The organism is Micromonospora sp. NBC_00389 (assembly GCF_036059255.1).
GTDB lineage: Bacteria > Actinomycetota > Actinomycetes > Mycobacteriales > Micromonosporaceae > Micromonospora.
In genome coordinates, this window is record NZ_CP107947.1 from 1,874,015 (window position 1) to 1,988,636 (window position 114,622).

A 114,622-nucleotide genomic window follows, 5' to 3' on the forward strand; every position below is an offset into this window, starting at 1 on the left:
AGAGCGGCCCGATCGCTTCGCGGAGCAGGCTGGCGGTCTCGGTGTCGAGGCTCCCGCTGAGGCGTACCTGCCCATCCTGCTGGTCGGAGAGGGTGACGTGCCGGCGGGCCTCGGCGCGGTCGGCGGCCCGTTCGAGGGCCGCCAGCTCGGCCTGGTCGGCCAGATCCGGTGCGACGTGCGTGAGCACGCGTTCCCCGAGACGGCGCAGGATCGCCGGGTCGAACCGGTCAGCCCAGGCGACCAGCAGTTGGGTGGCCTTGTCGGCGACCTCCGGCCCCGCTTCGGCCGGAAGGGCCGAGATCGTCTCCGCGAGCACCCGGCCCTGCTCCACGGTGATGGCGCCCGTCCGCATCGCATCGCGCACTGCCGACGGCGCGGCGTCGACGGCGGCCGCGAGCTCGACCAGCTGGCGGGCGGATCGACCCGAGAGCCGGAGTCGCTCCCGGAGCCAGACGGCGGTGGATGAGGCGCCGCGGGCGACCGCCAGGCCGCGGGCGTCCAGCTCGCGCACCAGCCCCAGCTGGACGGTGGCCAGCCGCTGCGCCACCGCGTGCGTCGCGTCCAGTGATGCCAGCAACTCGTCGTCGGAGAGCGCCCACGGGGCGACGTCGGCGCAGTCGTCGACGGCCCCGCCGGCCTGCTCCAACGCCCTCAACATGAAGCCACATTAGAACAGGCGTACGACAATTTCCCGAGCCTCCGGTGGCGGGGCGTGCCCCGGCCGGTCGCCGCACTGCAGGTCGGCTGACTGCTGGGTCTGCCGCGGATCCCGCCCACGCTGAGCCAGCGCAGATGCAGCGCGGCCATGCGATTAGGGGGTCGGCGCGCGCGGTCGCCATCAACGCCGCAGCGGTCGTCTACCTGTCCGCTGCCGACGGGTCCGGCACACCTGACGCCCGGCCCTGTCCGCTGCTGGACAGGTCCGGCACCGCCCGATGCCTGGCGCGTGGTGCCATCCCGCCGGTGGCAACGCGGTTGGTGGAGCGGAACTGCGTAGCCCGGGGGGTGATGGCGGGTCGCGCGGATGGCCGGGATCATGGGGTCATGACCGAGGCCCGTCCCGAGTCGCGTCGGATGACGATCAGTGACCCGCAGGTGATGCGGGCGCTGGCCCATCCGGCCCGAATCGCGATCATGGAATACCTGAGCAGTCGGGAGGGTGGTGGGACCGCCACCGAGCTCGCGGAGATCGCCGGGCTGTCGCCGAGTGCGACCAGCTACCACGTGCGAGCGTTGGCGAAGTTCGGCCTGGTCGAGCAGGCGCCGAGCCGGGGTGACGCGCGGGAGCGGGTGTGGCGCGCGGTCAGCCCCAGCGTCATGTTCGACGCGGGCCGTGCGGCCGGGCCGGAGGCGCGCGCGGCCGAGCAGGCGCTGGTCGAGGCGCATGTGGCCCGCGACATGGAGCGGACCCGGGACTGGTTGCGGCGCGCCGGGAGCGAGCCGCCCGAGTGGTACGAGGTGGCGCTGTTCAGCGACGCGCTGCTGCTGCTCACCGCAGAGGAGATGGCCGGGGTGAACGAGGCGGTCTCGGCGCTGCTGGAGCCGTACCGCCAGCGCCGGCGCCGGGCCGATCCGCCGGCGGGTGCGCGGACCGTCTCGGTGCAGTACCACGTGGTGCCGCTGCCATAGGGGTTGTGCCAACCAGTTGTGAAGGATTATTTTCGAAGTATGTCCTTCACAACCGTCGAGTCGCGCTGGCCGGACGTCTGGCTCGCCGCCACAGCGCGGGGCACCACGATCTGCGGCGACTTCCTCGCCGCCACCGCCCTCGCGCTGGCCCTGCAGGGCGCCGGAGCCGGCGGGCTCGCCGTGTCAGGGCTGCTGCTCGCGGCCACCCTGCCCCTGGTGGTGCTCGCCCCGCTCGCCGGCCGGCTCGCTGACCGGGTGGACAGCCGCACTCTGCTGGTGACCGTCGGGCTGGCCCAGGCCGCGATCTGCGTGCTGCTCGCCCTCGCCGACCACCCGGTCCTGGTGGTCGGGCTCGTCACGCTGCTCGCGTGCGGGCTCGCGGTGACTCAGCCCTGCCTGGCGGCGCTGCTGCCGGCGATGGTCCGCCCCGACGACCTGCCGCGGGCGAGCGCGATCAGCCAGACCGCTGTCTCCCTCGGGGCGCTCGGCGGGCCGGTGCTGGCCGGGCTGCTGGTGGGGCAGTTCGGCACCCGCGTACCGCTGCTGCTCGACGCCGCGACCTACCTGGCACTGGTGGTCGCCGGCCTGCTGCTGCGGACCCGGCGCGGTGGTCGGCGGATCGCCGCCACCCCGGCCAACCCACGCGTGGCAGCCCTCGGCTGGCGGCTGCGCCGGGACCCGCTGATGCTCGTCATGGTGGTCAGTACCGCCGTGGTGATCGCGGCGATCGGCGGTATCAACGTGGTCGAGGTCTTCTTCATCCGGGAGACCCTGAACGGCTCGCCCACCACCTACGGGCTGGTCAGTGCCGCCTGGATGGCCGGCATGCTGCCCGGTGGCTGGCTGGCCGCCCGGCTCGCCAACCGGCTCACCGACGACGCTGCGCTGGTCCGTGGGGTGCTGGCCACGCTGGCCGGTTGCAGCCTCATGGTGCTGTTCGGCGCGATGGTGCCGGCGGCCAGCCTGCTGGTGCCGCTCTGGCTGGTGGCGGGCGCGGCCAACGGCGGCGAGAACGTCTTCGCCAACCTGCTCACCGCTCGCCGGGTGCCGGAGGCGATGCGCGCTCGGGCGTACGCGAGCTACGGCGCGGCGGTGCAGGGAGGCTCGATGGTCGGTTTCCTGATCGGCGGTGCGCTGCTGACGGCCGTCCCGCCCCGACCGCTGATCGCCGCCGCCGGCCTGGCCGGGCTCCTGGTGGTGCTGGTCTTCGTGCCGGTGGTCGCCCGGGCGGTACGCCGCCCGTCGCCGGATGACCCGGGCGGACGGCAACACCAGCGGTCGGCGGGGGCGGATGCGGGGTTGGCCACTTCGGGCCGGCCCGCCGAGCCGGCGCCAGAGGCCGGGGATACGGTCGGGTCATGGCTGAGCGCATCGCACGTCCACGGGTCGGGCACATCCAGTTCCTGAACTGCCTGCCGATCTACTGGGGCCTGATGCGCTCCGGTGCCCTGCTCGACGTCGACCTGCAGAAGGATTCGCCGGACCGGTTGAGCGCCGCGCTGGTGGCCGGCGACCTGGACATCGGTCCGATCACGCTCGTGGAGTACCTGAAGCACACCGACGAGTTGCTGCTCCTGCCGGACCTGGCGGTGGGCAGCGACGGGCCGGTGCTGTCGGTCAACGTTGTTTCCACGAAGCCCCTCGCCGAGCTGGACGGCGCCCGGGTGGCGCTCGGCTCCACCTCGCGGACCGGGGTGCTGCTGGCCCAGTTGCTGCTCGCCGAGAAGTACAACGTTCGTCCCGACTACTTCCGCTGCCCGCCGGACCTGACCCAGATGCTGCTGGAGGCCGACGCCGGGGTGCTGATCGGGGACGTGGCGCTGCGGGCGTTGTACGAGGCGCCGCAGCGGGGTCTCACGGTCACCGACCTCGGGCAGGCGTGGCGTGAGTGGACCGGGCTGCCGATGGTCTTCGCGGTCTGGGCGGTTCGCCGCGACTTCGCCGCCGCCCATCCGGGGCTGGTCAAGGAGGTGCACGAGGCGTTCCTGCGCTCGCGTGACCTCTGCCTGGCCGAGCTGGACCAGGTCGCTGAGGCGGCGGCCCGGTGGGAGACGTTCGACGCCGCGACGCTGGCCACGTACTTCCGGACCCTGGACTTCTCGCTGGGCGACCGGCAGGTCGCCGGGCTGCGGGAGTTCGCCCGCCGCGCCGCCGCGCACGGCGTGGTCCCGGAACTGCCGGCCGGTGGCCCGGAGTTCTTCGCCGGCTGAGCCTCAGGGCGCAGGCCGCCAGCCGGGACGGTCGACCGAGCCGGCTGGCGGTCCGGACGCCGGGCGGCGTCAGATGCTGGGAGGGCGGGTCAGACGTTGGGGCGGAGCAGTGCCTCGGTGATCTTCTCGCAGTTCTTCATGCCGTAGTCGTAGCCCATGTTGATCGGGTACTGGACCATCACGCCCATCGTCCAGGTGTCGCCGATGGCCAGGCAGTTGATGTGCATCTCCTGCTCCTTGGTCCGGTCGATCCACCCGTTCTTGATGGCGATCTGCTTCTGCTCGGCGGCCGGGAACGCCTTGCGGATGCCGAAGTCACCGGCGCCGCGGACCAGCTTCATCTCGTTGAGCAGCCACTTGGTCCATTCCGGCCCGGCGGCGGTGCCGGTGGCGATGCAGTTGCCCAGTCGGGCGGTGTCCCGGGGGGAGAGCGCCGTCCGGCTCCAGCCGCCGTCGGGGGCGACACTGCTGTCGGTCAGCTTGCACATGGAGAGCAGTCGCCGGATCGAGGCGTCGCGGCCGACCGAGTTGTAGAACTGCTCGGCCCTGGTGTTGTCGCTGTCCCGGATGATCCGCGTGGCGTCGGCGAGCTTCGCGTCGCTCGGCGTCTGCCCGGCGTCGTCGGCGCGACGCAGGTAGTCGGCGACGATCCAGGCCTTGATCATCGAGGCGGTGGTGCTGGTCTCGTTCATGTTCTTCGAGCCGATGATCTTTCCGGTGCGGCGGTCGAGCACGCTCCAGGAATACCAGCCCTCGATGTCCAGCTTGAGGTCCTTGGCCTGGAACGGCAGCGGCTCCAGCGACGGGCTGGGGCTCGGTTCCGGGGCCGGCTGGCGGGCGCTGCGGTCGGAGGGAGTGCCGGTGGACCGGTCACTGGTCGTCGTGCCGGAGTCGCCCCAGCGGGCGGCGGAGGTCGACTCGAACGGCGACCCCGGTAGCAGCCGAAGCGAAACCAGCACCAGCCCGATCAGGACGACCGCGATCGCGACCAGCCGCAGCGGGGAGGCATCACCGCCGCGTCGCCGGTCCGCCCGACGGTTGCCGGCCATCAGAGCTTTCCGACCGGCTGCTGCGGCACCTTGAGCGCGGCGCCGGGCTGCGGGGTGACGAGTTGAGTGGCCACGCTGGCGCAGACCTGAGCGCCGTAGTCCAGCCCGTTCTTGATGGGGTAACGCAGCATCACCGCGAGGCTCCACTTGTCGTTGACGGCGAGGCAGTTCACGTGCCAGTTGCCGTCGTAGTAGAGCTGCGTCCAGCCGTTCTTGATGCTGACCGGGCCCTGGGCGGTGATCGACTTCGGCAGGCCGTTGATGATCCCCCAGCGACCGCCGCCGGACTTGAGCTTCTGGTCCTTGGCCGCGGTGGTGCCCTGAACCTTGCTCATCTCGCTGAGCACCCACTTGGTCCACTTCGGGCCGGCCGCCTTGCCGTCGGCGATGCAGTCGCCGAGCCGGACGGCGTCCCGGGGGGACATCCGGGTGAAGCTCCAGTAGCCCTCGTACTTGGCCACGTTGCCGCGCTTGGTGTCGGTCAGACCGCAGATGCTGATCGCCCGCTTGATCACTGGCCCCGGCTGGCCGCCCGCCGGCACGGAGTACGAGCCGCCGGCGGCCTTGTAGACCATGTTGGCCGCGTCGTCGTTGCTGTCCCGGATGGCGGAGCTGGCGGCTTTCTTGAGCGCCGCGGTCGGCTCCTTGTCGCCGAGTTGGCGCAGGTAGTCGGAGACGATCCACGCCTTGATCATCGACTCGGTCGAGCTGGTCGCGGTCATGTTCGGCGACCCGGAGATCTTGCCCGTCTCCCGGTCCAGCAGGGCCCACGAGTAGAAGTCGCCCTTGAAGTTCACCGATACCGGGCCAGCCGCCAGCGTGGGCAGTGGTGGTGGGGTGGGTGAGGGCGCGGCGACACTCCCGCCGCCACCGCCGCCTGCGCTGCCGTCGTTGCCAGCGAGCCGCGCGTACGCAGCGGGAACCAGCAGAACGCCACCGAGCAGGACCGCCACGACGGCGAGCACCATGGTCACGCGAGATCGCATGAGTTGGGTGAGCTCCAGATGTCAGGGCCGGGGGGACCGGCTTGTTTCCCGGGATGACCGGTGCGATCGCCGAGGCCGGGGGAGGTGGCCTCTGTGGAGACAACGATTCTGGGCAGCCGATCGTGTGACCGGCAGAAGTCTACTTCCGGACCGGCCGACCACCAGAGTTCGACGCCTGCCAACATGCAATAAAGGCGGGATATCGAGACGGTATGCGTCTTCTAGGAGGATTCATCTTCGTCCAGTGAGCCAAGTCATAGCCGGGCCGATTGCGCTGCGTGCGGGAATACCGCCCATCCGTGACCGAACGTGACTCGGGTTTCCTGTTACACCCCCTAGTGCATCGAGGCGCAAGCTGTAACACTTGTCCTCATGTATGGCAACGACTTCTCCGCCCCGGACGACGCAACCGGCGGCGGCCTGCTCGGCGAGGTCGAGGCGGCCGAGGCGGAGCTGCGCGCCGCCGCCGCCCGTCAGCGGCGCGGCGGCCCCGCTCCGGACGAGGACCTGGCGGCGTACTTCGCCGAGGTGGTCGGCGCGGAGCAGAAGATCGAGCCACGGGACTGGATGCCGGAGGCGTACCGCAAGACGCTGATCCGGCAGATCGCCCAGCACGCCCACTCCGAGATCATCGGCATGCAGCCGGAGGGAAACTGGATCAGCCGGGCGCCGTCGCTCAAGCGCAAGGCGATCCTGCTGGCCAAGGTGCAGGACGAGGCGGGCCACGGTCTCTACCTCTACGCCGCCGCCGAGACCCTCGGCATCAGCCGTGACGAGCTGGTCCGGCTGCTGCTCGACGGGCGGCAGAAGTACAGCTCGATCTTCAACTACCCCACCCTCTCCTGGGCTGACATGGGCGCGATCGGCTGGCTGGTGGACGGCGCGGCGATCGTCAACCAGGTGCCCCTGTGCCGCTGCTCCTACGGCCCGTACGCCCGAGCGATGATCCGGGTCTGCAAGGAGGAGTCGTTCCACCAGCGCCAGGGCTACGAGATCCTGCACACCCTGGCGCACGGCACCCCCGCGCAGCAGGCGATGGCCCAGGACGCGGTGGACCGCTGGTGGTACCCGTCGCTGGCCATGTTCGGCCCGCCGGACGGCGACTCCACGCACTCCGCGAAGTCGATGGCCTGGAAGATCAAGCGCTTCTCGAACGACGATCTGCGCCAACGCTTCGTGGACATGTGCGTCCAGCAGGCGGAGATCCTCGGGTTGCGCATCCCCGATGACGACCTGCGCTGGAACGAGGAGCGGCAGGCGTACGACTACACCCAGCCGGACTACGACGAGCTGATGCGGGTGATCTCCGGCGACGGGCCGTGCAACCGGGAGCGGATGGCACACCGGAGGGCCGCGCACACCGACGGTGCGTGGGTGCGCGAGGCCGCCGCGGCGTACGCCGCCAAGCGGGCCGAGCAGAAGGAGAAGGTGGCGGCGTGAGCGAGCGAACCAGCATGGAGCAGACCCCGCTGTGGGAGGTCTTCGTGCGGGCCCGGCGCGGGCTGTCGCACACCCACGTCGGCAGCCTGCACGCCCCCGACGCCGAGCTGGCCCTGCGCAACGCCCGGGACCTCTACACCCGGCGGCAGGAGGGCGTGTCGATCTGGGTGGTGCCGGCCGGAGCGATCACGGCGTCCAGCCCGGACGAAAAGGACGCCTTCTTCGACCCGGCCGCCGACAAGGTCTACCGCCACCCCACCTTCTATGAGGTACCGGACGGGGTGGCTCACCTGTGAACGGTCCCGTCGAATTCACCCTCGCCCTCGCCCTCGGCGACGACGCGTTGGTCGCCGCGCAACGGCTGGCCGAGTGGACCACTCGCGCGCCGGAGATGGAAGAGGACGTCGCGCTGACCAACATCGCCCTCGACCAGCTCGGCGCGGCCCGCCTACTGCTGTCGTACGCGGGCGAGCTGGAGGGCGCCGGCCGGGACGAGGACGCGCTGGCGTACCTGCGCGACGACCGCGAGTTCCGCAACGCCCTGCTGGTCGAGCTGCCCAACGGCGACTTCGCGGTGACCATGGCGAAGCTGTTCTTCCTCGCGGCGTACCAACTGCCGCTGTACACCGCCCTGGCCGGGTGCCCGGACGAACGGCTGGCCGCGATCGGTGCGAAGGCCCGCAAGGAGTCGGCGTACCACCTGGACCACGGCGCACTGTGGGTGAAGCGTCTCGGCGACGGCACCGAGGAGTCGCACCGCCGGATGCAGGCGGCCGTCGACCAGGTCTGGCCGTACACGCACGAGCTGTTCGCCGCCGATCCCGCGGCACCGGTCGACCCGGCCACCCTGCGGGAGGCGTTCGACGACACCGTCGGCCCGGTGCTGGCCGAGGCGACGCTCACCCGGCCCGAGAGCCGCTGGGCGCCGGCCGGCGGGCGGACGGGCGTGCACACCGAGCATCTGGCGTACCTGCTCGCCGAGATGCAGGTGCTGCACCGCGCGCACCCCGGAGCGACGTGGTGAGTACGCGGCAGAGCCCCGCAGTGGTGGACGGCGCCCGTGGGTCGACCGACCCGAGGACGGCTGCGGCGAGCGTGGTGGATCCGGAGATCCGGGTGATCACCATCGACGAGCTGGGCATCCTGCGCGCGGTCGAGGAAGATCCGGTCAGCGGCCGGGTCACCGTCACCATCACCCCGACGTACACCGGCTGCCCGGCGATGGACGTGATCCGGGCCGACATCCGCCGCGCGCTGGCCGTCGCCGGCCATCCGGACGTCGAGGTCCGCACGGTCTACAGCCCACCGTGGAGCACCGACTGGATCTCCGACGATGGGCGGGCCAAGCTCGCCGCCGCCGGGATCGCCCCGCCGGCCCCGGTGCCCGCCGCCGGTGTGGTGCCGCTGACCCTCGCGGTCCGCTGTCCGCACTGCGGCTCGCCGGAGACCGAGCAGGTCAGCCGGTTCGGCTCCACGGCGTGCAAGGCGCTGTGGCGCTGCCGCTCCTGCGCCGAACCCTTCGACCACCTGAAGGCGCTGTGACAGTCACCATCACCCGACCGGTCCGCCGCCGGCCGGTCTTCCACCCGCTGCAGGTCGGCGCCGTCGACCGGCTCACCGACGACTCCGTGGCGGTCACCTTCGCCGTACCCGAGGAATTGCGAGAGGCCTTCGCGTTCCGCGCGGGCCAGCACCTCACCGTGCGACGGGTGACCGAGGACGGCACGGACGTACGCCGGTCGTACTCCATCTGCTCGACCCCCGACGACCTGGCCCGGCGCGGCCGACTGCGGATCGGGGTACGGGAGATTCCCGGCGGCGCCTTCTCGGCCTTCGCCTGCGGCGCGCTGCGCGGCGGCGACACGGTCGAGGTGCTGCCGCCGCTGGGCACCTTCACGACGGCCTTCGCGCCGGACCGGGTGCGGCACTACGGCGCGGTCGTCGCCGGCTCCGGCATCACCCCGGTGCTCGGGCTGGTCGCGACCGCCCTGGCCGTCGAGCCGGCCAGCACCTTCACCCTGGTGTACGGCAACCGCACGGCGAACACGGTGATGTTCGCCGAGGAGTTGGCCGACCTGAAGGACCGCTATCCCACCCGGTTGCACCTGGTGCACGTGCTCTCCCGCGAGCAGGGCGAGTCACCGCTGCTCTCCGGGCGGATCGACACCGAGCGGCTGAGCCGGTTGCTGAGCACGATCGTCCCGGGGGACGCCATCGAGGAGTGGTTCCTCTGCGGCCCGTACGACATGGTGGTCGACGTCCGGGACGTGCTGACCGCGCGCGGGCTGCCCGAGTCGGCGGTACACACCGAACTGTTCCACGTCGACGCGCCGCCGGAGCCGCTGCGCCGTCCGGTGGACCCGACGGTTGCCGGGGCCGAGGTCACCATCGTGCTGGACGGCCGGTCGTCGAGCTTCACAATGGGCCGCGAGGAGCGGGTGCTGGACGCCGCACTGAAGGTGCGCGGTGAGCTGCCGTACGCCTGCAAGGGTGGCGTCTGCTCGACCTGCAAGGCGAAGGTCGTCGACGGTGCGGTCACGATGGCCCGCAACTACGCCCTGGAGCCCGACGAGCTGGCGGCGGGCTACGTCCTGACCTGCCAGTCCAGCCCGACCACCGACAAGCTCACGGTGGACTACGACGCGTGAAGGCGTCGGATGGCCGGCAGTTCGTCGGGTTCTGCGCGGAGGGCTAGCGAGAATTGACCGGCGGCGGCTGTGGGACGTACCGCACGCCGCCGGGGCCAGACGGTCGAGCCGGGTGGGGCGACGTAGGCTCGGGGTGTGACGGTGAGCCGGGAGATCGACGACATCCTGCAGCGCGGCGCGGACGGTGGGCGGATCACGCCCGAGGAGGCCCTGCTGCTCTACACCGAGGCGCCCTTCCACGCGCTGGGCGAGGCGGCGGACGCGGTGCGCCGGCGGCGTCACCCGGACAACGTCGTCACGTACCTGATCGATCGCAACATCAACTACACCAACGTCTGCGTGACGGCGTGCAAGTTCTGCGCGTTCTACCGGGCGCCCAAGCACAAGGAAGGGTGGACCCACCCGACCGAGGAGATCCTGCGTCGCTGCGGCGAGGCGGTCGAGCTGGGCGCGACCCAGGTGATGCTCCAGGGCGGGCACCACCCGGACTACGGCGTCGAGTACTACGAGGAGCTGTTCTCCTCGGTGAAGCAGGCGTACCCCCAGCTGGCCATCCACTCGATCGGGCCGAGCGAGATCCTGCACATGGCCAAGGTCTCCGGGGTGAGCCTGGACGAGGCCATCGCTCGCATCAAGGTCGCCGGCCTGGACTCGATCGCCGGTGCCGGGGCGGAGATGCTGCCCGAGCGGCCGCGTAAGGCCATCGCGCCGCTCAAGGAGTCGGGTGAGCGCTGGCTGGAGGTCATGGAGCTGGCCCACCGGCAGGGCATCGAGTCGACCGCCACCATGATGATGGGCACCGGCGAGACGCACGCCGAGCGGATCGAGCACCTGCGCATGATCCGCGACGTGCAGGACCGCACCCGTGGTTTCCGGTCCTTCATCCCGTGGACGTACCAGCCGGAGAACAACCACCTCAAGGGCCGCACGCAGGCGACGACGCTGGAGTACCTGCGGCTGGTCGCGGTGGCCCGGCTCTTCTTCGAGACCGTGCCGCACCTGCAGGCGTCCTGGCTGACGACCGGCAAGGACGTTGGGCAGCTCGCCCTGCACATGGGCGTGGACGACCTCGGCTCGATCATGCTGGAGGAGAACGTCATCTCCTCGGCCGGCGCGCGGCACCGCTCCAACCTGCACGAGCTGATCGGCATGATCCGCTCGGCGGACCGGATCCCGGCGCAGCGGGACACCCTCTACAACCGGCTGGCCGTGCACCACACGCCGGCCGACGACCCGACCGACGATCGGGTGGTCTCGCACTTCTCCTCGATCGCGCTGCCCGGCGGCGGTGCCGGCCGTTCCCTGCCGCTGGTCGACGTCAACTGAGGTTGGTCGCAGCCCGGCCGTTCGGCTGACTGGGGCTCATGCTCCCGCCCGACCGCCTCGGCGGTCCGGGTGGTCCCGGCCGCTGCGGCGTCCAAGCTGCCCGGTCAGGGGTGGTGGAGATGATCGTCGGCCGCTAGCGTCCCGCCTCATATCCCTCGCCACCGCGGATTGGCGGAATCAGCGCGACAGTGCTGGTGGCGAGTGGTCTGATGGTCCTGGGTCGCGCGGCACGAGGGCAGTCCTCCATCGGCCCGTGAGGGTCGTTCACATAACGCACGGCGGTACGGGCGGGATGGGTGACCATCCCGCCCGTACCGTCTGCACACTCCAGGCCGGACGGATGAAAGCGGCCCCGCACGCTGGCGTGGGATATCGACCTCGGATAACGTCCGCTCGTTCCCGCAACCATTCTTTCTTCCCTACCCCCGGGGGACTGATGACAGCGTTCCACCGCTCGACCCTGGCCCGCGCCGGTGTCGTGGCACTGCTCGCGGCCGGTGGCCTGGCCACCGTGGCCGCCCCGGCCCAGGCCGCCGACCAGGCCGACCTGGCCCTGATTCCGCAGAGCTACGAGTTGGCCAAGGGCGTCACGGCGGCCAAGAACAAGCCTTTCAAATTCACGGTCGACAACACCCGCAGCGCGGTGGACGCCAAGGGCGTCAGCTACACCGTGGACACCAGCAAGCTGAAGAAGAACAAGGTCGGCGTCATGGTGCCCGACGGCTGCCAGGTGAAGGGCAAGAAGTTCACCTGTCTGCTCGGCGATCTGCCGGCCGGCACCAGCGAGGACTTCGGTATCCCGCTCTTCTCCACCGGTGGTCGCGGCGAGGCCGGCACTCTGGTGGTCACCATCAAGTCGGCCACCGGCGACCCCAATCCCCTCGACAACAAAGTCGAGCACGACATCACCGTCACCAAGCCCGGCTACGACCTGACCAGCTGGGTGCAGGACGTCTACGCGAACGTCGTGGTGAACGGCGCCAGGGGCGATGATCCGGACCTCCGGCCGGTCCGGCTGGGCGAGACGGTGCCGCTCGACTGGGCGGTCTACAACGACGGCAGCCGCACGGCCACCGGCCTCTCCTACGTGCTCACGCTCCCGGCCGGCGTCACCTTCGCCACGCTCCCGGACAGCTGCGAGCAGCAGACCTTCGGCGGTGTCGTCCAAGCGCTCTGCCAGGACGACGGCGCGGTGATTGAGCCCGGTGAGTACTACACCGCGGACATCAAGGTGACGGTCGGCGCGGACGTCACCGAGCCGGTGTTGCGGGTCGGCGAGCTGTTCGCGCAGGGTCTGGACAGTGCGGCGGGTCAGCCTGAGGAGCAGCCCGAGCGGGCGACCAGCGCCCAGCGGAAGGCCTTCACCGAGACCGACGAGGGCGACAACCAGGCGATCTTCGACGTCTTCGTCGACCTGACCGTGCAGCCCACGCCGACGCCCACCCCGACCCCGACGGCGACCCCGACCCCGGGCGGTACGCCGACGCCGGGCGCGACCACGTCGCCGGCTGCCGGTGGAGGTGGCGGCGGCGGTCTGCCGGTGACCGGTGTGCAGGCTGGCCTGATCGGCGGCATCGGCGGCATCATCCTGCTCGTCGGCGGGGCGCTGCTTGTGCTCTCCCGCCGGCGCAAGGTCGTCCTGGTCGCCCCGGGCGACGAGAAGTCGACCGACTGACGCAGGCACGACGCGAGGGCGGGGTGGGCGACCACCCCGCCCTTTCGCGTACCGGGGTCCGCGCCGCGCCACCCAGCGGCCGTCGACGGGAGGGCGGCTGGCAGAGTGGAGGGGTGAGCCGTACCCCGCAGGGCCAGCGCGCCAGCCTGGACAAGCAGCCGCACGAGGTCGCCGCGATGTTCGACGGCGTGGCGGAGCGCTACGACCTGACCAACACCGTGCTCTCCTTCGGCCAGGACCGCTCCTGGCGTCGGTCCACCCGCGCGGCGCTCGGCCTGCGGCCGGGCGAGCGGGTGCTGGACGTCGGTGCGGGCACCGGTGTCTCGACGCAGGAGCTGGCCCAGTCCGGGGCGTACGCGGTCGGCGCCGACCTGTCGCTGGGCATGCTGTACGCCGGCAAACGGGTCCGGCCCGAGGTGCCGCTGCTGGCCGGAGACGCGCTGCGACTGCCGTTCGCCGACGCCAGCTTCGACGCGGTGACCATCTCCTTCGCGCTGCGCAACGTCAACGACACGGACGCGGCCCTGCGCGAGCTGGCCCGGGTGACCCGGCCCGGTGGCCGGCTGGTGGTCTGCGAGTTCAGCACCCCGGTCAACCCGGCCTTCCGGACGGTCTACCTGTCGTACCTGATGCGGTCGCTGCCGGCGGTGGCCCGTGCGGTGTCCAGCAACCCCGAGGCGTACGTCTACCTGGCCGAGTCGATCCGGGCGTGGCCGGACCAGGCCGCGCTGGCCGGGCGTCTCGCTGCGGCAGGTTGGGGTCGGGTGGCGTGGCGCAACCTGACCGGCGGCGTGGTCGCCCTGCACCGGGGGATCCGCGACTAACGGCGGACCAGGGGACGGGCATGGACAATATTCAGGTTTCGTGAATATCAGGCTTTAGTCCACTTTGCCCCGTACGCTCGTCCGCATGACCGGAGCAGACCCGGCGGACCCGGTGGCCGCCACCGACGACGACGCGGCCGAACTCATCGCGCAGTTGCGCGCGTTGGCCGGCGCCGATCCGGCGGAGGTCCGGCAGGTGGTCGCCGAGGTTCTGGCAGCGCTGGATCGGGCGGCGGGTGGCGCTCTGCGCGAGCACCTGCCGGAGACCATCCGCGTGGACGCCGGCCTGGATGCGCCCAGTCCGGCCTGACACCGAGTGTCTGTGGACGGTCATCTGCTGTCACACCGGCGAGTTAGGTACCCCTGATCCTGCGCAGGTATGACACCGGTCATACACTCGTCCCGTCTGGCTTGTGAAGCATTTCACGAGCGTGCGGGAGGAGGCGCGAATGACCGCGGTGGAGCACGATGCCGACGTCATCGTCGTAGGCGCCGGTCCCGGTGGATCGGCAACGGCGTACCACCTGGCCCGGCACGGCGTACGGGTGCTGCTGCTGGAGAAGACCGAGTTCCCCCGGGAGAAGGTCTGCGGCGACGGGCTGACCCCGCGCGCCGTGCGCCAGCTCATCCGGATGGGCGTGGACACCTCGCCCGAGGCCGGCTGGCTGCACAACCGGGGCCTGCGGGTGATCGGCGGCGGGGTACGCCTCGAGCTGGACTGGCCGGACCTGGCCAGCTTCCCCAACTACGGTCTGGTGCGCACCAGGCTGGACTTCGACGACCTGCTCGCCCAACGGGCGGTGGCCGCCGGCGCCAAGCTGCAGACCAGCGTCAACGTGCTGGGCCCGGTGCTCGACGGCGACGGCCGGGTGACCGGCGTCGAGGCGGAGGTGGGCCCGGACAAGGAGCCAGCCACCTTCCACGCCCCGCTGGTCGTGGCGGCTGACGGGGTCTCCGGCCGGTTCCCGCTCGCTCTCGGCCTGGCCAAGCGGGAGGACCGGCCGATCGGCGTGGCCGTCCGCCGCTACTACCGCTCGCCGGCCAAGCACGACGACAACTACCTGGAGTCCTGGCTGGAGTTGCGCAGCAAGGACAGCGGCGACAACCTGCTGCCCGGGTACGGCTGGATCTTCGGGCTCGGTGACGGGCGGGTCAACGTCGGCCTCGGCGTGCTCAACTCGTCCTCCGCGTTCGGCAAGACCAACTACCGGCGGCTGCTCACCGACTGGCTGGCGAACACGCCCGCCGACTGGGGGATGACCGACGAGACCAACGCCGACGGCCCGATCCTCGGCGCGGCTCTGCCGATGGGCTTCAACCGGGTGCCGCACTACACCCGTGGCGTGATGCTGGTCGGCGACTCCGGCGGCATGGTCAACCCGTTCAACGGGGAGGGCATCGCCTACGCCATGGAGTCCGGCGAGCTGGCCGCGGAGGTGGCGGTGCAGGCCCTCGCGCGGCCGGCCGGCGCGGAGCGGGAGCGGGCGCTGATGGCGTACCCGAACGAGCTGAAGGCCCGGCTCGGCGGCTACTACCGGCTGGGCGGCATCTTCGTGAAGCTGATCGGCCGTCCGGAGATCATGCGGATCGCCACCAAGCACGGAATGCCGCACCCGACGTTGATGCGCTTCGTGCTCAAGCTGTTGGCCAATTTGACCGACCCCCGTGGCGGGGACGCGATGGACCGGGTCATCAACGCGATGACGAAGGCAGCGCCAGCCGTCTAGACAACCGGTGTCGGGGCTGGTCACAGCCCCGACCCGGACAAAGATCGACCCCCGCCGGCAGCCACCGCGTGGGACGTGAATAGTGTGATTTTCCTCAAGCACCGAGGGCAGGGAAGGACGAGCAGGAGAATACGATGTCGCTCTCGCCTTACGCACCGATCATCGGGCTGTTCGCCCTCGCCGCGGCGTTCTCGCTGTTCTCCGTTGGCGCCGCCCGCTTCGCAGGTCCCCATCGATACAACAGAGCCAAACTCGAGGCTTACGAGTGCGGCATCGAGCCCAGCCCCCAGCCGGTCGGCGGTGGGCGGTTCCCGATCAAGTTCTACCTGACGGCGATGCTCTTCATCGTCTTCGACATCGAGATCATCTTCCTCTACCCCTGGGCGGTCTCGTTCGACGCTCTGCCGATCTTCGGCTTCGTGGAGATGGTCCTGTTCATCGTCGCGGTCTTCGTCGCGTACGCCTACGTGTGGCGGCGCGGCGGCCTGGACTGGGACTGAGGAAGGAACGTCAGATGGGCATCGAGGAGAAGCTCCCCGCAGGCGTCCTGCTCACCTCGGTGGAGAAGCTGGTCAACTGGTCGCGGAAGACGTCCTTCTGGGGCGCCACCTTCGGCCTGGCCTGCTGCGCCATCGAGATGATGGCCGCCGGTGGTCCGCACTACGACATGGGCCGTTGGGGCATGGAGGTCTTCCGGGCCTCGCCCCGGCAGGCCGACCTGATGATCGTGGCTGGCCGCGTGAGTCAGAAGATGGCCCCGGTGTTGCGCCAGATCTACGACCAGATGGCCGAGCCCCGCTGGGTGCTCTCGATGGGCGTCTGCGCCAGCAGCGGCGGCATGTTCAACAACTACGCGATCGTGCAGGGCGTCGACCACGTGGTGCCGGTCGACATGTACCTGCCCGGCTGCCCGCCCCGGCCGGAGATGCTCATCGACGCGATCCTCAAGCTCCGCGAGAAGATCATGTATGAGCCGCTGGGCCCGAACGGCCGCAAGATGCTCGAGGCCCGTCAGGAGCGTGGTGACGTCCCCGTCGTGCCCTACGGCTCGATGCCGTCCTCGTACCGCAGCGACAAGGCCCGGCGTGCCGAGTGGACCCAGGCGGTCCGCGAGGGGCGCGAGGAGCAGCTGCGGATCGAGAACTGGATGAACGCCCAGAACCATCTCCACGCGCACAGGGGCCCGAAGTGACCGCACCGAACGAGAAGAACAACGACGGCGGGGTGCCGGTGCCGGTCACGCCGGCCGGCGCCAGCAGCACCGCCCCGGCCGAGTACCCGCCGGCCAGCCCGGCCGGCCGGGGGATGTTCGGCAACCAGGGCACCGGGGACGTGTCCGGCTACGGCGGCCTGGTGCGCCAGCGCCAGCCGATCGAGGAGGCCACCCGCCCGTACGGCGGCTACTTCGACGAGGTCCGCGACGCGCTGGAGGAGGCGTACCCGGCCTTCGGCGACGCGATCGAGAAGGTCGTGGTCGACCGGGGCGAGCTGACCCTGCACGTCCGCCCGGAGCGCATCGCCGAGGTCTGCCAGGTGATGCGGGACGACCTGGCGCTGCGCTTCGAGCTGTGCTCGTCGGTGTCCGGCGTGGACTATCTCGGTGCGGACGAGCGCCGGCTGCACGTGGTCTACCTGCTCACCTCGATGACCTACCGGCGTCGGGTCCGGCTGGAGGCCGCGGTCTCCGTCGAGAGCCCGCACCTGCCCAGCGTGACCGCCGTCTACCCGACTGCTGACTGGCAGGAGCGGGAGGCGTACGACATGTTCGGCATCGTCTTCGACGGCCACCCCAACCTGACCCGGATCCTCATGCCGGACGACTGGGAGGGCCACCCGCAGCGCAAGGACTACCCGCTCGGTGGCGTGGCGGTCGAGTACAAGGGCGCCGAGATCCCGCCACCGGACCGGAGGAGGTCCTACCAGTGACCACGTCGAACTACGCGACCGAACGCGAGACCACCGAGGGTCGGGTCTTCACCGTCACCGGTGGGGACTGGGACACGATCGTCTCGGGCACCGACCCGATCAACGACGAGCGCATCGTGGTCAACATGGGTCCGCAGCACCCGTCCACGCACGGTGTGCTGCGGCTGGTCCTGGAGCTGGAGGGCGAGACGGTCCGCGAGGCGCGGTCGGTCATCGGGTACCTGCACACCGGCATCGAGAAGAACCTCGAGTACCGCAACTGGGTGCAGGGCACGACGTTCGTGACCCGGATGGACTACCTGGCCCCGCTGTTCAACGAGACGGCCTACAGCCTCGCGGTGGAGAAGCTGCTCGGCATCACCGACGACATCACCGAGCGGGCCACCACGATCCGGGTCCTGATGATGGAGCTGAACCGGATCTCGTCGCACCTGGTCTGGGTGGCCACCACGGCCATGGAACTCGGCGCGATCAACATGATGTTGTACGGCTTCCGCGAGCGGGAGTACATCCTCGACATCTTCGAGACCATCACCGGCCTGCGGATGAACCACGCGTACGTCCGGCCGGGCGGCGTGGCGCAGGACGTGCCGGACGAGGCGATCCACAAGATCCAGCAGTTCCTCAAGCTGTTGCCGAAGCGGCTCAAGGAGTACGAGGACCTGCTCTCCGGCCAGCCGATCTGGACCCAGCGCACGAAGAACGTGGCAGTGCTGGACGTGACCGGCTGCCTCGCGCTCGGCGTCACCGGCCCGGTGCTGCGCTCCGCCGGCCTCGCCTGGGACCTGCGCAAGACCATGCCGTACTGCGGCTACGAGACGTACGAGTTCGACGTGCCGACCCACTCCGACGGTGACGTGTGGGGCCGCTACCTGGTCCGGCTCGCCGAGATCCGGGAGTCGATGAAGCTGGTCGAGCAGGCCCTCGACCGGCTCAAGCCGGGCCCGGTGATGGTGGCCGACCGCAAGATCGCCTGGCCGGCGCAGCTGGCCATCGGCGTCGACGGCCTGGGCAACTCGCTGGAGCACGTCGCGAAGATCATGGGTCAGTCGATGGAGTCGCTGATCCACCACTTCAAGCTGGTCACCGAGGGCTTCCGGGTCCCGCCCGGCCAGGTGTACGTCGGCATCGAGTCGCCCCGCGGCGAGTTGGGCGTACACGCGGTCTCCGACGGTGGCACCCGGCCGTACCGGGTGCACTACCGGGAGCCGAGCTTCGTCAACCTCCAGGCCCTCCCGGCGATGGCCGAGGGCGGCCTGATCGCCGACGTGATCGCCGGCGGCGCCTCGTTGGACCCCGTGATGGGTGGGTGTGACCGATGACTTTCACTGAGACGACCCGGGAGCGGGCGCGCGAGATCATCGCGCGCTACCCGGCGGACCGGTCCCGTTCGGCGCTGCTGCCGCTGCTGCACCTGGTCCAGGCGGAGGAGGGGTACGTCTCCCCGTCCGGCGTCGCGTTCTGCGCCGAGGTGCTCGGCCTGAACAAGGCGCAGGTCGGCGCGGTTGCCACCTTCTACACCATGTACAAGCGCAAGCCGACCGGCGACTTCCTGGTCAGCGTCTGCACCAACACCATGTGCAACGTGCTCGGCGGTCAGGAGGTCTACGACACCCTCGCCGAGCACCTCGGCGTCGGGCACGACGAGACCACCGCCGACGGGAAGATCACCCTGGAGCACGCCGAGTGCCTGGCGGCCTGCGACTACGGCCCGGTGATGACCGTCAACTACGACTTCTTCGACGGCGTGGACTCGTCCACCGCGGTCGGCGTGGTCGACGAGCTGCGCGCCGGCGGGCGGCCGATGCCGACCCGGGGCGCTCGGCTCTGCACGCTCAAGGAGATGGCGGTGCAGCTCGCCGGTTTCGCCGACGAGCGGGACGGCGCGGTCGCCGACGGCGGGCCGGGCGAGCCCACCCTGCGCGGGCTGCGGCTGGCGCAGCAGCACGGCGTCTCGGTGCCGGGCTTCGACCCGAACACCCCGATCCGCAGCAAGGCGGAGGCGGACAAGGCGGCGGCGAAGGCGAAGGCCGCCGAGGCCAGCGCGAAGCCGGCCGAGGCGCCCGCCAAGCCGGTCACCCCGGTGAAGGGTGGCGACGGCGCGTCCGCTCCGACGGGTACGCCCGGCACCGGCCAGCCGGTTCCCGCCGCTGCGGCGACCGGCAGCACCGCGCCGGACGTGAAGGCGCCGGACGACAAGTCGCCGCAGGTGCGTACCGCCGAGACCCGGCAGCCGGACGCGGCGACCGCCGTGCCGGACGCGCCCGGCACCAAGGTTCCGGCGGAGACCTCGCCGCCGGGCCCGCGTGACGCGCAGGAGGCGCAGGCCGCCGGCGTGGCGGCCAACGAGCCGGCCGGCGACGGCAAGCCCGCCGGTGACTCCACCGGCGCGCAGGAGCGAAACCTCAACGAAGCGTCGGCGAGCGCCGGTGGCGCGAACTCCGCCGCGAGCGAAACGGGGGCACAGAAGTGACCACTCCCCGCCCGGAGACGCTGGCCAAGCTGACGCCGGTGCTGACCAAGCGCTGGCTGTCCCCGGACGCCTGGCGGATCGGCACCTACGAGCAGTTGGACGGCTACGCCGCCCTGCGCAAGGCGCTCAAGGCCCACCCGGACGACCTGATCCAGCTGATCAAGGACTCCGGGCTGCGCGGCCGAGGCGGCGCCGGCTTCCCCACCGGTCTCAAGTGGGGCTTCATCCCGCAGGGCGACGGCAAGCCGCACTACCTCGTGGTCAACGCCGACGAGGGCGAGCCGGGCACCTGCAAGGACCTGCCGCTGATGACGCACGACCCGCACGCGCTGGTCGAGGGCGTCATCATCGCGTCGTACGCGATCCGGGCCAGCCGCGCCTACATCTACATCCGGGGCGAGGCGGTGCACGCCGCGCGCCGGCTGCGCAACGCGGTCCAGGAGGCGTACGACAAGGGCTACCTCGGTCGGAACATCCTGCGCAGCGGCTACGACCTCGAGCTGGTGGTGCACTCCGGCGCCGGGGCGTACATCTGCGGCGAGGAGACGGCGCTGCTGGACTCGCTGGAGGGGTTCCGGGGCCAGCCCCGGCTGCGGCCGCCGTTCCCGGCCACCCACGGCCTGTACGCCAGCCCGACGGTGGTGAACAACGTCGGCACCATCGCCAGCGTGCCGCCGATCGTGCTCGGCGGAGCCGACTGGTGGAAGACCATGGGCACCGAGAAGTCCTCCGGGCCGATGATCTACTCGCTCTCCGGGCGGATCGCCAACCCCGGCCAGTACGAGTGCTCGATGGGCGTCACGCTGCGTGAGCTGCTGGAACTGGCCGGTGGGATGCAGCCTGGCCACAACCTGAGGTTCTGGACCCCGGGCGGCTCGTCCACCCCGCTGCTCGCCGCCGAGCACCTGGACGTGCCACTGGACTTCGAGGGGGTGGCGGCGGCCGGCTCGATCCTCGGCACCACGGCCACCCAGATCTTCTCCGACCAGGACTGCCCGGTCTACGCGACGTACCGATGGCTGGAGTTCTACCACCACGAGTCGTGCGGCAAGTGCACCCCGTGCCGTGAGGGCAACTACTGGATGGTCCGGGTCTACCGGCGGATCCTCGCCGGTCAGGGCACCCACGAGGACCTGGACACCCTCCTGGACACCTGCGACAACATCCTCGGCCGCTCGTTCTGCGGTCTCGGCGACGGCGCGACCAGCTCGGTGACCTCGTCGCTGAAGTACTTCAAGCAGGACTACCTCGACTACATCGAGGGACGGACCGCGCCGAAGCTCTCCGACAAGCAGCTGGTTGGAGCTCACTGATGACGGACGTAGCCAAGCAGACCGACACGGTCACCCTCACCATCGACGGCGTCGAGGTCACCGCCCCCAAGGGGACGCTGCTGATCCGGGTCGCCGAGCAGATGGGCACCGAGATCCCCCGGTTCTGCGACCACCCGCTGCTGGCACCGGCCGGCGCGTGCCGGCAGTGCCTGGTCGAGGTGGAGGGGCAGCGCAAGCCGGTCGCCTCCTGCACCCAGACCGTCGCCGACGGCATGGTGGTCCGTACCCAGATCACCTCCCCGGTGGCCAAGAAGGCGCAGGAGGGGGTGATGGAGCTGCTGCTGCTCAACCACCCGCTGGACTGCCCGATGTGTGACAAGGGCGGCGAGTGCCCCCTGCAGAACCAGGCGATGTCCACCGGCCGCACCGACTCCCGCTTCCACGAGCACAAGCGGGAGTACGAGAAGCCGATGGCGATCAGCAGCCAGGTGCTGCTGGACCGCGAGCGGTGCGTGCTCTGTCAGCGCTGCACCCGGTTCTCCGAGGAGATCGCCGGCGACAAGTTCATCGACCTGATGGGCCGGTCGTCCGCCGAGGAAATCAACATCTACCGGGACGACGCGTACGGCGAGCAGGGCGACGCGGGTGACGTGCCGTTCAACTCCTACTTCTCCGGTAACACCGTGCAGATCTGCCCGGTCGGCGCGCTCACCGGTTCCCAGTACCGGTTCCGGGCCCGCCCGTTCGACCTGGTCTCCAGCCCGAGCGTCTGCGAGCACTGCTCGGCCGGCTGCGAGCAGCGCACCGACTGGCGGCGCGGCAAGGTGCTGCGCCGGCTGGCCGGCGACGAGCCGGCGGTGAACGAGGAGTGGAACTGCGACAAGGGCCGGTGGGGCTTCCAGTACGCCCGCGCCACCGACCGGCTGACCACCCCGCTGGTCCGCGACAAGCGCACCGGTGAGCTGCGGGAGGCGTCCTGGAGTGAGGCGCTCACCGTGGCCGCCGAGGGGCTGCACGCAGCCCGGGAAGGCGGACAGGGCACCGCGGTGCTCACCGGCGGTCGACTGACCGTCGAGGACGCCTACGCGTACGCGAAGTTCGCCCGCGTCGCGCTGAACACCAACGACATCGACTTCCGGGCCCGGCCGGTCTCCCGCGAGGAGGCCGACTTCCTGGCCAGCTCGGTCGCCGGGGTCACCGACGTCACCTACACCGACGTGGAGAACGCGCCGGCCGTGGTGCTGGTCGGCCTGGAGCCGGAGGAGGAGTGCCCGATCCTCTTCCTGCGGCTGCGCAAGGCGTACCTGAAGAAGACGCTGACGGTGTACGCGCTCGCACCGTTCGCCACCCGTGGCCTGGAGAAGCTCGGTGCCAAGCTGGCCCGGGTGGTGCCGGGCGAGGAGGCCAGCGTGCTCGCCGAGCACGCCACGGTCGCCGAGGCGCTGAGCGCGCCGGGCGCGATCCTGATCGTCGGCGAGCGGCTGGCCAGTGTGCCGGGCGGGCTCTCCGCAGCGGCCAACGTGGCCCGGCGTACCGGCGCGAAGCTGGCCTGGGTGCCGCGGCGCGCGGGTGACCGCGGCGCGGTCGACGCCGGCTGCCTGCCCAACCTGCTCCCCGGTGGCCGGCTGGTCACCGAGCCGGCGGCCCGGGCCGAGTTGGGCGAGGCGTGGGACATCCCGGCCGGGGTGATCCCGAGCCAGGCCGGTCGGGACACCGATCAGATCCTGTCGGCCGCCGCCAACGGGCAGCTCGGCGCGCTGGTGGTGGGCGGTGTGGACCCGGCCGACCTGGCCGACCCGCGGCTGGCCGAGGCCGCCCTGGACGCGGTGCCGTTCCTGGTCAGCCTGGAGCTGCGCGGCAGCGCGGTGACCCGGCGGGCGGACGTGGTGCTGCCGGTCGCCCCGGTGGTCGAGAAGGCCGGCAGCTTCCTGGACTGGGAGGGCCGGCTGCGTCCGTTCGAGGCGGTGCTGCAGACCGCCGCGATGACCGACGGCCGGGTGCTCGACGCGCTGGCCGCGCTGCTCGACGTGCGACTGGGCACCGCCGACGTGCCGAGCGTGCGACGCGAGCTCGGCTCGCTGCCGGCGACGCGCACCCAGCGGCCGGCCGCGCCGTCGGTGGCGCCGGGCACCGTGCCGCACCCGGGCACCGGGGAGGCCGTGTTGGCCACCTGGCACCAACTGGTCGACCTGGGCACCCTGATCGACGGCGACGAGGACCTCGCCGGCACCGCACGCCCGCCGGTGGTCCGGCTGGGCAAGGGCACCGCCGAGGCGCTCGGCGTCACCGACGGCGACCCGGTCACGGTGGGCACCGACCGGGGGGCGCTGACCCTGCCGGCGGAGCTCACCGAGATGCCGGACGGCGTGGTCTGGCTGCCGACCAACTCACCGGGCTCGACCGTGCGACGCAGCCTCGGGGCGACGTCCGGCGCGGTCGTCCGGATCTCCGTTCCCGCACCGAGCGTGGCCGTCCCGGCCGGGCGCGTGGCGGCGGACGAAGCCGGTCTCCCCGGTCCGCTCCTCAACGCTGGGGGTAACCAGTGAGCCCGTCTTACCTGGCCCAGGATCCGACGCTGGCCGACTTCGGCCAGGATCCGTGGTGGCTGGTCCTGATCAAGGTCGTCATGGCCTTCGTCGTCGCCGTGCTGGCCACGCTGCTCGGCGTCTGGTTCGAGCGACGGGTCGTCGGCCGCATGGCCGTTCGGCCCGGCCCCAACCAGGCCGGCCCGTTCGGTCTGCTCCAGACGCTCGCCGACGGCCTGAAGATGGCCTTCAAGGAGGACATCCTGCCGAAGGCGGCCGACAAGGTCGTCTTCTTCTTCGCCCCGACCATCTCGGTGATCTGCGCGGTCACCGCGCTGTCGGTGGTGCCGTTCGGCCCGATGGTGAGCATCTTCGGCCACCAGACGCCGCTGCAGGTCACCGATGTGCCGGTGGCGGTACTGCTGCTGCTGGCCTGCTCCTCGATGGGCGTCTACGGCATCGTGCTGGGCGGGTGGGCCTCCGGCTCGACGTACCCGCTCCTCGGCGGCCTGCGGTCGAGCGCCCAGATGATCTCCTACGAGGTCGCCATGGGGCTCTCCATCGTGGCGGTGTTCATGACCGCCGGCACGATGAGCACCAGCGGGATCGTCGCCGCCCAGGGGCACGGCACCGAGCTGACCATCTTCGGCAACTCGATCCCGGCGCCGGGCTGGTACGCGATCCTGCTGCTGCCCAGCTTCATCATCTTCTTCATCTCCACGGTGGGCGAGACCAACCGGGCGCCGTTCGACCTGCCCGAGGCCGAGTCCGAGCTGGTCGCCGGCTACATGACCGAGTACAGCTCGCTGAAGTTCGCGCTCTTCATGCTCAGCGAGTACGTCGCGATGGTGACCATGTCCGCCGTCACCACGACGCTGTTCCTGGGTGGTTGGCGGGCGCCGTGGCCGATCACGCTCTGGGAGGGCGCCAACTCCGGTTGGTGGCCGCTGCTCTGGTTCTTCGGCAAGGTGATCGCGCTGGTCTTCGTCTTCGTGTGGCTGCGCGGCACGCTGCCCCGGCTGCGCTACGACCAGTTCATGCGCCTCGGCTGGAAGGTGCTGCTGCCGATCAACCTGGTCTGGATCCTGGTCCTGTCGGGCCTGCGCTCCATCGAGGACTGGGACTCGCAGGGCAAGCTGATCGCGGTCGGCATCCCGGCCGGCCTCCTGCTGATCGCCACGCTGTTCTGGCCCAACCGCCGGCCGCAGCCGAAGCCGACCATGCAGGAACAGGTGGACAGCCGCCCGTACGGCAGCTTCCCGCTGCCACCGATGGATCTACAGGTACCACCGAGCCCGCGTATCACGCGCGTGGTGGCCGAGCGGGAGCCGGCAAACATCGTCGCCGGCTCGGACTCCAGGGAGGTGTGACGTGGGCGCGATCACCGGAACGTTCAAGGGATTCGGGGTCACCTTCTCGCACATGTTCAGGAAGGTCGTCACCACCGACTACCCGTTCAAGCCGCCGGTGTCGGCGCCGCGCTACCACGGGCGGCACATCCTCAACCGGCACCCGGACGGGCTGGAGAAGTGCATCGGCTGTGAGCTGTGCGCCTGGGCCTGCCCGGCGGACGCGATCTTCGTAGAGGGCGGCGACAACACCGACGAGCAGCGCTTCTCGCCGGGTGAGCGGTACGCCAGCGTCTACCAGATCAACTACGCCCGGTGCATTTTCTGCGGACTGTGCATCGAGGCCTGCCCGACCCGATCGCTCACCATGAGCAACGAGTACGAGCTGGCCCGGGACAACCGGCAGGACCTGATCTTCACCAAGGAGCAGCTGCTCGCGCCGCTGCTTGAGGGCATGGAGCAGCCGCCGCACCCGATGCGACTGGGCGACAGCGAGAAGGACTACTACATCGGCGCGCTGGACAACCCGGGCACCTCCGCCGGTGCCGAGACGTCCCCGATGAGCCCCGGCCGCTACCAGGTCGAGGAGCACCCCGGCGTGACGTTCCCGGGCGCCGAGCAGGCCGCCCAACGCGCGGCGGTCGGTAAGGGAGAGGGAGCATGACCACGTCTACGGTGCTGGCCGCGGCGGGCGGGGTGTCCGGCGGCGAGGAGGTCACCTTCTGGATCCTCGCGCCGCTCGCGCTGATCGGCGCGATCGGGATGGTGGCCGCCCGCAACGCCGTGCACTCGGCGCTCTGGCTGGTGCTCACCATGCTCTGCCTGGGCGTGTTCTACGTGCTCCAGGCCGGGCCGTTCATCGGCATGGTGCAGATCATCGTCTACACCGGCGCGATCATGATGCTCTTCCTGTTCGTGCTGATGCTGGTCGGCCGGGACGCCTCCGACTCGCTGATCGAGACGCTGCGCGGTCAGCGGGTCGCCGCCATCGTGCTCGGGCTGGGCTTCGCTGGCCTGGTGGGCAGCGCGCTCTACCGGGCGATGGACGGGACCACCGCGGTCGGCCTGGAGCAGGCCAACGCGGAGGGCAACGTGCAGGGCATCGCCCGGCTGCTCTTCACCAAGTACGTCTTCGCGTTCGAGCTGACCTCGGCTCTGCTCATCACCGCGGCGGTCGGAGCCATGGTGCTCGCGCACGTCGAGCGGCGTAAGCAGGACAAGGTCGACCAGCCGTCGACCATGCGGGCCCGCTTCGCGCCGGGCAACTACCCCGGCCCCAAGCCGGGCCCCGGTGTCTTCGCGACGTCCTCCTCGGTGGCCACCCCGGCGCGGCTGCCGGACGGGCGGCTCACCGAGCGGAGCACGCCGGACATCCTGCCGGTGCGGGAGCTGACCGCCCAGGAAACCTCGCTGAAGGGGACCGACCAGTGACGCCCAACCACTATCTCGTGCTGGCTGCGGTGCTGTTCACCATCGGTGCCGCCGGGGTGCTCATCCGGCGCAACGCGATCGTGCTGTTCATGTGCGTGGAGCTGATGCTCAACGCGGCCAACCTGACCCTGGTCACCTTCAGCCGGATCAACGGCGACCTCAACGGTCAGATCATGGCGTTCTTCGTGATGGTGGTGGCGGCGGCCGAAGTCGTGGTCGGGCTCGCGATCATCATGTCGATCTTCCGGACTCGACGCTCCGCGAGCGTCGACGACGCCAACCTGCTCAAGTACTAAGGGGCAAGCAAGTGGAAGAGACTGTGCAGTACGCCGGTGCCACGGGCTTGCTCAGCAGCGTCTGGCTGCTGGTGGCGATCCCGCTGGTCAGCGCGGCCATCCTGCTGCTGCTAGGCCGGCGGGCCGACCGCTGGGGGCACTGGTTGGGCGTCGCCGCCATCGGTGCCGCGTTCGTTCTCGGCCTGTCCTTCTTCTTCCAGCTTCGCGGCCTGGAGAACAAGTCGGTCGAGCTGAGCCTCTGGGACTTCATCGCCGTCGGTGACCTGCGGGTCGACTTCGGCCTGCTGTTCGACCCGCTGGCCGCGGTCTTCGTGCTCCTGATCACCGGGGTGGGTTTCCTGATCCACCTGTACGCGGTGGAGTACATGGCGCACGACGCGGGCCGCCGTCGGTTCTTCGCGTACTTCAACCTGTTCGTCGCGGCCATGCTGCTGCTGGTGCTCGGCAACAACTACGTGATGCTCTACGTCGGCTGGGAGGGCGTCGGTCTGGCGTCGTACCTGCTGATCTCCTTCTGGTACGAGCGGCCGAGCGCCGCCACGGCCGGCAAGAAGGCGTTCCTGATGAACCGGGTCGGCGACGCCGGCCTGGCCATCGCGATCTTCATCATGTTCGCCACCCTGGGCACCACCCAGTACGACGAGGTGTTCAACGGTGTCGGCGCGCTGACCGGCGCCACCGTGCTGGTTCTCGGCCTGCTGCTGCTGCTCGGTGCGGCCGGTAAGTCCGGCCAGTTCCCGCTCCAGGCGTGGCTGCCGGACGCGATGGAGGGCCCCACCCCGGTGTCGGCGCTCATCCACGCCGCCACCATGGTCACCGCGGGCGTCTACCTGATCGCCCGGTCCAACCCGATCTTCTCGGCCAACTCGACGCTTCAGCTCGTCGTCGTCAGCGTCGGCGCGCTCACCCTGCTGATGGGCTGCATCATCGGTGCGGCCAAGGACGACATCAAGCGGGTGCTCGCCTGGTCGACGGTGAGCCAGATCGGCTACATGTTCCTCGGCGTCGGCCTGGGCGGCGGGGCGTACGCGCTCGCCATCGTGCACCTGCTGGCGCACGGCTTCTTCAAGGCCAACATGTTCCTGGGCGCCGGCTCGGTCATGCACGGGATGAAGGACCAGGTGGACATCCGCCGCTTCGGTGGGCTGTCGAAGTACATGAAGGTCACCTGGCTGACCTTCATGATGGGCTGGCTGGCCATCATCGGCATGTTCCCGTTCTCCGGCTTCTTCTCCAAGGAGCCGATCATCGTGGCCGCCTTCGAGCGGACGGACTGGACGGCGTGGCTCTTCGGTGGGGCAGCGCTGCTCGGCGCCGGGCTGACCGCGTTCTACATGACCCGGCTCTTCGTGCTCACCTTCCACGGCCCGAAGCGGTGGACCGAGGACATCGAGCACCCGCACGAGTCGCCGGCGTTGATGACCATCCCGCTGATCCTGCTGGCGGTCGGCTCGGTGGGTGCCGGTTTCCTGCTCGCCACCTCGGTACCGGACTGGCTGACGGAGACCGCCGGGCTGGGCGGCCACGAGGAGGGGCACGAGGCGGTCCTCTCGCACACCGTGATCACCGCGCTCTCGCTGCTGGTCACCGTGCTCGGCGCCGGGCTGGCCTGGTTCCTGTTCCGGGCCGGTACGGCCACCGCGCCGCAGCCGGCCGGGGTGCTGGTCACCGCCGCGCGGCGCAACCTCTACACCGACGCGGTGAACGAGGCGGTCTTCGAGAAGCCGGGCATCTTCCTCACCCGGGCGCTGGTCTTCCTCGACAACCGGGGCATCGACGGGCTGGTCAACGGGCTCGCCGCCGGGGTCGGCGGTGGCTCGGGTCGGCTCCGGCGGCTGCAGACCGGCTTCGTCCGCTCGTACGCCACCTCGATCCTGGCCGGTGCGCTGCTGGTGATGGCGGCGTTCCTGGCCGTGCAGGCGGGGTGGTTGGCGTGATCGACCTCTTTCCGGCCGCCCCCGCCGGCGGACCACGCAGTGACGACGGAGGTAAGGCCGCATAATGTCCAACTTCCCGTTCCTCTCGGTGCTCACCGTGGCGCCACTGGTGGGCGCCCTGGTGGTGGCCTTCCTGCCGCGCCACCGACCGGAGCTGGCCAAGCAGGTGGCGTTCGTCTGGTCGCTGCTGGTGCTGGTGCTCTCCGTGGTGATGTGGGTCAGCTTCAAGGCAGGCGGTGACCGGTTCCAGTTCCGCGAGTCCTACTCGTGGATCCCGAACTGGGGTGTCAACTTCACCTTCGCCGCCGACGGCATCGCGCTGGTGATGCTGATGCTGATCGCGGTGCTGGTGCCGCTGGTGATCCTGGCGTCGTGGCACGACGCGGAGTCGTCGAAGCGGTCGGTGCCCGTCTACTTCGCGCTGCTGCTGGTCCTCGAGTGCACGATGATCGGCGTCTTCGCCGCCGCCGACGTCTTCCTGTTCTACGTGTTCTTCGAGGTCATGCTGGTGCCGATGTACTTCCTGATCGGCAGCTACGGCGGCCACCAGCGGCAGTACGCGGCGGTGAAGTTCTTCCTCTACTCGCTTGTCGGCGGCCTGTTCATGCTGGCCGCGGTGATCGGGCTGTGGGTCGTCGGCGGGAAGACCTTCGACTGGCAGGCGCTGTCGCAGATCGACATCAGCACCGGCACCGAGCGCTGGCTGTTCCTCGGCTTCTTCCTCGCGTTCGCCATCAAGGCGCCGTTCTTCCCGTTCCACACCTGGCTGCCGGACGCCGGTGGCGCCGCCCCCGCGGGCGCCGCGGCGCTGCTGGTCGGCGTGCTGGACAAGGTCGGTACGTTCGGCATCCTGCGCTACTGCCTGCCGCTGTTCCCCGAGGCGTCGCAGTGGTTCGCGCCGTGGGCGCTGGCGCTCGGCGTGATCGGCATCGTCTACGCCGCGCTGCTGGCGGTCGGCCAGAACGACCTCAAGCGGCTGGTGTCGTACACCTCGATCGCGCACTTCGGCTTCATCGGGGTGGGCATCTTCGCGTTCACCACCCAGGCCGGCACCGGCGCGGTGCTCTACATGCTCAACCACGGGTTGGCCACCGGCCTGCTCTTCCTGGTGGTGGGCATGCTGATCTCGCGGCGCGGCTCGGCGCTGATCAGTGACTTCGGTGGCGCGGGCAAGCTGGTCCCGGTGCTCGCCGGGGTGCTCTTCTTCGCCGGTCTCGCCTCGCTCGCGCTGCCCGGGACCGCGCCGTTCATCTCCGAGTTCCTGGTGCTGATCGGTACGTTCACGGTGAACAAGCCGGTCGCGGTCATCGCGACGGTCGGCATCATCCTGGCCGCCGCGTACGTGCTGTGGATGGTGCAGCGCACCACCCAGGGCACGCTCAACCCGGCGCTGACCGAGGTCGAGGGGATGCGCCGGGACCTCAACCTGCGCGAGAAGGTCGTGGTCGCCCCCCTGATCGCGCTGATCGTGCTGCTCGGCTTCTACCCCAAGCCGGTCACTGACGTGATCAACCCCGCCGTCCAGGCGACCATGGACGACATCGGCAGGACCGACCCCGCCCCGTCGGTGGGCGGCACCGTCCAGGAGGCGGCAAAGTGACCGAGTTGAAACTGCCGTCGCTCGACTATGCGGCGCTCGCCCCAATCATGATCATGTTGGGTGTCGCGTTGTTCGGCGTGCTGGTCGAGGCCTTCGTGCCCCGGCGTTTGCGGCACGTGGTGCAGCTGACGCTGGCCCTGCTGGCCGTCCTCGCCGCGCTGACCATGGTGGTCCTCAACGCCGACGACCGGCTCATCACCGCCGGCCAGGCCATCTCGGTGGACGGGCCGACGCTCTTCCTCCAGGGCGCGATCCTGGTGCTGGCCGCGATGGCGCTGCTGCTGATCGGTGACCGGACGGTGGAGCGGGGCGGGGCGTTCGTCGCCCAGGCCGCGGTGACCGCCGAGTCGGCCGACGACCGGCAGCAGGCCGAGGGGCGCAATGGCCTCACCGAGGTCTACCCGCTCACCACGTTCGCGATCGGCGGCATGCTGATCTTCGTGGCGGCGAACGACCTGCTGACCATGTTCATCGCACTGGAAGTCTTCTCGCTGCCGCTGTACCTGCTCTGCGCGTTGGCCCGTCGCCGGCGACTGCTGAGCCAGGAGGCGGCGATGAAGTACTTCCTGCTCGGCGCGTACGCCTCGGCGTTCTTCCTGTTCGGGGTGGCCCTGATCTACGGCTTCACCTCCGGGATCCCGGGTCGTGGTGCCGGGGTGGACTTCGCCACGATCAACGCGGCGGTGACCGAGTCGCCGGCCAGCCCGGTGCTGCTCTTCGCTGGCATGGCGCTGCTCGCCATCGGCCTGCTCTTCAAGGCCGCGGCGGCCCCGTTCCACGTGTGGACGCCGGACGTCTACCAGGGCGCGCCGACCCCGATCACCGGCTTCATGGCCGCCTGCACCAAGGTTGCCGCGTTCGGCGCGCTGCTGCGCGTCTTCCACGTCGCGTTCGCCGGTGCCGCCTGGGACTTCACCCCGGTGCTCGGTGCGGTGGCGGTGCTGACCATGCTGGTCGGCGCGGTGCTCGCGGTCACCCAGACCGACATCAAGCGGCTGCTCGCGTACTCCTCGATCGCCAACGCCGGCTACCTGCTGGTCGGTGTGCTGTCGCCGAGCCGCGACGGGCTCTCCGGCACGATGTTCTACCTGGTCGCGTACGGCTTCTCGGTGCTGGCCGCGTTCGCGGTCGTGACCCTGGTCCGGGACGCCGACGGGGAGGCCACCCACCTGTCCCGCTGGGCGGGGCTGGGCCGGCGCTCGCCGTTCTACGCCAGCCTGTTCACGTTCATCCTGCTGGCCTTCGCCGGCATCCCGCTCACCAGCGGCTTCACCAGCAAGTTCGCGGTCTTCGGGCCGGCGCTGGAAGGTGGCCACGCCTGGCTGGTGATCGCCGGTGTGCTGACCAGCATGGTGCTGGCCTTCCCGTACCTGCGGGTCGTGGTCATGATGTGGCTCTCCGAGCCGGGCGAGTCCACCCCGACCGTCACCGTGCCCGGCGGACTCACCTCCGCCGCGTTGATGATCGGCGTCCTGGCCACCCTGGTGCTGGGTGTAGCCCCGGCGCCGCTGCTCGACCTGGCTGCCGGAGCCGCCGACTTCGTGCGATGACCAGAGCCTCGGCAAACCGGGGACCGGCACACGTTCGTGTGCCGGTCCCCGGTGCATATCCCCGACCCGGAGCAGGTAGAACGGGTGTGGCATGGTTGATAGCGTGGTGATTCCGGCTGGCGAGCGTTCAGGTGCCACCGGCTCCGGCGGTCGCCGGGGTCGGGCGAGCACGAGTCAGTTCGGCGCGCTCGGCCTCCATCTCGCCGATCCCCGCGTCGAGGCATGTGTGCTGGGTCTGCTGGACGCGGTCGAGGTCGATCTGCGGGCCAGTGTGGCCAGCGCCGACCCGTTCGTCACCGAGGCCGCCCGGCACCTCGTCGAGGCCGGCGGGAAGCGGTTCCGGCCGCTGCTGGTGGCGCTGGGCGCCCAGTTCGGTGACCCGACCAGCCCGCAGGTGGTCCCGGCGGCCGTGGTGATGGAGCTCACCCACCTGGCCACCCTCTACCACGACGACGTGATGGACGAGGCCGCCGTGCGCCGGGGGGCGCCGAGCGCGAACTCCCGTTGGACCAACTCGGTCGCCATCCTGGTCGGCGACTACCTCTTCGCCCGCGCTGCGGACATCTCGGCAGATCTGGGCCCCGAGGCGGTCCGGTTGCAGGCGCGCACCTTCGCCCGGCTGGTGCACGGCCAGATCGCGGAGACCGTGGGGCCGCGCGTCGGCGATGACCCAGTCACGCACTACCTGCACGTGATCGCCGAGAAGACCGGCTCCCTGATCGCCACGTCGGCCCAGTTCGGCGGCATGTTCAGTGGAGCCTCCACCGAGCACATCGAGGCGCTGGCCGGGTACGGCGAGACCATCGGCGTCGCGTTCCAGCTCTCCGACGACCTTCTGGACATCGCCTCCGACTCGATGCAGTCGGGCAAGACACCCGGCACGGACCTGCGTGAGGGCGTCCCGACGCTGCCGGTGCTCTACGCGCGCGCCGCGGACGACTCCGACGCGTCCTCGGTGCGGCTGCGGGAGATCCTGGCCACCGGCCCGCTGACCGACGACGCGCTGCACGCCGAGGCGCTGGGGCTGCTCCGGGAGAGCCCGGCGCTCAAGCGGGCCCGGGAGACCGTGCGCAGCTACGCCGAGGACGCCCGGGGGCGCCTGGCCCCGCTTCCGAAGGGCCCGTCCCGCCAGGCCCTCGAATCGCTCTGCGACTACATCGCCGACCGCACCAGCTAGTCCCCGCTCCGACCCGCCTCGGCGGCGGTGCGCGTCAACAGGCGGCTGCCGACGAGCATGAGGGCGGCGGCGAGCAGCATGGCCACCGCAGCCGTGGTCCACATCGTCGGGTAGCCGAGGTGGGCGGCGAGCGGGCCGAGGGTCAGTGGGCCGAGGCAGCCGCCCGCGTACACCCCGGTCTGGGTGATCGAGGTGGCGGCGGCCGGGGCCTGCGGGTGGAGCCGGACCACCGCGAAGTTCATCAGGCCGGGCCAGGCCCATCCGAGGCCGAAGCCGAGCACCACGCCAGCCACCAGCGGCACCGCGCCGGTCAGAGCGAGCAGGCCCAGCCCGGCTGCGCCGACCACCAGCATGGCGGCGATCAGCGCCACGTGGCCGCTGGCGCGCCGGTCGGCCAGCCAGCCGGCGCCGACCCGGGCCAGCACACAGACGGCGCTGCCCAGGGTCAGGGTGAGGCCGGCGAGGCCCGGTGACAGGCCCCGGGCGGCCGCGGAGTCCACCAGGAAGGTGCCGAGTGCGTTCGCCGCGGCGGCTGCCAGCGCCGCCGCCGCACCGATCACCACCAGCGCCATCGTGGCCCGGCCCGCGCGCCCGGCGCCGGCCCGCCGGGCGCGGCCGCGCTCCTGCCGGGGTACGGCGGGCAGCGTCGTCAGCGCCGCGCCGGCGGCGGCCACGAACGCCCAACGCCAGCCGGCGGTGAGCGCGACGGTGGGCACCGCTGCCCCGGCCAGCAGGGTGGAGACCGGGATGGCGGCCTGCTTGACGCCGAACGACAGCCCCTGCCGGCGAGCCGGCACGTGCTGCGCCAGTGCGGCGTTGCTGGCCAACTGGCCGAGGGCGTTCGCGGCGGCGCTGAGCGCCAGCAGCCCGACCAGCACCGGGTACGACCGGGCGAGCGCCGCCACGGCAAGCATGGACCCGGCGGCCAGGAGGATGCCGCAGCGGGCCACCACGGCCGGCCCGTAGCGCTCGACCAGGCGGCCGGAGGGCACCGAGGCCAGCGCGCTGATCCCGAAGTAGACGGCCACGGCCAGGCCCAGGCCGGCCGGGGAGAAGCCGAGGTCCGCGCCCATCTGCACGGCGAGGCCGCCGAGCAGGAAGACGGGCAGCACGCAGGCGATGGTGGTGGCGACGGCGCCGGCGCTGACCCGGATCGGGCGGGCCGGGGCGGTGCCCGGGGCGGAGGTGAGGGCGGTGTCGGTCATCGTCGGCAAACCTACGTGAACCGTTCTCGGATCACTCCTGGTGACCGGCGGGGTACGACGTGTTGATGACGATCTGGCATCCTCGACCCGAACAGGCATTTCGCACCGGGCCTGTTTTTCATATGGTGTAAGTCCCTGGCGGCGGAGGTGGTTGTGCGCGACCCCTTGGCAGAACCTTCGGACCTGATCCGCAGCGTGTCCCGAGCGCTGCGGGTGCTGGAGTCGGTCGGTCGCGCCCCGAAGGGCCTGACCGTCAAGCAGATCGCCCGGCGGTGCGAGTTGACCGTGGCCACCACGTACCACCTGGTCCGCACCCTCGCCTACGAGGGCTACGTGATCCGTCGGGAGGACGGCACGTACATCGTGGGGCTGGAGGTGGCGGACCGCTACCGCGAACTGGTCACCGCGTTCCGTGGCCCGCCAGCCGTCGGTGAGACGCTGCGGCGGGCCGCCGCCGACACCGGCTACAGCCACTACCTGGGCCGCTTCGTCGGCGGCCAGGTGGCCCTCACGGCGGTCGCCGAGGGGCACCGCTCGCCCTACCTGGAAGACCTGGTCCCCGGCTTCGACGAGGGGGCACACGCCACCGCCCTCGGCAAGTCCCTGCTCGCCACCCTCACCACCGAACAACGCTTCCGCTACCTGCGGGAGTACGGCATGCGCCCGTTCACCACCGCCACCCTGACCAGCACGGAGACGTTCGAGGCCGACCTGGCCGCCGGCGACCGGCGCGGCATGCAGTTGGAGCTGGGGCAGTTCCGCCAGGGGGTGGCCTGCGCGGCGGTGCTGGTCTCGCCGGACAAGGACATGGAACGGCGGGTCGTGCTGGCCTGCGCGCTGCCGGCCGGCGAGATGATGACCTCCGCCCGGGTGGTCCGGGCCAAGCTGCTCACGGTCGCCCGGGCCGTCGCCGACGGCATCGCCGCCGACCACTGACCCCACGACGCCGAGAGGCCCTCTCCCGGGCTGGGAGAGGGCCTCTGGTGGCGGTCCAGCGCCGGACCGCCGGAGTAACGTCAGCTGCCCACCGGGCCGCCGTCGAGGCGCCAGGTGACCACCACGCCCGGCTTGGCGTAGTCGCCGTCCGGCCAGTTCGAGGCCGGGTTCTCCACCGATGCGCCGGTGATCTCACCCGGGTGCTGTACGGCGACGAAGACCGAGCGGTTGTCACCGGTGATGAACGGGCCGCAGGTCTCGGCGCCGAGCGGCACGGTCAGGAACTGCTTGAGGTGACCCCGCTCCGGGCCCTCCACGGCGGTGGCGAAGAGGCCGTCGTTGCTGCCCAGCGCGTTGCCGTCCGTGGAGATCCACAGGTTGCCGGTGGCGTCGAAGGCGACGTTGTCCGGGCAGGAGATCGGGGAGACCTTGGTCTTGTCGTACCCGGCGAAGAAGGTCGACGGGTCGGTCGGGTCGCCGCAGACGATCGGCAGCGACCAGGCGAAGGTCTCGGCGGTGTTGTCGCCGCGGTCCTCGACCAGCTCCAGGATCTGCCCGTGCTTGTTGGCGGTCCGCGGGTTGGCCTCGTCCGCCTTCGGGCTGCTGCCGACGCCCCGGTTGGTGTTGTTCGTCAGCGCCACGTACACCTTGCCGGTCAGCAGGCTCGGCTCGACGTCCTCCGGGCGGTCCATCTTGGTCGCGCCGACCTTGTCGCCAGCGAGCCGGGTGAAGGTGAGCACGTCCGCGGCGGTCATCCCGTCGACGTACGAACGGTTGCCGCTGACCAGCTTGATCCAGCGGCCCCGGCCGTTGAACGCGCCGTCACTGGGGAGCTTGCCCGAGCCGTCGATCTCGCCGGCGCTGGTCTGGTCCAGCTGCGCGACGTAGAGCGTGCCGGACTCCAGCAGGGTCAGGTTGTGCTTGCGGGCGGCCCAGGAGTTGCCCTTCAGGAACTTCTTGTCCGAGACGAACTTGTAGAGGTAGTCGAACCGCTCGTCGTCGCCCATGTACGCGACCACGTGCCCGTCCTTCGTGACGATCACGTTGGCGCCCTCGTGCTTGAACCGGCCCATCGCGGTGTGCTTACGCGGGCGGCTCTCCGGGTCGAACGGGTCGATCTCGACGATCCAGCCGAACCGGTGCGCCTCGTTCGGGTGCTTCGCCAGGTCGAAACGCTCGTCGGCGCGCTCCCACTTGCGGCTGCCGCTGGGGTAACGGGTTGCGGTGCTGATGCCGTACCGGTCCATCTTCGGCTTCAGTTCCGCCGGGACGCCGTCGGCACCGACGAAGTACTGGTTGAAGTTCTCCTCGCCGGAGAGCACCGTGCCCCACGGGGTCACGCCTCCGGCGCAGTTGTTCAGCGTGCCGACGACCGTACGGCCCTTCGGGTCGGCGGCGGTCTTCAGCCAGGCCGAGCCGGCGGCCGGGCCGGTCAGGTCGAACTTCGTGCCGAGCGCGGTGACCCGCCGGTTGTACGGCCGCCGGCCGTTCTCGACCGGCTTCCACTGCCCGGTGCCGGCGACCCGCTCCAGCTCCACCACGGACATGCCGTGCGCGGCCATCGCGGTGCGCAGCTGCTCCACCGAGAGTCCGTCCAGGCCAGGGAAGCCCGGGAACATCAGGTCCTCGTTGGTGTACTCGTGGTTGACCACGAGCAGCGCCCGGTTGCCCCGCTTGTCCAGCGGCAGCACGCCCACGAAGTCGTTGTTGTAGCCGAACTGCTTGGACTGCGCTGCGGCGGTCTGCTTGTGCACGTTGAACTCGGGCGCGCCCGGCACCACCGGGTCACCCCACTTGATCACCACGGCGTGGTCGTACCCGTTCGGTACGACCAGGGTGTCCAGCTTGTTCGGCGGGATCGGCTTGAAGCTCAGCGCCCCGCTGCCGACGCCGGTGGTGGGACGTCCGAAGCCGAAGGACTCCGGGACGTCCGGGAGATCCGGGGTGGCGGGGGCTGCCATGGCCGGGGCGGCGCCGGCCAGCGCACCGGCCGCGGCACCACCGAAACCGAGCACCAGCGCACCGACCGCGCCGGCCCGGACCACGCCGCGCCGCGAGACCTCCGCGTTCACCACGTCTCCGAAGTACGCGTTGTCGGAGGTGTTCGGGACCGGGTGGTCGCAGGCGTTTCCGCAGCGGTAGAGACAGGTCATGGCGTCGCGGGTGCCGTGGCGGTTGGCACCCAACAGCGGGAGCAGCCGGGGACGGTCGCTCATGGGAGAAGCCTCCTGGGAAGGTCAGTGGCACTGCTGGATCAGGCATCGGCAGGCGTACCTGCCGGACGCTAGGAGGACGCGGTGAGCGCTCGTCGGCCGCAATGTGAACCAGACGTGAACAAGTCGCCGGTGCCGGTCGACGCACAGCCGGTCTGACCTCGGGCTGAACCGATCGGCATGACCGCACGTATTCACGAGCGGACGCACCGCCGGACGCGCGCCGGAAGCGAGGAGACCGCCATCAGCGACCATGACGCCCAACTGCTGCGCGCGCTGCATGACGAGCACGCGGAGGCGCTGTACGCACACGCCCTGCGGCTGGTCAACGGGGACCGGCAGCGGGCCGAGGACCTGGTGCAGGAGACGCTGCTGCGGGCCTGGCGACACCCGGAGTCGCTCGACCCGCGCCGCGGCTCGGTGCGGGCCTGGCTCTTCACCACGGCCCGCAACCTCGCCATCGACGCCTGGCGGCGACGATCGACCCGGGTCGGCGAGGTGTTCACCAACGAGCTGCCCGAACCGCCGGAGGTGGTCGACGAGGCCGAACGCGCGGTGGAGGCGTGGACGGTCGCCGAGGCGCTGAACCGGCTCAGCCCGACCCATCGGGAGGTGCTGGTCGAGTGCTTCTACCAGGGACGGTCGGTGGCCGAGGCGGCGTCCCGGCTGGGCGTGCCACCGGGCACCGTGAAGTCGCGCACCCACTACGCGCTGCGCTCACTACGGTTGGTCCTGGCTGAGATGGGAGTGACGGGATGACCCGGTGCGAGTTCGCGCACGACGATGGCGCGTACGTGCTGGGTGCCCTCGCCCCCGCCGAGCGGGCGGCCTACGAGCGGCACCTCGCCGGCTGCGCCTCCTGCCGGGATGCCGTCGCCGAGATTGCCGTACTGCCCGGGCTGCTCGGCCGCCTCGACCCGGCGGGGTTGGAGCAGTTCCTGCCGCCACCGACCGCCGCCCGGGCGCCCGCGTTGCTGGAGGAGGCCCGCAACCGCCGTCGCCGTGAACGCTCCGCGACCCGTCGGCGGTATGCGCTGACCACCCTGGCCGCCGCCGCGCTGGCTCTGGTGGTCGGTGTCGGCACGGGCGCGGTGCTACCCCGCCCGTCCGGCCCGCCCGACACCCCCGGTGCCCAGGGCAGCACGCCAGCGCCGAAGGTGTCGATGGTCGCCATGCGACCGGTGGCCGCCGCCGGGCCGGTGCACGCCGAGATCGGGCTGACCGGCACCGACTGGGGCACCGAGGTGACCATGCACTGCGGGTACGACGCGCGGACCAGCTACGGCAAGGCGTACCCGTTCCGGCTGGTGGCGCACGGCCCGAACGGTGCCACCGAGCAGATCGGCTCCTGGCTCGCCGCGCCCGGGGACGACCTCCGGTTCACCGGGGCGACCCGCTTCACCGACGCGGAACTCGTCAGCGTGGAACTGCAACGCGCCGACGGCACCCCCCTGCTCACCTTCGCCGTCCCGTAACCGGCTCAGGGCTTGGGGAGGGGGAGGGGGTGCGGGTGGCGAGACGGGTGCGGTGGGACTGGCGGACGGCGTCGGCGGTGAAGACGATCAGGGCGAGCCAGACCAGCGCGAAGCCGGCGAGGCGGGCCGGCGGCATCGGCTCGTGGAAGATCAGCACGCCGCAGCCGAGCTGAAGGATCGGCGCCAGATACTGGATCATGCCGAGGTTGGTCAGCGGCAGGCGGTTGGCGGCCCCGGCGAAGAGCAGCAGCGGGATCGCGGTGGCCGCACCGGCCACCACCAGCAGCGCGGTGTGCCCGGCCGAGACGTGCCCGAAGGTCGACTCGGCGCGCCGGGTCAGCCAGGCCAGGTAGCCCAGCGCGGGCAGCGCCAGCACCGCCGACTCGACGAAGAGCCCCTCTGCGGCGGGCAGCCCGAGCCGCTTCTTGACCAGGCCGTACCCGGCGAAGCTGAAGGCCAGGGTCAGTGCCAGCCAGGGCAGCCGGCCGTAGTCCACGGTGAGCACCGCGACCGCCGACGCGCCGATGCCCAGTGCCACCCACTGCGCCGGGCGTAGCCGCTCGCCCAGCACCGTCACCCCGAGCAGCACCACCACCAGCGGGTTGATGAAGTAGCCGAGCGCCGTCTCCACCACCCGGTCGGAGTTGACCCCGTAGATGTAGGTGCCCCAGTTGACCGCGATCAGCGCGGCGGCGGCGACGATCCCGGCCAGTGCCCAGGGCCGGCGCAGCAGCGCCCGCAGGAAGCCGATGTTGCGCAGCGCGGCCAGCAGCAGGGCCACGAAGACGACCGACCAGACGATGCGGTGCGCCAGGATCTCCAGCGGGCCGGCCGGTCGCAGCAGCTTCAGGTAGAGCGGGAAGAAACCCCAGAGCAGGTACGCGCCGAGGCCGTAGAGGTATCCCAGGCGGAGTGGCGTCACGGCTCCACCGTAAGGGGTCAACTGCCGTCTTGTTCCTTTCCGGTGACCGGCGTCACCGCTGGCCGCCGATCGAGATGCATCCACCGCTCCGGGGTGTCCAACGGCGTGAAGCCCACTCGCGCGTACACCTCGTGCGCGTCGTTGGTGGCCAGCAGAATCCGGCGTACGCCCAACTCGGCCAGGTGGTCGCGGACCGTGCCAGCCAGCCAGCCGCCCAACCCGTTGCCCCGGGCGGAGCGGTCCACGTACACGTCGCAGAGCCAGGCGAAGGTGGCGCCGTCGGTGACCGCCCGGGCCACCGCCACCTGGCGGCCGTCCCCAGGTCGGTAGACGCCGAACGGCAGCGAGCCGGCGAACGCCCGGGCGACTGTCTCCCGGTCCCGCCCCAGCGCCCAGTACGCGTCGGTGGACAGCCAGCGGTGCACCCGCTCCAGCTCGAGTCGGGCGGGGTCGGTGCTGAGCAGGTGGCCGTCGGCGCGGGTCAGCGAGAACACGCCGGCGAGGCTAGCCGACCCGAGCGGTCCCCGCGCACGCCAATTCCCGATCCGTGGTCACCAGACCGCCCGGGGCTCCGGTCGTGGCCGGGGCCCCGGACGGCCCGGGTCGGTGCGGGGCGGTCGCCGGTCAGTCGCGGTCGAGGACCGCGCCGAGGATCCAGGTCACGATGCTCACGAAGAGGGCACCCAGCACGGCGGCCGGCCAGAAGCCGTCCACCGAGAACCCCAGCCCGGCCTGGTCGGCGATCCAGCTGGTGAGCAGGAACAGCAGGCCGTTGACCACCAGCGCGATGAGACCCAGGGTCAGCAGGTAGAAGCCACAGCCGACGGTCTTGATGATCGGCTGGAGCACCGCGTTGACCACGCCGAAGATCGCCGCCACCAGGACCAGCGTGGTGACCGTCTCGACCGCGGAGGTCGACTCCAGAATGATGCCTGGAATGAGCAGTGTGGCCAGCCAGAAGGCCAGCGCCGTGGTGGCCAGCCGAATCAGCAGCCCTTTCAGAAAACCCATGGCGGGGATCGTGCCACGGACCGGCCACCGGCGTAACCCGCCAGTTGACGATCCGTTCGGCTCAGCCGCGCGCCGGCCGCCCAATCAGCTGCGACTCGATCGGGGTGGGGGAGAGCAGCGCCCACCGCAGTGCTCGCCGGTTCACCACGGCCACCATGTCGTCCCGGATCCGGGTCAGCCACTCGGCTGAGCCGCCCAGCCCCAGCGCGGCACCGGCCAGGGCTGCCTCGGCGGCGTCCAGCGGTTGCAGCACCGCCAGGTCGGCCCGGCTGAGCGTGTCGACGTCCGCCGGGGTCAATTCGTCCCGGACCACCAGGGTGGCCCGCCACGGCGGGCCCGGCTCGGCCTCGGCCGGCACCGGTCCCGCGTCGACCACCAACAGCAACGGCCGCAGCGCGGTGCCCACTCCGTCGGCGACCGGGCGACCCGGCGGAATCAGCGGGATCGTCCCGCCGGGCGCGCCCACGCCCCGGACGAACGGCTCCCAGGCGCGCGGGCGCGCGGTCTGCACCACCACCAGGGCCCCCAGTGCCATCGCGCGCAGCGCCACCAGCTGAGCGGCGCGTACCCCGCCCACCAGCAGCACGCGGGTGCTCTCCGGTCGGAACAGCCGCACGGTGACCGCACCGCCGTGCCGGTTGGTGCCGACCATCATCCCGGCCTCACCCAGGGTCAGCTCCCAGCCATCCACCGCCGGTCGTGGCTGCGCCCCGGTGGCGGCGAGCGCGAGCGGCAGCGTGCCGGCCAGCCCGTCGAGGTGCGCGCCGTCGAGCCGGCGGACCTGCCCGCCCAGGCCGGTCACCAGCCGGTTCAGCGCCTCGGCGGCCGCGGTCAGCTCCGTCGCCGTCCCGGCGGCCAGGCGTACGGTCAGCTCGGTCGGCACCCCGGTGGCCGAAGGCGGGCCCGCGCAGAGCGACACGGTCGTCGCGGTCGCCGGCAGCGCGAGCAGCCGTGCCACCAGCCGCCGCGCACCCGCACTGTGGACGTCCGGCCAGTGGATCAGCCGGAAGGTGGCCTGGAGCAGTGCGCCGGACCGGAGCACCGGCCAGGACTCCCGCACCGGATGGCCGTCGTGGTGGGCCAGCTCGCCCAGGACGCGGAGCGCCGCGGGTACGCCGAGCGGCCGCGCGGTCAGCGGCCCGAGCCGGCGGACGAGCCGGCGCAGCGTGCCGGCGAGCACCCGGCGCAGATCCTCCTCCGACCAGCCGTCGACCCGTAGCACCCGGACCGCCAGTACGGCCCGCTCCCGCCCGACGAGCCGACCGTCGGTGAGCTGTCGGTACGACGTGCCGACCGTGCCGCCCGCCGCCGGAACGGGTGCCGGTGTCCCGGCGAGCAGCAGTTGGATCCGCAGCGGCGGTACCTCCGGCCCGGGCGGGGGCAGCAGCGCGGACGGCGCCGGGATCGCCCGGGACGCATCGCCGAGCAGGTCACCGGGGTCGCCGAGCTCGAGGAGCGCCACCAGGCCGGTGGTGTCCTCCAGCACCGCGGCCGGCCCGCCGGGCAGCTCCGTCGAGCGGACCACGGCACCCGGGGCGACCAGGTCGAGCAACTCGGTCGGGCCGGCCGGCGCGGCCAGCGCCCGGCGACGGGTCAGGTGCCCGACGGCGGTGCCCAGCCACTCGAAGAGCCAACGGCCCCGGACCCGGACCCAGGCGGTCGCCACCAGTAGCGCCGCTGCCAGCAGGGCCGCGACGGTGGCCAGGGCGCCCCGGCCCAGGGCGGCGAGGACGAGCGCCACCGCGACCTGCCCGGTGACCAGTTGGCCGGCGCGCACCCCGGCCCCCGCGCGTCGGCCGAGCGAGGCCCAGCGGGTGCGGGGCGGCGGTCGGTGAGGTGCGTCCTGGACGGGAAGACCCGGGCCGGTTTCGGTGAGCCCGCTCGGCCCGGGCGCCGGCGGGACAATGCCTGGCCTGGGCCCGGCGGGGATCGCCGGCTGCGGTCCTCCGGTGGTGATCGCCGGCACCGCACCTCCTCGACAGTGGACCGTGCAGGGCGGCCGGCCGCTCCGACGGTCCGTCACGCGCCGCGACGTGGCTGCGGCACATCGTAAGCGACCGATGGCTCTCGTGGTTGTCCACAGGGGAGATGCGGGGGGTAGCAGAACCGCTACCGGGCCGCTACCGTCAGCCACGAAGTTCATCGCTGACCCGCGTCCACCATGCTCGACGACCGGGCCACGCGAGCGGCGCGTCCCCAGGGTGGGCGCGTCGACGGCCAGTCACGATCGAGGAGATGAGGTGACGTCCGGGTGTCCCAAACCCAGGCAGAAGCCGCGGTCATGCAGCAGACCGCCGCGAAGTTCGAGCAGGTGGACCAGTCGTTGCAGTCCATGCTGACCGGCCTGCTGGCCGAGCTAGAGGTGTTGCAGCAGGCCTGGCGCGGCGCTGGCGGGCGGTCGTTCGAGCAGGTCAAGCAGCAGTGGTCGCAGGACCAGGCGGCGCTGCACCGGGCGCTGCGGGAGACCGCCGGTGCGATCCGCACCGCCGGCCGGCAGTACGACGTCTCGGACGACGAGGCGGCCAGCCGGGTGGCCGGCACCAACCGCGGCGGCATCCAGCTGCCGCTCTGATCCCGCTCGAGAGGGAGATCCGATGGACCACGGTGTGCTGGTCGTCAACTTCGCCGCGCTTCAGCAGGCCGGCGCGGACATCCAGAAGGCGCTGAACACGCTCGACTCGCAGCTCGGCCAACTCGAACGGGACGCCGCCCCGCTGGTGGCGAGCTGGACGGGCGAGGCCCGGCAGGCGTATGAGCAGCGCCAGGCGCGGTGGCGCTCCGCCTCACAGGACCTCCAGGCGATGCTGCGCGACATCAGGCTGGCGGTGGGCGACTCCGCCACCGACTATCTGGACACCGAGAAGAAGAACACCGGGCTGTTCCAGTGATTCCGGTGGCCCGGGAGCGCTGACCGTGTCCGGGTCGGCGCCCCGGCCGCGCCTGGTCGCGGAGCGGGGCGGCGGGCTGGTGGGTTCAGATCGGGCCGCGGAGCGGGGCGGCGGGCTGGTGGGTTCAGATCGGGCCGCGGAGCGGGGCGGCGGGCTGGCGGGTTCAGGCCGGGTCGGCCGGGCGCCACCGCCGGCGCGCACCTCGGGGCAGCACCAGGGCGAGCAGCACCACGGCAACCGCCGTCGTGCCGATCACGGCACCGACCAGCAGCGCCCGGTCCCGGGCAGTCGCCCGACGAGCCTGGCGAGCGACCAGCGCCGGGTCGACCCGGTCGTCGGCGAGCGCCGCGACTGCCCGAGGGCCGGCCGGCCGGGCACCGCCGGTCTCGGTGACCGCCCGGTAGGGGTTCAGCACACCAGCGCCGTACCCGCCGCCATGACCCGCGCCGGGTGCCGGATCGGCGGTGGCGACGATCCGCTCCGCCACCTGGGCGGCGGTCAACTCGGGCCGGTACTGGCGCAGCAGCGCCGCGGTGGCAGCCACGAACGGCGCCGCGTAGCTGGTCCCCTCGACCTGGTGGTGGCCCTGACCGGGCGCGGCGGCCAGCACCTCGCTGCCGGGTGCGACCAGGTCGACGTACGGACCGGCCTGCGAGAAGGTCGCCCGCCCACCGCCCGCCCCGATCGCTCCCACCCCGAGCACCCCGTCGTACGCGGCGGGGAACGGGCGCGGGTCCCCGTTGTCGTGCAGGTTGCCGGCGGCGGCCACCAGCACCACGTTCCGGTCGACCGCGTACCGCACGGCGGAGTGGACCTCCGGGTCGTCGGCGTACAGCACCACGGAGAGGTTCAGCACGTCGGCGTCGTGGTCGACGGCCCAGCGAATGGCTCGGGCAAACTCGCTGGCGCTGACCGTGCGCCCCGACTCCCGCCCCTGCACCACCTGCTGCTCACTCACCCGCACCGGCAGGATCCGGGCACCCGGTGCCAGGCCGTGGAAGGCGACGCCCGGTTGGGGTGCCGCCGCGATGATGCTCGCCACACCGGTGCCGTGCCCGGCGCAGTCCCGGCCGCCGTCCCCGCCGGGGTCGAGCAGGTCGGTACCGGCCAGCACCTGCCCGGCCAGTTGGGGATGCACCCGGTCGACCCCGGAGTCGACCACCGCCACCGTCACCCCGGCTCCGGTGGCCAGCGGCGCGAGCCGCGCTGGGTCGTACCGCTGCTGCGGCCAGGGCAGCGCCGTGACCGGCCGGACGGGGGCGAGTGGGGTCGCGCAGGCCGGTGCCACCCGGAGCGCGACGTCGGCGGCGACGGCCGGGGCGGCCGTGCCGGTCAGCAGTGTGGCCGTCAGACCTGCAAGGACCGGGCGCGCAATCGACCGGGACATCGACGGCCTCCGTATCGTGTCGGCTCCGGAACGGGATGTTATCGCCTCATCGACGCGCAGGCGGACCGCCGCCGGCCAGCAATTGTGATCTTGGTACCACCTTGTAGGTTGTACGCGATACCTGTGGCCCGTTCTCGGAAGGAGAGGTGGCCGTGACCGAATGGGAGCCGGCCACGGAGGCCGAGGTGGCGATGCGGGACGCGCTGCGCGCCAACGACCAGGAGCTCTACTTCCGGCTTCTGTCCCGCACCGATCTGTTGTTGCCGGTCGCCGCCCCTGCGCTGCCCGGTCAGGCACCATCCGGCTGGGGCACCTGGACCACCGGCGGCCGGACCCACGTGCTGGCCTTCACCTCCGCCGCCGCGCTGCGGGCCTGCCTCGGCGATCACCCCGGCAGCAACCGACGCGTCCCGTTCACGGATCTCGCGGTCGGCTGGCCCAACCAGGAGTGGTGGCTCGCGGTCAACCCGGGGTTGCCCGTCGAGGGGTACCTACCGCCCTGGTTCGTCGCCCAGCTCTCCCGGGGCGACGTCCGGCTGCCCGGCCGCGCCATGGGCGCCCGCGCCCGCCTGGAGCGGGCCGAGACCCTGTCCCGGTCCCGGACCGGTGGGTCCGGTCGGGACGGCACGAACGCCACGGGTGCGTCGCCCGACACCGGGTCGACGTCGTCCGGGTTTGACCCGGCGGCGACCCCGTCCGGGCTGCCCTCGCCAGCGCGGGGCGCGGTGCCCCGGGTGGGCGGCCCGGTCGCACCGGGCACGTCGTCCCGGACGCCCGGCCCAGGTGAGCTGACGCGCCGATCTGGCGGGGAAGACATGCCCGCCGCTGGTCAGCGGTACCCGACCGGCCCGCCCCGACCCGGCAGGCCGGGCGACGCAATACCCGGCGTGTCCCGGTCGGCCGCGTCCCGGTTCACGCCGCTGGCGCCTGCCGACCGCCCCAATGTCGCCCCCACCGAGCAAACCGGTGCCGGTGCGGGCTGGCCGCCGCCGAAGCGGCCGGGTGCCGACGTCAACGGCCCGGCCGCCGGCAACGGTCCAGCCCCCAGCAACGGCCCAGCCGCTGGCAACAGCAGCGCCGAGAGCGGCCGACGCTCCTTCTTCGAACCGGCGTCCGGCCGGGGCCGGACCACCGGCCCGGCCTCGGGCGAGGGCCGGTCCGGCGACCGCGCGGTTCCGCCGTCCCGGTTCGGGCCGGGCAGCCAGCCCTTCCCGCGCCGCCGCCCCGCGGACGGGCCGGGCGGCGAGAACGCGACCCGGGCCTTCCCGATGCCGGATCCGGACGCCACCCGGCCGCTGCGGCCCCCGGCCGTCGACCCTGGCGCGTCCCGGGGGGTACGAGCGCCGGCACCCGACGACGAACCCACCCAGCCACTGCCACCCCGCCGGTCCGGTCCGCTGGCCGAGGAGCCCACCCGTGCCTTCCGGGTGCCCGGTCGACCCACCGGCGAGGTGCCGCTGACCCGACTCGGGCGAACCGATCCCTCGGCGGACGAGACCCAGGCGATTCCGCGCCGCCGAACGGGCGATTCGGGCCGGTTCGAGCCGGGGGAGGAGCTGCCAGCGTCCATCGCGGAACCAGTCTCCGGCCCGCCCGCGCCGCGCCGCGGCTTCACGCCCATCGTCATCGAGGGCACCATCATCGAGTCCCGTGACCTCCCCGACCCGGCCGAGGCCGAGGGCCCGGCCGACGCCGCCTGGCGGTCCGGTCCGCAGTCCGCCGCCGCGCCCTCGTCCAGTCCGGGCCAGTTCGGTCCGGCAGCGTTCGCCCCGGAGCCCACAGCCCCGCCGTCCACCGGTCCGGGCCCGTTCGGCTCGGCGGCGTCCGTCCCGGAGCCCACAGCCCCGCCGTCCACCGGACTGGGCCAGTTCGGTCCGGAGCCCACAGCCCCGCCCACTTCCGGCCCGGACCAGTTCGGTCCGGCGTCGTCCGGTCCGGGATCCTCGGGGCTGGGCCTGTTCGGCCCGTCGGAGGCCGGTGTGGGCGGCGGCCCGGCGGACGGTGGCTGGGGTGGCGTGCGCGTTGACGACCGCGTCGGCGGGCAGGACGGCGAAGATCGCGCCGACCTCGCCGGACCACCGGTCGGCGTGGACGGCGCGGATCGGGTCGCCGACGATGTCGGCGGGCAGGCGCCGCGACCTCGGACGGGCAGCGGGGCGGAGCCGGCGCGGCCCGACGCCGACGACAGTGCGGAGCGCACGGTCCCGGACGGCGGCGAGCAGCACGGGCGGGCACCGGTCGAGTTCCTGCCCGCCAACACGGTCGAGGAGGACCTGCTCGGCGCGGCCGGTGCCGGCAGCACGGACACGTTCCTGTCCACGCTGCTGCTGGCCCGGGTCCTGCTGCCGGCCGCCCCGGATTCGGTGCGGGGCAGCCGCCCCGGCGACCCGGGTTTCGTCTGGCGCACCGAGCAGTTGGACGGCGAGACGTACGTGGTGGTCTACACCTCCCCGGAGCGCCTCGCCGACCACGCCGAGGGCGACGTCGACACGGTCCGGGTGAAGTTCGCCCAACTGATCCGGCGCTGGCCGGACGAGGACTGGTCGTTCGCCGTCAACCCGGGCACTCCGGTCGGGGCCAAGCTGCCCGGCGAGCAGATCGTCGCGTTGGCCAACTGGGCCGCGGAGGTGGGGCTCGGCGACGACCTGGAGGTGGACGCGGCGGAGACGCCGGTCGTGGCGGAGCCCGCCGCCCGCCCCCGGTACGCCCCGGCGGCCGTCGACCCGGCCCGACCAACCGTGATGCAGAAGGCGATCGCGCCCAGCCAGCTCGCGTACTACCTGGAGCGGGGGTACGACCGGGTCTCCGGTTTCGTGCACCGGGCCGGCGAGTTGGCCCACCTGACCACGCCGGCTCAGTTGCACGACGCGCTCGGCCTCAGCTACCCGGATTCGCCGTTCGCTCGGGACGCCGAGGAGATCTACGTGCTGCGCTGGCCGGCGCACCGGCCGAGCCTCTACCGGATCCCGTACGGCGGTCAGAACGAGCCGGCGATGCGGGCCATGGAGGGCTGGGTCATCGAACGCGCGCCGTTCCGGGGCAACGGCTTCGCCCCGGGCGAGAGCAGCGACGTGGTGGCGGAGTTCAAGGTGGACAGCGCGCGGCTGCCACATGGTGCGCAGCTCTGGCGGATCGGCGTGGACGGCACCGAGCGGGTGGTCGCGGTGCTCGACACGGACGCGGTCGTGTGGCGACAGGTCGGTGAGGCGTGATGCGGGACGGCTACGTGGCCCGTTGGCAGGGCCGGGAGTACCAGGCCAGCCCGGACGGCGATGACATCCGGCTGTACCAACCAGAGCCTGCTGAGGGCTTCGAGGAGGTCCGCGCCGGCCGGTACGTGCGGGTGCTGCCGGCGAGCGAGGTCGAGGACCTGGCGTACGTGCGGACCACCTGCACCTGGCAGGGGCAGCCGTTCATCGTGCTCGGCGAGCACGACGCCTGGCTGCGGGTGGAGTACACCGGCGGCCGCTGGCCGGTGGCCCAGGCCATGCGGCTGGAGGTGTTCGACTTCGGCGTCTACCAGGGCTGGGCGCCGGCCGCCGAGGTCACCGACCTGCGGGAGCAGCGGGTCTGACCGTTCAGGACTTGGCCCACCGCAGGATCTCGCCGAGCACCAGCTCCGGTGCCTCCAGGTGCGGGAAGTGCCCCACCCCGTCGAGCAGCCGCCACTCGTACGGGGCGACGACGTACCGGCCGGAGCCCAGTGCGGTACGCGGCAGGGAGGCGACGTCCAGCGCCCCGTGCAGCTGGAGGGTTGGGGTGACCAGCGGCTTCTGCATCAGCCGGACGAACCGGTAGCCGTGCAGCCGTAGCACCGAACGGAACGCCCAGCGGTACCCCTCCAGCGCACAGAACGCGGCCTGCGGGATGCGCATCGCCTCCCGGCTCCGCTCGGCGTACGCCTCGAAGTCCGGCCCGGCCACCCAGCGTGGCCCGCCCCAGCGGCGCAGGATCTCCGCCACGGGCGCGGCGCCGTCCCGGGTCAGCACGTGCTCGTAGCGGGGAAGCTGGAACTTCAGCGCCGGGGTGGAGGCGGCGAACTGCCCGCGCGGGTCGGCGAAGATGGCGGCGCGCAGCCGCAGCGGGTGCGGGGCACCCAGCACCACCAGCCGGCGGACCAGGGACGGGTGGAACGAGGCCACCGTCCACGCGACCATGCCGCCGACACCGCTGCCGACCAGCGTCGCCGACCGCTCGCCGAGCGCGCGGATCAACCCGGCGATGTCGGCGGCGAGCGTGTAGCCGTCGTACCCCCGGGGTGGTTTGTCGCTGGCGCCGTAGCCGCGCAGGTCGACAGCGACCGCGCGGAAACCGGCGTCGGCGACCGCCGGCAGCATGTCGTGCCACGCCCACCAGTGCTCGGGGAAGCCGTGCAGGAAGAGCACCATGGGTCCGGTGCCGGCCTCGACCACGTGGAACTGGGTGCCGTTGGCTCCGACGAAGCGGTGGGTCCACGGCCCCTCGGTGAGGACGCAGGACTCGTCGACGGCTTCGCCGCGCTGGTCGGTCATGCGCCCAGCCTAGGACCCTGGCGCAGGGCGCGGTCCTTGCCGTCCGCCGTGTCCGCTGCTCAGCCGGGCGCAGTACGACGGCTCACCGCGACACGATGCTCATCGGGAGGCCCGGCCCGCAGCTGATGCGGGCTCGCGCGGCGGCGATCCGTAGCGTCACGAAGCTCCCCGTCCGCAGCTCGCCGGCGTCCGGACCGTGCAGCGCGTACTCGGTTCCGTCCTCGGCGACGAGCCCGTAGCAGGGGCCGGTGCCGCCCCGGGTGACGGTGCCGCTGACCAGGTCGTTCTGCCGCAGGTCGCTGGGCGGGCTCGGTTTGGCGACGGGCGGGCGCATCGTCGGCGGCTCGGTGGCGGACAGCGGAGGCCGGGCTCGCGATGCGGTGGCGGCCGGTGCGGGCGGGCTGCTCGGGTCGAGCGATGGCGTCGGGGGTGCGCTCGGCAGGGTGGTGGTCGGGGCGGGTCGGTCCTCGGGTGGCGTACCGCCGTCCCCGGTGCTGGCGCACGCGACCATCGTCAGCAGCGGGATGAGCAGGAGCAGGGCACGGGAGGCTGTGGGCACGCTTCTTCGACGCTGGTCGAGGCGCCCCGGTTCCGGAGGGCCGTGGAGCTCACGCGACGACGGCAGCGGAAACGGCAACGGCGCCCGGGGAGTCCCGGGCGCCGCTGCCGTTTACTGCTGAAGGAACTAGGAGATACGGATCTTCATCGAGGTGCCGTCCTGCTCCTGAACCTTGATCTTGACACCGGCTGCGGGGAGCTTGACGCCGTGGTTCGGCAGCTCCTCGTAGAAGTACTTCTTGGTGTCGTCGAACAGCGGCTCCGCAGCCTGGCCGCGGATGTACTGCGGCTGGCTGTTGAGGTGCAGGGTGAACGAGTCGGCCTTCTTGAGGCTGAACGGTGCGTCGTAGACCTGGACGCGGGCACGCCACGGCGCGCCGGTGAGGTTGTAGATCGGGCGCGGGTGCGCGTCGATGTACAGGTTCCGACCCTCACCCGGGTGGGCGACCGTGTTGTTGTCGGGCCAGCGGGTGTTCCAGTACGAGATGAGCAGGCCCTCCTGGTACGCGTAGTGGTCCACCCAGTCCGGGCGGGTGTTCGCGTAGCCGAAGAAGTACGGGCCGGTCTTCAGGTACTTGTCGTACGAGACGTACGACCGGTTGCCGGCGATGTAGTAGTTGTCGAACAGGCGGGTGTACGTCGCGCCGACGACCTCCCAGCCGTCGAGCGCCCAGCCGGCGTCGGTCTCGGCACCGTCACTGAGCACCGTCTGGCCGTCGGCCGTCACGGTGATCGCGTCGCCGAAGAAGCCGCCCTCGGCAACGCCACCGTCGGTGACGTAGTGCAGGCGGACCTGAGCGACCTTGCCGGCGAGCGAGGTGAGCGGGATGTTGATGTCCGCCCACGCGCCGTTGCTGCTGCCGTCGAGGGCCGGGCGGTTGGCGCCGTCGACGCCGATCGGCTGGCCGTTGACGGTGCCGTCCAGGTCACTCCAGGTCTGCCCGCCATCGGTGGACGCCTCGAAGTAGAGGTAGTCGTACCCCTCCTCGATGGCGTACTTGCCCTTGAGGGACATCGAGGCGGACGATTTGCCGGTGAGGTCGAACGTCCTCGTCATGGCCTGGTTGAGGTTGTCGTCGTTACCGGAGAAGTACTGCTTCGCGCCTTCGAACGGTGCGCCGTAGTTGAAGGTGTACTCCCGCTGGGGCAGCACCACCACGGCGGCCTGTGCCTTGGCCGAGTTGTACTCCTGTGGCCCGAGGTCCAGCGTGCGTTTCTGCCCCGCCACGATCACCTCGTAGTCGAGCCAGCCGAGCTGGAGCTTGTTCCACGCGCCCAGGTCGCCACCACGGTCGCCGATGCCGGCGTCGTTCTTGGCACCGAGCCGGCTCTGGGCCATCAGGGTCCAGTGCTCGTTGTTGTTGTCCGCCGGTCCGTAGTCGTCCGGCAGGCCCAGGTCGTGGCCGTACTCGTGGTAGAAGACGCTCCGGCCGCCGTTTTCCGGCTGGATCGTGTAGTCGCGGATCCAGACGCCGGTGTTGCCGATCTGGGTGCCACCGATCGGGAAGTTCGGCGGGCCGACGGGCGAGCTGTTGAAGGCCGACCAGCGGTGGCTCCAGATGGCGTCCTCACCCTGGTGCGGGTCACCGTCGGCCTGGTCGCCGCCGGAGTGGACGATCTGGAAGTGGTCGATGTAGCCGTCCGACTCGTTGAAGTCGCCGTCACCGTCGAAGTCGAACCGGTCCCACTGGTCGTAGGAGCGCATCTCCTCGGCGATCTGGGCGTCCGTCCGGCCCTTGGCCTTCTGGTCGGCGACCCACTGGTTGGCGGCGTCGCGGATCAGTGCCCAGGTGTTCGAGCAGACGTTGTCGCCGCAGACGGCGGGGTCGCCGGTCGGGTCGTCGTCGGCCTTCGGGTCGTCGGAACGACCGTAGCGGGCCTCGTTGTACTGCACCTTGACCCAGTCGGTGACCAGGCCGTTGACGGTGTACCGGCCAGAGGACTGCGCCTCGTAGTACTGCTTCAGCGACTCGTCGCCCGGGTTGGTGCCGAAGTACAGCTGGCGGAAGTGCTCCGGACTGAAGTCCGGCTGCCAGACGGTGGAGTTGTCCACGGCCCGGTTGGGCTGCGGAATCTGGTTGTGCAGTGGTCCGTTGAAGGTCGTCGGCCCGGCGATGTCCGGGTTCATGTCCTTGTCCGGGTAGGACGGGTGCCGCTGGTCTCCGAACTCGGCCAGGATCACGAAGATCTTGTCGGTCCGCTCACGCTTGAGCTCGACGTACTGGTCCCTGGTCTCCTGGCCGCCGGAGAAGGTGCGGGCGTTGGATCCCGTCCCGCTCGTCTTGCCGACCTTGACGACCGTGCTGCCGTTGCGCTCGATCGGCTTGCTGCGCCCGCTCAGCACATCGCTGAGACCCTGCTGACGCAGCTCGCGACGCTTGTCCTCAAGCTTGTCGGGGAGTTCGTCCTTCAGTGACTGCGGTTCGGCGGCGGACGGAGCTGCTGCCGGCAGTTTGGGCGCAGGCGCCGCCGAGGCGGACGGGCCGAACGCCAGGCCTGTCGCCGTCAGTGAGAGCCCGAGCAGACCCACTGCGACTTTGCGCACGTGGTACCTCCGGTGTGAGGGAGCCGGCCCAACGGGGGTACAGGCCGGTGACAGATCGATCCCACTAGTGGGACCAATGGTGAACATAGACACTGCTGGGACGGGTGGGAAGATGCCCACGTCGATTTGTTGCAAGAATTTGTTGGGAATGCTTTTCACCGTCACACCCCCGCGCTTCATCAGGGACGCTGACCAGCGTGGACCGGCCACGCACGTTTTATAAAGACATATTTCGATCGATGTGATCGGACATGCGACACCGCCGTCCGGCACTCCGGCACCCACACGCGGAACGGCCCGCCCGGAGCGTGGTGCTCCGGACGGGCCGCCCGTTGTTCCGTCGGACGACGGAACTGTCGGCGTCAGTTCCTCGCCGAGGTGACGTACACGGTGGCGGACGAGTTGTCCCGTGCGGTCCGCTTGATGGTGAGCGAGACGCCGAAGTTGACGCCCTGATCACCGGGGTTGCCGGTGCCCAGCACGATCGCCCCGCCGCCCAGGGTCACGCCGTAGAACTCCGGCGCCGGGCTGCCGTCCGGGTGGGTGACCCGGGTGGTGTACGGCGCGTTGTTCCGCGACGGGAGCACCACCGAGGCGTCGTTGTCCCGCGCGTACGCTGCGCCGTCCCGCATCTCGATGCCCGGGTACCAGGTCTTGGCATCGGTGAAGGTCTTCACGCCCGGCTGGGACTTGAACTTGGTGCAGTACGCGCTGTACGGCTCGCCCGCCGCCTCCAGGCACTCCGTGAAGGAGTACGTCGGCTTCAGCGAGAACGCCGCGTTCGCCGACTGCGGACGGCTGGGCAGGTTGTCCGTCACCGACGGGTCCTTCACGGCCGCCTCACCGGTGCGCCGGTACGGGTCGAAGTGCGAGTCGACGATGAGCAACCCGCCCTTCGCTCCATAGCTGGGCAGCGCGGTCATCTGCCCGGTGACATGGTTGACGTCGCCGAGCGCGGTGTCCCGGTACCAGACCAGCATGCCCGGCGCGTTGTACGAGATCCGGTCGACCTTCCACGCGTCATGCGAGTAGATCGTGTCGTAGGCGTACTTCAGGCCCTTGTCGAAGCCGTCGAAGTTGCGCCACTCGGCCAGGTAGTAGTGCGCGTGATTCTCGGTGCCGCTGCTGACCTTCCAGCCCGCGCCCGTGGTGTCGACCCAGGTGCCGCCGGTGGCCGTCCAGCCGTTGTCGCCGCCCTCGACGTCGTCGCTCCACGTGGTGGCGCCGCCGCCGGTGACCGAGAAGTCGTCGACGAACCAGTTGCGCTCCTCGAACGCCTCGTCGGTGGCCAGACGCAGCCGCAGCTGGATCGTCGTGCCGGCGTACGCCGACAGGTCGACGTAGTCGTGGCGCCAGCCGTCGGTGCTGCCGGTCAGCCCGTACTTCTTGCCGCCGAAGTCGTTCATCCGGCCGTTCGGGTCCGGGTAACCGTCGGGCGTGGTGACCGCTGTTCCGGCCTCGTCGTACACCTTCGCCTCGGTCCAGGACGTGCCGCCGTTCGTCGAGATCTCGACGAAGCCGTAGTCCCAGTCCTGCTCGATGATGTAGTTGTTCCACATCCAGAACTTCGCGTCCGCCGCCGCCGGCACGTCGACCGAGCGGCCCAGCTTGACGTCGGCCCACTCCTGGTCGTTGTTGCTGTGCCACATCTTGGTGCCACTGTGCGGCGTGGCCAGCGTGGTCACCTTGTCCGGCAGGTCGATCTTGATGCCGTCCTCGGTGCGGACCGGGGTACGCGAGGTCTGCCCGAGTTCCACGTTGCGCCCAGGGGAGCCGGGGGTCACGGTGAGCGGGTCGGCCCAGCCGAGCACCCACTTGTCCCAGATACCCATGTGCGTCGGCAGCGCCTGGAAGATCTCACCCGAGTGCGATCCGGAGGCCATCAGGTCCCAGAAGTCCACGTCGGAGTCGGCGTTGCCGGAGGTGTCGTAGAGGTCCGGCAGACCGAGGTCGTGACCGAACTCGTGCGCGAAGACGCCGACGCCGGCGTCCTCCGGCTGCACGATGTAGTTCGACACCTGGAGGTTGGTGCCCGGGATGCGGTAGCCACCGGCAACCGACGAGGAGTGCGCCCAGACGGCGTACACACCCTCGGCGCCGCCGCCGCGGGACTTGCCCTGACCGGCGTGCACGAGCACCAGGTGGTCGATCACGCCGTCCGGCTCGAAGACGTTGCCGTCACCGTCCCGGTCGGCCTGGTCCTCGATGTCGTAGTCGGCCCAGGGGAAGTTGGGGTCCTTCGCGGCGAGCGAGTCGATCGCGTCGGTGGCCAGCCGGCCCGCGCCGGCCGGGTTGTCCGGGTGGCCGTTCATCGACTGCTCACGGCCGGGAACCCAGTTGCCGTTCGCGTCCTGGAAGCAGCGGTTGGCGGCGTACCAGCCCTCCGAGTGCGGCACGGTGATCCACGGGCTGGCCTGCCCCGCGACCGTGTACGCGTTCTTGGACATCTCCAGGTACATGTTGTGCATGGTGCGGCCGGAGATGTCGATGCCCCGCTTGCCGTCCGGGCCCGTCAGGTCCTTGCGGACCCGCTCGGTGATGCCCTTCTTGCTGTAGAGCATCTTGTCGTAGTGGGCCGGCGAGAAGTCCGGCACCCACATCGAGTTGTTGTCCTCGTGCGGCAGGGTCGCCGGGTTCACGATGTTGTTGTGCTTCGGGCCGTTCTGGACCGTGCCGGGGACACAGGTCCGGTCCTCGAACACCGTCTTCGGGACCATCACACCGGTGAAATCGTCGTTCGCCTGGTCGTTGAACTCCACCAGCAGCGTCAGCAGCTTCGCCGTCTGGGTGGTCGGCGCCTGCTTGATCTTCCGGGGGTTCTTGCCGGTCTTGATCGACTTGGCCTCGATCTTCGCCAACTGCTGGGCCGTCACCGGGTTGCCCCGAGCGTGCTTCTGGTCGAACGCCCGCGCGGCGTCGACGGCGGGGATGTAGACGCCACCCTTGCCCTTGACCTCGCGGCCGGCAGTGTCCGGCTGAACTTCGGGCTCGGCGTAGTTGATGTAGTACTCATCGGCGCCGATCACCGCCCTGGGGGTGGCGGACGACGACTGGGCCGCCGCGCTGCCGGTCACGGTCAGTGACGTGGCCGCGAGGGCGATGGCGGGCAGCGCGACGAGTAGTCGTCGTCGCGCCCCGGACTGCGGTTTGTGGTTCATGCCGCTCCGTTTCTCGGGCATGGGGAGGAGGACGTTGGGGCGCCGACCATCGATGTGATGAACGTCGAACTGTCCCAACCTGCGTGAACCTAAATCACAACTGGCCGAAAGGACAGAGGCGACCCGCTGCCTGTGTCCGTTCAGCTTCTCCGGGCTCATCCGACTGACCGATGTGACACTGGCGGGGCTGCGTGGGTCGTACCCGTAAGAAATAACGGAGGGTGGCGGTCCGCACGGACCGCCACCCTCCGGTGTGTACGCCTGCTGTCAGTCCTCGTCGGACTTCGTGCCGCTCATCCCGGAGGAGATCAGCTCCATCACGGACGAGTCCTGCAACGTGGTCACGTCGCCCAGTGACCGGTGCTCCGCGACGTCCCGCAGCAACCGGCGCATGATCTTGCCCGAGCGGGTCTTCGGCAGCTCCGGCACCAGCATGATCTGCCGGGGCTTGGCGATCGGGCCGAGCGTCTTCGACACGTGGTTGCGCAGATCGGCGATCAGCTTCTCGCCCGCCTCGCCGGCGATGTCAGTGCTGCCGCGCGGAATGGCGAACGCGACGATCGCCTGACCGGTGGTCGGGTCGGTGGCGCCCACCACCGCCGCCTCGGCCACCGACGGGTGCGACACCAGCGCCGACTCCACCTCGGTGGTGGAGATGTTGTGCCCGGACACCAGCATCACGTCGTCGACCCGGCCGAGCAGCCAGATGTGCCCGTCGTCGTCCTTCTTCGCCCCGTCACCGGCGAAGTACATGCCCTCGAACCGGCTCCAGTACGTCTCGATGAACCGGTTGTCGTCACCCCAGATGGTGCGCAGCATCGACGGCCACGGCTCGCGCAGCACCAGGTAGCCACCACCGCCGTTGGGCACCGACTGGCCCTGGTCGTCCACCACGTCGGCCACGATGCCCGGCAGCGGAGTCATCGCCGAGCCCGGCTTGGCCGCGGTCACCCCGGGCAGCGGGGAGATCATGATGGCGCCCGTCTCGGTCTGCCACCAGGTGTCCACGACGGGCAGCTCACCCCGGCCGATGTGCTGCCGGTACCAGATCCACGCCTCCGGGTTGATCGGCTCGCCGACGCTGCCCAGCAGCCGGAGCGAGGACAGGTCGAAGCCGGCCGGGATGTCGTCGCCCCACTTCATCATCGTCCGGATCAGGGTGGGAGCGGTGTAGAGGATGGTGACGCCGTACTTGTCGACGATCTCCCAGAACCGGCCCTTGTTCGGGGTGTCCGGGGTGCCCTCGTACATCACCTGGGTGACGCCGTTGGAGAGCGGGCCGTACACGATGTAGGAGTGGCCGGTGACCCAGCCGATGTCGGCGGTGCACCAGTAGACGTCCGTCTCCGGCTTCAGGTCGAAGACCGCGTTCGCCGTGTACGACGCCTGGGTGAGGTACCCACCGGTGGTGTGCAGGATGCCCTTCGGCCGGGCCGTGGTGCCGCTGGTGTAGAGGATGAACAGCGGGTGCTCGGCGTCGAACGGCTGCGCGGTGTGCTCGGCTGAGGCGGTCTCCACCGTCTCGTGCCACCAGTGGTCCTTCGACGACCAGGCCACCTCCTCGCCGGTGCGGCGGACCACCAGGACGTGTTCGATCGACGGGCAGTTCGCCACCGCCTCGTCCACGGTCGGCTTCAGCGCCGACGGCTTGCCCCGCCGGTAGCCGCCGTCCGCGGTGATCACCACCTTGGCGCTGGCGTCCTGGATCCGGTTGCTGAGCGAGTCGGCCGAGAAGCCACCGAAGACCACGCTGTGCGCCGCGCCGATCCGGGCGCAGGCCAGCATCGCGACCGCCGCCTCTGGGATCATCGGCATGTAGATCGCCACCCGGTCGCCGGCGGTGACACCCAGGTCGGTGAGGGCGTTCGCCGCCCGGCAGGTCAGCTCGTGCAGGTCGGCGTAGGTGAGAGTGCGGGTGTCGCCGGGCTCGCCCTCCCAGTGGATGGCGACCTTGTCGCCCCGACCCGCCTCGACGTGCCGGTCCAGGCAGTTGTACGCCACGTTGAGCTGCCCACCGACGAACCACTTCGCGAACGGCGGGTTCGACCAGTCGAGCACCTCGTCCCACTTCTTGGACCAGGCCAGCCGGTCGGCCTGCTTCGCCCAGAACGCGAGCCGGTCGGCGTCCGCCTCGGCGTAGGCGTCGGCGGTGACGTTGGCGTTCGCGGCGAGCTCGGCCGGCGGGGGGAACTGGCGCGTCTCGTTCAGCAGATTGGCCAATGCCTCGCTCATGCCGTGACTCCTCGTCCTCGGGTGACCTGCGTCTCGCTGGGCACGAGGGTAGTCGCGGTGCTCCCGGCTCGCGACGGCTGCCCGCTCCGTCGCGCCGAGCGGCCCCCGCCGCGCGCCCGACGGCCCTAGCGACCGCGCCCGCGCCACGCCGCGCTGCGCCGCGCGGCCGTGCCCGTCGGGACGGTCCGCGTGGCCAGCCTGCGTCGGGCGGTCGTGCCCGCCTGGCCGGTCCGCGTAGCCGGCTTGCGTCGTGCGGCCGTGCTCGCGTGGCCGGCCTGCGTCGTGCGGCCTTGATCGACACGAGGTCGGGGATGTCGCGGTATCCGGCGGTTGGAACCCCCCGTTATCGGCGACATGGTGTTGACCTTGCCCTGCCCGCGCGGGCGCGGTCGGCGTTGGGCGGTGGCCCGGGTCGCGTTGCGGCCGGGTGCGGCTCGAGAGGTCGGGCCGGGTCGCTAGCGTGGCGGGGTGACCACGGACCCGCTCGCCCCGCTGCTCGCGCTCGCCGACATCGCCGCCGCCGTCGAGCGGGCCCGCGAGCGGTTCGACCAGGCGCTCGGGCACCGCGCGTTGCGCCGGCACGGCGGCCAGGTCGCGGCCGAGGTCAGCCTCCGGTCCGCGGTGGCCAGCGCCGCCCTCGAGGGGTACGCCCACGAGCGCGAAGCCGTCAGGAGCGGCACGGTCACCGACCCGGTGCTCCAGGGGGCGCTACGGGTCGCCGGGGCGCTGCCCGGGCTGAGCGAGCTCTGGCCGAAGGCCCCCCGACAGGCCCTCGCGAAGCTGCACGTACTCGCTGCCCGGGACATGGTGCCGGAGGACGAACTGGGCCGACCGGTCGCCGACCCGGTGGTCGCCGCCCGGCTGGACGGGCTGGCCGGGCTGGTCGCCGGCGGCACCAGGGTCTCGCCGCTGGTGCTCGCCGCCGTGGTCCACGGGGAACTGCTGAACCTGCGCCCGTTCGCCGGCCCGTCCGGCGTGGTGGCCCGCGGTGCCGCGCGCCTGGTGCTGCTCGCCAGCGGCCTCGACCCGCGCGGCCTGCTCGCCGTCGACGTCGGTCACCGTGAGCGGGAGCCCGAGTACGTCGGCTCGGCCAGCGCCTTCGCCACCGGCACCCCGGATGGTCTGCGATCCTGGCTGCGCCACTACATGGCGGCCGTGGAGGTCGGCGCCGACCAGCTCACCGCCATCGGCGACGAGATCCTCGCCGCCGCCTGAGCTGCGCACCTGCGGCCGTCGATCATTTCGCTGTGCTGCCTCACAACGGGCGCAACACTGCCTGAGGCGACCACCGATTTGATGATCGCCCTCGTGGCGAGGAGGTCAGGCGGAGGCGGCGGCGCGGGTGCGACGGTGCCGGCCGTACCAGGCGATGCCGATGGCGACGCCCACGCCGACCCCCAGGGCCGCCGCGGCGACCGGGACGGCGGGCCGCTCCCGCAGCCGACGGCCCAGCGGGATCGGGTGTCGGAACTCCAGGACCGGCCACGCGTTCTCCGAGGCCAGCTTGCGCAGCTGCCGGTCCGGGTTCACCACGCTCGGGTGCCCGACGCACTCCAGCAGGGGGCGGTCGCTGTACGAGTCGGAGTAGGCGTACGAGTCGGCCAGGTCGTAGCCCCGGGCGGCGGCCAGCTCGCCGACCGCCTCGACCTTGCTCGGGCCGGCCGCGTAGAACTCGACCTCACCGCTGTACCGGCCGTCCCGCACCGTCATCCGCGTGGCGATCACGTCGGTCACCCCGAGCAGCTCGCCGATCGGCCGGACCATCTCCTCGCCGGAGGCGGAGACCAGCACCACGTCCCGGCCGGCCGCCTGATGCTCCTCGATCAGCGCGGCGGCCTCGGCGTACACGTAGGGGTTGATGAGCTCATGCAGTGTCTCCGCGACGATCTGGCGGACCTGTTCCACCTGCCAGCCCTTGCAGAGCGCAGCCAGGTAGTCCCGTGTTCGGGCCATGGTCTGCTCGTCGGTGCCGCCCAGCCGGAACATCAGCTGCGCGTACGCCGACTTGACCACGTCACGCCGGGTGATCAGCCCGTCCCGGTAGAACGGCCGACCGAACGCCAGGGCGCTCGACTTGGCGATGACGGTCTTGTCCAGATCGAAGAAAGCGGCACTTCGGCCCACGGCGCGAAAGTCTAGCCGGATGGTCTATCGTCGGCGGGTGCCCGGGGTCACGCCACCCCTCGGACCTGCGGGCCGGCACCACCACCTCCACTCGGCGTGACCGCGCTCACACTTTGCGAGGAGATTTTCGCACTGAGTGGGGTCGACACCACTCGACGTGACGGGTCCGCTCAGGCAGACTTGTCCGCACGACGAGTTTTCATATCTCCGAAAACAGACAGACCCTCGGCGGTTGCACCCCCCGTAACCGCTGAGTGGTTCGGCTCGACCCCCCCGGAGCCGAACCTCCGACGACCCCCGTCTCCCCCCGACGGGGGTCGTCCCTTTCCAGGGAGTGTGCCGGGCAGGTCACAGGTCGCCCCGTCCTCCTTCGGGCCGCTCCTCCCGACCGTCACTCCGACCGGCGCGCCCACGCTTCGACCTGGACATTTCGCCCGCGATTGGTAGCCAGTAGAAGGGGATCAACGCGGTGATCACGGCCACGCCGAGGGCGGGGAGTAGGGCACCCAGCACGACTCCGGCGGCGATCCAGAAGGGTGCGACCCGGAAACGCCTGCTGATCGCCCTCTCACCTGCGGGATCGACGGTGCTGGCCAGCAGCCGATGATCACGGCGCGCGTACTCCCAGATCGCGTTAAAAAGAGAGGCTGCCACTCCGAGCGCGATGCCGTAGAAGACGACCGCAGTGCGCTGCCCGTGTCCGTCGCGGAACGCGGCGGCCAGCACGGAAGCGGCGAATGGCAGGAACGCGATGGTCATCAGCAGCAGGGTGTTGAGCAACAGCACCACCCGGTCGACGCCACGGAGGTGGTCGAACATGACGTGGTGGTTGGCCCACACCTGCCCAATGAGAAGGAAGGTGAGGGCGTAAGCCAGGTAGGACGGCCACAGCTCAGCAAGGCCGTGGGCCAGGTGTCGGGTGTCCTGCGGCGGGTGGATCTCCAGGACGAGCAGGGTGATGGAGATCGCGAAGACCGCATCGCTGAAGGCGACGAGCCGCGCCGGTTTGCGTTCCACGCCGAACGCCATTGACCTTCCTGGTCCGCGAACAGGTTCTGCCACCGCCCAAGCCTGAGACACGGGACCCAGCTGGGCGTGCAGCCGGGCGGGCGTGTCACCCCGATACTCCGAGCCTTGTGATCAGGGCACTGAGAGGTTGAGAGAGCGAAAGCTCACCGGCCGTCGTGCGGTAATCGTCGGGCCGGTCGCGACACAAGCCAGGGTGAGAGTCGCCGAGGCAATGGGGGTTCGGGTGGGTCCACCGGAGAAACGCGACGAGGTCTGGTTCACCAGGCTCTACGCCGCCGAGTACGCACACATCGTCAGGTACGGACTGCGTCGACTCGCCGACGCGGACGCGTCGGCGGAACTCGCCCAGGAGGTCTTCGTCGTCGCGTGGCGGCGCCGCGGTGAGGTGCCGGACCGCAGCCTGCCCTGGCTGTACGGGGTGGCCCGGCGCCTGCTGGCGAACCAGTGGCGGTCCCGGCGCGCCGCCCCGGACGTCCTGCCGATCACCGACGCCGACCTCGCGCGGGTGGCGCATCCGTCCGGCGCCGACGCCACCGTGGGAGTCGCCGACGTCCGGGCGGCCCTGGCCACCCTCAGCGACCTCGACCAGGAGATCCTCCGGCTGATCGGCTGGGAGGAGCTGACGGTCTCCGAGGCGGCCCAGGTACTCGGCTGCGCTCGCGCCACCGTGGCGGTGCGTCTGCACCGTGCCCGCCGCCGTCTCACCGAAGCGATGTCAGAGCAGCCCGTCCGGCCCCGGCGTCCGGTGTTGGCGACCATTCGAGAGGACCTGTGATGTTCGGAGCAGAGCGAACCCGTACCCTCCTCGGCCCGGTCGACCCGGCCCGGGACACCGCCGTGGCGCCATCCTCGGTCTCGGCGCGCGACCTGATCGACCGTGCCGGCGCCGTCGAGCCGGTCGTCGGTCATCGCCGCGTACGCCCGACCCGTCGGCTGGTTCTGACGGCCGGGACGTTGGCCGTCGCGGCCGGCGCCGTGGCGGTCCTCCAGCCGTTCGACAAGGTCGCCCCGGACACCGGGGACGTGCCGAAGGCCGCGCCCGGATCGGTGCTCGTGCCGGTCGCGTACCAGTTCGACTCGGACGCCCCAGCGGCCGGCCCGCAGCTGCGCGCCCTGGCCAGCAAGCTCGTCGACGCGGAGTACGACAACAGCAGCGGGCGCTACATGTATCACCACACGAAGCTGTGGGGCGACCCGGTGATGACCTCCGCTGACGGCCGCCACCACGTCGCATTCGCCGACGAGACCAAGGTCTGGCAGGCCGTCGACGGGACCGGGAACCAGACCACCATCCAACTGGAACCGCAGTATCCCGACCAGGAGTCCCGGGACTACTGGCAACGCAATCTCGGGAAGGTCCCTGCGGTCGCCGGCACCCCCGCACCCGCCACCGTTCCGCTGCCGCCCAGGGAACTCACGCCACCGCAGGCTGATCGGTCGCAGCTACGCGAGCTGCTGAAGGCCGCCCACGGCGCGGGCGCGGTGAGCAAGGAGGTCAGCACGGTGTACGGGCGGTACGTGGTGCCGCGGCAGACCCGCGCGGAGATCCTGCGGGTCCTCGCCGAGGTTCCCGGCTTCCGGTGGCGAGGGCAGGTGACCGACCGCGCTGGACGGAAGGGTGCCGCGATCACCTTCGACGACCGCGAGCACGACGCGCAGTCTCTGCTGATCTTCGACCCACAGACGGGCGAGCTGCTCGCCCACGAGCGGCTGACGCTCGCACCCGTGCGGATCAGCTCGTACAAGGTGATCCTCGATACCGCCTGGACCGACCGGCTCGGTTGACCGCCGGCAGCGGGGCCGCTCCCTCGGAGCGGCCCCGCCGCGTTTCCATTCCAGCCGGAGCATCGGTCGGACATGCCCCGCGCGTAGCAGATCAACTGTCTCGCCGGGCGTTGTCCACAGCCCGCCGCGTTGTCCACAGGCGGCGCGGTCGGGACGGTTTGCGGGGCGGAACCCGAGCAGGGTCGGCGGCACACCCGAGCCCGACCCGCTGGAGGCCGCGATGGCACCCCGTACCTCCGTTCCGCCGATCCGACGACTTCCCCTGGTCGTCACAGGGGACGGCGATCTGCTCGACGACCTGCTCCGGCTCGCCGCCGCAGGCGGGACCGAGGTGGAGCTCGCCGCCGACCCGGCGGCCGCCCGTACCCGCTGGCTTCCCGCACCGCTGGTGCTGCTCGGCGCCGACCAGGCGCAGCCGTGCCTGCGTGCCCGGCTGCCGCACCGGCCCCGGCTGGTGCTGGTCGGCCGGGCCGGCCAGATCGACCCCGGCTGGCAGATCGCCGAGCTGATCGGCGCCGAGCACGTCGCCGCGCTGCCCGCCGCGGAACCGTGGCTGGTGGATCGGTTCGCCGAGCACGGCCCTGACCATCCGGACGGCTCCGGCGCCCGGATCGTCGCGCTGCTCGGTGGGCGGGGCGGCGCCGGGGCGAGCGTGCTCGCCGGCGGGCTTGCCGTGACCGCCGCCCGGGCCCGGCTGCGCACCCTGCTGGTCGACGCCGACCCGCTCGGCGGTGGCCTCGACCTCGTGCTGGGCTGGGAGCAACTGGAAGGGCTGCGCTGGCCCTCACTCACCGGTGCGGACGGGCGGGTCGACGCCCCAGCGTTGGTCCAGGCCCTACCCAGCCGCGGCGACCTGGTGGTGCTCTCCTGGGACCGCGGCGACCTGTTGGCGCTGCCCGCGGCGGCGATGGCGGCGACCCTCGACGCGGCCCGGCGCGGCCGGGACTTCGTGGTGATCGACCTGCCTCGGCAGCTGGACGCCGCCGCCGTGATGGCGTTGCAGGCGGCCGATCAGGCGTTCGTCGTCGTCCCGGCCGAGCTGCGAGCCACCGCGGCGGCCGCGCGGGTGGTGGCCGCCGCCGTCCCGCACTGCGCCGCGCTCTCGGTGGTGGTGCGCGGGCCCGCCCCGGGCCGGTTGCGCGCGACCGAGGTGGCGCGGGCACTCGGGCTTCCGCTCGCCGGCACGCTGCGGCCCGAGCCGGGGCTCTGCCGCGGGCTGGAACGGGGCGAGGCCCCGGCCGCCGCCGGCAGGGGTCCGCTGGCCGCCCTCTGCCAGCGGATTGTCACCGAGCTCACCGGCGTTCCGGTCGCGAGTGCGGCATGACGGGCCGGCTGGAGGACGGCACCCTCGCCGCCCGGGTTCGGCAGCGCATCGCCGCGGCCACCACCCCAGTCACCCCGGCGGCGATCGTCTCGGCGGTACGGGCCGAGCCCACCGCCGCGGTGCTCGGTGACACCGCCGTGCTTCGGATCGCCGACCGGGTCCACGACGACCTCGTCGGCGCCGGGCCGCTGGCCCCGCTGCTGGCCGACCGGGAGGTGACAGACGTACTGGTCAACGGGACCCGGGTCTGGGTCGACCGGGGGGCCGGGCTGCACCAGGTGGCGATCCTGGTGGGCTCGGTGGAGGACGTCCGCCGGTTGGCGCAGCGACTGATCGCCAGCGCCGGGCGGCGGCTCGACGACGGCTCCCCGTACGCGGACGCCCGGCTCCCCGACGGCACCCGGCTGCACGCCGTCCTGCCGCCGGTGGCGACCGAGGGCCCGTACCTGTCCCTGCGGACATTCCGGCACCGGCCGTTCACGCTCGACGAGCTGGTGCACCAGGGGACCGTGCCGCGACCGGTGGCACCGGTGCTCGCCGCCGTCGTCGCGGCCCGGCTGGCGTACCTGGTCACCGGCGGCACGGGGTCGGGCAAGACCACGCTGCTCAACACGCTGCTCGGGTTGGTGAAGGCCACCGAGCGGATCGTGCTGGTGGAGGACGCCGCCGAGCTGCAGCCGGGGCACCCGCATGTGGTGGGGCTCCAGGCGCGTACCGCCAATGTGGAGGGATCGGGCGTGGTGAGCCTCGGCGATCTGGTCCGGCAGGCGTTGCGGATGCGCCCGGACTGGCTGGTGGTCGGGGAGTGCCGGGGCGGCGAAGTGGTCGACCTGCTCGCCGCGCTGAACACGGGCCACGACGGGGGTGTCGGTTCTCACCGGAGGCTTCAGTGCGTCAAGATTCTTTTCGGTGCAAATTTCAGCGGTGCCTTCGAGATTTCAGCGATCCTCCTCCTGCCCTTCCTCGTCTTCACCGGCGGCGGCTCATGTGGGAACGGGCAGACTCCTCCCGGTTCCCGGCCGTACGCGTCCAGCGTCGCCGCCAGGTCGGGATGCCTCTGCGCTTCGAGAAGGGCGAGGTAGGCCTCCGCGGCGTCGGGATGCCCGCCTCAACCTCGATGCTGAGCAGATCGCCGGCGTCCGCGTTGCAAGGGAAGCTCACCAGGCGCTGGGCGGCCAGCGCATTCCCTTGATCCCTGAGGGTCTCCCCATCGTGCTCGGTGACGGTTCCGACCGGCGTCAGGGCGGTCGTGTGCGCCTGGGCATGGTCACACCACCCCGTCACGGTCGAGGACCCGCGGCGTGGACCGCACGGCGGGACGTCCGACGCTTCAACCGCCCCCGAGCCGACCAGCGGACTCAGCGAGACCCACAGGAACGGGGCGGCAGTCGTGACGTTCCGTTACCAACGACCCGGCACCGATCGTGTGGCGCATCCGCTTCTGCCGATGACAGTGCGCGTGATCATGCCGATGAAGGGCAGACGCACAATTTCTTAGCCTTGACGATTTGGTAGTGAGCTCGACCGGCATCTGAATCTGCAGAGGCTAAAGCCGCTGACGCAGGATCGGCGCAGGCGCTCCAGAACGGGATGAAAAATGGCGGCTGAACGAAATTCGCCGACGCCGAGACCCTGACCCCGGTGATGCGGGACGTCTTCGGCGCAGCTCAGGATGATTAGCCGCCCTCGGGGCCCTGCCCCCGACTCGCCGGGCGGCCGGTGCGTCGGCAGCCCGGCGGGTCCGGCTGGCCAACAGGCAGAGGCTGCGGCCACGTCGCGTCGGTTAGCCTGCCGTCATGGCGAGCGCCGAGCTGGATGAGTTGATCGTCGCGGACGCCGAGGCGCTGCGCGCGTGGTTGTCGGCCAACCACGCCACGTCGCCCGGCGTCTGGCTGGCCCTGACCAAGAAGGGCGGCATAGTCACCACGCTGACCTGGCAGCAGGCGGTCGACGAGGCCCTGTGTTTCGGCTGGATCGACGGGCAGACCCGGAAGCGGGATCAGGAGACCTCTTGGATCCGGTTCACCCCTCGTAGACCCCGCAGTTCCTGGTCACAACGCAATGTCGCCCACGTGGCCCGGCTGGAAGCACAGGGGCGAATGCTGCCCCCAGGCCGCGTCGCGGTAGAAGCCGCGAAGGCGGACGGGCGGTGGGCGACGGCCTACGCCCCGCCGTCGGAAGCCGAGGTGCCGGCCGACCTACTCGCCGCCATCGCCGCCGTCCCGGCCGCCCAGGCCATGTTCGACGTACTCACCAAAACCAACCGGTTCGCTCTCATCTACCGCGTCAATGCCGTCAAACGGGCGCAGACCCGCGAGCGAAAGATCGGCGAGTTCGTCGCCATGCTGGCCCGCCACGAGACGATCTACCCGCAGAAGGCCCAGCCTCCGAACTCGCCGTAATCGGCACCTTCACAATCAAGTGCACTGATCTGCCGCTGACCGCGTGTCACGCAGCGTCACAGTCGGTCGGGCAAGACGGTGCTCGGTCTTGCCGAGATCCGCGCGTTCAGACACTCGCGATTCTCGATGAGGACTATGACTCACGGTGCCAATGCTGGGTGATCACGGCGGCAGGTTCTCTGCGGTTCGACCGAAATCGCCGCCAGACGTGACCTACCCGTCACGAGTTCAGTGGTGTCAAGATCGATGAGCAGAACCCGAGGGTATCCACATGACCGCGACTGTCACGAAGTACGGCAGCACAGGCTCAGAGTTCGCTCATGAACCCTGTGAAGAACCCTGATGCGACAGTTTGTCCAGGTCACGCTTGCAAAACCGGTGGTGAGCCCATTCCTCGTTGAACACAGTGCCGAGGCATTGCCGCACTGTCCGCCCCTTGGCGTACGGGGGCCATCTGTCGTCGTCCGGGACCGGCGCGGTCTTCGCGAGCTGATCAGGCGTGACCTCGGCCAGCCATGTCTCGATCTCTGAAGCCTGCCGGACTCGTACGGCGAGCACCTCGTCGAGGCTCGGTTGGGCGGACGGGTCGAGCCCGTCCTCCTGGTCCATGACGAACGGTGGACCCAGTCCCATGGCCGTGAACGGCTCGGTGAGCCCGAGCATGCAGCGTCGGAACCAAGAGTCGTGCACGAAGACAAGGTGGCGCAGAGTTTCGACCATCGACCACTCGCCGTCGACGCCGTGATGTTCGCTGTTCTCGGGCATGGACCGAACTCGCTCGGTAGTCGTCGCCCAATCGTCCCGCAGTTGCCGCCAGGCCTCTCGCAGGTCGTCCGGCTGATCTGAGCGGATCAGCAGCCGTACCGGGTGACGACGGTCGAGCTCCGCCTCGACGTACGACATCACCTCGACCCCGTTGACCACAAGATTGGTGACCAGGCCGTCGATCTCGGCATCCTGCATGACCACGCCGACCATCCGCGCTCTACTCAGGTCGCATTCGCGGAATTCTGCGCCGGTGAGGTCCTCATCGTGGAAGCGTCGCATGCAGACAGGCTAGGTCGCACCGCACACGCCACGCCTGGATCTGCCGCTGGTAAGGCGCGCAAGGGGCATCGATCCTCGACCGGTCTGACGGAAGCTAGGTGTGGGCGCAGTGCGGCTTGTCTGCGAGCTGGTTGCCAGACGTACGGTAAGCGCACAGGGATCTTGGCCGATGCGCGCCGCAACGCCATAAGCCGCACTCCGAGGTAGTCGGGTCAAATGCGGCGTCTCGGCCGGTTGGCAGGGGATTCCGCTGTCGATGCCCGAACGTCATCGAGTGGCAATCGCCGGAGTGGTCAAAGGTTTACGGATCTTGTCCGGTGGCCTGGGCGGCGATGCGTCTGGGACGATGCGGCTCGGCGTGCCATGGCGCTGAATCTGCGTGGCGCGGTGGGTGGACAGTGCTGCTGGGGACGGGGTCGGCGGATGCCTAGGGAAAAGATGTGGGTCGAGTACGAGGACGGCGCGCGTCTGTCGCGATCGGCGAAGAAACCCGGTTCGTTCAGCCCGCTGACCCGTGACGGCGGTACGAACAACCTGGGCCACGTCACCCTCGACCCGATCGACGGAGACGAGATGCCGCATCTAGGACCCAGGGAACGCTCCGAGCTCGAGGACTTCCTGCGCGAGCTGGCTGTCGAGGTGACGCTGATAGCCCTGGAAAGGGCCAGGCCGCACGTCGAGAGGTGGGTGGCCGAAACCGCCGTCCCGGCCGCCACGTCGGCGGTGGCGTCGGCCGTCCCGGCTGTCGGGGCGGCGGTAGCATCGGCCGGCTCCGCTGTCGGGTCGGCTGCGGTAACGGCCGGCTCCGCCGTGGGGTCGGCGGTGGCATCGGCCGGCTCCGCCGTGGGGTCGGCTGCGGTAACGGCCAGCTCCGCTGTCGGGTCGACCGTGTCATCAGCGTGGAACAAGGCGACCCGCAAGAAGAAAAAGCGGGTCGTCGCCGTCGAGTCGCACATCGGGGCGGAACCTGCACCAGTGAACCCCGCACCGGTGGAAGCCGGTGTGGTGCTGGAAGCTGCGCCTGTGGAAGCGTCGCATGACGTGGCTGCCGCTATCGAGGCGTACAGGGCTGGTATGAGCCGGGCGGAAGCGCGGAAGCGTATCGTCGTGGCGCTAGCTGCCCGGCTGTTCAGCGAGCAGCAGATCGAGATCGTGCGCAATGCGCGGATCGACGATGACCGCGATACAGCGGAGCTGAACAGCGCCACCCTGGCATTGACGCAGAAGCAGATCGGCGAGAGCGTCCAGCTGATGTTGGAGAGCACCCCTGCTCTGCTCGCCGAAGACGCCATGGCTGACCTGCGGAAAATCCTCGGCCCCGCGCCCGCCGAGGAGGACGGGCAGCCCGAACGACGCATGTGAAGCGTCACGGCCGCCATCTTCGAGTCACTCCACGGCGCTCGCCCAGTCGGCGAGTGCGGATTGCGCCGTACCGGTCGACCAAAGGCCCCGAGCGACCCCGCACACAGTTGCACCGGGATGGCCACCGGTGACGACTCCCGGTCGGTCTCGGCTCCGACCGGGCCGCTTCGCCGGCCATAGCCGGACGGTCTGCGTACCGTCGTCCACGTGACCTCGCGGCACGCCACGTCGGAGGACTCGGCCACACCGAGCTGCGGCCACGCCATCATGGCCGGCCGGTGGCCCATCAAAGGCTCGCTGCCGCGCACCTGAGCAGACCCTCGTTAAGCATGGTTGAGGTCCGCTATAAACGTTGAGATTAGCGAGGTCCAGTCAGGCTGCTGCATCCTCACTTGCTGCTCCGCGCTTGCTGGTGTTCATGGCTGCTGGTGACACACCGTGATGTATGGCCGCCTCCTCTTCGTCCGCGTCCGGTGTCATACCTCCCGACCAGCTCGTCATGCGTGCAGCAGTGTCTGCCTTCCTGGGCCGCTATCGCGGCCAGACACGCGTGCATACCGAGTCCGACCTGCGTGTCTTCCTCCGCTGGTGCACCGAGCAAGACCTCGACCCGCTAATCATTCGCCGAGTCGACGTCGAACGATATGTGCGCTGGCTGCAGGACGTCCGCCGGTATCAGCCCTCGACGGTCTCGCGACGCCTGTCCGTGGTGGTCGGCTTCTACCGGGTCTGCGTCATCGACGCCATCCTCGAACATCCCCCAGCCGACTACGTCCGCCGTCCCACCGTGCCGTCCGAATCACCGACCCTCGGGCTGGGGCACCTGCAGTTCGAGGCCCTGATCACCACCGCCCGGCAGTCCACCAACCCGAACGACTTCGCCCTGATCGCGCTCCTGGGACTGCTCGGTTTGCGAATCTTCGAGGCGTGCGGCGCCAGCATCGGCGACCTGGGCGAGGAACACGGCCACCGCGTCCTGCGCATACACGGTAAGGGCGGCAAGGGTGCTCGTCCCGCTGCCACCAGCTGTGGCCCGAGCTATCGACCGGGCCGTCGATGAACGCACCGGCGGACCGATCCTGCGTAACACCGTCGGCGCGCGGATGGACCGGCACGCGGCGACCCGCCGGCTCAAGCATCTCGCCGAAACCGCAGGCATCCGGATGCCGAGGATGCACCCGCACATGCTGCGCCACACGTTCGTGACCACCATGCTCGACGCCGGGGTCAGCCTCCGCGACGTACAGATCGCCGCCCGCCACGCCGACCCCGCACCACGATGCGCTACGACCGGGCCCTCAAGAACCTCGATCGGCACCCGAACTACATCCTCGCCGCCTACATGGCCTCAGGCACGTGACAGCGACCGACCGGGTTGAGCGACTCTGCCGAGTTCAGGGCGCCGGCTCACCGGTTGCTGAACGACCGGATCTGCCGATGAGCGAACGGTGCCGGTGTCCGCTCAGCAAGGCTGCTGTGGTTAGCATCGTTTGTGACGGATCTCCATGTACTTCGTGTGTTCTGCGGTCCCGGCGGTAAGTACGGAAGCCAGCTCGGCGTTGTTCTTGACGGCCATACCGTGGCCGCTGGGCAGGACCGCCAAGCCGTGGCCGCGCGGCTGGGCTTCAGCGAAACCGTCTTCGTCGAAGATGCCGGCACAGGGGTCGTCGATATCCACACGCCAAGCGTGCGGCTGCCGTTTGCCGGTCATCCCCTGGTCGGCACGTCCTGGCTGCTGAGTCGGCTCCGAGCCCGGCCGGAACTCCTGCGCCCGCCGGCGGGCTCGGTGCCAACCTGGCAGGACGGCGAGTTCACCTGGATCAGGGGTCGCGCGCAGTGGGTGCCCGGCAGGCGCATGCAGCAGTACGCCTCAGCTGAGGAGGTTGACGCGCTGCCGTGTCCGCCGCCAGGTGATGGGTGGTTGTACGCGTGGGCGTGGCAGGACCGTGCCGCCGGTCGGGTGCGTACCAGGGGATTTCCTCGCCGGGGCGACGCCATCGTCGAGGATGAAGCCACCGGAGCGTCCGCGATCGTGCTCACCGCCGAGCTACGCCGTGCGCTGGACATCATGCAGGGCAAGGGATCGCAGATCCTGACTCGACCAGGTCCGAACGACGCCGTCGAAGTCGGCGGCCGGGTCATCCTTGAGGAAACCCGCTCCCTCTAATTGAGCCACTCCCACAGCGCCCAAGCCAGGCGGAAGCTCAGCTGCCGAGATCAATCCTCGCCGGGGTCGAGGAACAACTCGGCCAGCCGGGGCAGCCGACGCCGCATCTCGTCATCGTCATCAAAGTCGAAGTCCTCACCCATGTCGGGCTCGCGGGCCTCGTCGATGCCGACCGCAACCTGCTGGCGGGCCTTCATCGCCTCGTAGAACGCGTGGTCGTCACCCGTGACCTGCTCGTAGGCCTCGCTGGCTACGTAGTTCACCGACTCGGCGAACAGCGCGCCGTCGTCTTCCTCGGCCGCCGCTTGTCGTACCACGGGATGGTCAGCCAGTCCTTCGGGGGAGGCCAGGACACGGTCGTACCACTCGCGCCCTAGCGCGATGACTCCCGCCCGGAAATCCATAAAGCTGTCGTCCGAGCATCCCCCGCCGATCAGGTACGCAGCCGCCCACACGTCCCAGCGATAGAGGGCGCCATGGAGCTGATCGAAGAGCTCCTGGAACTCGAGGATGCCCTCCGGTGATGTTGCGGCCAAGCGCGTCACCAGTGCCGCGGCAACGGCCTCACCGTCGTCGCCGGTCCGCCCATCGAGTCCCGCCCCGGCCGACTCCACGACCGCCCAAAACTCGTCAACGTTCATGGCGCGAGAGTCTCCCACGGCCAACCGACACAACTCATGCCTGTCGACCCAGGCACCGGTCGCGAGCAGCCGCTCAGGCATTCCTGACCCTGAGCATCCGCTATGCCGCGATCCGCGCGTTACGCAGCGTGACGACTATGCGCTACGCAGCGTCATGGCAAGCGGATCGGATCCGGCGTCCGGTCGTGCCGAATAGCGGATGTTCGCCGAGCCTGTTCTGGAGGAGAGACGGCCGGGGTGTGCGATCTTCGCCGTGCGATGGTGGTGCGCTCCCCTTCGGCGCTCGTCATGCCTGCAACGCGGGCGACGCTCTCTCAGGTCGCCCGCGAGCTGGGGCCCGATGTTGACCAGGTCCTCCAACCGATCCAGCAGCTGACCCAACGTAGCTCGATGCATCATCAACCGCTGACGCAAATCGGCAAGCCCGACGCCGCTGAGCCGCGGCCGCGCGTGCGCCGGAACGGCAGACTACCGTTCCCCGATCGGGTCGGTGGTGGGCCGATACCCGGCGCAGATCGCGTGCATGCGGGTGATGTGACCGGCGCCGTCAGTGTCGAAGTAGGCCCGCTGCTCGACGATGAATGGGCCGTCCGCGTTCCGGACCCGGAAACGGTAGTCGATGCGTTCGCGATCAACTACGTGCCCCGCCTCGACATGCTCAATCTTTTCGATAACGTCATCGGGCTCGAACCACTGGTACAGCACCTCGTGCACGATCCGCTGTGGGGAATCCGCCTCCCAGAAACGCCCGGGCGTCATGCCACGGAAGATCACGTCGGGGACAAAGAGTGCGAGAAGGCCGTTTGTGTCTTTGGCCGCCAGAGCAGCCACATACCTTGATCCAAGATCGGTCATCCGTCACCCCTTCGGGAAGCGAGACCATCGACCGGGTGACCCGGCACCGCTGGCTGTCGGCCCTAGCCTTTGCTGCTTTCAGTGCCGCTGAGAATAACGCCGGTGGTTGGTGCTTTGCATCGGCCAGGACTGGACCGTCCGGGCTGGCCCCCTCGACGATCGTCCTGTGCCCTGCGATGCTTGGTGGCGGATAGGAGCTGACATGCGGGTGACGGCCTGGAGCAACGGTTCGGCGAGTTCATCAGTTGCGGGGTACGGCCTTCGCGTAACCCCCGCGGACCGGGATATGCACTTCGATCGTGGTTGGGAGCATGTGGAGGTTGACCTGGGCATCCACGGTCCCGCCGCCATTCCGCTCTCTGAATCCTTTTGGGCTAGATGTACCGAACTTCGGAGCGCGAGTGTCGGCCGTTGGCTCCTCGCCCACCGCCTGGCACCTTGGCCCAACGGCTCCCCACCGAAACTCGAGTTGCTACATCTCGGTGGAAACGCGTTCCAACTGTCACCGCTTAGGTAGGTGTGGCGAACGGCATCCTCATCTGCCGCGATCCGCGCGTTACGCAAGGTGACCTCGGACGCTGCCGATCGGTGTCCGGAACTGCCGAGAAGCGGATGTCGACTCAATCCCTCCTGGCGCGCTGGTTCCGGATGAGAGTCAGCAGGGCGGCATGCGTCTGCTCGTCGGCGGCCACGACAAGACCGCCGCCCGCACCCGTGTCAGCGTACGAACGAGAACTTCGCCTTACCGTCGACGGCCCGTACGGTTCCGGTGATCTCGAAGGCGACGGACTCCTGCCAGGAGTTGGTGTCACTCGGCGAGCGGACCAGGGTCACGGTGGCTACGCCCTGGGCGGAGGACTGCACCGAGACGATGCCGCCCGAAACCACCTTGAGGACCAGTTCCGGATACCGGATGATGGTCCATGCCTTGACCGTCGCCACGTAGCTGCTCGCCCGGAAGGGGCAGTCCGCCGGATCACGCTCGGTGCGGCGCGCGCAGTCGTCCACGTGGGCCCGCACCTGCTGCTCGATGTCCCGGCGCACATCGTCGCGGACCTCGGCCGAGGAATGCTCGAGAATCGCGCCACCGGCAAACGCGATCATCGGTTGTGCCTGGTACAGCGGGTGCTCGGGGAGGGTGACCCGGTAGGCACCCGGATAGGCGATCATGGACCGGGTGGTGGTCACCAACAGGCTGGTACCGGCGACGACCAGCCGGTCCGCCAGCGGGTGGGCCAGCGTGAGTTCGAGCAGCCCGTCCGTGATCCGCCATGAACGCAGCCCTCGTACGCCCCCCTGGTTGATCAGGGGCAGGGTCCTCGTGATGCGTGGGCCACCGAAGTCGTAGCTGACCTGCGTGGACGCGCTGCCCACGGTCCAGCTCGTGACCTTGATCTCGACGTTGCGCGGCGGGGTGTAACCGCTGTTGGCCAGCGTGCTGTTCGTCAACAGCGACAAGTCCGCCCGCGCGTCCACTCCGGCGACGGATCCCGACTGACCGACCGTGGAACCCTCGGCGAGCAACGTACGCGCCCGGTCGGCGTCCCGGTCGGCCAACGCGTCGAAGTAGGCGCGCACCGCGGCCTCCGGTCCGACAAATCGCGGCACCAGCAGCACCGACGCCGCGCAGAGACCCACCAGCCCGACGGCCGCCGCGATCACGATGGGCAGCCAGAGCCGGCCATGGCCGGCCTTCCGTGGCGGAGCCGGTGGCACCGGTGGCGGGAAGCCGGGGCCCACGCCAGGCGGGGAAGGGGCTTCCCCGAGTGCGCCGGAACCGAGAACACTCCGCCCACAGCCCGGGCACGACCCCGCGACCAGCAACGAGCCGCACGCGGTGCAGTACCGGTCCCGCCGTGGCTGATTCACCGAACTCCCTCTCTCGATCCGCGGTCTGTGCTGTGACGGCTCAGCGGGTGGGCACGAACACGACCTTGCCCTCGGCCACGCGCGCCGTGCCGGACACCGAGAACGCGGTGCTGTAGGCGAATTCCGGCGCGACCGGAGAATCGGTCCGGCCGGTCACCACGGCCGCCCCCGCTTGCCCGACGACGAATCCCTCGCCGCCGGCCGCCAACTGCACCCGTAAAATCGGGTACGCAGTGATCGTCCAGTTGACGTCCGTGACGGGACCGTTGCTGACGCCGTGGAACGGGCATCCCGGCGGCTCAAGGTCGGTGCTCCCGGCGCATTTGTCGAGGTACGCCCGCACCTGCGGCTCGATCTCCTGAAGAACGGTGGGCCGCAGCCGTACCACGAAGCGGCGGCTGTCGTCGGGGGCTCCCGCCTGCACGGTGACGGGATCCGCTTCCCGGACGGTGTTCGCGAGCGGCGCGATCTGGTACATGCCCGGGAACACCGCCTCGATCCTGGGCCGGGACGCCGGTACCAGGGTGCCCGCGACATTGTAGGTGTCCCACCCGGTGTCGTTCATCGGCATCGGCAGCGGCAGCAGCCCGTTCTGGATCGTCCAGCCGCCGCTCCACCCGTCGGTGCGGATCAAGGTGAGTTCGAGCTGACTGTTCCCTTGGCCGAGGCGGTAGTCGACCTTCACCTTGCTGGTGTCGGCGAGCGCGTAAAGGATCGTGACCTTCGGCTTGCTGGGTGGGGTGTATCCGGGGTCGTTCAGCGTGCGGTTGGTCAGCATCGGCGGGTCGGTCTGCTTGCGGGATCTCGGTTCGAGGAGTGCCAGCGCGTCGTCGGCGTCGCGCGCGGCGAGGGCCTCGAAGTAGGAGCGGGCCACCTCGTCGGGATCGTCCGGGAACATGCGCAATACCACCAGTGGCACCGCCGTCGCGAGGAGGAGTCCGACGACCGTGCCGGCCAGGATCAGCGGCCAGCGCCGCCGGCGGGGTATGGCGGCACCGGAGTGCGTCGCCGCCGGCCGGTGTCCAGACGGCCCGACGCGACACGGGAACCGGTGCCCCGGATCGCCGTGGACCGGCGTGCCACAGTCCGGACAGTATCGAGCGGGCGCTGTATCTGTCATCGGGTCACCTTGCTCGTCGGGTAGGGCGGGAACGTGGCCGGCCATGCGGAGACCGGACGGACGCGGATCACCGAGGCATGAACAAAATCTTGGACGTGGTGGCCGTCGCGTGGCCGAGCACGGAGAACGAACTGCTTTCGGTGAAGACCCCGGACCCGTCGCGCGCGGTCACCGTCGCGGTCCCGAACGTGCTGGTCACCTCTATCGAATAGGTGGAGCCGAGCGCGATCTCGATCGCGGGGTGTTGGGCGATCTTCCAGACGACGTCCCTGACCGGAGTCGGACTGTAGGCCGAGAAGGGACACCCTCGCGGCGCCAGCTCCCGGCTCGCCGTACACCTCTCCAGGTACGTCCGCACCTGCGCCTCGACCGACTGGCGGGCACTCTCCCGCATCCGTACGCGGAGGGCGCCCGCTTCCCTGTCGCCGGTCCGCACGGTGACCGGTGCGACGACCTCCCGGATCAGATGGTCGGGGAGCGTGACGAGATAGGAGCCGTGGAACACGTACTCGATGGAACCGGACGGCATTTGGGTGCCCGCGATGAGGAGAGCCTCGAATCCGTACTCACCGGTGGGGGGCGGCAACGAGGGCAGGCTGTTGATCCGCCACGGCCGCGCCTCGCCGGTGCCCCCTTCATGGATCAGCGTGAGCAGCGTCGCCCTCCGCTCCCCGTCGACCTCGTAGTCTCCCTCGACCGTCGCGACGTCTCCGCGGACCTCCAACTTCGTGATCTTCAGCCGCCCCGGCGGGTGGTAGCCGGGATCGCGCAGGGCCGCACCGCTGGTCAACGGCATGGGGGCGGTGTTCGCGACGTCCCGGGAAAGCAGGGATCGCGCCGTGTCGGCATCACGGTCCGCGAGCGCGTGGAAGTAGGCCGCGATGGTGTCCCGGGGTGACCAGGGCGCCGGCTCGTCCCGGCCCATCGTGACCGTCGCCACCGTGGCCAGGGCGAGGGCGATGACGGTGAGCGCCGCGATGCGCCAGCGACGCCATCGACGCGGCCCGCCCCGTCGGTGTTGGACGGGCCGGTGCGCCTCGTGATCCGCCGGTGCCGGTGCCGGTGCCGGCGCGGGTGCTGGTGCTGGTGCTGGCATCGGTGCTGGTGCTGGTGCTGGTGCTGGCATCGGTGCTGGTGCTGGTGCTGGTGCTGGTGCCGCGGGCGCTGGCCGGTGCTGGGCCATGCCGCACTGGCCGCAGTAGGCCGCTTGCTGCGGAACGACGCCGTGGCACCGCGGGCAGTGGCTGTCCGAACGCAGCATGACGCTCAGCCCTCGTCGTCGGTCGACAGGTAAGGACCGCGGCTGGCGACCGGGAAGCCGGACAGGCCGACCAGCGCCGGGAGCGCCGATGGGGCCGCGGCGTACGACGGCAGGGGTGGATCCTGCCCGTTCCCGGGGGCGCTGCGGTCCACCCAGCGAAGGGCCTCGGAATAGAGTGGGTCGGTGACCTCACGGCAGGGCACAACAGAGCCTTACGTCGGGACGGACGAACACGAAGTATGCACCAACCTCCCAGGCCCGTGCTGTCCTGCAAAGAGTTGCCGGGACGCAGATCGCCCTAACAGGGCGGCCGACGGGTGCGCTGACGTGCCGATGTAAGGTCGTTGGATCTTCGGTCGTAACTTGTCGTTGAATGGCGCCGCGTGCGCGCTCATGCCGCTGACGGCGCGCGGGGTTGGATAACCGTTGGTGGCCATGGCGCGGGGTCGGGCAGCATCGGGCGCATGATGCTTCTCGTTCCCTGCGACCCGCTGCGGCCTCGCCGTCCGGATGAGCATTTCGCGCCGGAGGCGCAAGCAGCTCGAGAAGCCGGCCTGGCCGTCGCTGTGGTTGACCACGACGCGCTGGCCCGAGGCGATGACGCAGAGCGGGCGGTGGCGTCCGTGCCCAGAGGCGGCACGGCCATCTATCGAGGCTGGATGCTGCGCAGTGAACGGTACGCCCGCTTCACGCATGTGCTCGCCAAGCGCGGCGTGACGGTCCGTACGACCGGCGAGCAGTATCGGCGGGCGCACGAGTTGCCCGGCTGGTATCCCGCGCTGGCGGCGGTCACGCCACGCTCAGCATGGACCACGGCCGCAGACCGGGCGGACTTCGACCAGGCCCGGCTCGCTCTCGGTGCGGGGCCCGGCCGTCGTGCGTGACTACGTGAAGTCGATGAAGCACTACTGGGACGAGGCTGCCTTCGTTGCGGACGTCGGAGATGGGGAGGCCGCGTGGAAGGTCGCCAGCCGGTTACGGCAGCTGCGGGAGGACGACTTCGTCGGCGGGTTCGTGCTGCGCGAATTTGAGCCGTTCACCTCCGCGGAGGTGCGGACCTGGTGGGTGGATGGCCGGTGCGTCCTGATCGGGCCGCATCCGGACACACGGTCTGACCCGGGTCGCGGCGTCTACGGCCCGCGCCGGCCCGGTGCGCGGCTGAACGGCTCGACCCCTACCCGTCGATCGCCATGATGACGCAGACGCAGACGCAGACGCAGACGCAGACGCAGCCGATAGCCGGCGGCCGGCAGCCTGCTGGCCGGAACGTGGGCTGGGGGCCCGTGTCCCGGCCAGCGGCCGAAGGGGTGGGTGGCCGAGTGGGCCGGGTCGTCAGCGGGACTGGAGCGCGTCGAGGGCGACGGCCATCGCGATGACCAGGCGCCGGTCGATCTGCGGGTTGTGCACCTCGACGACGTATTTGTCGCGCAGGCCCCACTTCTTGATCACGGAGAAGACCGGCTGGCCGCCAGCGGTGAAGTCGAAGTGGTACGGCAGCCAGGACAGCGAGTCGACGAAGCGGCGCAGCAGCGCCACCGGCATGCTGCGTTCCTGACCGGTCACCTGCGGCAGGCCAGCCTGCTCGACGTGCCACGTGGAGCGGAGCAGCGACTGGGCGAAGTCCTTGCGGAACAGGCCGATCGGGTTGCCGGCCGCGTCGGTGACGTCGTACGTGGCGCCGAGGTCGATGCGCTGGCGGGCCTTGAAGCCGAGCAGGGGCTGCTGCTTGGAGTCATCGGTGTAGATCGTCACCTGCTCCTTGAAGGCGAGCCGCTTCTGCTGCGCGAATGCCAGCAGCTCACCTTCGGTGCCGTCCGGCGAGACCGCCCGGACCTCGTACTGGTTGACCATCATCCGCAGTCGCTGGCGGATGTGGAACTGCCGCAGGGTCTGCAAATTGTCGAGCTGCATGTGGTCTCCTCAGGGGGTTGGTGGGCCGGAGTCTCGCACAGCCCGGCAACTGCCGCCGGCCCGCATCCCCCGGCGCTCCCACCAGCGGTGGATCCACCCCGTCCATCGGTTCCGGTGACGGTCAGCGGCCGTCGACGGTGGCGCGTAGCGCCCAGCCGTTGAGGATCTGGTGGATACCGCGCAGCCGTTCGTTGATCTGCTCCAGCCGTTCCGCCTGGGCGAGGGCGGCCAGCGCGGACCCGAGCGCGATCTGCTGGTCGGTGGTGAGTTTCTCCTGGTCGATGGTGTAGAGCAGGTCGACGGTCTCGGCGATGGTGTCGGCCACGGCTCCTCCTCGGGGCGCAGAGTATTCAGCAAGACAGGCATCAATGGAAGCGCTCCCAAGTCAATTCCCCGTGCCGCTCCGAATCATGCAGCGACGCTCAGGCGGGCAGGTTTGCCAGCACCACGTCGAGCACCCGGATCGCGTCGGGCTTGGAGAGCGGGTTGTTGCCGTTGCCGCACTTCGGCGACTGCACGCAGGAGGGGCAGCCGGTCTCGCAGCCGCACTCCGCGATCGCGTCCCGGGTGGCCCGCAGCCACGCCGACGCCGTCCCGTACGCCCGCTCGGCGAAGCCGGCGCCGCCCGGATGTCCGTCGTAGACGAAGACGGTCGGTGCCTCGGTGTCCGGGTGCACCGCGGTGGAGAGCCCGCCGATGTCCCACCGATCACAGGTGGCCATCAGTGGCAGCAGGCCGATCGCGGCGTGTTCGGCGGCGTGCAGCGCACCCGGTACGTCGGCCGGCTGGACCCCGGCAAGAGCCAGTGACTGCGGCGACAGGGTGAACCAGACCGCGACCGTGCGCAGCTCCCGGGTGGGCAGGTCGAGCGGCCGGGTGTCGATCACCTCGCCGGTGGCGATCCGGCGCCGCTGGTACGACACCACCTGACTGGTCACGTCGACCTCGCCGAGGAACATGCCGACCGGCCCGGCGTCCACGTAGGAGCGCAGCGAGACCACGGACAGATCGGTGACGTCCCGGGCGTGGGTGGACCAGTCCGGCTCCTCGACGTGCACCAGCGCGCAGCCGTCGGCGAGGTCGAGCTCGTCGACCACGTACGAGACGCCTTGGTGCAGGTAGACCGCGCCGGGGTGGAGCAGGAAGTGCGAGGAGCCGCCGTCCACCGTGCCGAGCAGCCGGCCGGTGGCCGACTCCACCACGGCTACCGGGGCGCCGCCCTCGCCGCGTAGGTCTACCTCGGGGCGCTCCCGGTGCCGCCAGTACCAGCCGGTGGGTCGCTGCCGCAGCGCCCCGGCCGCCACCAGCTCGTCGATCGCCTCCTTCGCCCCGTCGCCGAAGAGCGCCAGGTCAGCCGGGGTGAGCGGTGCCTCGACGGCGGCGCAGGCCAACTGCGGGGCCAGCACGTACGGGTTGGCCGGGTCGAGCACCGTCGCCTCGACCGGCGCCCCGAAGATGGCCTCCGGGTGGTGCACCAGGTAGGTGTCCAGCGGGTCGTCCCGGGCCACCAACACCGCCAGCGCCTCCTGCCCGGAGCGCCCGGCGCGGCCCGCCTGTTGCCAGAGCGACGCCCGGGTGCCCGGGTATCCGCAGATCAGCACCGCGTCCAGCCCGATCAGGTCGACGCCCAGCTCCAGCGCGTTGGTGGAGGCCAGGCCGAGCAGGTCACCCTCCAGGAGCGCCCGCTCCAGCTCGCGCCGCTCCTCGCGTAGGTAGCCGCCCCGGTAGGCGGCCACCCGGTCGCCGAGCCCGGGGACCGCATCGTCCAACGCCCGACGCGCGCTGGCCGCCACCACCTCGGCGCCCTTGCGGGACCGGACGAACGCGAGCGTGCGTACCCCCTCGGCGACCGTGTCGGCGAGCAGGTCCGCGGTCTCCCGCAGCGCCGACCGGCGGACCTGGACGAGGTCCGGCATGTCGTCGTGCCCGCCCGCCGCCTGGGCCGGCGCCAGGGACGAGGCCGCCGAGGAGTCGGGTGGGAGCAGCGGCGGTTCCCAGAGCGCGAAGGTCACCCCGCCGCGCGGTGAGGCGTCCTCGGTGACGGCGGTCACCGGCAGGCCGGTCAGCCGCCCGGCCGCGGTCGCCGGGTCGCCGGAGGTCGCCGAGGCGAGCACGAACACCGGGGTCGCCCCGAACCGGGCGCACTGGCGGCGCAGCCGGCGCAGCACGTGCGCCACGTGTGAGCCGAAGACGCCCCGGTAGGTGTGGCACTCGTCGATCACCACGTACGCCAGGCGGCGCAGGAAGCCGGACCACTGGGCGTGCCCGGGCAGGATGCCGTGGTGCAGCATGTCCGGGTTGGTCAGCACGAACCGGGAGTGCCGGCGGATCCACTCCCGCTCGGCGCGCGGAGTGTCCCCGTCGTAGCAGGCCGGGCGTACCCCCTCCAGCTCCAGCGCGGTGACGGCCCGCAGCTGGTCGGCGGCGAGCGCCTTGGTCGGCGCCAGGTAGAGCACGGTGGCGCGGGGGTCGGCGAGCAGCGTGGCCAGCGCCGGGAGCTGGTACGCCAGCGACTTGCCGGACGCGGTGCCGGTGGCGACCACCACGTGCCCACCGTCGTACGCCAGGTTGGCCGCCTCGGCCTGATGCCGCCAGGGCGCGACCACGCCACGGCCGGCGAACGCCGTGCGAAGCTCCGTCGGTGCCCACGTCGGCCACGGCGCGGGCACCCCGGCGCGGGCCGGCACCCGCTCGACGTGGGTGACCGGGTCGCCGGCGCCCCGGGCGCGCAGCCGGCGCAGCAGGTCGGTCGGCGATGGTCCGAGGCCGGGACCTGCGGATACGGTGGCGAGAGACGACGGCTTCAGGTCGTGGCGCGGCGACAGGTGCGCCGAGCTGAAGCTGTCGTGAGTCACGTCCTGCACTCTCGCACTGGTGTTCGGAGATGAAAAGTCGGACCGGGGGGTATAGGGAAGCCGCCGCCGGTGACCGCAGGGTGTCCCGGCGGTAGTGGTTAGATGCCCAGGAGAGTTTACGGCTCTGGCAAGGAGGACCGATGGAGCTGTCGCTGGCGACCCGCACCGTGGGCGAACACACGGTGCTCGAGGTCGGCGGTGAGGTGGACGTCTACACCGCGCCCCGGCTCCGCGAACGGCTTCTCGAACTGATCGACGGTGGCGCCCGGCACGTGGTGGTCGACCTCGGTCGGGTGGACTTCCTCGACTCCACCGGGCTGGGCGTGCTGGTGGGCGCGCTCAAGCGGCTCCGTACGGCCGGCGGCTCGTTCGCCCTGGTCTGCGACAAGGAGCCCCTGCTCAAGATCTTCCGGATCACCGCGTTGGACCAGGTGTTCCCGCTGCACCCCACGGTCGACGCTGCCGTTGGCGCGGAGCCGACCGGCGCCAGCGCGTGATGGCGACGGTCCGCCTCTCCTTCTCCCCGGCGCCGGTTCACGTGCGCACCGCCAGGCTGGTCGGTGTCGCCGTCGCCCGGCGTGCCGGGGTCCGGGAGGACCTGCTGGACGAGGTGCGCCTGGCCATCGGCGAGGCGTGCACCCGGGCGGTGGCCCTGCACCGCCAGTACGGTCTGGCCGACCCGGTGCTGGTGGAGATGTCCGACGCCGGGTCGTACTCGGTGCGGGTGGTCGACCGCGCGCCGATCGAGGCGGGCATCGGGCTGGCCGCGTTGCCGCCGGACGCGCTGGCCAACGAGTCGCTCACCGACGAGGCGCTGACCACCGGCGTCGGCTTCGCGCTGCTCGCCGGCTTCGTCGAGGACCTTCAGGTGCGTCCTGTCGACGAGGGCATCGGCACCGAGGTGCGGATGGTGTGGCCGCTCGGCCGCTGATCCGTCCCGCTCCACAGGCCGCTTCCCCACGGGGGAGGCGGCCTTGTTGTCATGGACCGGGCCCTATATCAGATTTCGTTTCATAACACAGCGACGAAGATCATCGAGACACGGTGCCACCTGGGTGTGACCTCCGACACTGCAGAGGGCTACAGTACCCGGGTTGTCAGCAAGTGATCCATCCCGCAGCCAGCGGGTATGGGTGTTCATCGCTGGTCCGCTGGGGTGGGTTGGCGCGCGCTTGCGAGTCCGCATTCAGGCGCTGGTCGGTGCGTCTCCACTCACCGGCGCGAGTGTTCGGTAACAGGAGGACACAGATGTCCGAGACCTTGGCCGCCGACGGCGGCGGGCTTTCCCTTACCGGTAGCAATGTCACGTACGTCGTCATCGCCGCGGTACTTGCGCTGGTAGCGCTCGCTTTCGCCGCCGCCCTGACAAAGGCGGTACTGGCAGCCGGCAAGGGCACCACCAACATGCAGGAGATCTCGGGGGCGGTCCAGGAGGGCGCCTCGGCCTACCTGCTCCGCCAATTCCGCACCCTGGCGATCTTCGTTGTCATCGCCGTGGTGCTGCTCTTCCTGCTACCGGTGCACGACACCGACGGCAGCGAGACCGCAGTGAAGTTCGGCCGCTCGCTCTTCTTCGTGGTGGGTGCCCTGTTCAGCGCGTCCATCGGCGGCGCGGGCATGTGGCTGGCCACCCGCGCGAACCTGCGTGTGGCCGCCGCCGCCCGGGAGCGCGAAGGCGGCCGTGAGGCGGCCATGAAGATCGCCTTCCGCACCGGCGGTGTGGTCGGCTTCCTCACCGTCGGCCTCGGCCTCTTCGGCGCCGCGCTGGTCGTCCTGGTCTACCGGGGCGACGCGCCGACCGTGCTGGAGGGCTTCGGCTTCGGCGCCGCCCTGCTGGCCATGTTCATGCGGGTCGGCGGCGGCATCTTCACCAAGGCCGCCGACGTCGGCGCCGACCTGGTCGGCAAGGTCGAGAAGGGCATCCCCGAGGACGACCCGCGCAACGCCGCCACCATCGCCGACAACGTGGGCGACAACGTCGGTGACTGCGCCGGCATGGCCGCCGACCTGTTCGAGTCGTACGCGGTCACGCTGGTCGCCGCTCTGATCCTGGGTCGCGCCGCGTTCGGCGAGGACGGCCTGGTCTTCCCGCTGATCATCTCCACCATCGGCGTGCTGGTCGCGATCTTCGGAGTCTTCATCACCCGGCTGCGCGCGTCCGACCGCAACGCCCTGACCGCGATCAACCGGGCCTTCTACATCTCGGCGGTGCTCTCCGCGGTGCTGGTGGCGATCGCCGCCTACGCCTACCTGCCGGCGACCTTCGCCGAGTTGGAGGGTGGGCTCACCGACGTCGACCGAAACCCGCGGCTCGTGGCCATCGGCGCGGTGGTGATCGGCATCGTGCTGGCCGCCGCGATCCAGGCACTGACCGGCTACTTCACCGAGACCAACCGGCGCCCGGTGCAGGACATCGGCAAGAGCTCGCAGACCGGTGCGGCCACCGTCATCCTGGCCGGCATCAGCATCGGCCTGGAGTCGGCCGTCTACTCGGCGCTGCTGATCGGCGCCGGTGTCTTCGGCGCGTTCCTGCTCGGTGGCAGCTCCATTACGCTGTCGCTGTTCGCGGTGGCGCTGGCCGGTACCGGCCTGCTCACCACGGTCGGCGTGATCGTCGCCATGGACACCTTCGGGCCGATCTCCGACAACGCCCAGGGCATCGCCGAAATGTCCGGTGACATCGACGAGCACGGCGCCCGGACGCTCACCGAGCTGGACGCGGTCGGCAACACCACCAAGGCGATCACCAAGGGCATCGCGATCGCCACCGCGGTGCTCGCCGCGACCGCGCTGTTCGGCTCGTACACCGACTCGCTCCGCACCGCGTACGCGGATGCCGGCGTGGGCGACGTCGGGACGGAGATCCTCAACTCGCTGAACGTGGCCAACCCGCGCAACCTGGTCGGCCTGATCATCGGTGCGGCGGTGGTCTTCCTCTTCTCCGGGCTGGCCATCAACGCGGTGTCCCGCTCGGCCGGTGCCGTCGTGATGGAGGTCCGCCGGCAGTTCCGTGAGCTGCCCGGCATCATGGACCGCACCCAGCGCCCGGAGTACGGCAAGGTCGTGGACATCTGCACCCGGGACGCGCAGCGCGAGCTGATGACCCCCGGCCTGCTCGCCATCCTGGCGCCGATCGCGGTCGGCTTCGGCCTCGGGCCCGGCGCGCTCGCGGCGTACCTGGCCGGGGCGATCGGTGCCGGCACGCTGATGGCGGTCTTCCTGGCCAACTCCGGTGGTGCCTGGGACAACGCCAAGAAGCTGGTGGAGGACGGCGCGTACGGGGGCAAGGGCTCCGAGGCGCACGCCGCGACGGTCATCGGCGACACGGTCGGTGACCCGTTCAAGGACACCGCCGGCCCGGCCATCAACCCGCTGCTCAAGGTGATGAACCTGGTCTCGCTGCTGATCGCGCCGGCTGTGGTGGCGTTCAGCATCGGCGACGACCGGAACACCCCCGTGCGGGTGAGCATCGCCGTGGTGGCCACGCTGATCATCGTGGCGTCGGTGGTGTTCAGCAAGCGCAAGGGCATCGCGATGGACGACTCCGACACCGGTGCGGGCAGCACGGACCACCGGCCGGAGACGGTCAACGCCTGACCATCCGCGGCATCGGGTCCTCCTCCGGGCCGTCCTGACCGGTGCCACACCTGGCCAAAGGCCGTACGCTGCAACGCATGCGTACGTGCCGGGCGTCAGCCGCCGGAAAGTTCACGGTGGTCCTGGCCACGTTCGTCGTCCTGCTCTCCGGCTGTGGCGGCGGCCCCAGCCCACGGGCCTGGGCGGCCACGGTCTGCGGCGCGCTCACCCCGTGGCGCTCCGAGATCAGCAAGTTGACCAGCAGCACGGACGAGCAGATGACCGCGCAGACCACGCCGGCGCAGGCCAAGGAGAACCTGGTGCGGCTCTTCGGTGGGGCGGAACAGGCCAGCGAGACCGCGCGCCGCAAGGTAGAGCAGGCCGGCGTCCCGGAGACGGACAACGGTGCGGCCATCTCCGCCGGTTTCCGCAGCTCACTGGAGAAGATGCGGGACGCCTACGGCCGGGCCCGCGACACCATCGACGGATTGGGCACCGGTGAGCCCACGGTCTTCTACGACGGTGTGCGGGCCGCGGTGGAGACGCTCAACAAGGAGTACGACGCCAGCGCCCTGGACACCAGCCAGCTCAACTCCGAGGAGCTGAAACAAGCCTTCGACGAGGTGCCGGAGTGTCGCTGAGCGGGGTCGGCGACACCGGAGCGGCCCAGCCGCTGCCGGCGCTGTTCCCGGCACCCGAGCCCCACGCGCAGGCACCCGAGCCCGACGCGCCGGCACCCGGGTCGGCACGACGGCGCACCCGGCCGCTCCGCTCCGGGGCGAGCGTGCCGTCGTCCTCGCCACCGCAGAGCGACGACGCGGGCCGGCAACTGGTCTTCTTCGGTGCGGAGGCGGCCGAACCGACGGTCGCCGACCTGGCCGGGCTGCTCGCCGGGCCGGGCGAGGTGGTGCGGATGGGCGGCACCGCCCGCCTCTCGGTACAGGTGGACGCCGCCTGGCGGGTGCACGTGCTCGTCGCCGAGTTGGCGCTGCGCGGGCTGGCGGCGAGCTGGGAGCCGACCGGGGACGAGCGACACGCCGTCCGTACCTCGTACACCCGGGTCTTGAAGCCGCTCGCGGTCGCCTGGCTGCACGGCCCGGCGAAACGCCCGCCGGCCGCCTTTCACCTCACCGGCCGGCGGCTGCGGCTCTGGCTCGCCGCGGCCGGGACGCCGGAGCCCTCCGGCGGCTTCCTGCTCCGGCTCGGCGAGGGCGACCAGGAGTGCTGGCAACCCATCGGTGCGGCCCTCGCCGCCGCCGGCCTGGCCGGCACACTGCTCGGCCGAGGCGAGGGCGGCCCGGGGTACCGGATCACCGGCCGGCGCCGGTTGGGTCGGCTCGCTGAGCTGGTCGGAGGGCCGCCGCGCGCGGCACCGGCCGACGCCTGGCCGACCCGACCCTGAACGAGGGGCGAACCGGTCATTCCGCCCAGTGTGCAGCGGAGGTCGGCGCCGCGGCCGGCTGTCCGGTCCCGGACAGCCGGCGGGCCGATCCCGGCGGAAAACGGGCGGGTCGGACCTCGGCCGAGGGTCTGCCATCGTCACAGTGACCCGCTTGGAGCCCTACCCACGGTGTACGGTGGCGCCGTCCGACAGTGCCGAGCGCGGCGGGGCGGGAGTTGACCGCCGCACAGAGCGGTTTGCCGCCCCCGAAACCCGAAACACGGGCGGCGCGTTACGTTGGACATCCGGAGCGCCGGTGCGACGGCGGGGTCGAGAGCGGTCGCTGTCCGAGCGCCGGCAGGCCACGAGCAGGAGTGAGGTCGGGGAGAGACGTGCCGAGCAACGCTGGAACCACCCGTCTGGTCATCGTCGAGTCACCGGCGAAGGCCAAGACGATCTCGGGCTACCTAGGCCCGGGGTACGTCGTGGAGGCCAGCTTCGGCCACGTCCGGGACCTCCCGCGCAACGCCGCCGACGTGCCGGCCAAGTACAAGGGCGAGGCATGGGCCCGGCTCGGGGTGGACGTCGACAACGGCTTCCAGGCCCTCTACGTCGTCTCCGCCGACCGTAAGCAGCAGATCAGCAAGCTGGTGAAGCTGGCCAAGGAAGTCGACGAGATCTTCCTGGCGACGGATGAGGACCGCGAGGGCGAGGCGATCGCCTGGCACCTGGTGGAGACGCTCAAGCCCAAGGTGCCGGTCAAGCGGATGGTGTTCCACGAGATCACCAAGCCGGCGATCCAGGCGGCGGTGGCCAACCCTCGGGAGATCGACCGCGATCTGGTCGACGCCCAGGAGGCCCGGCGGATCCTCGACCGGCTCTACGGCTACGAGGTCTCCCCGGTGCTGTGGAAGAAGGTCATGCCGAAGCTCTCGGCCGGCCGCGTCCAGTCCGTGGCGACCCGGATCGTGGTCGAGCGGGAACGCCAGCGGATGGCCTTCCGCACCGCCGAATACTGGGACATCCTGGCCAGCCTCGCCGTGGCGAACGCCGGCGAGGGGCCGCGCGCCTTCAACGCAACCCTGATCGCGCTGAACGGCGACCGGATCGCCACCGGCAAGGACTTCGAGCCGACCACCGGCAAGGTGAAGCCCGGAGCCGGCGTCGTGCACCTGGACGAGAGTGGCGCCCGTGGGCTGGCGGCCCGGCTCGAGGGACGGCCATTCACCGTCACCCGGGTCGAGGAGAAGCCCTACCGTCGCCGCCCGTACGCGCCGTTCATCACCTCGACCCTCCAGCAGGAGGCGGCCCGCAAGCTGCGCCTGTCGTCGCAGCAGACGATGCGCACCGCGCAGCGGCTGTACGAGAACGGCTACATCACCTATATGCGTACCGACTCGGTGAACCTGTCGGAGACCGCCATCTCGGCGGCCCGCCGCCAGATCGTCGAGCTGTACGGCGAGCGCAGCGTGCCGCCGGAGCCGCGCCGCTACACCGGCAAGGTGAAGAACGCGCAGGAGGCGCACGAGGCGATCCGCCCGGCGGGGGACAACTTCCGTACCCCCGGCGAGGTCGCCAAGGAGTTGTCCGCCGAGGAGTTCAAGCTCTACGAGCTGATCTGGCGCCGGACCATCGCCTCGCAGATGACCGACGCGGTCGGCTCCAGCGTCTCGGTGCGCATCCGCGCGGTCTCCGCCGCCCAGGAGGAAGCCGACTTCGGCGCAACCGGCAAGACCATCACCGACCCGGGCTTCCTGCGGGCGTACGTCGAGTCCAGCGACGACGAGAACGCCGAGGCCGAGGACGCCGAGCGCCGGCTGCCCACCCTGGTCAAGGACCAGCCGCTGACCGCCGACGAGCTGGCCGCCCAGGGTCACCACACCCAGCCGCCGTCGCGCTACACCGAAGCGTCGCTGGTCAAGGCCCTGGAAGAGCTGGGCATCGGCCGCCCGTCCACCTACGCGTCGATCATGCAGACGATCCAGGACCGGGGGTACGTCACCAAGCGCGGCCAGGCGATGATCCCCACGTTCCTGGCCTTCGCGGTGATCGGGCTGATGGAGCGGCACTACCCCCGGCTGATCGACTACGACTTCACCGCCAGCATGGAGAACGAGCTGGATGAGATCGCCGGCGGCGACCACGCCGCGGTCGACTTCCTCACCGCGTTCTACTTCGGCAGCGCCAACGGCGCCGGCGACCAGGACATCGCCCGCTCCGGCGGGCTCAAGAAGCTGGTCACCGAGAACCTCAGCGACATCGACGCGCGCAGCGTCAACTCCATCCCGCTCTTCACCGACGACGACGGCCGCGAGGTCGTCGTCCGGGTCGGCCGGTACGGGCCGTACCTCCAGCGGGAGCTGCCCGGCGGCGAGCAGCCGACGCCGGCCACCGCGGGCGAGGGCGAGGAGGGCGGCGCCCAGGGCGACCGGGCGCCGATCCCCGAGGGCCTGGCCCCGGACGAGCTGACCCCGGAGAAGGTGCACGAGCTGTTCCTCGGCGGCAGCGGCGAGCGCAAGCTCGGCGACGACCCGGCCACCGGCGAGCCCATCGTGCTCAAGTCCGGCCGGTTCGGCCCGTACGTGTCCAGCGGCGAGCGGAAGTCCTCGCTGCTGCGCTCGCAGACGCCGGACTCACTGACCCTCGAGGAGGCGCTCAGGCTGCTCAGCCTGCCCCGGCTGGTCGGCGTCGCGCCGGACGGCGTCGAGGTGTTCGCCAACAACGGTCGGTACGGCCCGTACGTCAAGCGGGGTGAGGAGTTCCGGTCGCTGGAGTCCGAGGACCAGATGTTCACGGTCGGCCTGGACGAGGCTCTGGCCCTGCTGGCCGCACCGAAGGCCCGTGGGCGGCGGGCCGCGGCACCGCCGCTGCGGGAGATGGGCGTCGACCCGGCGACCGAGAAGCCGCTGGTCATCAAGGACGGCCGATTCGGCCCGTACGTCACCGACGGGGAGTTCAACGCGTCGCTGCGCCGCGGACAGACCCCGGAGGCGCTGAGCCTCGAGGAAGCCTCGGAGATGCTGGCCGAGAAGCGGGCCAAGGGTCCGGCGCCGCGCAAGAAGGCGGCGGCGAAGAAGGCTCCGGCCAAGAAGGCGACGGCGGCCAAGAAGACCGCGGCGGCCAAGAAGTCCACTGCGGCCAAGAAGACCACCACCGCCAAGGCGACCGCCGCCAAGAAGGCGACCCCACGCAAGGCGCCGGCGGAGTAACTCCCGTCGAGGCGGGGCGCATGGCCAGCGTTGCTCGGCCGTGCGCCCGCCGGGCAGGTCAGCCGGCCGGCGGTGGCTTCCGCCGTTCGTCGTAGTTCTTCTCCCACCGCTCCGCGGCGTCGCTCATCACGTCCTGGACGAAGAGGAAGAAGTCGCGTAGCTCGCCCAGGCGCGCACTGGCCGACGATTCGTCCGCACCGACCGCCACCACACCCTCGTGGACGACGTCGGCGAACCTCGTGTAGATCCCGCCGCGGATCATCGAGGTGTACGTGCGGGACTCGGCCGCCTTGTAGAGGTCCCGGCGGGACCCGGGGGCCGGCTCGCGCACCGCCATGCCGACGTGGATCAGGTAGCGCACCGCCCCGGACACGGCGGCGGGGCTGACCCCGAGCCGCTCGCTGATCTGCGCCGCGGTCAACCCGGGCTCCTCGGCGACCAGGAGCGCAGCCAGCACCCGCGAGGGCATCCTGGGTACGCCCATGTCGCTGAAGGTGAGAGCGAAGTGCTCGACGAAGCGTCGTACCGCTTCCTCGTCGCGGTGGCCTGCGGGTTGCATCAACTTATCTCTCATTACTTTCTGAATTTCTTCCAATGAGCGTCCGGGACGCCGACGGCGCGGCCGCCCGGAACCGGTCCAGTTGGCCGACGGCGCGGCCGGCTCGAAGCCGGCCGCGCCATGAACATCGATCGTCCATCGGGTTACGAGACGAGGTTACGTCGGCGGAAGAGGATCAGCCCCGCCCCGCCCAGTGCCAGCGCGACGGCGGACATGACCACGATCGGCGCTGCCGTGGCGTCGGCCGGCACCGCCGGGATGTGGCTGAACGGCGAGAGCTCCCGCACCGCCTCGGGCACGCCGAAGAGTGACCCGTACGGACCCAGGACGAAGCTGAGGGCGAAGCCGAACCAGGTCAGCCCGACCGCGATCCGCGGCATGAGGCCGAAGAGTGCCACGGCCAGCCCGGCCAGGGTCAGCACCGCCGGCAGTTGCAGGGACGCGGTGCCGGCCAGATGCCCCGTCTGGCCGGCGAGATCGTCGACGCTCGCGCCGTACACCAGGCCGATCGAGACCGCAGCGAGCCCGAGCATGCCCACGGCGCCGGCCGTGGCGACCACGACGTGGCTGCCCAGCCAGGTCAGCCGGCCGGTCGCGGTGGCGAGCACCGCCTCGGCCCGCCCGCTGGCCTCCTCGGCTCTCACCCGCAGCAGCGCCTGGACCAGGAAGCCGGCGACCAGCATGCCGATGGTCGCCATCATCGCGGCGAAGAAGGTGTCCATCACCTCGTGCCCGCCCCCACCGGCGAGGTCGTCGAGCCTCCCCGTCACGTTCTCGTTGGTGGCCAGTTGATCCTTGACCGCGTTGGCTATCGAGCCGACGAGCAGCCCGAACGCCGCGATTGTCACCGCCCAGCCGAGCACCGTGCCACGTTGCAGCCGCCAGGCCAGGCCGAGCGGGCTGAGCAGCGCGGAGGACGCCCGCGCCGGGCCGGGGCGGTCCGGGAACAGGCCCATGCCCACGTCGCGCCGTGCCGTCAGGGCGAAGGCCACCGCTGTCATGATCCCGAGGAACACGAGCGGGAGCGCGAGGACCCACCACCGGTCGCCGGCGAAGGGCCGCATCTGCATGGTCCAACCGATCGGGGAAAGCCAGGAGGGCCAGGCGCTGCTCATGGTGTACCCGTCCGGCTGCACCTCGCCGAACGCGTCCGCGAGGCCACGGATCAGATAGCCGGTGCCGACCGCCGCGGCGGCGATTCCGTTGGCGGCGCGCGCACCCTGGGTCAGCTGTGCGACGACGGCCGCGATCGCGGCGAAGGAGATGCCGGCGGCACCGACTCCGGCGCCGGCGGCGAAGGATCCGGCGACAGGTTCGCCGCCGCCGGCGAGGGTGAGCCCGATCAGCGCCGCGAGCGCGATGTTCGCCCCGAGCACGACGACCAGGGCGGCGGTCAGGCTGGCGTGTCGGCCGACGGCCGTCGCGCCGATCATCTCGGCGCGTCCGGTCTCCTCGTTCTGCCGGCTGTGCCGAATGACGGCGAGGGTGCTCATGAAGCCCGCCATCAACGCCAGGAACGCCAGGATTCCGAAGACGGTCATCTGGCCGTCGCTGGTGCCGGTGGGTGCGGCGCGGAACATCAGCAGCCCGGGCGTGTCGACGGCCACCCGCAGGACGGCGACCCGGTCGGCCTCGGTCGGGTACTGCGTGTCGATTGCCGAGCTGGCGAAGGCGCCGAGCGCGACGGTGCTCAGGATCCAGACCGGCAACTGCACGCGGTCGCGCCGCAGCGCGAGGCGGGCCAGCCGGGCCGTTCCGGTGTAGGCACCGCTCATCGCGCACCCGCCAGCTCGTCGCCGTAGTGCCGCAGGAAGAGCTCCTCCAGCGACGGCGGGGCACTCGAAAGGGCACGAACCTCGAACTGGGTCAGATACTCCAGCACGCGGTTCAGCTCGGCGGCGTCGACGGCGAACGTCGCGTGGGTGGCCGTCACGTCGGCGTCGTGTACGCCGGGCAGCTTCGCCAGCCCGTCGATGGGCAGCGCGGTCTCCACCGTGACCGTGGTGCGGGTCAGGTGCCGTAGCTGGGTGAGGGTCCCACTCTCCACTGTCCGGCCCTGCCGGATGATGCTCACCCGGTCACAGAGCGCCTCCACCTCGGAGAAGATGTGGCTGGAGAGCAGGACGGTCCGGCCCTGTCGCTTCACCTCGCGTACGCACTCCTGGAAGGCCGCCTCCATCAGCGGGTCCAGCCCCGAGGTGGGCTCGTCGAGGATGTAGAGCTCGACGTCGGAGGCGAAGGCGGCGACGATGGCGACCTTCTGCCGGTTTCCCTTCGAGTACGTGCGGGCCCGCTTCGAGGGGTCGAGCTGGAACCGCTGGAGCAGCTCGTCCCTGCGCTGCTTGTCCAGGCCGCCCCGCAGCGAGCCGAAGAGGTCGATCGCCTCCCCGCCGGTCAGGTTCGGCCACAGGTTCACGTCGCCCGGCACGTACGCCAGCCGTTGGTGCAGATCCACCGCGCTCCGCCACGGGTCGCCACCGAGCAGGTTGACCGTCCCGGAGTCCGCCCGCAGCAACCCGAGCAGGACGCGGATGGTGGTGGACTTCCCGGAGCCGTTCGGGCCCAGGAAGCCGTGCACCTCGCCGGTGTCGACGTGCAGGTCCAGTCCGTCGAGGGCGCGTTCCCGACCGAAGGTCTTCACCAGGCCGGAGACTGAGATAGCACTAGTCATGCCCGGAACGCTACGCCGGTTTCACAGAATCGTGAATTCTCTGAACCGTATGAATCTCGTTAAAATCCGAGGGTGGACGTCGAGCCCGAGGGCGGGCGACCACGGGAGCCGTGCCGAGCCCGGCGGTCAGCCGCCGAGGATGTGGGTCAGGTGCGGGCTGGCGAAGACGCGGTCGGGGTCCAGGCGGTCGCGGAGGGTCTGGAAGTCGGCGAAGCGCGGGTAGGCGGTGGCCAGCGAGGCGGCGTCGCGGTAGTGCAGCTTGCCCCAGTGCGGCCGGCCACCCAGCCCGGCGGCCACCTCTTCGAAGGCGCGGAAGTACGGCTCGTACGGCATCCCGACGTACTGGTGCACGGCGATGTACGCGGAGTCCCGGCCGTAGCCGTGCGACAGCCAGATGTCGTCGGCGGCGGTGAACCGCACCTCCACCGGGAAGAGCACCTTGAACGGCAGCCCGTCGACGATCCGCTGGAGCGCGGCCAGCGCCTCGGGTAGCGCCTCGCGGGGCAGGCCGTACTCCATCTCCACGAAGCGGACCCGGCGCGGGGTGCAGAACACCCGGTCGGAGCGGCCGGTGTAGCGGCGTTCGGTGAGCGCGCGGGCGGAGACCGCGCTGATTCCCGGGGCCAGCGCCGGCACGGCCCGACCGAGCCGGCACGCGCCAGCGAAGACGGTGTTGGACAGGAAGTCGTCGTCGAGCCAGCCGCGCCACCGGGGCAGCGGCCGGTCGTTGGCGGGTACCCGGTCGTTGGTCTTGACCTGGACTCGCGTGGTGTAGGGGAACCAGTAGAACTCGACGTGGTCGTGGCGGCCGATCAGGTCGGGCAGGTCGCCGAGCACGTCGGCCAGCGCGGCTGGGCGCTCGTGGGCGTGCAGCACGAAGGCATCGACGCAGCGCAGGGTCACCTCGACCAGCACCCCGAGCGCGCCGAGCGACACCCGGGCGACGGCGAAGACGTCCGGGTGCTCGTCGGCGGAGCAGCGCAGCACCTCTCCGGTGCCGGTGACCAGGGTGATCGCCTCGACGAAGGTGGACAGGCAGCCGTAGCGGGCGCCGGTGCCATGGGTGCCCGTGGAGATCGCCCCGGCCACCGTCTGAGCGTCGATGTCACCAAGGTTGGGCAGGGCGAGGCAGTGTCGGGCGAGCAGGCCGTTGAGCGCCCGCAGGGTCATCCCCGCCGGTACGGTGACGAGCCGCTGTTCGACGTCGACGCTGACGGTGGTGTCCAGTTGTGACAGTTCCATCCGCCGGTCGTCGGCGAGCGCGACGGCGGTGAAGGAGTGGCCGCTGCCGGTCACCCGGATTCGGCCGCCGTCGGCGGCGGCGGTGCGGACGGCCTCGACGATGTCGGTCGGCGTGCCGGGGCGCAGGATGGCGGTGGCGCTGCCACGCTGGTTGCCGGCCCAGTTGGACCAGCGGGTGGTGAGCGGTGCGGTGCCGACCATGCGCGCTCCTCAGAGATGAATATGAACTGACTTCATATCAGGAACGTTGTACCTGGTAAATACCGCAATCAGGGCCCGCTCGTTGTACCGGTAGTCACGGAGTCGTGACGTGCAGATATGTTCATTCGTCGAAGGGGGGTGGCGCCGAGTGTCCACACCAGCCGCCACGACCGGGCCGCTGCGCCGCGTACCGGTGCAGGGTCGAAGTGTCGCGCGGGTACAGCGCATGTTGGACGCCTGCGCCGAACTCGTCGACGAGGTGGGGTACGAGGGTCTGACAACGACCCTGCTCGCCGAGCGTGCCGAGGTGGCGATCGGGTCGGTCTACCAGTTCTTCCCGGACAAGCGGGCGATCGTGCAGGCGTTGACCCTGCGCACGATGGAGTCCTACCTCCAGCGGCTCGACGAGCGGTTCGCCTCGGACGAGATGACCCACTGGTGGGACGGCGTCGACGCGGGGATCGATGAGTACATCACGATGCACCGCACCGTCCCCGGTTTCCGTACCCTGCACTTCGGCGACGTGGTCGACCTGCACCTGCTCGATGAGCAGCGGGACAACAACGGCGTGATCGCCGACCAGTTGGCTCGGGTGCTCACCGAGCGCTTCGGGCTGACCGACGTGCCGAAGCTGCGCTTCGTCCTGGAGATCGCGGTGGAGGCGGCCGACGCGCTGATCAAGCTCGCGTTCCGGCGGCAGCCCAACGGCGACGAGCGGGTGCTGCTCGAGGCGAAGGCGCTGATCCGGGAGTACCTGCACCGTCAGGTCGACGGACCGGAGAGCGAGCGGTACACCGCAGAGCAGCAGGCGACCCAGCCGGCCTGACCCGCCCGCGCCTTGGCTCGGCCGATGGGTCGGCAAGGCGCGGCGGGGTGGCGTCAGAGGAAGGCCAGCCCCTCGCCCCGGTAGGTGGGCACGGTCGCCACGATCGCGTCCCCCTCGACCAGGTGCAGTTCGTTGACCCGCTCGCACAACTCACCGGCCTTGGCATGCCGGAACCACACCCGGTCGCCGATGCGCAGGGTGGCCGCCGCCGCGCCGGAGAGCGGGGTCTGCACCTCACCGGCCCCCTCGCTGCCGACGAGCTTCAGGCCGGCCGGCAGCCACGGTCGGGGCAGTCGGCTGTCGGCGGCCGGGCCGGAGGCGATCCAGCCCCCGCCGAGCACGGTCGCCAGCTCGGGCGTCGGCCGACGGACCACCGCGCAGGCGAAGAACGCCGCCGGCGTGGGGCGCCAGGCCCGGTAGGCGTCGAACAGCGTCGGCCCGTACAGGCCCGATCCCGCGGTGACCTCGGTGACCGCGGGATCGGCGCTGGTCGCGGCCACGCTGCCGGTCCCGCCGCCGTTGACGAACTCCAGCTCGGCGTGCTCGCCCACCGCGGCCACCGCCGCGCTCCGGCGGGCCAGCAGCTCGCGGTACGACCCGCGCTGGGCCAGCCGGATCGCGCCGGCCAGCAGCGTCTGCCCCGGCGGCGCGTCGCCCAGGCCGGCGATCTGCGCCTCGTACGCCATGAGGCCGACCAGCCGGAAGCCGGCCCGACCGGCGACCGTGGCGGCGAGCACACCGGCCGCCCGCGCGCTGTGCACCGGTGAGCGGCGGACGCCGACGTGCACCCGCCCGCGCAGCGGTCGCCACGAGGCGTCCAGTTCGAGGCAGACCCGCAGCTCGGCGCGCTGCCCAGAGGGCTGCACGGCGTCGATCAGGTCGAGCTGCCCGGTGCCGTCGATCATCAGGGTGATCGCGGCGGCCAGCGCCGGGTCGGCGGCCAGCTCGGCGAGTGCCGCCCGGTCCACGCTCGGGTACGCGACCAGCACGTCGTCGCTCACTCCGGCGCGTACCAGCCAGATCGCCTCGGGCAGGGTGAACGCCATCACGCCCCGCCAGCCGGGTCGGGCGAGCGCCCGGCCGATCAGCTCCCGGCTGCGGACCGACTTGCTGGCCAGCCGGACCGGTTTGCCGGCGGCGCGGTCGGCCAGGGCGGCCGAGTTGGCGTCGAAGGCGGTGAGATCAACCACCGCGTACGGCGGGTCGAGGTGGGCGGTCGCCCGATCCAGGCGCTCGCGAAGTTTGTCGCTTTCTCTGGCCACGTGTGCACGCTAACTGTCCGACGGTGAATGCGAAATACCCTCGCGTACGTCCGGGCTGCGGCTGGTGCCTCTGGCGGCCTAGGCTCAGCGAGCAGGAGAATGTCGCCGGTGGGACGGCCCCCCACCGGGTCTAGAGTGTTCCACCGGAGGCGCCCAGCGATGGGCCGGCACGTGGAGGTACGGCCATCGAAAGCCAGAACAGCGGCGAGTCGCACGGCGTGTCGCGCTCGGGCGATCAGTCGGGCAACGCCGCCAACCAGTCCAACGGTGCCCAGGTGGACCCGTCCGGCTACGCCGCGATCCGCTCCGTGCTGCGGATCCGGCCGTTCCGCCGGCTCTGGATCGTCCTCGGTGCGGCCTCCTTCGGTGACTGGCTCGGCCTGCTGGCCACCTCGGTCTTCGCCGCCTCCCAGGTGCAGGGCAGCACCGCAAAGGGCGCGGCCTTCGGTGGTGTCATCGCCATCCGGCTGCTGCCCGCGCTGGTGCTCGGCCCGGTCGCCGGCGTGCTCGCCGACCGGTTCGACCGGCGCTGGACGATGGTCATCTGCGACCTGCTCCGGTTCGTGCTCTTCGCCTCGATTCCGCTGGTGGCGCTGGCCGGCGCCAGCGGCGCGGTGGTGGTTCTGTGGGCGACCATCGCCACGTTCCTGATCGAGTCGATCACGCTGATCTGGATCCCAGCCAAGGAAGCGGCGGTCCCCAACCTGATCCCGCGCGCCCGGCTGGAGGCGGCCAACCAGCTCACGCTGATCACCACCTACGGCCTGACCCCGGTGCTCGCCGCGCTGGTCAGCGCCGTTCTGGACCGCAGCGTTCGGGGCGTGACCGGCGGCAACTTCCCGAACTGGGCCGAACCGGCCCAACTGGCGCTCTGGTTCAACTCCTTCTCCCGGCTGGCCACCGCACTGGTCGTCGCGTTCGGCATCAAGGAGATCAGCCAGGGGCAGACCGCCGAGGGCGACCGTCACGAGCAGAGCATGCTGCGCCAGTTCAAGGAGGGCTGGCAGTTCATCGGCCAGACCCCGCTGGTGCGCGGGCTGGTCCTCGGCATCCTGGGCGCGTTCGCCGGCGGCGGCATCGTCATCGGCACCGCGAAGTTCTTCGCCAGCTCGCTTGGTGCTGGTGACGCCGCGTTCTCGCTGCTCTTCGGCGCGATCTTCGTCGGTCTGGCGGTCGGCATCGGCCTCGGCCCGATGATCGTCAAGGAAATGTCCCGGCGTCGCTGGTTCGGCATGAGCATCGTGCTCGCCAGCGCCGCCGTGATGACCCTCGCCTTCGCCATCCACCTGTCCATGGCGATCGTCGGCGCGGTGCTGGTCGGCGCCGGCGCCGGAATGGCCTTCCTGGCCGGCACCACCCTGCTCGGCGGCGAGATCAAGGACGAGGTGCGAGGCCGGGTCTTCGCCGTGGTGCAGATCGGCACCCGACTGGTGCTGATCCTGGCCATCGCGCTGAGCAGCCTGCTCGCCGGTGTCGGCGGCTCCCGCAAGCTGGAGATCGCCGACCTGGGCCTGTCCATCTCGTCGACCCGGCTGCTGCTGCTCGCCGCTGGTGCCGCCGGCATCTTCGCCGGCATCAGCGCGTTCGGCCAGATGGACGACAAGAAGGGCGTCCCCGTCCTGGCCGACCTCTGGGGCTCGATCCGGGGTCGCCCGCTGATGCCCTCCGAGCCGTTCGTCTCCGCCGGGCTGTTCGTGGTGTTCGAGGGCGGCGAGGGTGCCGGCAAGTCCACCCAGCTCGCCGCGCTCGCCGAGCGGCTGCGCGGCAAGGGACGCGACGTCGTGGTCACCCGCGAGCCGGGCGCGACCGCGGTCGGTCAGCGGATCCGGTCGCTGGTGCTGGACACCTCCGGCGACGAGGCGCCCTCGCCACGGGCCGAGGCGCTGCTCTACGCCGCCGACCGGGCGCACCACGTGGCCGCCGTGGTCCGGCCCGCGCTGGTCCGGGGTGGTGTGGTGATCAGCGACCGGTACGTCGACTCGTCCCTGGCCTACCAGGGCGCCGGGCGGACACTCCCGGTCGACGAGGTCTCCTGGCTCTCCTCCTGGGCCACCGGCGGGCTCAAGCCCGACCTGGTGGTGCTGCTGGACGTCGAGCCGCAGACCGGCCTGTCCCGGGTGGCCTCCCGCAGCGCGGGCGCCGACCGGCTGGAGGCCGAGTCGGTGGCCTTCCACGAGCGCGTTCGGTACGCCTTCCTCGACCTCGCCGCCGCCGACCCGAAGCGCTACCTGGTGCTCGACGCGTCCCGGCCGGCCGAGGAGATCACCGGGCAGGTGGTCCGTCGGATCGAGGAGATGCTCGGCAAGCCGGGTGGCATCGTGCACCCCCGTCCGGCTCACGGCCCGGACACCTCGGTGCAGCCTGAGTTATCCGACGCGGAGCTGGTGACGATGGAGCATCGGACCTGATGCCGGACGTCTTCGCCGACCTGGTCGGTCAGGACGAGGCGGTGGACGAGCTGCGCCGGGCAGCCGCCGCCGCGGCGGCCGTGCTGCGCGCCGGCGCAGCCGCTCGGGAGCCCGCGCTGATCGCCGCCGGCCCGGCCAGCGGTGCCACGCCCGACGGGGTGGACCCATCCACCGGGATGACCCACGCCTGGATCTTCACCGGGCCGCCCGGCTCCGGCCGCTCGGTCGCCGCGCGGGCCTTCGCCGCCGCCCTGCAGTGCGTACACGGCACCGGCTGCGGCGAGTGCCCCGGCTGCCACACCACGATGGGCGGTACGCACGCCGACGTCCGGCTGGTCGTGCCGGAAGGGCTCTCCATCGGTGTCGGTGAGATGCGCGCGCTGGTGCTCCGGGCGGCCAGTACCCCGTCCGGCGGGCGCTGGCAGGTGGTGGTCATCGAGGACGCCGACCGGCTCACCGAGGCGGCCGGCAACGCGCTGCTCAAGGCGATCGAGGAGCCTCCGCCGCGTACCGTGTTCCTGCTCTGCGCCCCGTCCACCCACCCGGATGACATCTCGGTGACCATCCGGTCGCGCTGTCGGGTCGTACCCCTGCGGCAGCCGCCGGCCACAGCGGTGGCCGAGGTGCTGGTCCGTCGGGACGGCATCGCGCCCGACGTGGCCCAGTGGGCTGCGGCGGCCGCGCAGGGGCACGTGGGTCGGGCCCGTCGGCTGGCCCGCGACCCGGAGGCCCGTAAGCGGCGTGAGGCGGTGCTCGCCGTTCCACGCCGGCTGACCGGCGTCGGCGCGGCGTTCGACGCGGCCTCCGCGCTGATCGAGGCGGCCGAGGCGGAGGCCGAGGCGTCGGTCGCCGAGGCCGACACGACCGAGCGGGCGGCGCTGGAGATGGCGCTCGGCGCGGGCGGCACCGGCCGGGGCGCGGCCGGCGCTGTTCGGGGCGCCGCCGGGCAGCTCAAGGAGCTGGAGAAGCGACAGAAGTCGCGGGCCACCCGAGCCCAGCGGGACGCGCTGGACCGGGCCCTGGTCGACCTGGCCGGCTTCTACCGGGACGCGCTCACCATGGCGCTGCGCGCCCCCGTCGCCCCGGTGCACACCGACACCGCCGCGCTGGCCGGCGCCGGAGCGCAGAAGTGGGACGCCGAGGGATCGCTGCGCCGGCTGGAGGCCGTGCTGGCATGCCGGGCGGCGATCGAGGCGAACGTCAAGCCGCGGATCGCGGTCGAGGCGATGATGCTCGCCCTCTGGAAGGGCTGACCCGCAGCTCCCGACCCCTGGTCCCACCGGGCGGACCGGTCATCCACAGGCATCGACATGCGCGATTGCTGTGCGGTACGGTCCGATGTGCCGTGGTGACGGTGGCAGCACGCAGAGTGAGGGATCATCCGGGAGGAGTCGGCCGATGCCGCGGGGCGAGATCGACGAAGCCTGGATCGAGGAGGCGGTGCGGCGCTACCGCCGCATCGAGTCGCTCCAGGCCGAGTTCGACCAGGCGGTGTCGACCGTCGAGGTCACCGTCCGGTCGCCGGACGGGCTGGTCGAGGTGGTGGTCACCGCCGGTGGGCGGATCACCGACGTCCGGTTCCTCGGTCCGCTGCACAGCCGCAGCCCACGGGACGTGGCCGGCTCCGTGCAGGCAGCGGTCACCGCGGCGGCCGACGCCGCCGAGTGGGCTCGGGAAAAGCTGCACAACGAGACCTTCGCCGCCTACCGACCGCTCGCGGGAGCCTGAGATGGAGACACTGCGCGGGCTCTCCGCCCGGCTGGACGAGGCGAGCGCCACGCTCACCGCCCTGTCCCGCACGGTCACCGCCAGCGATCCGGCCCAGACCGCGTTCGGCGCCGACGCCCCCGGCCGGCCCGGTGAGATCGGCCGCGCGCTGCACCGGCAGTGGACCGTCGCCACCGACGACCGGTCCCGCGAGGCGCGGGCCGCCGCCGGCCGGCTGGCCGCCGCCGCAGCAGCCGTACGCGAGGCCGCCGACCGCTACGGCGAGGTCGACCGGGCCGCCCGCCGCCGGATCACCGGAGAGCCGTGATGGACCCGTTGGACCGGCTCGCCGAGCCCGGCCTGGACCTGCTGCGCCGGGTGGACACTCTGCTCGCCGCCGGTGTCCCCGAGGGACACCGGGTCTGGCCGCTGCTACGCCGGATGCAGGTGCTCCCCGGCGACGCGGTCCGCGGCTTCCTCGACCTCCACCCGGCGCCGCTCGCCGGCGCCGGGCGCGCGGTGCGCCGGCTGGTCCGGGGCTACGACGACGTCTCCGCCGCGCTCACCGACCCGGTGCTCTGGTCCGGCCCGGCCGCCTCGGCGTACGGGCAGGAGCGGGCCGCGCTGCTGCGCCACCTCGACGAGGGGCCGGAGAGCCTGGTCGGGCGTCTGGAGTCCACCGCCGGGTACGCCGACGCGCTCGCCGACTGGGTCGAGGGCAGCCGCCTCGCCCTGGCCCGGACGCTGGCCGACGTGCTCCGCTCGGCCGAGGCGGTCAGCGTGGTCGCCGCCACCGCGACCGGCGCACCGCCCCGGCACGGGCCGGTCGGGCCCGGGGTGGCCGACGCGGCCGAGATCGCCGCGCGGGTGCTGGCGGTGCTCTGCGTCGCGTACGACGGTGCGGAGACGCTGCTGCGCCAGTGGGCGCCGAGCTTGGCCGAGTCCGCCTGGCGGCCGTCGACAGACGGTCGGCCCCACTACGGTCAGCCCACCCGGGTCGGCTGGTAGCCGGGCCACCAGGCCCCGGACAGGCCACGACGTCGCTCGCGGGCACCTGGCCTGAGCCGGCACCGGCGGCGACGCCGTGGTCTTCCCCCTGCACCCCCCGCAGGTCTGCCTCCACTCAACGCCGCCCGGACGCGTTTGTCCCCTGCCCTGGCCCGGATTCAACCGTCCGGGCGAGGTGCAACGGCACGACGGGGTGGCCCGGCAATCGGTCAAGTCGACGGTCATGGATGGCAGCGGGGCGTAGTTGGTTGGCGACGGCCGGCGCGCGCTTCACCGGTGATCCGTCGTAGGGTGGGGACATGGGCATGCTCTGTGCGGTCAGCTTCAACCGGTACGGGCGCCTCTACTACCTCGACCCCGGTGAGTTGCGCCCGCAGGTCGGCGACAAGGTGCTGGTGCCCACCGACGACGGGCCCGAGGTGGCCGAGTGCGTCTGGGCCGCCCAGTGGGTGACGGAGGAGACCGACGGCTTTCCCCAGCTGGTGGGGCTGGCCGGCGACGACGACCTGCACCGGGACGAGACGCTGCGCCGGCGCAAGGCCGAGGCCAAGGTGGCCGCGAAGCGGCTGATCCGCGCGCACGGCCTACCGATGAAGGTGGTGGCCGTCGACCACGTGCTCGGCTCCACCGACGGCGGCGGCGAGCGCAGCACCGTCTACTTCACCGCCCCGCACCGGGTGGACTTCCGATCCCTGGTCCGCGACCTGGGCGCCACCCTGCACTGTCGGGTCGAGCTACGGCAGCTCTCCGCACGGGATTCGGCGCGGGTGCAGGGCGGCATCGGTTCGTGCGGCCGGGACCTGTGCTGCGCCACGTTCCTCACCGACTTCGAGCCGGTGACCATCCGGATGGCCAAGGACCAGGACCTGCCGCTGAACCCGCTGCGCATCTCCGGCGCCTGTGGCCGGCTGATGTGCTGCCTGAAGTACGAGCATCCTCTGTACGCCGATAGCAGCAATTACCCGACGTCCGGTCAGCGGGTCGAGACACCAGAGGGTCAGGCGAAGGTCGTGTCCCGGCACCCCCCGAGCGAGACGGTCACCGTCCGGCAGCTCTCCGACGGAGCCCTCAAACGGTGCGCCCTGTCCGATGTCTGCGGATCGCGCCGCGCCTACGAGGACCAGTCTTCGACGTAGCGCACAAGTTCGGGCAGCGAGCCCGGCCAGTGCGGTCGCGCAGCCGGGGCGGCGAGCGAGCGCCCGGCAGGGAGGTATGACCCTTGGGTCAGGCCGTCCCTAGTCCTCGCCCCCGCCACCTGCTCACGTACGGTGACGAGTCGCGCAGCCAGGACCTCGCGGATCGCGGCATGTCCGGATGACCGTTCGCAGGGGCGGACATCTGATTATCGAGGCACTACTGCTCGCAGCGCCGACGCGCGAGATGGACGATGATGTCGGCGGCAATCTCGACCGTCTCAGGCAGGACCTGCATGATCCGGCTATATACCTGCTCTTGCTCCGAGATCGGCAATTCGAGATAAGCCGAGATGGTCGAGAGATGGCCAACGTAGTCGCGAGTACTCATCGTCAAGCGCCGCTCGATCACGGACTGCTGAACATCGGCGAACCACTCAGACCGTTGGAGCTCCGTACCCGGCCACTGCATGTCATGCCCCGGAGGCGTCCCATCTGGAGACGGAACCTCGTCGCTCTCCAAGAACGGGGCCCGGGCCGCGCGAGCAGCTTCCTCCACAGCCGGGTCAGCCAGCTGGACTGGTCCACCGAACGAGGCAAACACGCCACCCGGCTCCAGCAGCGCGGCCATGCGCGACCACCGACCCTCCGGGTTCGTCCAATGCAGCGCCGCTGCCGCATAAACCAGCCCGTAGCTCTCGCCCGGTCGCAAGTCCTCGAACGCGGCTTGCACGGTCTTGACGTCTGCTCGTACGTGCTTACGCAGCTCGGCGAGCATGGCCCCGTCAGGCTCGGTCGCGGTGACCGTGACCCCCCGTTGAGCGAACAGACGGGTTGCTTTGCCTGTCCCAGCGCCAATCTCGAGGGCAGTCCGAACCGGCTGACCCGCGTACGTCATCACCATGTCGAAAAGCCCCACGGGATACCCCGGCCGGAACCGTTCGTATGCTTCCGCCATCACTCCGAAGCTCAGCGCACGACCAGACATGCCGAGCATCCTGACACGATCTGCGCCCTCAATCCCCGGTCTTTTCGCGCCAGCGGCCACCCCGACGACGAGCAGGATCACGCCCAGGGCGAGGCGCTCGACGCGCTCGGATCGGCTCATGCCGCACCTCCGAGAGCCTCGCTGCGGCAGGGCCCGCAGTTGTGGGCAGGGGAGCCCCGGTGCTTCGGGCACTGGTCGCCCGCCACGGGTAGAGCGGCACCCCGCCGCTTGGGTACGCGGGTACGTCGGTCGGCTTGCTCCTCGGAAGGAATCGACGCCAGTCCCGTGCGTGCTGGGGTGGTCGGCCACAGCGTCCCCCGCGACGCGGTGACGGTCCGGCTGGACGCCGACGGCTCCCGCTGCTCCTGCTCCCGCGCCTCCGTCTGCGCCCCCCGCCAAGCCCACGACCAGCACTACACCCCCTAACCCTCCACCGGTCCTGCCGCCCTCGCCCGCCCCCGCCCTCTCCCCGCCCGGTGATCATGAAGTTGTTGCCCGGCGGACCGGCGTGTCGCAGCAATAACTTCATGGTCAACGGCTGCGACGGGGCCTTAGGGCAAGGTGACGGGGGGTTCGGCCAGGCGGGCGGTCAGGGGGGTCTTCGGGGCCAGCCAGCTGGCGGTGGGGGTCTCGTCGGGGTTGGGTTGCCAGTCACGGGCGACCCGGTCGACCGCGATCGGGTAGATGGTCAGCGTGCCGTCCGGGTCGATGCGCAGCCGGAGGAACGACTTGGAGTCCTCAATGCCCTGACCGGCGAAGAGTTCGTTGACGTTCACCCCGAACGACGCCGCCACCAGCAGGTACGCCGCCAACAGTTGGCTGGCCACCAGGCCGATCACCGGACCGTAGAGCACCGCCGCGGCGACCAGAGGCAGCGGCCATGGCCAGTCGTAGAACGGCAGTGCCAACCAGACCCACGCGCCGGCGGCAGCCAGCCCGACGTGCGCCAGGCCGTGGGTGACGCCGAGAATCCAGTGCCGCGCGTGCCGCTTGCCGCTGGCGCTGGGCGGCTTGGCGAACAGGGCCGCCGCCAGCACCGTCACGAGCAGCATCACCACCAGCGGGACGCTGAACAGCCGTTGCTCGGTGGTGTCCGCCCAGTTCGCCGCCGCGCCCGCCATGGCCAGCATCAGCAGTGTGTGCAGGGTGCCGAGCAGGGTGGTGAAGCCGGGATTGCGGAACGGCAGTCGGGTGAAGATGCCCCAGCCGTAGCGGCGGGAGCGGGCCGCGTCCGGATAGCGGGCCACCAGGTCGTACGGCTGGGTGCGGCTGGCCCGGCGGGCCAGGGTGTCCCGAGGCGGTACCTCGATACGCTCCGCCAGCTTGTGGGTGGGGTAGAGGTACGCGCCGCCGCCGCCGCACGTGATCAGTTGCCGGTCCGGCCCGGCGTAGCGGGCGTAGTGGTGCAGGTCGCCCGAGAGCAGCAGCCGGACCCGTGCCCCGGTCGGGTCGATGATCGTCCGGATGAAGTAGTCGATCGAGTCGTACGCCGTCGGTTGGTCGACGGCCTTGACCCAGGTCGGCGCCGGCGCCGCGATGATCACCTTCGACTCCGGGCCGAGCCGCCGGGCCACCTCGTCGAAGTAGGCCAGCTGCGGGTCGTCCAGGTACGAGCCGGACTGGTCGTCCACGCCGAGCAGCCACCAGCCTGCCGGCAGCTCCACGGCGAAGTACGACCGCGACTGCCCGGTGCCCCAGCCGCCGAAGTGTCGGTCTCGGGAGCGGACGAACAGCCGCAGGAAGGCGGTCAGGCCGTCGTACCAGTCGTGGTTGCCCGGCACCGCGTAGAGAGTGGGCCGCTCCGGCGGGGTCCCCGGCAGCGCGGCCTGGTAGGGGCCCTTGCACCGGTTCTCGTACTCCTCGTAGGCCGCCGACGGGTACACCTGATCGCCGCCCATCATCAGGGTCTGCGCCCGGGGCAGCCGGTGCCCGTCCACGGTCAGCTCCTGCTGTGCCAGCAGGTAGGCGACCGAGTAGGTGGCGTTGAAGCCGTCACCCAGGTCGGCCACGTAGTCGAGCCAGAGCCCGCCATCCGGCCCGACCTGGCGGAAGATGTCGTCGCCGAAAGCGTTCTGCAGCTCGCGCTTGTCCAGGTACGCCCCGAACAGCACCGCCAGCAGCGTCCGGATGCCGGTGCTGATCAGCAGGAACGGGGCCAGCCACGGCACCGGCTTGCGTGGGGTGAAACCCAGCTCCAGCGGGTCCGTGGTGCGCGGGCGGTGGGCGGCCCGCTCCCCGGCCGGCGCACCGTCGGGACGTCCGTCCGCCGGGTCCTGCTGGTCGGGGTCGTCGAGGGGGGCGTGATCGTCGCTCACCCGCCGCAGCGTAGTCCCGACCTCGATGATCCGCCGTCCGGTAAGCGTCCAGATGGCAGCCGGTGTCCGGTTGGAGGCACCGCACTCGGTGGGGGTATCCCGTTCGGTTGGTGGCCGTGCGGTGCCGTACACTTGCTGATCGTTGCCGCCTTAGCTCAGTCGGCTAGAGCGACGCACTCGTAATGCGTAGGTCGACGGTTCGATTCCGTCAGGCGGCTCCACAGAAAGGCCCAGGTCAACGGCTAGTTCGCCGATCATGACCTGGGCCTTTTGCTTGCCGCCGAGTGGCCGAGCAGCCAAGCGAGCAGCCAAGCTTCACTCACCCCCCGACCACAGCGCCCCCTCCAGGCGCGACGCGGCTTCACGCGCAATCTCAGGCGCGACATGGGCGTAGATGTTGAGGGTCACGCTGATCTGCGAATGGCCGAGGATCTCCATGACCACGCGGGCGGGCACGCCCTGGGCGAGGAGGACGCTGGCCGCTGTGTGGCGGAGGTCGTGCAACCGCAGTAAGAGACCACCCGCGATCAGGCTGCCTCCAGCTCCACGCCCGCTGCTACGACAGCGAACGGGTGAAGGTCTCCCACCTCCACTCGATCGATAGCGCCTCGTGGCGCACGATGCCGTTCCACCAGCGGCCCTGCACCTCCACCAGTTCACTCTAGTCGAACAGACGTTCGACCCAGCTTGCGGCCGGCAGGTTGGCGCTCCAATTTCTGTCCAGACCCTCGGGTCACGGCGCCTGGGCAGGCGGGGAGCAACGACCGGCGCTTGGTTAGGCCTCTGAGTGGCGATCTGGCGCATCGTCTTGTCGGCACCGGTGGGCGCGGCGGCGTGGTACGACTGCTTCAACACCAGTACAAAGCTGACAGAACGGGCGAGCCGATGACGACGAGCAGGGCGGGCGAGCTGCTACGGAGGCCCGGGGATCCGCAGCGGGCGACGTTCCTGGAACTGTTCTTCGACCTGGCGTTGATCTTCGCGCTCATGCAGCTCTCGCGCGGGCTGATCGAGAATCTCGCGTGGAGCGGCGCCTTGCAGACGGTGGTGCTGCTGCTGGCCGTGTGGTGGGTCTGGTTCACCACGGCGGCGATCACCGACAGGTTCGACCCGCAACGACCGGCGATACAGCTGCTGGTCATCGCGACCCTGGTCGGTAGCCTCGTGATGGGCGCCGCGCTGACCGAGGCATTCCGCGATACAGGCCTGATCTTCGCAGGCGCGACCGTCGTCATCCACATCGGCCGCGGCCTCTTCCTCCTGATCGCCCTGCGTGGCCACGAGATGCGGCGCACCGTCGGGCGTTTACTGTTCTGGTCCGGTGTGTCCGCGGTGCCGTGGATCGCGGGGGCGCTCGCGCACGGTACGACGCGTGGGGCGCTGTGGACACTCGCGGTGGCCGTGCAATACGCCGCATACGCGCTCGGTTTCCCCACGCCGGGGCTGGGCCGCGCGCCCAGGTCGGAGTTGCCGAACGTGGCCGAGCACCTGGCCGAGCGCTACCGGCAGTTCTTCATCATCGCGCTCGGCGAGTTGATCCTGATCACCGGACTGGCGTTTAATCGCAGCGGCTTCGCGGCTGACCGGAGCGCGGCGTTCGTGGTGTCGATCGCCACCACCGTGCTGCTGTGGCGGATCTACATCTACCGCGCCGGAGAGTTGCTCTCCGCAGCCATCGCAGCGGCCGCTGACCCGGCCCGCCTTGCCCGATCGGCGTCAATCGCCCACCTGGTCATGGTGGCCGGTATCGTCGTCACCGCCGCCGGCAACGAACTCGTCATCGCCCACCCGTTCGGGCACACACAGCCGGCCTGGATCGCCGTCATCCTCGGCGGACCCGCGCTATTCCTGGCCGGGCGTGCCCGCTTCGAATACGCGGTCTTCGGCCGCGTCTCTCGGGATCGGCCGATCGGGCTGCTCGTGCTGGCCGCCCTGACACCGGCGATGCTCCACGTGCCGCCGCTCCTGGTCGCCCTCGCCGCCACCGCAGTCCTAGCCGGGATCGCCATCTCCGACACCACCCGGGCCCGAGGACACCCACCCGAGCAACCGTCGCCACCAGGCGCACCATCGTGACAGGTCGCGGGCAGCTACCTCCGGCCCGATCCACACAGAATCCCGGCCGGCCGCCGGCATGTCAGCCGCAGGCATGTCGGGCGCCTGCTGTCTAGTCGGGCACCGGCTCTAAAACTGACGGACATCGTTGACACCCGGGTCGTCCGGCGACTACAGAGACCATCTATGTCTACCCCTCACCCTCCCTCGATCGTGAGGCCAAGCGGCGCCTCGCGATCATCCGCCACGTCGAAGAGGTCAGCGGCAACGTCGCGCTGACCTGCCGGTACTACGGGATCAGCCGGCAGGCGTACTACATCTGGTACCGCCGCTACCAGGCCGAAGGCGTCGACGGGCTACGCAGCCGATCCAAGCGGCCCAAGACCAGCCCCAACGCGTAATGCGTAGGTCGACGGTTCGATTCCGTCAGGCGGCTCGGTACCGAAGCCCAGGTCATCGACCTGGGCTTCGCCATTTCACCACTTACCGGTGGCGGACCCTCAGCGTCGCCCCAGGACCTCGGCGACCCGCATGAACCCGTCAGTGCCGTGGCCCAGTCCGATGGCGCGGCGGGCCAGGCCCTCGGCCGCGCGCATCACGCCCGCGTCGATGCCGTGGGCTTCGGAGGTGTGCACGATATGAGCCATGGACGACACCGTCGAGGTGATCGGGTTGCCCTCGCCGGAGAAGCTGCCACGGTCCACCTCCTCCGCGGCCTCCTCGAAAATCGGAGGCAGGATCGTGGCGATGCCCTTGGCGAACGGTGCCAGCTCCCTCGCGGTGACACCCTCGACCTTCGCCACCGCCAGTGCGTGCGCGTAGCCCGCCATCGCGGTCCAGAAGATGTCGAGCAGCGCGATGTCGTACGCCGCCGCTCGGCCGATCTCCTCGCCGAGGTGGGTGTGGGTGCCGCCCAACGCGTCCAGCACCGGCTGGTGCTCGGCATAGAGTTCCGTTGGGCCGCTGTGGATAAGCACCGCGTGCGGCGTTCCGATGGTGGTGATCGGCGTCATGATGGCACCGTCGAGGTATCGGACGCCGTGCTTGGCCGCCCAGTCCGCGGTGTCCCGGGCTCGGTCCGGAGTGTCGGCGGTCAGGTTCACCACGGTGCGCCCCTTGAGCGCATCGGTGACCGCGTCACGTCGCAGGATGGCGTCCGACGCGTCGTAGTTCACCACACAGACCACGGTCAACCCACTAGCGGCGACCGCCTCCTCGACCGACCGGGCGCTGACCGCGCCCCGCTCGACTAGCTCCCGATCCCGGCCAGGGGTCCGGTTCCAGACCGTGGTCTGCAGACCGGCGTCCAGGAATGCGCCGGCGAGGGACCGCCCCATCGGTCCCAGACCGAGCACGGTGACAGACTTTTCGGTGTACGAGGACATGCTTGACTCCCACCATAAATGTCAGTAAACGGTAGTGAATAGGACGAAGATGACGCGCAGTCGTGCCCAGGACCCAAACGTCTGCGGAGTGACCGCCGCGATCGCCGTGATCGACGGCAAATGGAAGACGACTCTGCTCTGGCTGCTGGAATCCGGTCCGCGCCGTCCCGGAGAGCTGCGCCGGCAGCTGCCAGGCCTCACCGAGAAGGTGTTGACTCAGGCGCTCCGGGAAATGGAGGCCGACGGACTGGTGCACCGGGAGGTGCACGACGTGCTGCCGCTGAAGACCGAATACTTGCTGACCGCGTTCGGCCGCGAACTCGCTGAGGCGTTGTCCCCCCTTTCCGACTGGGGCCACCGCCGCCTGAAGAAGCTCACCGAGGCCGACCGGGCCTCCTGAAACATCGCCTACCTCCCCATCCACCCGGATCTGGCCGCCTCGCGACCGCCCACAACCAGATTCGCCCCGCCCCCTCGCGCCGACAAGTACCCACAAAAAGGTGGCTACGCAGGCGGTGTCGGGTGCTCAGACCGGTCACATCCGCGCAGCCACATGAGACCGCCGAGACCAGGCCGCCAGTTCAGTACGCAGCCGGACATCGGCAATTCCCAAGCTGACAGTTGCCAACGGTGCGATCATCTCGGAAGGTTTGCGACGGAGGCAGAGACGATGAAGATCCTGTACTACCCGCCTACGCCGGAGGTCGAGCTGAGCGGGGACGCCTCCGAGTTGCGGCAGCTTGCCCGAATGATGGTTGCGGGGGCCGGGCGGTGTGAGGCTGAGGACACTGCCGGTGACGTCCCTGGCGAGGTGGCGTTGACGGCCGTGTGCGTCGAATTCCGGGCAGGCCAGTGCTGCGAGCATCAGCGTTGATGTGCTTAACCGTTGTCTGTATTTCGTCGGCGATCTGGAGCGGCTCGACGTCCTCGCGGCCAACGTAAGTGCCATGGCGGACATGGAGGACGGCGGGCATCTGCACGTCGACCACTTTCCAGATCATCCGTACCTGGCACCGGGCTCGATCCCGCTGGTCGTAAACGGTCCGCATGGAGGCATGCCGGTCCATTGACACGGAGGCCCTCGAACTACCCTTCGAGCCGCGCCAACAAATCTTTTCGCAGGGCCCATGACTCGTCGTTGATGCACTCTGCTAGGCAGGCGAGCCCGAGTGCCAAGGGCCAGGAAGCCGCCTGTCTGTGCTGAGGCAGCATATCGAGCGGTCGGCTGGGATCCCACAGTCGCAGAGGTGCGAGACTGACCGCCATAAATTCGTGAACATACGACCGTTCTACCCGGCGCGGTGGCCGGTCGACCACCTGATCACCCGTAAGGTTGAGGAGGGTCACGGCGCAGAACTCTGGCATCGCGCCCCGGCTGACCCATCGACCGTGACCAACGAGAGAGCTCTCTTCTATATCGCGTGCCGTAAGGTGGCACTCTTCCCGCAACTCACGCTCGGCTCCGCTTATCGCGATTTTCTGGATAGTCCAGTCAGCCATGTCACGGGGCACGTCCTTGGGTTCGAGCGCCCCCGAGCCGGACGGGGCGAGCAAGCCAGGACTGCCGATGTTGCCGTCGGTCTGCGCGACAAGAAGCAACTGCCCGTCGGTGGTGAAGGCTAGCGTCGATACGCCGATCAGGTTCGCGAGACGACTGCGCTTGAAAGGGACCAGCCGGCCGTCCAGGTCGAGGATGAGGTCCCGCCCACGAACAGCTGGGCTCTTCCGCCCGACCTCCCAGATGTCCAACGGGGCGAGCAGGTTGCTGCACATGAAGTCGAAGTAGCGGCCGGCTCTCAGCTTGGCGACATCGTCGCTCAAAAGATCCGACGCCAGACAGAGCGTGCTGTCGTTGTAGATCTTTCCCGTTCTCGCACGGTAGGTTAGATAGTCAAGCGACCAGGTTCTCAGGTCACGTGGAAGTTTGTAATCGGGGGTCTGGACAATAGCTCGGATGGGCCGCTTGCGCAGCTCGGCGTTCTCGCGGGACAGCAGAATTCCTACGTCGCGGGCGCTTTCCACGCTTGGTCCGAGGTCCGCCGAAAGGCTAATCACGTCCCGGTAGGTGTCGCCCGTCCGTTGCTGGAACCGGACCTCTTTTGAACGGCGTCGGTTGGCTCCGGTCTCTAGGAGGGAGAGGGTAGCGCCAGCGAGGCCCGCGGCTACACTGACTGGCCGAGGCGGGTCGACCAGAGACGTCGCCAACCCGAACGAGGCTAGAACCAAACCAGCGGTGGTCAGCCTGTATCGCCACAGTCTGTAGCGCCAGATGGCGGTCTTTGTTCTCACCATTCTCTTCGGTCCAAGCATCCGCGCCCTCCGGTGGTGCGACGTGCCTCGGGGGCCGCATCGTAGCGGCAAAAGCGGAGGCGCGTCGCCCGCTCAGAAAGCCCGGACTTCATAGTGATTCAGGACAATCCCGAGCAGGACCGGCCTTCGACGGCCAGCTCCGCGTCGTTGGCAGTCATGAATCTGACTCCTGCGACGGTGTTCGTGGCGACGGCGGAAGTGATCAAGAACTGGACGTGGCGGCAACGGCCTCGCGGACTGCGCGCTCGTACTGGTTCCGACGGAACACGAAAGGACCGAAGCTCCCGTAGTCGCGCTTGGGACGATGGGGCTGTGCGAAGCCGCGCCACGTCACCGAGTCGTCAGCAGTGACCACCTGGGCATCCAGTGGCCAGCAGCCAACCTCGCCGCAGTCGCAACCGAGCAGGTTGATCACACCCATCCTGGCCCAGTACGCGGAGTCCGGTCGCCCAGCGAGGTAGGCGGCCAGGTCGCCGAAGTTGAAGTGGTCGAGCACGAGCCCGGCATACGCGCCAGGCACATCGTGGCCGGCGGCATGTTCGAAGCCGGAAACCAGGTCCACCAGGCTCACGTCGTCGACGTACGGCATCAGTTCGCGTGCTGGGTTCGGCCCACCGCCCCATGGACGGATCTCGAAACGAACCCTGCGAATGAACGGCCGAGGTGGCACGAGGCCAAGTATGCCGCAGGCCGTCCCAAGGGCCAGGTTTGCCGCTACTGCGATCCCGCAACGCGCTCGCGTTAGGACTCTGCGGGGCTGGTCAGGTTCTAAAGGTGCGGCGGCATGTCCGCCGTAACACCGGCTCGGGCTGCCGAGGTGGCAGCCTGGAGCTATGGCGCGGACTGAGCACTACCACGACCCGGACGCCCCCACGGCCAACAGCATCGTTGTGGCGGTCTCCGTCTTCGTCACCGACCAACAGGGGCTGCTGCTCCTCGTCAAGCGCGACGACAACGGCGTGTGGTCCCTGCCCGGTGGGGGGCAGGAGATCGGCGAGTACGTCGCCGAGACGGCCGTACGCGCGACCCTTGCGGCAACCGGCGTGCTCGTCGAGGTGGCAGGCGTGGTTGGCGTGTACTCCGACCCTTCGCATGTCATCGAGCACGCCGATGGCGAAGTGCGGCAGCAACTATCGCTCTGCTTCCGAGCACGGCCACTAACCGGCGTATCGACGCCGAGCGGTGAGCCAACCGCGATGCGGTGGGTGACGCGCGAGGAGTTGAGCCGACTCTCGGTCCACCCGTCGACGATGCTCCGCATCAAGCATGGCTACGAGGACCGCCGCGAGGCATACGTGGGTTGAGAGGCAAAGGCGTACCTCGGTCAGGAGGCAAGCCGCGCGAGCGCAGCGGCCGAGGTTTGTCAGGGGGCGATGACACGGTGGGTCCGACGAGTTCGTGTCCAAAGCAGTACATCCGGCAAATGTCCCGTCCGACATCCTGGAGGCGTCCTTCCATGACCTTCGCACCTGTGATCATCAGTCTGCCCATCGCCGACCGGCCGACCTCGCACCGCTTCTACCGCGACGGCCTCGGTCTGGACACCGTGGGGGAGGTGGCCGACGACGGCATCCCGGAGCCTCTGCAGTTCGTGGTCAACGACGGGCTGCGGCTGATGCTGATCCCGACCGGGGGCTTCGGCTGGGTGATCGGCCGGCACGAGGTCGCCGCGCGGGGGCAGAGTGAGTGCGTGCTCAGCCTCAGCGTCGCCTCGCCCGCCGACGCCGACGCGATCGTCGAGCGGGCCCGCGCCGCGGGGGCCGAGGTGGTCAGCGAGCCGGTGGCACAACCCTGGGGATACACGGGCGTGTTCGCCGACCCGGACGGTCACTTGTGGATGGTCTCCGCCGATTCGGAGTCCTGAAAAGCGTCGGTGGTACCGGGTACGGTCCGGCCGTGACCGTGACCACCGATGCCACTGGGACGTTGCCCACCCCCGCCGACGAAGCCCGGCTGTGGGCGCTCATCGAGTCGGCGTGGGCCGAGTTGGGCGCCGAGGCCCTGGCGCAACGCCGGGCCCTCGTCGAGCGCGACCCCAGGGACGACAACGGCGACGACGATGACGCCGGTCTCTACGCGATCGACGCCTGGCTCGACCCGTTCCTGGACCGCCTCGGGCACCTCAGCGCCGAGTTGTCCGGGCAGGAGTTGACCGACCTCGACCGGGTGGTGGAGCGCAAGCTGCACGACATCGATCGGGAGGACATCCACGAGGTGACCGACGGTTCGGACGACGGTTTCCTCTACTGCCGGGGCTTTATCGTCGCCCTCGGCCGGGCGTACTACGAGGCGGTCCGCGCCGACCCCGCAATGGCCCTGCTCGACGCCGACTGCGAGGGCCTGTGCTACTTCTTCGCCCACCTGCACAACGACCGGTTCGGCTCCTGGCCGGAGACGGGCTCCGGCATCTCCCGGGAGTCGTTCGGCAATCCCGCCGGCTGGTCGAGTTGACCGACAACGGCAGGCGGGGTCAGACGTAGATCTTCTTGGCGTACTCCGGGCCGTAGTGCCGTTCCAGGTCTTCCAGGCTCTCCGTCGGCG

At 70.7% G+C, this 114,622-nt stretch carries 106 protein-coding genes, 1 tRNA gene and 2 pseudogenes (2 of these 109 cut by a window edge); 70 read left to right on the plus strand and 39 right to left on the minus strand.

Features of this window, described 5'->3' with window-relative positions:
- Positions 1–658: the 5' portion of an HNH endonuclease signature motif containing protein gene (locus tag OG470_RS08960; RefSeq protein ID WP_328422589.1), read on the minus strand. 593 nt of this gene lie to the left of the window's left edge; the window shows 658 of its 1,251 coding nt (coding positions 1–658); it begins with the start codon at positions 656–658; its stop codon lies beyond the left edge, outside the window.
- A gap of 386 nt (positions 659–1,044) precedes the next feature.
- Between OG470_RS08960 and OG470_RS08965 the strand changes: the two genes are divergently transcribed.
- From OG470_RS08965 to OG470_RS08975, 3 genes are read left to right on the plus strand one after another with little or no spacing between them, the layout of a single operon-like run.
- Complete coding sequence (locus OG470_RS08965) at positions 1,045–1,629, plus strand: ArsR/SmtB family transcription factor (protein ID WP_328422591.1); 585 nt, start codon at positions 1,045–1,047, stop codon at positions 1,627–1,629.
- A gap of 39 nt (positions 1,630–1,668) precedes the next feature.
- Positions 1,669–3,036, plus strand: a complete 1,368-nt coding sequence (locus OG470_RS08970) for an MFS transporter (RefSeq protein WP_328422593.1) — start codon at positions 1,669–1,671, stop codon at positions 3,034–3,036.
- The gene (locus OG470_RS08975) at positions 2,988–3,839 is read left to right on the plus strand and encodes a menaquinone biosynthetic enzyme MqnA/MqnD family protein (RefSeq protein ID WP_328422595.1); all 852 of its coding nucleotides are present in this window, start codon (positions 2,988–2,990) and stop codon (positions 3,837–3,839) included. The genes OG470_RS08970 and OG470_RS08975 overlap by 49 nt, the downstream gene beginning before the upstream one ends.
- A gap of 89 nt (positions 3,840–3,928) precedes the next feature.
- Here OG470_RS08975 and OG470_RS08980 read toward each other — a convergent pair whose 3' ends face one another.
- Entirely contained in the window at positions 3,929–4,888 is a 960-nt protein-coding gene (locus tag OG470_RS08980) for a hypothetical protein (RefSeq protein WP_328422597.1), read from the minus strand.
- Positions 4,888–5,874, minus strand: a complete 987-nt coding sequence (locus OG470_RS08985; RefSeq protein WP_328422599.1) for a hypothetical protein — start codon at positions 5,872–5,874, stop codon at positions 4,888–4,890. Before OG470_RS08985 ends, OG470_RS08980 begins: the two co-directional genes overlap by 1 nt.
- A gap of 372 nt (positions 5,875–6,246) precedes the next feature.
- On the opposite strand from OG470_RS08985, the gene paaA reads away from it, so the two are divergent.
- The 25 genes from paaA (at position 6,247) to OG470_RS09110 (ending at position 33,052) form a co-directional block, all read left to right on the plus strand.
- Positions 6,247–7,314, plus strand: coding sequence for a 1,2-phenylacetyl-CoA epoxidase subunit PaaA (paaA, locus tag OG470_RS08990; RefSeq protein ID WP_328422601.1), 1,068 nt, complete (start codon positions 6,247–6,249; stop codon positions 7,312–7,314).
- A 14-nt stretch (positions 7,315–7,328) separates the two neighbouring features.
- Positions 7,329–7,610 carry a 1,2-phenylacetyl-CoA epoxidase subunit PaaB gene (gene paaB / locus OG470_RS08995; protein ID WP_121655474.1) on the plus strand — a complete coding sequence of 94 codons (282 nt, stop codon included), beginning with the start codon at positions 7,329–7,331 and terminating at the stop codon, positions 7,608–7,610.
- On the plus strand, positions 7,607–8,338 hold the full coding sequence (gene paaC, locus OG470_RS09000) for a 1,2-phenylacetyl-CoA epoxidase subunit PaaC (RefSeq protein WP_328422603.1): 732 nt from the start codon (positions 7,607–7,609) through the stop codon (positions 8,336–8,338). The genes paaB and paaC overlap by 4 nt, the downstream gene beginning before the upstream one ends.
- A gap of 23 nt (positions 8,339–8,361) precedes the next feature.
- A complete protein-coding gene (paaD, locus tag OG470_RS09005) occupies positions 8,362–8,856 on the plus strand; it encodes a 1,2-phenylacetyl-CoA epoxidase subunit PaaD (protein WP_328426237.1) in 495 nt (164 codons plus the stop codon).
- Positions 8,853–9,962: a 1,2-phenylacetyl-CoA epoxidase subunit PaaE gene (paaE, locus tag OG470_RS09010; protein WP_328422605.1), complete on the plus strand. Its 1,110-nt coding sequence runs from the start codon at positions 8,853–8,855 to the stop codon at positions 9,960–9,962. Before paaD ends, paaE begins: the two co-directional genes overlap by 4 nt.
- A 135-nt stretch (positions 9,963–10,097) precedes the next feature.
- Entirely contained in the window at positions 10,098–11,288 is a 1,191-nt protein-coding gene (mqnC, locus tag OG470_RS09015) for a cyclic dehypoxanthinyl futalosine synthase (protein ID WP_328422607.1), read from the plus strand.
- A 436-nt stretch (positions 11,289–11,724) separates the two neighbouring features.
- Entirely contained in the window at positions 11,725–12,963 is a 1,239-nt protein-coding gene (locus tag OG470_RS09020; protein WP_328422609.1) for an LPXTG cell wall anchor domain-containing protein, read from the plus strand.
- A 113-nt stretch (positions 12,964–13,076) separates the two neighbouring features.
- Positions 13,077–13,787, plus strand: coding sequence for a demethylmenaquinone methyltransferase (locus tag OG470_RS09025; protein ID WP_328422611.1), 711 nt, complete (start codon positions 13,077–13,079; stop codon positions 13,785–13,787).
- Positions 13,788–13,872: 85 nt separating this feature from the next.
- Positions 13,873–14,097 carry a hypothetical protein gene (locus OG470_RS09030; protein WP_328422613.1) on the plus strand — a complete coding sequence of 75 codons (225 nt, stop codon included), beginning with the start codon at positions 13,873–13,875 and terminating at the stop codon, positions 14,095–14,097.
- Between the two features lie 139 nt (positions 14,098–14,236).
- Positions 14,237–15,514, plus strand: a complete 1,278-nt coding sequence (locus OG470_RS09035; protein ID WP_328422615.1) for a geranylgeranyl reductase family protein — start codon at positions 14,237–14,239, stop codon at positions 15,512–15,514.
- 134 nt (positions 15,515–15,648) lie between these two features.
- Positions 15,649–16,014 carry an NADH-quinone oxidoreductase subunit A gene (locus tag OG470_RS09040; RefSeq protein ID WP_328422617.1) on the plus strand — a complete coding sequence of 122 codons (366 nt, stop codon included), beginning with the start codon at positions 15,649–15,651 and terminating at the stop codon, positions 16,012–16,014.
- A gap of 14 nt (positions 16,015–16,028) precedes the next feature.
- On the plus strand, positions 16,029–16,706 hold the full coding sequence (locus OG470_RS09045) for a NuoB/complex I 20 kDa subunit family protein (protein ID WP_328422618.1): 678 nt from the start codon (positions 16,029–16,031) through the stop codon (positions 16,704–16,706).
- Positions 16,703–17,440: an NADH-quinone oxidoreductase subunit C gene (locus OG470_RS09050; protein WP_328422620.1), complete on the plus strand. Its 738-nt coding sequence runs from the start codon at positions 16,703–16,705 to the stop codon at positions 17,438–17,440. Before OG470_RS09045 ends, OG470_RS09050 begins: the two co-directional genes overlap by 4 nt.
- Positions 17,437–18,762 carry an NADH-quinone oxidoreductase subunit D gene (locus OG470_RS09055; protein WP_328422622.1) on the plus strand — a complete coding sequence of 442 codons (1,326 nt, stop codon included), beginning with the start codon at positions 17,437–17,439 and terminating at the stop codon, positions 18,760–18,762. The genes OG470_RS09050 and OG470_RS09055 overlap by 4 nt, the downstream gene beginning before the upstream one ends.
- Complete coding sequence (gene nuoE, locus OG470_RS09060; RefSeq protein ID WP_328422624.1) at positions 18,759–19,913, plus strand: NADH-quinone oxidoreductase subunit NuoE; 1,155 nt, start codon at positions 18,759–18,761, stop codon at positions 19,911–19,913. Before OG470_RS09055 ends, nuoE begins: the two co-directional genes overlap by 4 nt.
- The gene (gene nuoF / locus OG470_RS09065) at positions 19,910–21,226 is read left to right on the plus strand and encodes an NADH-quinone oxidoreductase subunit NuoF (protein WP_328422626.1); all 1,317 of its coding nucleotides are present in this window, start codon (positions 19,910–19,912) and stop codon (positions 21,224–21,226) included. The genes nuoE and nuoF overlap by 4 nt, the downstream gene beginning before the upstream one ends.
- Positions 21,226–23,733, plus strand: a complete 2,508-nt coding sequence (locus OG470_RS09070) for an NADH-quinone oxidoreductase subunit G (protein ID WP_328422628.1) — start codon at positions 21,226–21,228, stop codon at positions 23,731–23,733. The genes nuoF and OG470_RS09070 overlap by 1 nt, the downstream gene beginning before the upstream one ends.
- Positions 23,730–25,082, plus strand: coding sequence for an NADH-quinone oxidoreductase subunit NuoH (gene nuoH, locus OG470_RS09075; RefSeq protein WP_328422630.1), 1,353 nt, complete (start codon positions 23,730–23,732; stop codon positions 25,080–25,082). Before OG470_RS09070 ends, nuoH begins: the two co-directional genes overlap by 4 nt.
- A 1-nt stretch (position 25,083) precedes the next feature.
- Positions 25,084–25,725: an NADH-quinone oxidoreductase subunit NuoI gene (nuoI, locus tag OG470_RS09080; RefSeq protein WP_328422632.1), complete on the plus strand. Its 642-nt coding sequence runs from the start codon at positions 25,084–25,086 to the stop codon at positions 25,723–25,725.
- The gene (locus OG470_RS09085; protein WP_328422634.1) at positions 25,722–26,492 is read left to right on the plus strand and encodes an NADH-quinone oxidoreductase subunit J; all 771 of its coding nucleotides are present in this window, start codon (positions 25,722–25,724) and stop codon (positions 26,490–26,492) included. Before nuoI ends, OG470_RS09085 begins: the two co-directional genes overlap by 4 nt.
- Entirely contained in the window at positions 26,489–26,788 is a 300-nt protein-coding gene (gene nuoK, locus OG470_RS09090; protein WP_328422636.1) for an NADH-quinone oxidoreductase subunit NuoK, read from the plus strand. Before OG470_RS09085 ends, nuoK begins: the two co-directional genes overlap by 4 nt.
- An 11-nt stretch (positions 26,789–26,799) precedes the next feature.
- Positions 26,800–28,725, plus strand: coding sequence for an NADH-quinone oxidoreductase subunit L (gene nuoL, locus OG470_RS09095; protein ID WP_328422638.1), 1,926 nt, complete (start codon positions 26,800–26,802; stop codon positions 28,723–28,725).
- A gap of 64 nt (positions 28,726–28,789) precedes the next feature.
- The gene (locus OG470_RS09100; protein WP_328422640.1) at positions 28,790–30,325 is read left to right on the plus strand and encodes an NADH-quinone oxidoreductase subunit M; all 1,536 of its coding nucleotides are present in this window, start codon (positions 28,790–28,792) and stop codon (positions 30,323–30,325) included.
- Positions 30,322–31,875 carry an NADH-quinone oxidoreductase subunit NuoN gene (gene nuoN / locus OG470_RS09105; protein WP_328422642.1) on the plus strand — a complete coding sequence of 518 codons (1,554 nt, stop codon included), beginning with the start codon at positions 30,322–30,324 and terminating at the stop codon, positions 31,873–31,875. The genes OG470_RS09100 and nuoN overlap by 4 nt, the downstream gene beginning before the upstream one ends.
- A 91-nt stretch (positions 31,876–31,966) precedes the next feature.
- On the plus strand, positions 31,967–33,052 hold the full coding sequence (locus OG470_RS09110; RefSeq protein ID WP_328422644.1) for a polyprenyl synthetase family protein: 1,086 nt from the start codon (positions 31,967–31,969) through the stop codon (positions 33,050–33,052).
- On the opposite strand, the gene OG470_RS09115 is transcribed toward OG470_RS09110, so the two are convergent.
- Positions 33,049–34,257 (minus strand): MFS transporter, encoded by a 1,209-nt coding sequence (locus tag OG470_RS09115; RefSeq protein WP_328422646.1) that lies wholly within the window; start codon positions 34,255–34,257, stop codon positions 33,049–33,051. The two genes, OG470_RS09110 and OG470_RS09115, sit on opposite strands and share 4 nt — an antisense overlap.
- Before the next feature lie 153 nt (positions 34,258–34,410).
- Here OG470_RS09115 and OG470_RS09120 point away from each other — a divergent pair, with 153 nt between their 5' ends.
- Entirely contained in the window at positions 34,411–35,193 is a 783-nt protein-coding gene (locus OG470_RS09120; protein ID WP_328422648.1) for an IclR family transcriptional regulator, read from the plus strand.
- 80 nt (positions 35,194–35,273) lie between these two features.
- On the opposite strand, the gene OG470_RS09125 is transcribed toward OG470_RS09120, so the two are convergent.
- Positions 35,274–37,409 (minus strand): PhoX family protein, encoded by a 2,136-nt coding sequence (locus OG470_RS09125; protein ID WP_328422649.1) that lies wholly within the window; start codon positions 37,407–37,409, stop codon positions 35,274–35,276.
- Between the two features lie 177 nt (positions 37,410–37,586).
- Between OG470_RS09125 and OG470_RS09130 the strand changes: the two genes are divergently transcribed.
- Together OG470_RS09130 and OG470_RS09135 are read left to right on the plus strand one after the other, a co-directional pair.
- Positions 37,587–38,165: a sigma-70 family RNA polymerase sigma factor gene (locus OG470_RS09130; RefSeq protein ID WP_328422651.1), complete on the plus strand. Its 579-nt coding sequence runs from the start codon at positions 37,587–37,589 to the stop codon at positions 38,163–38,165.
- The gene (locus OG470_RS09135; protein ID WP_328422653.1) at positions 38,162–38,881 is read left to right on the plus strand and encodes an anti-sigma factor family protein; all 720 of its coding nucleotides are present in this window, start codon (positions 38,162–38,164) and stop codon (positions 38,879–38,881) included. The genes OG470_RS09130 and OG470_RS09135 overlap by 4 nt, the downstream gene beginning before the upstream one ends.
- On the opposite strand, the gene rarD is transcribed toward OG470_RS09135, so the two are convergent.
- The 4 genes from rarD to eccE all read right to left on the minus strand — a co-directional run bounded on the left by rarD (position 38,862) and on the right by eccE (position 42,780).
- Positions 38,862–39,803 (minus strand): EamA family transporter RarD, encoded by a 942-nt coding sequence (gene rarD / locus OG470_RS09140; RefSeq protein ID WP_328422655.1) that lies wholly within the window; start codon positions 39,801–39,803, stop codon positions 38,862–38,864. The genes OG470_RS09135 and rarD overlap by 20 nt on opposite strands.
- 17 nt (positions 39,804–39,820) lie before the next feature.
- Positions 39,821–40,297 (minus strand): GNAT family N-acetyltransferase, encoded by a 477-nt coding sequence (locus tag OG470_RS09145; protein WP_328422657.1) that lies wholly within the window; start codon positions 40,295–40,297, stop codon positions 39,821–39,823.
- A 130-nt stretch (positions 40,298–40,427) separates the two neighbouring features.
- The gene (locus tag OG470_RS09150; RefSeq protein WP_328422659.1) at positions 40,428–40,814 is read right to left on the minus strand and encodes a phage holin family protein; all 387 of its coding nucleotides are present in this window, start codon (positions 40,812–40,814) and stop codon (positions 40,428–40,430) included.
- A 61-nt stretch (positions 40,815–40,875) separates the two neighbouring features.
- Positions 40,876–42,780, minus strand: coding sequence for a type VII secretion protein EccE (gene eccE / locus OG470_RS09155; RefSeq protein ID WP_442931070.1), 1,905 nt, complete (start codon positions 42,778–42,780; stop codon positions 40,876–40,878).
- Positions 42,781–43,065: 285 nt separating this feature from the next.
- Here eccE and OG470_RS09160 point away from each other — a divergent pair, with 285 nt between their 5' ends.
- On the plus strand, positions 43,066–43,386 hold the full coding sequence (locus tag OG470_RS09160; protein WP_088986744.1) for a WXG100 family type VII secretion target: 321 nt from the start codon (positions 43,066–43,068) through the stop codon (positions 43,384–43,386).
- Positions 43,387–43,408: 22 nt separating this feature from the next.
- Positions 43,409–43,702 carry a WXG100 family type VII secretion target gene (locus OG470_RS09165; RefSeq protein WP_328422665.1) on the plus strand — a complete coding sequence of 98 codons (294 nt, stop codon included), beginning with the start codon at positions 43,409–43,411 and terminating at the stop codon, positions 43,700–43,702.
- A gap of 163 nt (positions 43,703–43,865) precedes the next feature.
- Here the strand turns inward: OG470_RS09165 and mycP are convergent, their stop codons facing one another.
- Positions 43,866–45,089, minus strand: a complete 1,224-nt coding sequence (gene mycP, locus OG470_RS09170) for a type VII secretion-associated serine protease mycosin (RefSeq protein ID WP_328422667.1) — start codon at positions 45,087–45,089, stop codon at positions 43,866–43,868.
- Positions 45,090–45,241: 152 nt separating this feature from the next.
- Between mycP and OG470_RS09175 the strand changes: the two genes are divergently transcribed.
- Positions 45,242–48,301: an SseB family protein gene (locus tag OG470_RS09175; RefSeq protein WP_328422669.1), complete on the plus strand. Its 3,060-nt coding sequence runs from the start codon at positions 45,242–45,244 to the stop codon at positions 48,299–48,301.
- Positions 48,298–48,663: a hypothetical protein gene (locus tag OG470_RS09180; RefSeq protein ID WP_328422671.1), complete on the plus strand. Its 366-nt coding sequence runs from the start codon at positions 48,298–48,300 to the stop codon at positions 48,661–48,663. Before OG470_RS09175 ends, OG470_RS09180 begins: the two co-directional genes overlap by 4 nt.
- Positions 48,664–48,667: 4 nt before the next feature.
- On the opposite strand, the gene OG470_RS09185 is transcribed toward OG470_RS09180, so the two are convergent.
- The 5 genes from OG470_RS09185 to acs all read right to left on the minus strand — a co-directional run bounded on the left by OG470_RS09185 (position 48,668) and on the right by acs (position 58,093).
- A complete protein-coding gene (locus OG470_RS09185; RefSeq protein WP_328422673.1) occupies positions 48,668–49,600 on the minus strand; it encodes an alpha/beta fold hydrolase in 933 nt (310 codons plus the stop codon).
- An 82-nt stretch (positions 49,601–49,682) separates the two neighbouring features.
- The gene (locus OG470_RS09190; protein WP_328422675.1) at positions 49,683–50,159 is read right to left on the minus strand and encodes a hypothetical protein; all 477 of its coding nucleotides are present in this window, start codon (positions 50,157–50,159) and stop codon (positions 49,683–49,685) included.
- 126 nt (positions 50,160–50,285) lie between these two features.
- A complete protein-coding gene (locus OG470_RS09195; protein WP_328426239.1) occupies positions 50,286–52,688 on the minus strand; it encodes an immune inhibitor A domain-containing protein in 2,403 nt (800 codons plus the stop codon).
- Between the two features lie 377 nt (positions 52,689–53,065).
- Positions 53,066–55,861: an immune inhibitor A domain-containing protein gene (locus tag OG470_RS09200; RefSeq protein ID WP_328422677.1), complete on the minus strand. Its 2,796-nt coding sequence runs from the start codon at positions 55,859–55,861 to the stop codon at positions 53,066–53,068.
- Between the two features lie 267 nt (positions 55,862–56,128).
- Complete coding sequence (gene acs / locus OG470_RS09205) at positions 56,129–58,093, minus strand: acetate--CoA ligase (RefSeq protein ID WP_328422679.1); 1,965 nt, start codon at positions 58,091–58,093, stop codon at positions 56,129–56,131.
- Between the two features lie 468 nt (positions 58,094–58,561).
- On the opposite strand from acs, the gene OG470_RS09210 reads away from it, so the two are divergent.
- The gene (locus OG470_RS09210) at positions 58,562–59,308 is read left to right on the plus strand and encodes an oxidoreductase (RefSeq protein WP_328422681.1); all 747 of its coding nucleotides are present in this window, start codon (positions 58,562–58,564) and stop codon (positions 59,306–59,308) included.
- A 105-nt stretch (positions 59,309–59,413) separates the two neighbouring features.
- Here the strand turns inward: OG470_RS09210 and OG470_RS09215 are convergent, their stop codons facing one another.
- Both OG470_RS09215 and OG470_RS09220 read right to left on the minus strand, forming a co-directional pair.
- Positions 59,414–60,217 (minus strand): HAD family hydrolase, encoded by an 804-nt coding sequence (locus OG470_RS09215; protein WP_328422683.1) that lies wholly within the window; start codon positions 60,215–60,217, stop codon positions 59,414–59,416.
- Between the two features lie 348 nt (positions 60,218–60,565).
- On the minus strand, positions 60,566–61,246 hold the full coding sequence (locus OG470_RS09220) for a TMEM175 family protein (protein WP_328422685.1): 681 nt from the start codon (positions 61,244–61,246) through the stop codon (positions 60,566–60,568).
- A 223-nt stretch (positions 61,247–61,469) separates the two neighbouring features.
- On the opposite strand from OG470_RS09220, the gene OG470_RS09225 reads away from it, so the two are divergent.
- From OG470_RS09225 to OG470_RS09245, 5 genes and pseudogenes are all read left to right on the plus strand, one after another.
- Positions 61,470–62,021 (plus strand): RNA polymerase sigma factor, encoded by a 552-nt coding sequence (locus OG470_RS09225; RefSeq protein ID WP_328422687.1) that lies wholly within the window; start codon positions 61,470–61,472, stop codon positions 62,019–62,021.
- Entirely contained in the window at positions 62,021–63,031 is a 1,011-nt protein-coding gene (locus OG470_RS09230; protein ID WP_328422689.1) for a CU044_5270 family protein, read from the plus strand. The genes OG470_RS09225 and OG470_RS09230 overlap by 1 nt, the downstream gene beginning before the upstream one ends.
- A 220-nt stretch (positions 63,032–63,251) precedes the next feature.
- Positions 63,252–64,355, plus strand: coding sequence for a septum site-determining protein Ssd (gene ssd / locus OG470_RS09235; RefSeq protein WP_328422691.1), 1,104 nt, complete (start codon positions 63,252–63,254; stop codon positions 64,353–64,355).
- Positions 64,352–65,230 (plus strand): annotated as a pseudogene (locus OG470_RS09240) (TadA family conjugal transfer-associated ATPase); the annotation flags it as partial. The gene ssd and the pseudogene OG470_RS09240, both read left to right, overlap by 4 nt.
- Positions 65,231–66,151: 921 nt before the next feature.
- Positions 66,152–66,757 carry a YdeI/OmpD-associated family protein gene (locus OG470_RS09245; RefSeq protein WP_328422693.1) on the plus strand — a complete coding sequence of 202 codons (606 nt, stop codon included), beginning with the start codon at positions 66,152–66,154 and terminating at the stop codon, positions 66,755–66,757.
- 318 nt (positions 66,758–67,075) lie between these two features.
- On the opposite strand, the gene OG470_RS09250 is transcribed toward OG470_RS09245, so the two are convergent.
- Complete coding sequence (locus tag OG470_RS09250) at positions 67,076–67,804, minus strand: DinB family protein (RefSeq protein ID WP_328422695.1); 729 nt, start codon at positions 67,802–67,804, stop codon at positions 67,076–67,078.
- A gap of 438 nt (positions 67,805–68,242) precedes the next feature.
- Here OG470_RS09250 and OG470_RS09255 point away from each other — a divergent pair, with 438 nt between their 5' ends.
- From OG470_RS09255 to OG470_RS09265, 4 genes are all read left to right on the plus strand, one after another.
- Positions 68,243–69,166, plus strand: coding sequence for a hypothetical protein (locus OG470_RS09255; protein ID WP_328422697.1), 924 nt, complete (start codon positions 68,243–68,245; stop codon positions 69,164–69,166).
- A gap of 445 nt (positions 69,167–69,611) precedes the next feature.
- Positions 69,612–70,226: a site-specific integrase gene (locus OG470_RS09260; RefSeq protein WP_328422699.1), complete on the plus strand. Its 615-nt coding sequence runs from the start codon at positions 69,612–69,614 to the stop codon at positions 70,224–70,226.
- Positions 70,195–70,545 (plus strand): tyrosine-type recombinase/integrase, encoded by a 351-nt coding sequence (locus tag OG470_RS37185; protein WP_442931071.1) that lies wholly within the window; start codon positions 70,195–70,197, stop codon positions 70,543–70,545. The genes OG470_RS09260 and OG470_RS37185 overlap by 32 nt, the downstream gene beginning before the upstream one ends.
- A gap of 113 nt (positions 70,546–70,658) precedes the next feature.
- A complete protein-coding gene (locus OG470_RS09265) occupies positions 70,659–71,333 on the plus strand; it encodes a PhzF family phenazine biosynthesis protein (RefSeq protein ID WP_328422701.1) in 675 nt (224 codons plus the stop codon).
- Between the two features lie 50 nt (positions 71,334–71,383).
- On the opposite strand, the gene OG470_RS09270 is transcribed toward OG470_RS09265, so the two are convergent.
- The 5 genes from OG470_RS09270 to OG470_RS09290 form a co-directional block, all read right to left on the minus strand.
- Positions 71,384–71,974, minus strand: a complete 591-nt coding sequence (locus OG470_RS09270) for a DUF4240 domain-containing protein (RefSeq protein WP_328422703.1) — start codon at positions 71,972–71,974, stop codon at positions 71,384–71,386.
- A 468-nt stretch (positions 71,975–72,442) separates the two neighbouring features.
- Positions 72,443–72,829 (minus strand): hypothetical protein, encoded by a 387-nt coding sequence (locus OG470_RS09275; RefSeq protein WP_328422705.1) that lies wholly within the window; start codon positions 72,827–72,829, stop codon positions 72,443–72,445.
- A gap of 717 nt (positions 72,830–73,546) precedes the next feature.
- Complete coding sequence (locus OG470_RS09280) at positions 73,547–74,491, minus strand: hypothetical protein (RefSeq protein WP_328422707.1); 945 nt, start codon at positions 74,489–74,491, stop codon at positions 73,547–73,549.
- A gap of 247 nt (positions 74,492–74,738) precedes the next feature.
- Positions 74,739–75,476, minus strand: a complete 738-nt coding sequence (locus OG470_RS09285) for a hypothetical protein (protein WP_328422709.1) — start codon at positions 75,474–75,476, stop codon at positions 74,739–74,741.
- Positions 75,477–75,885: 409 nt separating this feature from the next.
- Positions 75,886–76,758, minus strand: a complete 873-nt coding sequence (locus OG470_RS09290) for a nuclear transport factor 2 family protein (protein ID WP_328422711.1) — start codon at positions 76,756–76,758, stop codon at positions 75,886–75,888.
- A gap of 110 nt (positions 76,759–76,868) precedes the next feature.
- On the opposite strand from OG470_RS09290, the gene OG470_RS09295 reads away from it, so the two are divergent.
- Positions 76,869–77,081 carry a hypothetical protein gene (locus OG470_RS09295; protein WP_328422713.1) on the plus strand — a complete coding sequence of 71 codons (213 nt, stop codon included), beginning with the start codon at positions 76,869–76,871 and terminating at the stop codon, positions 77,079–77,081.
- Positions 77,082–77,084: 3 nt separating this feature from the next.
- Here OG470_RS09295 and OG470_RS09300 read toward each other — a convergent pair whose 3' ends face one another.
- Complete coding sequence (locus tag OG470_RS09300; protein WP_328422715.1) at positions 77,085–77,231, minus strand: hypothetical protein; 147 nt, start codon at positions 77,229–77,231, stop codon at positions 77,085–77,087.
- Between the two features lie 507 nt (positions 77,232–77,738).
- Here OG470_RS09300 and OG470_RS09305 point away from each other — a divergent pair.
- Positions 77,739–77,963: a hypothetical protein gene (locus OG470_RS09305; protein WP_328422717.1), complete on the plus strand. Its 225-nt coding sequence runs from the start codon at positions 77,739–77,741 to the stop codon at positions 77,961–77,963.
- The gene (locus OG470_RS09310) at positions 77,956–78,273 is read left to right on the plus strand and encodes an ATP-grasp domain-containing protein (protein ID WP_328422719.1); all 318 of its coding nucleotides are present in this window, start codon (positions 77,956–77,958) and stop codon (positions 78,271–78,273) included. Before OG470_RS09305 ends, OG470_RS09310 begins: the two co-directional genes overlap by 8 nt.
- 138 nt (positions 78,274–78,411) lie before the next feature.
- Here OG470_RS09310 and OG470_RS09315 read toward each other — a convergent pair whose 3' ends face one another.
- The 3 genes from OG470_RS09315 to OG470_RS09325 form a co-directional block, all read right to left on the minus strand.
- Complete coding sequence (locus tag OG470_RS09315; RefSeq protein WP_328422721.1) at positions 78,412–78,990, minus strand: hypothetical protein; 579 nt, start codon at positions 78,988–78,990, stop codon at positions 78,412–78,414.
- Between the two features lie 121 nt (positions 78,991–79,111).
- Positions 79,112–79,315 (minus strand): hypothetical protein, encoded by a 204-nt coding sequence (locus OG470_RS09320; RefSeq protein WP_328422723.1) that lies wholly within the window; start codon positions 79,313–79,315, stop codon positions 79,112–79,114.
- 97 nt (positions 79,316–79,412) lie between these two features.
- The gene (locus tag OG470_RS09325) at positions 79,413–81,854 is read right to left on the minus strand and encodes a DEAD/DEAH box helicase (RefSeq protein ID WP_442931072.1); all 2,442 of its coding nucleotides are present in this window, start codon (positions 81,852–81,854) and stop codon (positions 79,413–79,415) included.
- A gap of 131 nt (positions 81,855–81,985) precedes the next feature.
- Here OG470_RS09325 and OG470_RS09330 point away from each other — a divergent pair, with 131 nt between their 5' ends.
- The 6 genes from OG470_RS09330 (at position 81,986) to topA (ending at position 90,011) form a co-directional block, all read left to right on the plus strand.
- On the plus strand, positions 81,986–82,342 hold the full coding sequence (locus OG470_RS09330) for an STAS domain-containing protein (protein ID WP_074316127.1): 357 nt from the start codon (positions 81,986–81,988) through the stop codon (positions 82,340–82,342).
- On the plus strand, positions 82,339–82,776 hold the full coding sequence (locus OG470_RS09335) for an ATP-binding protein (RefSeq protein ID WP_328422729.1): 438 nt from the start codon (positions 82,339–82,341) through the stop codon (positions 82,774–82,776). Before OG470_RS09330 ends, OG470_RS09335 begins: the two co-directional genes overlap by 4 nt.
- 317 nt (positions 82,777–83,093) lie before the next feature.
- Positions 83,094–85,442, plus strand: a complete 2,349-nt coding sequence (locus OG470_RS09340; protein ID WP_328422731.1) for a sodium-translocating pyrophosphatase — start codon at positions 83,094–83,096, stop codon at positions 85,440–85,442.
- Between the two features lie 77 nt (positions 85,443–85,519).
- A complete protein-coding gene (locus tag OG470_RS09345; protein WP_328422733.1) occupies positions 85,520–86,062 on the plus strand; it encodes a hypothetical protein in 543 nt (180 codons plus the stop codon).
- On the plus strand, positions 86,053–86,823 hold the full coding sequence (locus OG470_RS09350) for a hypothetical protein (protein ID WP_406077610.1): 771 nt from the start codon (positions 86,053–86,055) through the stop codon (positions 86,821–86,823). The genes OG470_RS09345 and OG470_RS09350 overlap by 10 nt, the downstream gene beginning before the upstream one ends.
- A gap of 371 nt (positions 86,824–87,194) precedes the next feature.
- Complete coding sequence (gene topA / locus OG470_RS09355; protein WP_328422735.1) at positions 87,195–90,011, plus strand: type I DNA topoisomerase; 2,817 nt, start codon at positions 87,195–87,197, stop codon at positions 90,009–90,011.
- 58 nt (positions 90,012–90,069) lie between these two features.
- Here topA and OG470_RS09360 read toward each other — a convergent pair whose 3' ends face one another.
- From OG470_RS09360 to OG470_RS09375, 4 genes are all read right to left on the minus strand, one after another.
- A complete protein-coding gene (locus tag OG470_RS09360) occupies positions 90,070–90,570 on the minus strand; it encodes a GbsR/MarR family transcriptional regulator (RefSeq protein ID WP_328422737.1) in 501 nt (166 codons plus the stop codon).
- Between the two features lie 143 nt (positions 90,571–90,713).
- Positions 90,714–92,345, minus strand: a complete 1,632-nt coding sequence (locus OG470_RS09365) for an ABC transporter permease (protein WP_328422739.1) — start codon at positions 92,343–92,345, stop codon at positions 90,714–90,716.
- Positions 92,342–93,241: an ABC transporter ATP-binding protein gene (locus tag OG470_RS09370; protein WP_328422741.1), complete on the minus strand. Its 900-nt coding sequence runs from the start codon at positions 93,239–93,241 to the stop codon at positions 92,342–92,344. Before OG470_RS09370 ends, OG470_RS09365 begins: the two co-directional genes overlap by 4 nt.
- A 126-nt stretch (positions 93,242–93,367) precedes the next feature.
- Complete coding sequence (locus tag OG470_RS09375; RefSeq protein ID WP_328422743.1) at positions 93,368–94,684, minus strand: D-arabinono-1,4-lactone oxidase; 1,317 nt, start codon at positions 94,682–94,684, stop codon at positions 93,368–93,370.
- 226 nt (positions 94,685–94,910) lie between these two features.
- Here OG470_RS09375 and OG470_RS09380 point away from each other — a divergent pair, with 226 nt between their 5' ends.
- Entirely contained in the window at positions 94,911–95,510 is a 600-nt protein-coding gene (locus OG470_RS09380) for a TetR family transcriptional regulator (protein WP_328426243.1), read from the plus strand.
- A 53-nt stretch (positions 95,511–95,563) separates the two neighbouring features.
- Here OG470_RS09380 and OG470_RS09385 read toward each other — a convergent pair whose 3' ends face one another.
- On the minus strand, positions 95,564–96,772 hold the full coding sequence (locus tag OG470_RS09385; RefSeq protein WP_328422745.1) for an amino acid deaminase/aldolase: 1,209 nt from the start codon (positions 96,770–96,772) through the stop codon (positions 95,564–95,566).
- Positions 96,773–97,080: 308 nt separating this feature from the next.
- Between OG470_RS09385 and tmk the strand changes: the two genes are divergently transcribed.
- From tmk to OG470_RS09415, 6 genes are all read left to right on the plus strand, one after another.
- Entirely contained in the window at positions 97,081–99,180 is a 2,100-nt protein-coding gene (tmk, locus tag OG470_RS09390) for a dTMP kinase (protein ID WP_328426245.1), read from the plus strand.
- Positions 99,180–100,433: a DNA polymerase III subunit delta' gene (locus tag OG470_RS09395; protein WP_328422747.1), complete on the plus strand. Its 1,254-nt coding sequence runs from the start codon at positions 99,180–99,182 to the stop codon at positions 100,431–100,433. Before tmk ends, OG470_RS09395 begins: the two co-directional genes overlap by 1 nt.
- A gap of 145 nt (positions 100,434–100,578) precedes the next feature.
- Entirely contained in the window at positions 100,579–100,908 is a 330-nt protein-coding gene (locus OG470_RS09400) for a YbaB/EbfC family nucleoid-associated protein (protein ID WP_053659404.1), read from the plus strand.
- A 1-nt stretch (position 100,909) separates the two neighbouring features.
- Positions 100,910–101,215: a hypothetical protein gene (locus OG470_RS09405; RefSeq protein ID WP_328422752.1), complete on the plus strand. Its 306-nt coding sequence runs from the start codon at positions 100,910–100,912 to the stop codon at positions 101,213–101,215.
- Positions 101,215–101,895 carry a hypothetical protein gene (locus OG470_RS09410; protein WP_328422754.1) on the plus strand — a complete coding sequence of 227 codons (681 nt, stop codon included), beginning with the start codon at positions 101,215–101,217 and terminating at the stop codon, positions 101,893–101,895. The genes OG470_RS09405 and OG470_RS09410 overlap by 1 nt, the downstream gene beginning before the upstream one ends.
- Before the next feature lie 299 nt (positions 101,896–102,194).
- Positions 102,195–103,031 (plus strand): PSP1 domain-containing protein, encoded by an 837-nt coding sequence (locus tag OG470_RS09415; protein ID WP_328422756.1) that lies wholly within the window; start codon positions 102,195–102,197, stop codon positions 103,029–103,031.
- A gap of 217 nt (positions 103,032–103,248) precedes the next feature.
- On the opposite strand, the gene OG470_RS09420 is transcribed toward OG470_RS09415, so the two are convergent.
- Complete coding sequence (locus OG470_RS09420; RefSeq protein ID WP_328422758.1) at positions 103,249–104,136, minus strand: class I SAM-dependent methyltransferase; 888 nt, start codon at positions 104,134–104,136, stop codon at positions 103,249–103,251.
- Positions 104,137–104,313: 177 nt separating this feature from the next.
- Here OG470_RS09420 and OG470_RS09425 point away from each other — a divergent pair.
- A pseudogene (locus OG470_RS09425) lies at positions 104,314–104,442 on the plus strand (regulatory iron-sulfur-containing complex subunit RicT); the annotation flags it as partial.
- Between the two features lie 125 nt (positions 104,443–104,567).
- Here the strand turns inward: OG470_RS09425 and OG470_RS09430 are convergent.
- Positions 104,568–106,385 (minus strand): metallophosphoesterase family protein, encoded by a 1,818-nt coding sequence (locus OG470_RS09430; protein ID WP_442931183.1) that lies wholly within the window; start codon positions 106,383–106,385, stop codon positions 104,568–104,570.
- Positions 106,386–106,475: 90 nt separating this feature from the next.
- On the opposite strand from OG470_RS09430, the gene OG470_RS09435 reads away from it, so the two are divergent.
- A tRNA-Thr gene (locus OG470_RS09435) sits at positions 106,476–106,552 on the plus strand.
- A gap of 94 nt (positions 106,553–106,646) precedes the next feature.
- Here OG470_RS09435 and OG470_RS09440 read toward each other — a convergent pair.
- A complete protein-coding gene (locus OG470_RS09440) occupies positions 106,647–106,835 on the minus strand; it encodes a tyrosine-type recombinase/integrase (protein WP_328422762.1) in 189 nt (62 codons plus the stop codon).
- A gap of 183 nt (positions 106,836–107,018) precedes the next feature.
- Between OG470_RS09440 and OG470_RS09445 the strand changes: the two genes are divergently transcribed.
- Positions 107,019–108,407 (plus strand): low temperature requirement protein A, encoded by a 1,389-nt coding sequence (locus OG470_RS09445; protein WP_328422764.1) that lies wholly within the window; start codon positions 107,019–107,021, stop codon positions 108,405–108,407.
- A gap of 161 nt (positions 108,408–108,568) precedes the next feature.
- Complete coding sequence (locus OG470_RS09450; RefSeq protein WP_328426247.1) at positions 108,569–108,787, plus strand: helix-turn-helix domain-containing protein; 219 nt, start codon at positions 108,569–108,571, stop codon at positions 108,785–108,787.
- Between the two features lie 99 nt (positions 108,788–108,886).
- Here the strand turns inward: OG470_RS09450 and OG470_RS09455 are convergent, their stop codons facing one another.
- Entirely contained in the window at positions 108,887–109,771 is an 885-nt protein-coding gene (locus tag OG470_RS09455; protein WP_328422766.1) for an NAD(P)-dependent oxidoreductase, read from the minus strand.
- 88 nt (positions 109,772–109,859) lie between these two features.
- Here OG470_RS09455 and OG470_RS09460 point away from each other — a divergent pair, with 88 nt between their 5' ends.
- Both OG470_RS09460 and OG470_RS09465 read left to right on the plus strand, forming a co-directional pair.
- On the plus strand, positions 109,860–110,171 hold the full coding sequence (locus tag OG470_RS09460) for a winged helix-turn-helix transcriptional regulator (RefSeq protein ID WP_328422768.1): 312 nt from the start codon (positions 109,860–109,862) through the stop codon (positions 110,169–110,171).
- A gap of 547 nt (positions 110,172–110,718) precedes the next feature.
- Positions 110,719–110,841 carry an Imm32 family immunity protein gene (locus OG470_RS09465; protein WP_328422770.1) on the plus strand — a complete coding sequence of 41 codons (123 nt, stop codon included), beginning with the start codon at positions 110,719–110,721 and terminating at the stop codon, positions 110,839–110,841.
- 16 nt (positions 110,842–110,857) lie between these two features.
- Here OG470_RS09465 and OG470_RS09470 read toward each other — a convergent pair whose 3' ends face one another.
- Together OG470_RS09470 and OG470_RS09475 are read right to left on the minus strand one after the other, a co-directional pair.
- Positions 110,858–111,793 carry a hypothetical protein gene (locus tag OG470_RS09470; protein ID WP_328422772.1) on the minus strand — a complete coding sequence of 312 codons (936 nt, stop codon included), beginning with the start codon at positions 111,791–111,793 and terminating at the stop codon, positions 110,858–110,860.
- A 490-nt stretch (positions 111,794–112,283) separates the two neighbouring features.
- Positions 112,284–112,670, minus strand: coding sequence for a hypothetical protein (locus OG470_RS09475; RefSeq protein ID WP_328422774.1), 387 nt, complete (start codon positions 112,668–112,670; stop codon positions 112,284–112,286).
- A gap of 244 nt (positions 112,671–112,914) precedes the next feature.
- On the opposite strand from OG470_RS09475, the gene OG470_RS09480 reads away from it, so the two are divergent.
- The 3 genes from OG470_RS09480 (at position 112,915) to OG470_RS09490 (ending at position 114,532) form a co-directional block, all read left to right on the plus strand.
- Positions 112,915–113,385 (plus strand): NUDIX hydrolase, encoded by a 471-nt coding sequence (locus tag OG470_RS09480; protein WP_328422776.1) that lies wholly within the window; start codon positions 112,915–112,917, stop codon positions 113,383–113,385.
- 152 nt (positions 113,386–113,537) lie between these two features.
- Positions 113,538–113,945 (plus strand): VOC family protein, encoded by a 408-nt coding sequence (locus OG470_RS09485; protein WP_328422778.1) that lies wholly within the window; start codon positions 113,538–113,540, stop codon positions 113,943–113,945.
- 32 nt (positions 113,946–113,977) lie between these two features.
- Entirely contained in the window at positions 113,978–114,532 is a 555-nt protein-coding gene (locus OG470_RS09490; RefSeq protein ID WP_328422780.1) for a DUF4240 domain-containing protein, read from the plus strand.
- A gap of 19 nt (positions 114,533–114,551) precedes the next feature.
- On the opposite strand, the gene OG470_RS09495 is transcribed toward OG470_RS09490, so the two are convergent.
- Positions 114,552–114,622, minus strand: partial view of a pyridoxamine 5'-phosphate oxidase family protein gene (locus OG470_RS09495; protein ID WP_328422782.1) — the end only. Its footprint extends 547 nt past the window's final position; 71 of the gene's 618 nt are visible here — the last part of the coding sequence; the start codon falls outside the window, past its right edge; it ends in the stop codon at positions 114,552–114,554.

Bases quoted from the DNA above. Each gene is read 5' to 3' on its own strand.
- OG470_RS09220 (WP_328422685.1), bottom strand. From the start codon at position 61,246: ATGGCGTTCGGCGTGGAACGCAAACCGGCGCGGCTCGTCGCCTTCAGC.
- mycP (WP_328422667.1), bottom strand. From the start codon at position 45,089: ATGTCCCGGTCGATTGCGCGCCCGGTCCTTGCAGGTCTGACGGCCACA.
- OG470_RS09270 (WP_328422703.1), bottom strand. From the start codon at position 71,974: ATGAACGTTGACGAGTTTTGGGCGGTCGTGGAGTCGGCCGGGGCGGGA.
- OG470_RS09100 (WP_328422640.1), top strand. From the start codon at position 28,790: ATGTCCAACTTCCCGTTCCTCTCGGTGCTCACCGTGGCGCCACTGGTG.
- OG470_RS09370 (WP_328422741.1), bottom strand. From the start codon at position 93,241: ATGACTAGTGCTATCTCAGTCTCCGGCCTGGTGAAGACCTTCGGTCGG.
- OG470_RS09305 (WP_328422717.1), top strand. From the start codon at position 77,739: ATGCTGCGCAGTGAACGGTACGCCCGCTTCACGCATGTGCTCGCCAAG.
- OG470_RS09380 (WP_328426243.1), top strand. From the start codon at position 94,911: ATGTTGGACGCCTGCGCCGAACTCGTCGACGAGGTGGGGTACGAGGGT.
- OG470_RS09135 (WP_328422653.1), top strand. From the start codon at position 38,162: ATGACCCGGTGCGAGTTCGCGCACGACGATGGCGCGTACGTGCTGGGT.
- OG470_RS09415 (WP_328422756.1), top strand. From the start codon at position 102,195: ATGGGCATGCTCTGTGCGGTCAGCTTCAACCGGTACGGGCGCCTCTAC.
- OG470_RS09405 (WP_328422752.1), top strand. From the start codon at position 100,910: ATGGAGACACTGCGCGGGCTCTCCGCCCGGCTGGACGAGGCGAGCGCC.
- OG470_RS09485 (WP_328422778.1), top strand. From the start codon at position 113,538: ATGACCTTCGCACCTGTGATCATCAGTCTGCCCATCGCCGACCGGCCG.
- OG470_RS09020 (WP_328422609.1), top strand. From the start codon at position 11,725: ATGACAGCGTTCCACCGCTCGACCCTGGCCCGCGCCGGTGTCGTGGCA.
- OG470_RS09150 (WP_328422659.1), bottom strand. From the start codon at position 40,814: ATGGGTTTTCTGAAAGGGCTGCTGATTCGGCTGGCCACCACGGCGCTG.
- OG470_RS09260 (WP_328422699.1), top strand. From the start codon at position 69,612: ATGGCCGCCTCCTCTTCGTCCGCGTCCGGTGTCATACCTCCCGACCAG.
- OG470_RS09475 (WP_328422774.1), bottom strand. From the start codon at position 112,670: ATGCCGTACGTCGACGACGTGAGCCTGGTGGACCTGGTTTCCGGCTTC.
- OG470_RS09130 (WP_328422651.1), top strand. From the start codon at position 37,587: ATGACCGCACGTATTCACGAGCGGACGCACCGCCGGACGCGCGCCGGA.
- OG470_RS09200 (WP_328422677.1), bottom strand. From the start codon at position 55,861: ATGAACCACAAACCGCAGTCCGGGGCGCGACGACGACTACTCGTCGCG.
- OG470_RS08975 (WP_328422595.1), top strand. From the start codon at position 2,988: ATGGCTGAGCGCATCGCACGTCCACGGGTCGGGCACATCCAGTTCCTG.
- OG470_RS09285 (WP_328422709.1), bottom strand. From the start codon at position 75,476: ATGCTGACCAACCGCACGCTGAACGACCCCGGATACACCCCACCCAGC.
- OG470_RS08970 (WP_328422593.1), top strand. From the start codon at position 1,669: ATGTCCTTCACAACCGTCGAGTCGCGCTGGCCGGACGTCTGGCTCGCC.
- OG470_RS08985 (WP_328422599.1), bottom strand. From the start codon at position 5,874: ATGCGATCTCGCGTGACCATGGTGCTCGCCGTCGTGGCGGTCCTGCTC.
- OG470_RS09465 (WP_328422770.1), top strand. From the start codon at position 110,719: ATGGCGGACATGGAGGACGGCGGGCATCTGCACGTCGACCACTTTCCA.
- OG470_RS09045 (WP_328422618.1), top strand. From the start codon at position 16,029: ATGGGCATCGAGGAGAAGCTCCCCGCAGGCGTCCTGCTCACCTCGGTG.
- paaA (WP_328422601.1), top strand. From the start codon at position 6,247: ATGTATGGCAACGACTTCTCCGCCCCGGACGACGCAACCGGCGGCGGC.
- OG470_RS09410 (WP_328422754.1), top strand. From the start codon at position 101,215: ATGGACCCGTTGGACCGGCTCGCCGAGCCCGGCCTGGACCTGCTGCGC.
- acs (WP_328422679.1), bottom strand. From the start codon at position 58,093: ATGAGCGAGGCATTGGCCAATCTGCTGAACGAGACGCGCCAGTTCCCC.
- OG470_RS09115 (WP_328422646.1), bottom strand. From the start codon at position 34,257: ATGACCGACACCGCCCTCACCTCCGCCCCGGGCACCGCCCCGGCCCGC.
- OG470_RS09185 (WP_328422673.1), bottom strand. From the start codon at position 49,600: ATGACCGACCAGCGCGGCGAAGCCGTCGACGAGTCCTGCGTCCTCACC.
- ssd (WP_328422691.1), top strand. From the start codon at position 63,252: ATGGCACCCCGTACCTCCGTTCCGCCGATCCGACGACTTCCCCTGGTC.
- OG470_RS09255 (WP_328422697.1), top strand. From the start codon at position 68,243: ATGTGGGTCGAGTACGAGGACGGCGCGCGTCTGTCGCGATCGGCGAAG.
- OG470_RS09360 (WP_328422737.1), bottom strand. From the start codon at position 90,570: ATGCAACCCGCAGGCCACCGCGACGAGGAAGCGGTACGACGCTTCGTC.
- OG470_RS08965 (WP_328422591.1), top strand. From the start codon at position 1,045: ATGACCGAGGCCCGTCCCGAGTCGCGTCGGATGACGATCAGTGACCCG.
- OG470_RS09030 (WP_328422613.1), top strand. From the start codon at position 13,873: ATGACCGGAGCAGACCCGGCGGACCCGGTGGCCGCCACCGACGACGAC.
- OG470_RS09400 (WP_053659404.1), top strand. From the start codon at position 100,579: ATGCCGCGGGGCGAGATCGACGAAGCCTGGATCGAGGAGGCGGTGCGG.
- OG470_RS09420 (WP_328422758.1), bottom strand. From the start codon at position 104,136: ATGAGCCGATCCGAGCGCGTCGAGCGCCTCGCCCTGGGCGTGATCCTG.
- OG470_RS09125 (WP_328422649.1), bottom strand. From the start codon at position 37,409: ATGAGCGACCGTCCCCGGCTGCTCCCGCTGTTGGGTGCCAACCGCCAC.
- OG470_RS09230 (WP_328422689.1), top strand. From the start codon at position 62,021: ATGTTCGGAGCAGAGCGAACCCGTACCCTCCTCGGCCCGGTCGACCCG.
- OG470_RS09250 (WP_328422695.1), bottom strand. From the start codon at position 67,804: ATGCGACGCTTCCACGATGAGGACCTCACCGGCGCAGAATTCCGCGAA.
- OG470_RS09480 (WP_328422776.1), top strand. From the start codon at position 112,915: ATGGCGCGGACTGAGCACTACCACGACCCGGACGCCCCCACGGCCAAC.
- OG470_RS09070 (WP_328422628.1), top strand. From the start codon at position 21,226: ATGACGGACGTAGCCAAGCAGACCGACACGGTCACCCTCACCATCGAC.
- OG470_RS09035 (WP_328422615.1), top strand. From the start codon at position 14,237: ATGACCGCGGTGGAGCACGATGCCGACGTCATCGTCGTAGGCGCCGGT.
- OG470_RS09340 (WP_328422731.1), top strand. From the start codon at position 83,094: ATGTCCGAGACCTTGGCCGCCGACGGCGGCGGGCTTTCCCTTACCGGT.
- OG470_RS09365 (WP_328422739.1), bottom strand. From the start codon at position 92,345: ATGAGCGGTGCCTACACCGGAACGGCCCGGCTGGCCCGCCTCGCGCTG.
- paaB (WP_121655474.1), top strand. From the start codon at position 7,329: ATGGAGCAGACCCCGCTGTGGGAGGTCTTCGTGCGGGCCCGGCGCGGG.
- OG470_RS08980 (WP_328422597.1), bottom strand. From the start codon at position 4,888: ATGGCCGGCAACCGTCGGGCGGACCGGCGACGCGGCGGTGATGCCTCC.
- OG470_RS09345 (WP_328422733.1), top strand. From the start codon at position 85,520: ATGCGTACGTGCCGGGCGTCAGCCGCCGGAAAGTTCACGGTGGTCCTG.
- OG470_RS09315 (WP_328422721.1), bottom strand. From the start codon at position 78,990: ATGCAGCTCGACAATTTGCAGACCCTGCGGCAGTTCCACATCCGCCAG.
- OG470_RS09165 (WP_328422665.1), top strand. From the start codon at position 43,409: ATGGACCACGGTGTGCTGGTCGTCAACTTCGCCGCGCTTCAGCAGGCC.
- OG470_RS09085 (WP_328422634.1), top strand. From the start codon at position 25,722: ATGACCACGTCTACGGTGCTGGCCGCGGCGGGCGGGGTGTCCGGCGGC.
- OG470_RS09110 (WP_328422644.1), top strand. From the start codon at position 31,967: ATGGTTGATAGCGTGGTGATTCCGGCTGGCGAGCGTTCAGGTGCCACC.
- OG470_RS09040 (WP_328422617.1), top strand. From the start codon at position 15,649: ATGTCGCTCTCGCCTTACGCACCGATCATCGGGCTGTTCGCCCTCGCC.
- OG470_RS09330 (WP_074316127.1), top strand. From the start codon at position 81,986: ATGGAGCTGTCGCTGGCGACCCGCACCGTGGGCGAACACACGGTGCTC.
- OG470_RS09455 (WP_328422766.1), bottom strand. From the start codon at position 109,771: ATGTCCTCGTACACCGAAAAGTCTGTCACCGTGCTCGGTCTGGGACCG.
- OG470_RS09275 (WP_328422705.1), bottom strand. From the start codon at position 72,829: ATGACCGATCTTGGATCAAGGTATGTGGCTGCTCTGGCGGCCAAAGAC.
- OG470_RS09245 (WP_328422693.1), top strand. From the start codon at position 66,152: ATGGCGAGCGCCGAGCTGGATGAGTTGATCGTCGCGGACGCCGAGGCG.
- OG470_RS09395 (WP_328422747.1), top strand. From the start codon at position 99,180: ATGCCGGACGTCTTCGCCGACCTGGTCGGTCAGGACGAGGCGGTGGAC.
- nuoE (WP_328422624.1), top strand. From the start codon at position 18,759: ATGACTTTCACTGAGACGACCCGGGAGCGGGCGCGCGAGATCATCGCG.
- OG470_RS09375 (WP_328422743.1), bottom strand. From the start codon at position 94,684: ATGGTCGGCACCGCACCGCTCACCACCCGCTGGTCCAACTGGGCCGGC.